Origin of the sequence: Pseudomonas sp. NPDC087598 (assembly GCF_044743525.1) — a bacterium.
GTDB lineage: Bacteria > Pseudomonadota > Gammaproteobacteria > Pseudomonadales > Pseudomonadaceae > Aquipseudomonas.
In genome coordinates, this window is record NZ_JBIUWQ010000002.1 from 57,672 (window position 1) to 173,014 (window position 115,343).

At 57.6% G+C, this 115,343-nt stretch carries 78 protein-coding genes and 2 pseudogenes (2 of these 80 cut by a window edge); 43 read left to right on the forward strand and 37 right to left on the reverse strand.

Annotated features, from left to right (window positions below):
- Positions 1 to 1,398, forward strand: the 3' portion of a protein-coding gene (locus ACIOWE_RS01785; protein ID WP_401386613.1) for a TonB-dependent siderophore receptor. The gene continues 849 nt to the left of window position 1, outside the view; 1,398 of the gene's 2,247 nt are visible here — the last part of the coding sequence; its start codon lies beyond the left edge, outside the window; its stop codon occupies positions 1,396 to 1,398.
- Between the two features lie 180 nt (positions 1,399 to 1,578).
- Positions 1,579 to 1,788 carry a hypothetical protein gene (locus ACIOWE_RS01790; RefSeq protein ID WP_201238251.1) on the forward strand — a complete coding sequence of 70 codons (210 nt, stop codon included), beginning with the start codon at positions 1,579 to 1,581 and terminating at the stop codon, positions 1,786 to 1,788.
- Between the two features lie 92 nt (positions 1,789 to 1,880).
- Here the strand turns inward: ACIOWE_RS01790 and ACIOWE_RS01795 are convergent, their stop codons facing one another.
- From ACIOWE_RS01795 to ACIOWE_RS01815, 5 genes are all read right to left on the reverse strand, one after another.
- Positions 1,881 to 2,372, reverse strand: a complete 492-nt coding sequence (locus ACIOWE_RS01795) for a GNAT family N-acetyltransferase (protein ID WP_401386616.1) — start codon at positions 2,370 to 2,372, stop codon at positions 1,881 to 1,883.
- A 224-nt stretch (positions 2,373 to 2,596) separates the two neighbouring features.
- Complete coding sequence (locus ACIOWE_RS01800; RefSeq protein ID WP_401386619.1) at positions 2,597 to 3,178, reverse strand: DinB family protein; 582 nt, start codon at positions 3,176 to 3,178, stop codon at positions 2,597 to 2,599.
- Positions 3,179 to 3,195: 17 nt separating this feature from the next.
- Positions 3,196 to 4,314, reverse strand: a complete 1,119-nt coding sequence (zapE, locus tag ACIOWE_RS01805) for a cell division protein ZapE (RefSeq protein WP_401386622.1) — start codon at positions 4,312 to 4,314, stop codon at positions 3,196 to 3,198.
- A 108-nt stretch (positions 4,315 to 4,422) separates the two neighbouring features.
- The gene (gene speB, locus ACIOWE_RS01810; protein ID WP_201238255.1) at positions 4,423 to 5,382 is read right to left on the reverse strand and encodes an agmatinase; all 960 of its coding nucleotides are present in this window, start codon (positions 5,380 to 5,382) and stop codon (positions 4,423 to 4,425) included.
- Between the two features lie 27 nt (positions 5,383 to 5,409).
- Complete coding sequence (locus ACIOWE_RS01815; protein ID WP_401386625.1) at positions 5,410 to 6,501, reverse strand: polyamine ABC transporter substrate-binding protein; 1,092 nt, start codon at positions 6,499 to 6,501, stop codon at positions 5,410 to 5,412.
- 99 nt (positions 6,502 to 6,600) lie between these two features.
- On the opposite strand from ACIOWE_RS01815, the gene ACIOWE_RS01820 reads away from it, so the two are divergent.
- The 4 genes from ACIOWE_RS01820 (at position 6,601) to ACIOWE_RS01835 (ending at position 10,394) form a co-directional block, all read left to right on the forward strand.
- Positions 6,601 to 7,494 (forward strand): LysR family transcriptional regulator, encoded by an 894-nt coding sequence (locus tag ACIOWE_RS01820; RefSeq protein WP_401386628.1) that lies wholly within the window; start codon positions 6,601 to 6,603, stop codon positions 7,492 to 7,494.
- Between the two features lie 295 nt (positions 7,495 to 7,789).
- The gene (locus ACIOWE_RS01825; protein WP_201238258.1) at positions 7,790 to 9,256 is read left to right on the forward strand and encodes a nucleobase:cation symporter-2 family protein; all 1,467 of its coding nucleotides are present in this window, start codon (positions 7,790 to 7,792) and stop codon (positions 9,254 to 9,256) included.
- Between the two features lie 65 nt (positions 9,257 to 9,321).
- Positions 9,322 to 9,795 carry an LEA type 2 family protein gene (locus ACIOWE_RS01830; protein WP_201238259.1) on the forward strand — a complete coding sequence of 158 codons (474 nt, stop codon included), beginning with the start codon at positions 9,322 to 9,324 and terminating at the stop codon, positions 9,793 to 9,795.
- Positions 9,796 to 9,848: 53 nt separating this feature from the next.
- Positions 9,849 to 10,394: a GNAT family N-acetyltransferase gene (locus ACIOWE_RS01835; RefSeq protein WP_401386633.1), complete on the forward strand. Its 546-nt coding sequence runs from the start codon at positions 9,849 to 9,851 to the stop codon at positions 10,392 to 10,394.
- Between the two features lie 129 nt (positions 10,395 to 10,523).
- Here the strand turns inward: ACIOWE_RS01835 and ACIOWE_RS01840 are convergent, their stop codons facing one another.
- Complete coding sequence (locus ACIOWE_RS01840; protein WP_401386636.1) at positions 10,524 to 11,447, reverse strand: carbon-nitrogen hydrolase family protein; 924 nt, start codon at positions 11,445 to 11,447, stop codon at positions 10,524 to 10,526.
- A gap of 84 nt (positions 11,448 to 11,531) precedes the next feature.
- Here ACIOWE_RS01840 and ACIOWE_RS01845 point away from each other — a divergent pair, with 84 nt between their 5' ends.
- Positions 11,532 to 12,440 (forward strand): LysR substrate-binding domain-containing protein, encoded by a 909-nt coding sequence (locus ACIOWE_RS01845; protein ID WP_401386639.1) that lies wholly within the window; start codon positions 11,532 to 11,534, stop codon positions 12,438 to 12,440.
- 13 nt (positions 12,441 to 12,453) lie between these two features.
- Here ACIOWE_RS01845 and ACIOWE_RS01850 read toward each other — a convergent pair whose 3' ends face one another.
- Entirely contained in the window at positions 12,454 to 12,708 is a 255-nt protein-coding gene (locus tag ACIOWE_RS01850; RefSeq protein ID WP_401386642.1) for a hypothetical protein, read from the reverse strand.
- 154 nt (positions 12,709 to 12,862) lie between these two features.
- On the opposite strand from ACIOWE_RS01850, the gene ACIOWE_RS01855 reads away from it, so the two are divergent.
- A complete protein-coding gene (locus tag ACIOWE_RS01855; protein ID WP_016982860.1) occupies positions 12,863 to 13,180 on the forward strand; it encodes a YqjD family protein in 318 nt (105 codons plus the stop codon).
- 139 nt (positions 13,181 to 13,319) lie between these two features.
- On the opposite strand, the gene ACIOWE_RS01860 is transcribed toward ACIOWE_RS01855, so the two are convergent.
- Entirely contained in the window at positions 13,320 to 14,360 is a 1,041-nt protein-coding gene (locus ACIOWE_RS01860) for an Ldh family oxidoreductase (RefSeq protein ID WP_401386645.1), read from the reverse strand.
- 237 nt (positions 14,361 to 14,597) lie between these two features.
- Here ACIOWE_RS01860 and ACIOWE_RS01865 point away from each other — a divergent pair, with 237 nt between their 5' ends.
- On the forward strand, positions 14,598 to 19,475 hold the full coding sequence (locus ACIOWE_RS01865) for a dermonecrotic toxin domain-containing protein (RefSeq protein WP_401386647.1): 4,878 nt from the start codon (positions 14,598 to 14,600) through the stop codon (positions 19,473 to 19,475).
- 57 nt (positions 19,476 to 19,532) lie between these two features.
- Here ACIOWE_RS01865 and ACIOWE_RS01870 read toward each other — a convergent pair whose 3' ends face one another.
- A complete protein-coding gene (locus tag ACIOWE_RS01870; RefSeq protein ID WP_401386650.1) occupies positions 19,533 to 19,802 on the reverse strand; it encodes a PepSY domain-containing protein in 270 nt (89 codons plus the stop codon).
- Between the two features lie 153 nt (positions 19,803 to 19,955).
- Between ACIOWE_RS01870 and ACIOWE_RS01875 the strand changes: the two genes are divergently transcribed.
- Positions 19,956 to 20,957, forward strand: a complete 1,002-nt coding sequence (locus ACIOWE_RS01875; RefSeq protein ID WP_401386653.1) for a FecR family protein — start codon at positions 19,956 to 19,958, stop codon at positions 20,955 to 20,957.
- A gap of 56 nt (positions 20,958 to 21,013) precedes the next feature.
- Here ACIOWE_RS01875 and ACIOWE_RS01880 read toward each other — a convergent pair whose 3' ends face one another.
- Positions 21,014 to 23,359: an acylase gene (locus tag ACIOWE_RS01880; RefSeq protein WP_401386656.1), complete on the reverse strand. Its 2,346-nt coding sequence runs from the start codon at positions 23,357 to 23,359 to the stop codon at positions 21,014 to 21,016.
- A 302-nt stretch (positions 23,360 to 23,661) separates the two neighbouring features.
- Here ACIOWE_RS01880 and ACIOWE_RS01885 point away from each other — a divergent pair, with 302 nt between their 5' ends.
- Positions 23,662 to 24,039 carry a fe2+ zn2+ uptake regulation protein gene (locus ACIOWE_RS01885; RefSeq protein ID WP_401386659.1) on the forward strand — a complete coding sequence of 126 codons (378 nt, stop codon included), beginning with the start codon at positions 23,662 to 23,664 and terminating at the stop codon, positions 24,037 to 24,039.
- Between the two features lie 18 nt (positions 24,040 to 24,057).
- On the opposite strand, the gene ACIOWE_RS01890 is transcribed toward ACIOWE_RS01885, so the two are convergent.
- Positions 24,058 to 24,246 carry a hypothetical protein gene (locus tag ACIOWE_RS01890; RefSeq protein WP_201238269.1) on the reverse strand — a complete coding sequence of 63 codons (189 nt, stop codon included), beginning with the start codon at positions 24,244 to 24,246 and terminating at the stop codon, positions 24,058 to 24,060.
- A gap of 157 nt (positions 24,247 to 24,403) precedes the next feature.
- Between ACIOWE_RS01890 and ACIOWE_RS01895 the strand changes: the two genes are divergently transcribed.
- The 6 genes from ACIOWE_RS01895 to ACIOWE_RS01920 all read left to right on the forward strand — a co-directional run bounded on the left by ACIOWE_RS01895 (position 24,404) and on the right by ACIOWE_RS01920 (position 31,861).
- A complete protein-coding gene (locus ACIOWE_RS01895) occupies positions 24,404 to 24,544 on the forward strand; it encodes a hypothetical protein (RefSeq protein WP_177431341.1) in 141 nt (46 codons plus the stop codon).
- Between the two features lie 245 nt (positions 24,545 to 24,789).
- The gene (locus ACIOWE_RS01900; protein WP_401386662.1) at positions 24,790 to 26,037 is read left to right on the forward strand and encodes an MFS transporter; all 1,248 of its coding nucleotides are present in this window, start codon (positions 24,790 to 24,792) and stop codon (positions 26,035 to 26,037) included.
- A gap of 10 nt (positions 26,038 to 26,047) precedes the next feature.
- Positions 26,048 to 27,178 (forward strand): acyl-protein synthase, encoded by a 1,131-nt coding sequence (locus ACIOWE_RS01905; RefSeq protein WP_401386664.1) that lies wholly within the window; start codon positions 26,048 to 26,050, stop codon positions 27,176 to 27,178.
- Between the two features lies 1 nt (position 27,179).
- Positions 27,180 to 29,582, forward strand: coding sequence for an aldehyde dehydrogenase family protein (locus ACIOWE_RS01910; protein WP_401386667.1), 2,403 nt, complete (start codon positions 27,180 to 27,182; stop codon positions 29,580 to 29,582).
- A gap of 46 nt (positions 29,583 to 29,628) precedes the next feature.
- A complete protein-coding gene (locus ACIOWE_RS01915; protein WP_401386670.1) occupies positions 29,629 to 30,939 on the forward strand; it encodes a phenylacetate--CoA ligase family protein in 1,311 nt (436 codons plus the stop codon).
- Complete coding sequence (locus tag ACIOWE_RS01920; RefSeq protein WP_401386930.1) at positions 30,917 to 31,861, forward strand: GNAT family N-acetyltransferase; 945 nt, start codon at positions 30,917 to 30,919, stop codon at positions 31,859 to 31,861. Before ACIOWE_RS01915 ends, ACIOWE_RS01920 begins: the two co-directional genes overlap by 23 nt.
- A gap of 57 nt (positions 31,862 to 31,918) precedes the next feature.
- Here the strand turns inward: ACIOWE_RS01920 and ACIOWE_RS01925 are convergent, their stop codons facing one another.
- Positions 31,919 to 32,446: a hypothetical protein gene (locus ACIOWE_RS01925; protein WP_401386673.1), complete on the reverse strand. Its 528-nt coding sequence runs from the start codon at positions 32,444 to 32,446 to the stop codon at positions 31,919 to 31,921.
- A 382-nt stretch (positions 32,447 to 32,828) separates the two neighbouring features.
- Here ACIOWE_RS01925 and ACIOWE_RS01930 point away from each other — a divergent pair.
- From ACIOWE_RS01930 to ACIOWE_RS02010, 17 genes and pseudogenes are all read left to right on the forward strand, one after another.
- A pseudogene (locus ACIOWE_RS01930) lies at positions 32,829 to 33,959 on the forward strand (cache domain-containing protein); the annotation flags it as partial.
- A gap of 333 nt (positions 33,960 to 34,292) precedes the next feature.
- Positions 34,293 to 34,820: pseudogene (locus ACIOWE_RS01935) on the forward strand (methyl-accepting chemotaxis protein); the annotation flags it as partial.
- A 311-nt stretch (positions 34,821 to 35,131) separates the two neighbouring features.
- Entirely contained in the window at positions 35,132 to 35,578 is a 447-nt protein-coding gene (locus ACIOWE_RS01940; RefSeq protein ID WP_401386676.1) for a DUF411 domain-containing protein, read from the forward strand.
- A complete protein-coding gene (locus ACIOWE_RS01945) occupies positions 35,578 to 36,012 on the forward strand; it encodes a YqaA family protein (RefSeq protein WP_401386678.1) in 435 nt (144 codons plus the stop codon). The genes ACIOWE_RS01940 and ACIOWE_RS01945 overlap by 1 nt, the downstream gene beginning before the upstream one ends.
- A gap of 88 nt (positions 36,013 to 36,100) precedes the next feature.
- Complete coding sequence (locus tag ACIOWE_RS01950) at positions 36,101 to 37,141, forward strand: alpha/beta fold hydrolase (RefSeq protein WP_401386680.1); 1,041 nt, start codon at positions 36,101 to 36,103, stop codon at positions 37,139 to 37,141.
- A gap of 13 nt (positions 37,142 to 37,154) precedes the next feature.
- Positions 37,155 to 38,108 carry a D-2-hydroxyacid dehydrogenase family protein gene (locus ACIOWE_RS01955; RefSeq protein ID WP_401386683.1) on the forward strand — a complete coding sequence of 318 codons (954 nt, stop codon included), beginning with the start codon at positions 37,155 to 37,157 and terminating at the stop codon, positions 38,106 to 38,108.
- A gap of 621 nt (positions 38,109 to 38,729) precedes the next feature.
- Entirely contained in the window at positions 38,730 to 40,316 is a 1,587-nt protein-coding gene (glgA, locus tag ACIOWE_RS01960) for a glycogen synthase GlgA (protein WP_401386686.1), read from the forward strand.
- 17 nt (positions 40,317 to 40,333) lie between these two features.
- Positions 40,334 to 42,136 (forward strand): malto-oligosyltrehalose trehalohydrolase, encoded by a 1,803-nt coding sequence (gene treZ, locus ACIOWE_RS01965; protein WP_401386689.1) that lies wholly within the window; start codon positions 40,334 to 40,336, stop codon positions 42,134 to 42,136.
- On the forward strand, positions 42,133 to 44,211 hold the full coding sequence (gene malQ, locus ACIOWE_RS01970; RefSeq protein WP_401386692.1) for a 4-alpha-glucanotransferase: 2,079 nt from the start codon (positions 42,133 to 42,135) through the stop codon (positions 44,209 to 44,211). Before treZ ends, malQ begins: the two co-directional genes overlap by 4 nt.
- On the forward strand, positions 44,208 to 46,976 hold the full coding sequence (locus tag ACIOWE_RS01975) for a malto-oligosyltrehalose synthase (RefSeq protein ID WP_401386694.1): 2,769 nt from the start codon (positions 44,208 to 44,210) through the stop codon (positions 46,974 to 46,976). Before malQ ends, ACIOWE_RS01975 begins: the two co-directional genes overlap by 4 nt.
- Before the next feature lie 27 nt (positions 46,977 to 47,003).
- Entirely contained in the window at positions 47,004 to 47,333 is a 330-nt protein-coding gene (locus tag ACIOWE_RS01980; RefSeq protein ID WP_401386696.1) for a DUF2934 domain-containing protein, read from the forward strand.
- 284 nt (positions 47,334 to 47,617) lie between these two features.
- Positions 47,618 to 49,777, forward strand: coding sequence for a glycogen debranching protein GlgX (gene glgX / locus ACIOWE_RS01985; protein ID WP_401386699.1), 2,160 nt, complete (start codon positions 47,618 to 47,620; stop codon positions 49,775 to 49,777).
- A gap of 1 nt (position 49,778) precedes the next feature.
- The gene (locus ACIOWE_RS01990) at positions 49,779 to 50,777 is read left to right on the forward strand and encodes an acyl-CoA dehydrogenase (RefSeq protein ID WP_401386702.1); all 999 of its coding nucleotides are present in this window, start codon (positions 49,779 to 49,781) and stop codon (positions 50,775 to 50,777) included.
- Positions 50,774 to 51,544 carry a PIG-L deacetylase family protein gene (locus ACIOWE_RS01995; RefSeq protein WP_401386705.1) on the forward strand — a complete coding sequence of 257 codons (771 nt, stop codon included), beginning with the start codon at positions 50,774 to 50,776 and terminating at the stop codon, positions 51,542 to 51,544. The genes ACIOWE_RS01990 and ACIOWE_RS01995 overlap by 4 nt, the downstream gene beginning before the upstream one ends.
- Positions 51,541 to 52,140, forward strand: coding sequence for an SAM-dependent methyltransferase (locus ACIOWE_RS02000; RefSeq protein ID WP_401386708.1), 600 nt, complete (start codon positions 51,541 to 51,543; stop codon positions 52,138 to 52,140). Before ACIOWE_RS01995 ends, ACIOWE_RS02000 begins: the two co-directional genes overlap by 4 nt.
- Positions 52,137 to 52,823 carry a glycosyltransferase gene (locus ACIOWE_RS02005; RefSeq protein WP_401386711.1) on the forward strand — a complete coding sequence of 229 codons (687 nt, stop codon included), beginning with the start codon at positions 52,137 to 52,139 and terminating at the stop codon, positions 52,821 to 52,823. The genes ACIOWE_RS02000 and ACIOWE_RS02005 overlap by 4 nt, the downstream gene beginning before the upstream one ends.
- Positions 52,824 to 52,982: 159 nt before the next feature.
- Positions 52,983 to 53,741 (forward strand): PIG-L deacetylase family protein, encoded by a 759-nt coding sequence (locus tag ACIOWE_RS02010; protein WP_201238286.1) that lies wholly within the window; start codon positions 52,983 to 52,985, stop codon positions 53,739 to 53,741.
- Positions 53,742 to 53,890: 149 nt separating this feature from the next.
- On the opposite strand, the gene ACIOWE_RS02015 is transcribed toward ACIOWE_RS02010, so the two are convergent.
- From ACIOWE_RS02015 to ACIOWE_RS02065, 11 genes are all read right to left on the reverse strand, one after another.
- Complete coding sequence (locus ACIOWE_RS02015) at positions 53,891 to 55,087, reverse strand: MFS transporter (RefSeq protein WP_401386715.1); 1,197 nt, start codon at positions 55,085 to 55,087, stop codon at positions 53,891 to 53,893.
- A gap of 4 nt (positions 55,088 to 55,091) precedes the next feature.
- Complete coding sequence (locus tag ACIOWE_RS02020) at positions 55,092 to 55,829, reverse strand: 4'-phosphopantetheinyl transferase family protein (protein WP_401386718.1); 738 nt, start codon at positions 55,827 to 55,829, stop codon at positions 55,092 to 55,094.
- A gap of 36 nt (positions 55,830 to 55,865) precedes the next feature.
- Complete coding sequence (locus tag ACIOWE_RS02025) at positions 55,866 to 56,987, reverse strand: acyl-CoA dehydrogenase family protein (protein ID WP_401386721.1); 1,122 nt, start codon at positions 56,985 to 56,987, stop codon at positions 55,866 to 55,868.
- Positions 56,988 to 56,999: 12 nt separating this feature from the next.
- Positions 57,000 to 57,536 carry a D-alanyl-D-alanine carboxypeptidase family protein gene (locus ACIOWE_RS02030; protein ID WP_401386723.1) on the reverse strand — a complete coding sequence of 179 codons (537 nt, stop codon included), beginning with the start codon at positions 57,534 to 57,536 and terminating at the stop codon, positions 57,000 to 57,002.
- A gap of 251 nt (positions 57,537 to 57,787) precedes the next feature.
- Complete coding sequence (locus ACIOWE_RS02035; protein WP_401386726.1) at positions 57,788 to 58,822, reverse strand: HAD-IIIC family phosphatase; 1,035 nt, start codon at positions 58,820 to 58,822, stop codon at positions 57,788 to 57,790.
- Position 58,823: 1 nt separating this feature from the next.
- Positions 58,824 to 63,758: an amino acid adenylation domain-containing protein gene (locus ACIOWE_RS02040; RefSeq protein ID WP_401386729.1), complete on the reverse strand. Its 4,935-nt coding sequence runs from the start codon at positions 63,756 to 63,758 to the stop codon at positions 58,824 to 58,826.
- Between the two features lie 74 nt (positions 63,759 to 63,832).
- Positions 63,833 to 64,660, reverse strand: a complete 828-nt coding sequence (locus ACIOWE_RS02045; protein WP_401386732.1) for a thioesterase domain-containing protein — start codon at positions 64,658 to 64,660, stop codon at positions 63,833 to 63,835.
- A 35-nt stretch (positions 64,661 to 64,695) separates the two neighbouring features.
- Positions 64,696 to 64,941 carry an acyl carrier protein gene (locus ACIOWE_RS02050; protein WP_401386735.1) on the reverse strand — a complete coding sequence of 82 codons (246 nt, stop codon included), beginning with the start codon at positions 64,939 to 64,941 and terminating at the stop codon, positions 64,696 to 64,698.
- Between the two features lie 12 nt (positions 64,942 to 64,953).
- Complete coding sequence (locus tag ACIOWE_RS02055) at positions 64,954 to 65,805, reverse strand: 3-hydroxyacyl-CoA dehydrogenase family protein (protein WP_401386738.1); 852 nt, start codon at positions 65,803 to 65,805, stop codon at positions 64,954 to 64,956.
- Between the two features lie 13 nt (positions 65,806 to 65,818).
- Positions 65,819 to 70,009: a type I polyketide synthase gene (locus tag ACIOWE_RS02060; RefSeq protein WP_401386740.1), complete on the reverse strand. Its 4,191-nt coding sequence runs from the start codon at positions 70,007 to 70,009 to the stop codon at positions 65,819 to 65,821.
- 88 nt (positions 70,010 to 70,097) lie between these two features.
- Positions 70,098 to 71,120, reverse strand: a complete 1,023-nt coding sequence (locus ACIOWE_RS02065; protein ID WP_401386743.1) for a hypothetical protein — start codon at positions 71,118 to 71,120, stop codon at positions 70,098 to 70,100.
- Positions 71,121 to 71,582: 462 nt separating this feature from the next.
- Between ACIOWE_RS02065 and ACIOWE_RS02070 the strand changes: the two genes are divergently transcribed.
- Positions 71,583 to 72,314 (forward strand): thioesterase II family protein, encoded by a 732-nt coding sequence (locus tag ACIOWE_RS02070; RefSeq protein WP_401386746.1) that lies wholly within the window; start codon positions 71,583 to 71,585, stop codon positions 72,312 to 72,314.
- Positions 72,315 to 72,394: 80 nt separating this feature from the next.
- The gene (locus tag ACIOWE_RS02075) at positions 72,395 to 74,032 is read left to right on the forward strand and encodes a cyclic peptide export ABC transporter (RefSeq protein WP_401386749.1); all 1,638 of its coding nucleotides are present in this window, start codon (positions 72,395 to 72,397) and stop codon (positions 74,030 to 74,032) included.
- 94 nt (positions 74,033 to 74,126) lie between these two features.
- Here the strand turns inward: ACIOWE_RS02075 and ACIOWE_RS02080 are convergent, their stop codons facing one another.
- From ACIOWE_RS02080 to ACIOWE_RS02115, 8 genes are all read right to left on the reverse strand, one after another.
- Positions 74,127 to 82,415 carry an amino acid adenylation domain-containing protein gene (locus ACIOWE_RS02080; RefSeq protein WP_401386751.1) on the reverse strand — a complete coding sequence of 2,763 codons (8,289 nt, stop codon included), beginning with the start codon at positions 82,413 to 82,415 and terminating at the stop codon, positions 74,127 to 74,129.
- Positions 82,416 to 82,603: 188 nt separating this feature from the next.
- On the reverse strand, positions 82,604 to 83,095 hold the full coding sequence (locus ACIOWE_RS02085) for a GNAT family N-acetyltransferase (protein ID WP_401386754.1): 492 nt from the start codon (positions 83,093 to 83,095) through the stop codon (positions 82,604 to 82,606).
- A 133-nt stretch (positions 83,096 to 83,228) separates the two neighbouring features.
- Positions 83,229 to 84,167, reverse strand: coding sequence for a TauD/TfdA family dioxygenase (locus tag ACIOWE_RS02090; RefSeq protein ID WP_401386757.1), 939 nt, complete (start codon positions 84,165 to 84,167; stop codon positions 83,229 to 83,231).
- Between the two features lie 110 nt (positions 84,168 to 84,277).
- The gene (locus tag ACIOWE_RS02095; protein ID WP_401386760.1) at positions 84,278 to 84,985 is read right to left on the reverse strand and encodes a cupin domain-containing protein; all 708 of its coding nucleotides are present in this window, start codon (positions 84,983 to 84,985) and stop codon (positions 84,278 to 84,280) included.
- 40 nt (positions 84,986 to 85,025) lie between these two features.
- Positions 85,026 to 86,702: a class I adenylate-forming enzyme family protein gene (locus ACIOWE_RS02100; protein ID WP_401386763.1), complete on the reverse strand. Its 1,677-nt coding sequence runs from the start codon at positions 86,700 to 86,702 to the stop codon at positions 85,026 to 85,028.
- 52 nt (positions 86,703 to 86,754) lie between these two features.
- Positions 86,755 to 92,952: an amino acid adenylation domain-containing protein gene (locus ACIOWE_RS02105; RefSeq protein ID WP_401386766.1), complete on the reverse strand. Its 6,198-nt coding sequence runs from the start codon at positions 92,950 to 92,952 to the stop codon at positions 86,755 to 86,757.
- Positions 92,949 to 93,221 (reverse strand): acyl carrier protein, encoded by a 273-nt coding sequence (locus ACIOWE_RS02110; RefSeq protein WP_401386768.1) that lies wholly within the window; start codon positions 93,219 to 93,221, stop codon positions 92,949 to 92,951. The genes ACIOWE_RS02105 and ACIOWE_RS02110 overlap by 4 nt, the downstream gene beginning before the upstream one ends.
- Before the next feature lie 73 nt (positions 93,222 to 93,294).
- A complete protein-coding gene (locus tag ACIOWE_RS02115) occupies positions 93,295 to 94,920 on the reverse strand; it encodes a fatty acyl-AMP ligase (protein WP_401386771.1) in 1,626 nt (541 codons plus the stop codon).
- Positions 94,921 to 95,571: 651 nt separating this feature from the next.
- Here ACIOWE_RS02115 and ACIOWE_RS02120 point away from each other — a divergent pair.
- From ACIOWE_RS02120 to ACIOWE_RS02130, 3 genes are all read left to right on the forward strand, one after another.
- The gene (locus ACIOWE_RS02120) at positions 95,572 to 96,354 is read left to right on the forward strand and encodes an endonuclease/exonuclease/phosphatase family protein (RefSeq protein ID WP_401386774.1); all 783 of its coding nucleotides are present in this window, start codon (positions 95,572 to 95,574) and stop codon (positions 96,352 to 96,354) included.
- Positions 96,355 to 96,549: 195 nt separating this feature from the next.
- Complete coding sequence (locus tag ACIOWE_RS02125; RefSeq protein WP_401386777.1) at positions 96,550 to 99,087, forward strand: autotransporter outer membrane beta-barrel domain-containing protein; 2,538 nt, start codon at positions 96,550 to 96,552, stop codon at positions 99,085 to 99,087.
- 322 nt (positions 99,088 to 99,409) lie between these two features.
- A complete protein-coding gene (locus ACIOWE_RS02130) occupies positions 99,410 to 100,480 on the forward strand; it encodes an autotransporter domain-containing protein (protein WP_401386780.1) in 1,071 nt (356 codons plus the stop codon).
- Positions 100,481 to 100,731: 251 nt separating this feature from the next.
- Here ACIOWE_RS02130 and glgB read toward each other — a convergent pair whose 3' ends face one another.
- From glgB to ACIOWE_RS02145, 3 genes are all read right to left on the reverse strand, one after another.
- Positions 100,732 to 102,963: a 1,4-alpha-glucan branching protein GlgB gene (gene glgB, locus ACIOWE_RS02135; RefSeq protein WP_401386783.1), complete on the reverse strand. Its 2,232-nt coding sequence runs from the start codon at positions 102,961 to 102,963 to the stop codon at positions 100,732 to 100,734.
- Between the two features lie 2 nt (positions 102,964 to 102,965).
- Positions 102,966 to 106,307 (reverse strand): maltose alpha-D-glucosyltransferase, encoded by a 3,342-nt coding sequence (treS, locus tag ACIOWE_RS02140; protein ID WP_401386785.1) that lies wholly within the window; start codon positions 106,305 to 106,307, stop codon positions 102,966 to 102,968.
- Positions 106,308 to 106,499: 192 nt separating this feature from the next.
- Positions 106,500 to 108,497 (reverse strand): alpha-1,4-glucan--maltose-1-phosphate maltosyltransferase, encoded by a 1,998-nt coding sequence (locus ACIOWE_RS02145; RefSeq protein ID WP_401386788.1) that lies wholly within the window; start codon positions 108,495 to 108,497, stop codon positions 106,500 to 106,502.
- A gap of 217 nt (positions 108,498 to 108,714) precedes the next feature.
- Between ACIOWE_RS02145 and ACIOWE_RS02150 the strand changes: the two genes are divergently transcribed.
- On the forward strand, positions 108,715 to 108,873 hold the full coding sequence (locus ACIOWE_RS02150) for a hypothetical protein (protein ID WP_201204089.1): 159 nt from the start codon (positions 108,715 to 108,717) through the stop codon (positions 108,871 to 108,873).
- Positions 108,874 to 108,915: 42 nt separating this feature from the next.
- On the opposite strand, the gene ACIOWE_RS02155 is transcribed toward ACIOWE_RS02150, so the two are convergent.
- Positions 108,916 to 109,428: an MgtC/SapB family protein gene (locus ACIOWE_RS02155; protein ID WP_401386791.1), complete on the reverse strand. Its 513-nt coding sequence runs from the start codon at positions 109,426 to 109,428 to the stop codon at positions 108,916 to 108,918.
- A gap of 124 nt (positions 109,429 to 109,552) precedes the next feature.
- On the opposite strand from ACIOWE_RS02155, the gene ACIOWE_RS02160 reads away from it, so the two are divergent.
- The 3 genes from ACIOWE_RS02160 (at position 109,553) to mapR (ending at position 113,064) form a co-directional block, all read left to right on the forward strand.
- On the forward strand, positions 109,553 to 109,801 hold the full coding sequence (locus ACIOWE_RS02160; protein ID WP_401386794.1) for a DUF3203 family protein: 249 nt from the start codon (positions 109,553 to 109,555) through the stop codon (positions 109,799 to 109,801).
- A 195-nt stretch (positions 109,802 to 109,996) separates the two neighbouring features.
- Positions 109,997 to 111,427, forward strand: coding sequence for a cytochrome c oxidase accessory protein CcoG (gene ccoG, locus ACIOWE_RS02165; protein WP_201238297.1), 1,431 nt, complete (start codon positions 109,997 to 109,999; stop codon positions 111,425 to 111,427).
- 227 nt (positions 111,428 to 111,654) lie between these two features.
- Positions 111,655 to 113,064 carry a GntR family transcriptional regulator MpaR gene (gene mapR, locus ACIOWE_RS02170; protein WP_102355104.1) on the forward strand — a complete coding sequence of 470 codons (1,410 nt, stop codon included), beginning with the start codon at positions 111,655 to 111,657 and terminating at the stop codon, positions 113,062 to 113,064.
- Positions 113,065 to 113,214: 150 nt separating this feature from the next.
- Here mapR and ACIOWE_RS02175 read toward each other — a convergent pair whose 3' ends face one another.
- Both ACIOWE_RS02175 and ACIOWE_RS02180 read right to left on the reverse strand, forming a co-directional pair.
- Positions 113,215 to 113,961, reverse strand: a complete 747-nt coding sequence (locus ACIOWE_RS02175; RefSeq protein WP_201226074.1) for an SDR family oxidoreductase — start codon at positions 113,959 to 113,961, stop codon at positions 113,215 to 113,217.
- A 146-nt stretch (positions 113,962 to 114,107) separates the two neighbouring features.
- Positions 114,108 to 115,343: the 3' portion of a putative bifunctional diguanylate cyclase/phosphodiesterase gene (locus tag ACIOWE_RS02180; protein WP_401386799.1), read on the reverse strand. 846 nt of this gene lie beyond the right edge of the window; the window shows 1,236 of its 2,082 coding nt (coding positions 847–2,082); the start codon falls outside the window, past its right edge; the stop codon is at positions 114,108 to 114,110.

Here is a 115,343-nt window from a genome sequence, read left to right on the forward strand (position 1 = left end):
AGCAAGGCCAGGCTCAGCCGCTCGACGAATATGGCGACATCGTGGAGTTCATGGCCGCTCAAGGATAAAACCGCGTTCGCCACTCTTGATCAGGAATTAGCCGGAGGATGGCGCCTTAAAGCCGCGTACACCCATCGCCAAAGCGATGTAGACGGCAAGGTCTATTATGGCGGTGGCGGCTTTCCCGAGGCTGATCGCAGCGGCATGCAAGCCTACACCTCGCACATGATCGGCACGCAGAAGATGAGCGTCTATGACTTCAATATCTCCGGCCCTTACTCGTTGCTCGGCCGCGAGCACGAAATGATGTTCGGCTATGGCGAAGCCGAACACCGCTCCTACTCGCCCAAGACCTTCGATGGCCCGGTTCCGGACGACTACGGCAAGATTCGTGACTGGAAGTACATGGGTAACATCGCCAAGTTTCCCGATACCGTCAGCGACCTCACCGGCTCAAGGGGCAACACCCGCCAGAAGGCCGGTTACCTCGCGACCCGCCTGAGCCTCAGCGACGAATTGCATGCGGTGATTGGCAGCCGTTATGGCAGCTGGGAAGGCGAAAACACCGATTATTACTATGACAACAACCGGCAATTGACCCGTGTCGATGCTACTAGTCAAAAACAGAACGACATCTGGACGCCCTACGCCGGCCTGCTCTATGACTTGACCCCGGAATACACCGTTTACGTCAGTTACACCGATATTTTCAAACCGCAAGGCAACCGCGACAGCAACCGTAAATACCTCGAGCCGGTGGTGGGCAGCAACTACGAACTGGGACTCAAGGGCAGTTTGCTGGAAGAGCGTCTAAACGTTGCCACGGCGTTGTTCTGGAGCAAGCAAGACAATGTCGCCGAGCGTGACAACTCCGTGCCGCCCGATCCCGTCACCGGAGAGGAGTTCTACAAATCCGGCGGCAAGGGCAACAAGGTCAATGGCTTCGAGGCCGAAGTCTCCGGTGAAATCAGCGACGGCTGGAACATGACCGCTGGCTACACCTACACCCATTCGGTCAACGGCGAGAAGCAGCGCACCAATGAAAACCAGCCGTTGAACATGCTGCGCGTGTCCACGGCGTACCGCTTGCCGGGCGACTGGCAGGCATTGACCGTGGGCGGCGCAGTCAATTGGCAAAGTAGCATCTATGGCGATTCGGCTCGCCCGATCGGCCGCGATGCGGCTGGTGATTTCATTACCGAGAACACGCGGATCAATCAGGGCGGCTACACCGTGGTCAAGTTGATGTCGCGCTACGCTATCGACAAAAACCTCTCGGCCTCGCTGAACGTCGACAACCTGTTCGACACGAAATATTACGAGAATGTCGGCTTTTACAACGGTGTGTTCTGGGGCGATCCGCGCACGGTGACGTTGAGTCTCGACTGGAAGCTCTGACCCCTTCTCCTCTGACGCGGTGCGCCTGATGCGCACCGCGCCTGTCAGTTAACGCCTCGCAACATGCTGCAAAAACTACACTGAACGGGCGTTAACCCCGAGTTAATTCCTGTCGCACAGACTCGCTTCCGAGATCTGCTTCATGGACGAACGGCTCCCACTTGTTCAGTAGGAGGCACCATGAAAATCACTACCGCAATCCTTGCCGGGGTATTTGCCCTGGGTTCTGCCAGCGTCTTCGCCGAAGGCGGCGCTGAGCGCATGCGTTATTACTACGACAACTTTCCGGTTCACCACGCCCAGAGCGAGCAAAAGAGCGACGCCAACGCGAAAGAAATTCGCGTTCCCGCCGATCAGACGGCGCAGGTGACCGAGTCGTACCGCGACTGAGATTGACCGAGCAACCGATGGACCTCCCATGGCTCCGCTCTGGCCTGGGAGAAGACAGTTTGGGCGCCCTTTTCGGGCGCCTTTTTTTATGCTTAAAGGTTTTTGATCCAGAACAGCATGCGTCCATGATCCGGGTTGAACATGCCGGGGGCGAAGCCGAATTTACCGTAGGCATTTTGTGCAACGTCGTTGCCCTCCAGCACTTCGAGGGTGATCTTGCAGCAACCACGTTGACGGCAAATTTCCTCGACCTTGAGCAGCATTTTCTGGCTCAGGCCCAGACCGCGAAATTTGCTCATCACCGCCACATCGTGGATGTTGACCAGCGGTTTGCAGGCAAACGTCGAAAACCCTTCAAAGCAGTTCACCAACCCCGCCGGCTCACCACCGACAAACGCCAGCACGCTGAAGGCATGCGCTCGGCGCGCCAGCTCTTCGGGCAACCGGCGCAGCAACTCAGGGTCGATCGGATGGCCGCCGCCCATGGGGTCTTCTGCATAATGATTGAGCACGACACCGATGGCCTCGGCATGCACTGGATTGGTATAGCTGGCCTGAAGCACAAGAATTTCTGTGGAATCCATTTCCATCCCCAAACACACAAAAGCCCCGGCGCGCAAAGTGCTTGCTGAAAGGCTGCCCCGACCTTAGCGCGAGCCACCCCGGCTGCGCAAATTCTGTGGCGAGGGAGCTTGCTCCCGCTGGACTGCGCAGCAGGCCCCGCTTTACTCCATAAAAAGCGAGGTCCGCTTCGCGCCCCAGCGGGAGCAAGCTCCCTCGCCACAGGTAGATTTCAGTCAGAGATTTCTCAGTGGCCCCAGATCAGCTCTTCGGTCCAGCCCAGCTCGGCAAAATCTTCGGCGCGTAACGCGGCCTCGCCTGCGCAGAAAAACTCGTCCAGTTGCGGTGGTTTTACCGGCGTATCGCTGAGCATCGCGTGAACCTGGCCACGATGATGGACCTGGTGCTCGAACAGGTGCGAAAGCATGCGCAAACGGCTGTCATGCTGCGGTGTATCGCGGGCGATGGTGACGATGCGTGCCAGCTCGGCATCGCGCAGTTGCTCGCAATAAGCAATCAGGCGTCGATCGACATGGGCTTGCTCTTCGCGCAAACTTGCGCCCTCGGTAAACGGTTCGTCGGCGTTGAAAAACACATAGCAGTCAGGATGCGGCTCGGCACCGCGCAACTCCCGTTCCAGCGCATCCACGTAGAACCAGTCGCAGGTGAGAATGTGGTTGAGGGTCAGGCGGATACTCGGAAAAAAATTCACTCGCGGCGCCGCCAGATCGCGCTCGTCGAGTTGCGTCCACGCCTTGGCCAAGCGGTGATTGGCCCAGGCGTTCTGATACGCCATGGTCAACAGATGATGGGACAACGGCTGGGTCATGCGGACGCCCTCTTCAATCACGCTTCGGCAAAACGCTGCAACTGCATCTCCTGCAAACGGCTGAGGGTGCGGCGGAACGGGAATTCCAGATAACCCTCGGTATACAGCGCATCCATGGCCACCTGCGCCTCGATGTACAGCGGCACCTTGCGGTCGTAGCACTCGTCGACCAGTGCGATGAAACGGCGCACACCATCGTCATGGACCGACAACTGCGGTAACTCACGATCACCCGCCACCACTTGTGCGGAGCCGTCTTCGGTGCCGCGCGCGATGCGGCCTTCGCGTTTTTGCGCACTGAGGTTCGGCACTTCGCTCAACAGAATAGCCCGATAGCGATCACACAGCGCGATGAAGTCCATGGCGGCGAACGGTTGCTCGCAGAGGTCGGCGTAGCGACACCAGATAACGCTTTCACTGGCCTGTACCACGTTAAGCACACGATGCCCGACCGGCACTGGTTGCGCGCTGCTCGATTGCCCTGAGGTGAGCACTCGAAAAACCTCTGCCAATGCACTGGCGCCCTGCGGCGCGGCGATAAAGTAGCGTTGCTCGATGGTGCCCGGATGCAGACGATGATCCTCGGCGCCGTTCACCGCGACCACTTGCATATGCGCCTTGATCGCAGCAATCGCCGGAACAAACCGGTCGCGATTGAAGCCATCGGCATACAGATCATCCGGTGGCAGATTGGACGTGCAAACGATCACCACACCTTCGTCGAACATCACCTGAAACAGCCGCCCGAGAATGATCGCATCGCCGATGTCGTTGACGAACAGTTCGTCGAAGCACAACACCCGCACTTCGGCGGCCAGCTCTTTGGCCAGTGCGCGCAGTGGGTCGGCGATCCCGGTCAACTGAAACGAGCGCTGATGCACCCAGCCCATGAAATGATGGAAATGCTGACGCCGGGCCGACACCCGCAGGCTCTGATAAAACTGATCCATCAGCCAGGTCTTGCCGCGCCCCACCGGTCCCCACAGATAAACGCCAGTGACCGAGCGGGCACCGGCGTGCAAGGCTTCGTGGCATTTTTGCAGTGCCCAGACGGCATGTTCCTGAGCTTCATCCTGGATGAAACCCTTGTGTTCGATGGCGTGCTGCCAGGCGCTTAGCGGAGAGTCGAAAGTCATGCGCGGCAGTATGCACGATGCTCCCGGGCCAACATATCCCCCGCCTCGCGTCGCCCGTGTAGGAGCTGCCGCAGGCTGCGGCAGCTCCTACAGGGAGGTTGCGGGGTTCTAGAGGTCGACTTTGTGCCGGGCGGCATAGAGACAAAGCATTTCCATTGCCAGTGTGGCGGCAGCTAACGAAGTGACTTCGGCGTGATCGTATGCCGGTGCCACTTCCACCACGTCCATGCCGACCAGATTGATCCCGCGCAAACCGCCGAGAATTTCCAGCGCCTGCACCGTACTCAACCCGCCGCACACCGGGGTGCCGGTGCCGGGAGCGAACGCCGGATCGAGGCAATCGATGTCGAATGTCAGGTACACCGGGTTATCGCCGACGCGGGCGCGAATCGCTTCGACAATCGCCTCGCAGCCACTGCGATGCACCTGCCGGGCGTCGAGGACTTGAAAGCCCTGATGATCGTCATTGGTGGTGCGCAAACCGATCTGTACCGAGCGCGCCGGATCGACCAGACCCTCGCGTGCCGCGTGCCAGAACATGGTGCCGTGATCGACGCGCTTGCCCTCCTCATCTGGCCAGGTGTCGCTGTGCGCATCGAAGTGGATCAGCGACAGCGTGCCGTGTTTGCGGGCGTGAGCCTTGAGCAGCGGATAACTGATGAAGTGGTCGCCACCGAAAGTCAGCATGGCGCTGCCGGCATTGAGAATGTGCTCGGCGTGGGCCTCGATGCTTTCCGGGATGCTGTGTGGAGAGCCGTAATCGAAATCACAGTCGCCGTAATCGATCACTGCCAGATGATCGAACGGGTCAAAAGCCCATGGCCAGTGGCGTTCCCAGGCAATCCCGCTGGACGCCGCGCGAATCCCGCGTGGCCCGAAACGGGCGCCCGGACGGTTGCTGGTGGCGGTGTCGAACGGTACGCCGCTGACCGCCACGTCGACACCGCGCAGGTCACGGCTATAGCGGCGACGCATGAAACTGGTGATGCCGGCGTAGGTGCTTTCGGCGGCAGTGCCGTACAGGCTGTCACGGGTCAAAGCCTGGTCATTGAGCATGGGCTGATCCACGGTGTGCTCCTTGTTGTTCTCGATGAGTTATTGATGGCTACGGAACGTGGTCCACAGACGCGTGCGCTGGCGCATGTCCTTGAGGCTCATGCTGCGGTCGGCATACAGAAGTTCGCGCACTGCGCTCGGCGGATAGATGTCAGGGTCGTTGCGCACCGCTTCATCCACCAGCGGCGTCGCAGCCTGGTTGGCGGTGGCGAAAAATAGCGTGTTGGTCAGTTCGGCCACCGAGTCGGGACGCAACATGAACTCGATAAACGCCCGCGCCGCTTCGGGGTGCGGCGCGTCCTTGGGGATCGCCAGATTGTCCTGCCAGATCAGCGTGCCTTCCTTGGGAATGCGGTAAGCGACTTCGTACGGTTTGTTGGCCTTGCGCGCCTGATCGGCGGCCATGCTCGCATCACCGTTGTAAGTCAGGGCCAGGCACACGTTGCCGCTGGCCAGATCGTTGATCTGCCGGCCAGTGGCGACGTAAAGCACCGAGGGCTGAAGCTTCTGCAACAACGCTTCGGCGGCGGCCAGATCCTGCTTGTCAGTGCTGTAGGGATCTTTACCGAGGTAATGCAACGCCAGGCCAATCACTTCTTGCGGCGAATCGAGAATTGCGATGCCACAGTCCTTGAGCTTGCTGGCGTATTCAGGCTTGAACAGCAGGTCGAGGCTGTTCAGCGGCACGTTCGGCAGGCGTTGCTTGACCGCCTCGACGTTCATCCCCAGCCCGAGCGTGCCCCAGGTGTATGGAACGCCGTAGCGATTGCCCGGATCGACGGCGGCGAGTTTTTCCAGCAGATCGGCATCGAGATTGGCGTAGCCCTTGAGCCCGTCGTGGGGAATTTCTTTCAGCGCCCCGGCTGCCAGTCCACGGGCCAGCACGCTGGACGACGGCACCACGACGTCGTAACCGCTGCCGCCGGTGAGCAATTTGGTTTCCAGCACTTCGGAGGTATCGAACGTGTCGTAGCGCACGTGGATCCCGGTTTCCTGCTCGAAACGCTGCAGGGTCTGCGGCGGCACGTAATCCGCCCAACTGTACAGATTGAGGGTTTTGTCTTCGGCCTGGGCATTGATGACCACGGACAACAACAGCGCGGGGAAACACAGCTTGAACATGGGAGCCATGACGAACACCTGACCGGAGGAAGTGGTGACAGGATGCGCGCTCGGATACATTGGCAAAATTCCAAGTTTGTTAACCTGACTTTATCGCGGAGTAATGTAATGCTCGGACAGCTTCACGATGTCGATCTGCAGTTGCTGCGCCTGTTCGTGCGGGTGGTCGAGTGCGGTGGTTTCAGTGCCGCGCAAGGTGAGCTGGGGCTTAGCCAGTCGAGCATCAGCCAGCAAATGGCCAAGCTGGAAACCCGTCTCGGCTATCGGCTGTGCAGCCGTGGCAAGGGCGGCTTCAGCGTCACGCCCAAGGGCGAGCAGTTGCTGATCGCGGTTCGCAGCCTGTTTGAATCGATTGAAACCTTCCGCCACCAATCCAACGGCGTCGCCGGGCGCTTGATCGGTGAAGTGCGGTTGGGCATTTCCGAAGCCGTCGATCAGTCAGTGCTGCAACGGGTCGCCGAAGCGATCCGGCGTTTTCGTGAGCGTGACGAGTCGGTGCGCATCGAGCTGATCAGCGCGATGCCCGGCGAGATGGAGCGCTTGTTGCTGCAACAGCGGCTCGATCTGGCGATAGGTTACTTCTCGCAGGTACAAAGTGCCTTCGACTACCGTCAGTTGTTCAGTGAAACCCAGCATTTGTATTGCGCGCCGGGGCATCCGTTGTTCACGGATGAGGCGCCCAGCGATGCGGCGATAGAGGCTTGTGACCGGGTCGATCACCCGTATCGGTTTTTGCGCTCGGATGAGCCGTTTCAGGGCAAGCTGTGTTCGGCGCGCTCGGAGCAGGTTGAGGGGACGCTGGCGTTTATCCTGTCGGGCAAGCATGTCGGTTATCTGCCGGACCACTATGCGCGTGGCTGGCAGACCAAAGGCTTGTTGCGGCCGGTGCGTGAGGGTGAATTGAGTTTTGAGGTGGCGTTTCATCTGGCCCGGCACCGGGCGCTGGTGCCGGGGGATGCGCAGAAGGCGTTTGAAGAAGACTTATTGGCCGCATTCACCTGAACATAGAGAACCCTGTGGCGAGGGGATTTATCCCCGATGGGGTGCGGAGCGCCCCCAACTCTTTGCCCTGAAAGAATGGGCCTGCTGCGCAGTCCATCGGGGATAAATCCCCTCACCACAGATAAATCCCCTCACCAAAGACTTCTCTGTTTGTCTGATGAGTATGTTCAAACCCGCTTGGCCCAATAAAACCTGACCTTTCAGGCAGTTTTAATGCGTTGCCCTCGCCGCCCTCTTCCGGCATTCTGCGCCTCCATTTTTTGACCCGGCCTCGCCTCACGGCGCGCAAAACACCATGACCGTCTCTGAAAAAGCCCCGCGCAACAACGATCTGATCTACGGCCTCAACGACCGCCCGCACCTCACCGCGACCGTGTTTGCCGCGCTGCAGCACGTGCTCGCCAGTTTCGTCGGCATCATCACCCCGACCCTGATCATGGGCGGCGCCCTCGGGCTGCAAAGCGAGATCCCCTATCTGATCAGCATGGCGCTGTTCGTCTCCGGCCTCGGTACATTCGTTCAAGCCAAGCGCTTCGGCCCGGTCGGTTCGGGGCTGCTGTGCCTGCAAGGCACCAGTTTTTCCTTTATCAGCGTGATTCTCAGCGCCGGCTTCATGGTCAAGGCGCGCGGCGGCGGTACCGATGAAATCCTCTCGACGATCTTTGGCGTGTGCTTCTTCGCAGCGTTCATCGAGGTGGTACTGAGCCAGTTCATCGGCAAGCTGCGCATGCTGATCACCCCGGTGGTCACGGGCACGATCATCACCCTGATGGGCCTGTCGCTGATCAAGGTGGCAATGACCGACATTGCCGGCGGTTTCGGCGCGCCTGACCTGGGCGCCGCCAGCCACATCTTTCTGGCGGCGCTGGTGATCGGCACCATCGTTGTGCTGAACCGCGTCGACGTACCGTTCCTGCGTCTGGGCGCCATCGTTATCGGCCTGACCCTCGGCTACGTGGTGGCGTGGCTGATGGGCACCGTGGATTTTTCGACGATGCCTGAGGTACCGCTGGTCAGCGTGCCGGTGCCGTTCAAGTACGGTTTCAATTTCGACTGGGTGGCGTTTGTACCGGTGGCGGTGATTTTCCTCGTGTCGCCGCTGGAAGCTGCCGGTGACCTGACCGCCAACTCGATGATCTCCCGGCAACCGGTGAAAGGCCCGCTGTACATCCGCCGGATCAAGTCCGGCCTGCTCGCCGATGGCCTCAACTCGGCCATGGCCGCCGTGTTCAACAGCATGCCGATGGTGACCTTCGCGCAGAACAACGGCGTGATTCAGCTCACCGGCGTGGCCAGCCGTTACGTGGCGTTCTTCATCGCAGGCTTGCTGGTGGTGTTGGGGCTGTTCCCGATGATTGGCGCGGTCCTGCAACTGATGCCAAAACCGGTACTCGGCGGCGCGGAACTGGTGATGTTCGGCACCGTCGCCGTGGCCGGGATCAAGATTCTCGCCGAGGCTGGCCTGCATCGACGCAACATGCTCATCGTGGCGATTTCCCTGGGGATGGGCCTGGGCATCGCCGCTGTTCCGGAAGTGCTGCGCGAACTGCCGCAGGCCTTGCGCAACATCTTTGAGTCGCCGATTACTGTGGGTGCCTTGTGCGCTATCGTGCTGAACATCTTCCTGCCGGAGGAATTCATCGAGCTGGAAGAAGACGACTTCGATCCGGAAGCTTCTATTCTTCAGGTCATGGAAAACCCGGACGTCCCGGCCAAAGGTGAACCCGCCTCGGCTGCGGCTGTCGCACAGTTGAACCGCTAAAAGCTTTGCTCGCGAAAAAGGGCTGAGCCGGCAACGGTTCAGCCCTTTTTTATTGAGAGATTTTTATGCGCCGTTTGCACGCCGTCATCCTGTCGCTACTGCTGTTGTCGCTCAGTGCCTGCGCGCTGTTTCCCAATCGTGATCCGGTCAACATCAACGTGGTCGGCATCGAGCCGCTGACCAGCCAGGATCTGGAAGTGCGTTTCGCGATCAAGCTGCGCGTGCAAAACCCCAATGAAACCGCGATCGACTACAACGGCATTGCGCTGGACCTGGAAGTCAACGGCCGCCCGCTGGCCTCAGGCGTCAGTGACCAGAGCGGCACGATCGCGCGCTTCTCTGAAACCGTGGTCAGCGTGCCCGTCAGCGTTTCCGCGTTCTCGGTGCTCCGCCAGACCCTCGGTCTGAGCCAGACGCAAACCCTCGACAACCTGCCTTACGTGCTGCGCGGCAAACTCGCCGGCGGGCTGTTCGGCACCATGCGTTTCACCGACAGTGGCAAGCTCAGCCTGCCTAAAACCAGCGCCGCGACCTGGTAAAGATGCGCTAGCCTGCGTCGTTCAACACAGGCATACATGGAGGCCGCAGGTTTATGGAAGACACACCGACGTTGTACACCGAACGGCTGATCCTGCGCCCGCTGGAGCTGGCAGATGCCCAAGCCGTGCAACAACAGTTTGCCCACTGGCAAGTGGTGCGCTACCTGAACGCCGCCGTGCCGTGGCCGTACCCGGAGGATGGCGCCCTTACCTACCTGCGCGATATTGCGTTACCGGCAATGGCCGCTGGCAAGGAATGGCATTGGTCGATTAGGCTGAAGACCGCGCCGGAGCAATTGATCGGCAATATCAGCCTGATGGATCAAGAGGACAACAACCGTGGACTCTGGCTAGCGCCGGCATGGCAAGGCAAGGGGTTGATGAGCGAAGCCTGCGTGGCGGTGACGGACTACTGGTTTGGAATCCTTGCTCGCCCGGTGATGCGCGTGCCGAAAGCGGCACCGAACATTGGCTCGCGCCGTCTCTCCGAACGCGCCGGCATGCGCCTGATTCGCAGCGATAAAGACAATTTTGTCGGAGGGCGCTTTGCTCGGGATCTCTGGGAAATCACCCGCGAGGAATGGCTGCAACAGCAGTGATCCCTGAACTCTGAACCCTGTGGGAGCTGGCTTGCCAGCGATGGGGACTTATCTGCCAACATCACTGTTGTTTGACCCGCCGCCATCGCTGGCAAGCCAGCTCCCACAGGTTATGTGTCAAGCCGGACCTTATCTGTTGAAGCGCACGCCCGGTTTGGCGCGTTCGTCGACGTTCAGTTCGAAGATATCGGGCCGGGCATAATGGCCGACCACGTCGTAGTCATATCGCGCGCGCACTAACTCATCCGTGTCGATTTCGGCTGTCAGCAGCCCCGCCTCACCGCGCAACGGCCCGGCGAGTACATCGCCCATCGGGCCGACGATCACGCTGCCGCCGGCAATTAACGCACGGTCCGCCGGCCAGTTGGCAATCTCCACGCCCAGTTGCTTCGGCGACGCCTGCACCTGACAGGCACTGACCACAAAGCAACGGCCCTCATGGGCGATATGGCGCATGCTCACCTGCCACATTTCGCGCTCATCCACGGTCGGCGCGCACCAGACTTCGATACCCTTGGCGTACATCGCCGTGCGCAACAGCGGCATCATGTTTTCCCAGCACACTACCGCGCCGAGTTTGCCGACCTGGGTGTCGAGCACCGGCAAGGTCGAACCATCGCCCTTGCCCCAGATCAGCCGTTCGGTGCCCGTCGGCATCAGTTTGCGGTGCCTGGCTGCCAGCCCGGTCTGCGGATCGAAATACAGCACCGTGCAATACAAGGTGCTGCCGGCGCGCTCGATCACGCCGATCACCAGATTGGCGCCGGTGCGCGCCGACAGACCGGCCAGGGCGTAGGTTTCCGCCCCCGGCACGTCAATCGCATTGGCGAAATAACGCGCATACGCCTCGCGACCTTCCGGCAATCGATAACCCAGTTGCGTGCCGAAGCCCTCGCCTTTCGGATAACCGCCGAGCAACGCTTCCGGCATGACCACCAGTGCCGCACCGGACTCGATGATCGCCGCCTCCCAGCCCAGAATCTGCTCCAGGGTTTCGCCCTTGCCACCGGGCAAAGAGCCGATCTGCAGCGCAGCAACAATTGACTTTGGCATCGTGGTCACTCCATCGGATTCAAGTGTTGCTGATTCTCCGGCGCCACGGGATCATGAATAAAGCCCCGATCACTGCTGAATGATATGAGCCAAATGAATATCGCCAACGTCGACCTCAACCTGCTGAAAGTTTTCGAAGCCCTGCATGAGGAGTCCAGCGCGAGCCGCGCAGCGTTGCGCCTGGGCGTGACGCAATCGGCCGTCAGCGCGGCATTGCGGCGCTTGCGTGAGGTGTATGACGATCAACTGTTTGTGCGCACCGGACGCGGACTCGCGCCGACGCTCAAGGCCAATCAACTCAAACCGGTGGTCAGCGAAGCCCTGAACAAATGCCGACAAAGCCTGGCGATGGTCGATCCTACGGCCAATCATTACGACGGGCGCTCGGTGACAGTGGGCCTGTCGGACGACTTCGAAATCGCTTATGGCCGGCGGTTGATCGAGGAAATCGCCCGTAGCGCGCCGAAACTGCGGCTGATCTTCCGGCAGACCCACAGCCAGATCGTCGCCCGCGCCCTGATGGAGCGCAGTATCGACCTGGCGATAACCGCAGGCGGATTTGCCGAACGCCTGCTCAGCCGTCAGGTGTTGGGTGAAGGGGGTTACGCGTGTCTGGTCGACCCGGCGAGCCTTGCGCCCGGCCAGCAGCAGATCGGTCTGAACGAGTTCGTCGAACGCGAACACATTCTGGTGTCGTCGGGCGGTTTTATCGGGATTACCGATGAGGGGCTGGCGGCCGTGGGCATGAGTCGCCGGGTATGCGCATCGACCACGCACTTTGCCGCGTTGCCCTATCTGCTCAAGGGCAGTCAGGCCGTGGCGACGATTCCGGCGCATGCCGCCGAGAGCATCGCGGCGCTCAGTGGCCTTGCGTTATTGCCCTGCCCGCTGGCCTTGCCACGCTACCCGATCGAACTGGGCTGGCGCACCAGCACGCAGATCGACCCGGTGGTGGTGAAAGTGCGCGAGGCGATTGTCGCGTGCTTCACCTGAGACTGACGCGGCGTTACTTGTTCGCCGCCATCAAGCGATTGACTTCACTGCGCACCATGTTGGCGAACTCGGGTGGCGACATGCCGTCCAGTTCCGCGCGGGCCCACTCGGCCCACTTGCCCTTGCGCTTGGCGCGCTCACCGAACAGGCGCGCGGCTTCACCTTTGGCTTTGCCCAGATTGTTCTGCCAGAGTTCGAACAGACGGGATTTCTCATCTTCCAGCGCGGCGCGCTCTGCGAGGGATTTGTCGGCCAGATTGAAACTCATGGGGAATTATCCTGCTGCGTAAAATGGCGACATCTTACACGCTCGACGGAAATCTCCCGCGCAGGTTTTTGTTCCCGGGCTAAATTCAGTGCAACTTTTTACTCAGCGCCACACTCCATTGATCACTGTCCATTCAACTGCAAGGAGTCACCCAATGGCCCGGAAATCCGCCGTGCAAGCCGCCGAAGACCAAATCAAGGATCAAGCCTTCAGCGAACTTCAGGCTCTGATCGAAGAGTCCGACAAACTGCTCAAGAGCAGCGCCTCACTGGTCGGCGAAGAAGCGGAGACCCTGCGCGGGCAAATCGCCCTGAAACTGCAACAGGCGCTGGATTCGGTGTCCAGCGTACGCGACCGCACCAAACCTGCCGTCGACGCGACCGAAAGCTACATTGGTGGCCACCCTTGGCAGACCGTGGCGATTTCCGCCGGGTTTGGTCTGGTGGTTGGCCTGTTGCTTGGCCGTCGTTGAATCGATTTAAAGCACAACGCATAACCTGTGGCGAGGGAGCTTGCTCCCGCTGGACTGCGCAGCAGGCCCCTTGTTTTTGAAGAACGGGGGTCGCTTCGCAACCCAGCGGGAGCAAGCTCCCTCGCCACAATGTGTAATCTCAATCAGCAGCCAATTCCCGCAACTGCGCCAGCGTCTGCTCATCCAGCACGATCCCTTCTGCCAACGATTTCGCCCGCTGCCAATGCCGGCGATCGCCCGGCAACCGCTTCAGCCCGACCCCATGCATCTGCCGCACCAGCTCTTCACTGCGCTCGGCAAAACTCTGTCCGGCGGCCTTGCTCGGGTCGATGACGATCAGCAACTGCCCGGTCCACGGGGTTTTAGCCCCGGGATGATTCGACCAGTCGAACTCGAAAGAAAAATTGCCGCCGGTCAGCGCCGCTGCCAACAACTCCACCATCATCGACAGCGCCGAACCCTTGTGCCCGCCAAACGGCAACAACGCCCCGCCTTCGAGAATCGCCTTGGGGTCCTGGGTCGGCTGCCCGAGGCTGTCGACCCCCATGCCGGCCGGTAACTTTTCACCCTTGCGCGCAGCGATCTGTACGTCGCCATGGGCTATTGCGCTGGTGGCCAAGTCGAAGACGATTGGCGCGGCGCCGGCCCGTGGCGCGGCAAAGGCAATCGGATTGGTCCCGAACAACGGCCGGTCGGCGCCGTGCGGCACCACGCAGGTCATGCTATTGACCACGCTGAGCGCCACCAGACCTTCGTCGGCGAAAGGTTCGACATCCGGCCACAGCGCCGCGAAGTGATGGGAATTGCGAATCGCCAACACGGCGATTCCGGCATGCCGCGCCTTCTCCACCAGCAATGGCCTGGCGGCAGCCAATGCCGGCTGGGCGAAACCGTTACCGGCATCGACGCGCACAAACCCCGGTGCGATATCTTCGACCCGTGGCACGGCATGGCCATTGACCCAGGCACTTTTCAGGGTCGAGACGTAACCCGGAATGCGGAACACGCCGTGGCTGTGAGCACCATCGCGTTCGGCATTGGCGCAATTGGTGGCCAGGACCCGGGCGACCTCGACAGAGGTGCCGTGGCGCAGAAAAATCGTTTCGAGCAGGAGTGTCAGCGCTTCAAGCGATAACACGCAGGATTCGGCGGAAGAGATATGGTCGTGTGGCGCAGACATCTGAAGCTCCAGAATAATTATTGGAGGGAACACCAGCGTACGGACAACTTGCCAACCGATTAACCATGCCCGGGCTGCCGCCTGTCAACCCTCAATACCGCCCATCGCCTCGCGGAAAACCTTTCAGCCTGACAGTTTTGCCTCGACACCGTGACATAGCTATCTACCGCCTGCGCCGCATCGGGCGGTCCTAGTCTTGCGGCTCGCGCTGATCCATGCGCCCCGAAAAGAGCCTCAATGATGACCACTTCCGTTTCTCCCCTTCTGTTTCCCGAAGCCTTGAACTCGCCCGGACTGTGGCAGGCGCTGGGCAAGACTCATCATCTCAATCAAAAGGATTTTGCCTGGCTGGCCCATGTGAAGCTGGCCTCGCACACACTGCGCAACGAGCAAAAACCGCCCATGCTCGCCCAACGCATTCGAATAACGGCGGGCACGCAACCGCCGATGACCCTGACCGGATGTTTCATCCTCAGCGCCACTCCCGATGACGACGGCGCGATTCTCTATACGCCCTACGACGGCATCAAAAAGTACGACAGCCTGGCGTCCCTGCAGACCGCACTCGAAGAGCGAGTGAAAAAGGCTGTCGAGCAGGATGATTTATTGGCGTTTCTCGGTTTGCTGCAACGCCAACAGCTTGTTGAACAAACCAGCAGGACGTTGACGTACGAGACCATCGAGGGCGATGTATTTGATGATCAGAAAGCGGCGATTCTGGCGTCTCAACAGTTGAATGCAGAGGCCATGCTTAGCGAGTTGAAACAACTGCCATCGCTGACGGCGCTGCTGGAGAGCAGCCTTGACGAGCTGCTGAAGGAGTCTTTGCCGAGTCTGCAGCAAGGGCAAACGCGCACCAGTTTTTACACGCTGACGGATCCAGGCGATAACAAGAGTTCCGCCCGCCACTGGCACGACTCGACCAGCCTGAGTGAAGCGGTACTGATGCGTTACCGGCAGCAGAACTGGCCGACTGAGCAACTGCATGAGTTTTCCAATCCGCGCCATATCCCGACACCCGGTGATCAGGCCCTGTGGGACAAGGCTCTCGACACCGCGTCAGGCAAACTGTTGATTCTGCTGTTTCGTGCAATGGAAAGTTACTGGGACGGCGCCAGCGCAGAGGGCTCGACTCGCCGCGCGTTCTTCGCCAAGGCCCTGCTGGAACAAGCGCGTGCCGAGCTGATGATCAAGCGCGAAACCGCCATTATCGATGCCGGCCAATTCGCCACGCTGCACCAGATGATTCGACCGGACGCGTTGCCGACCCGCCGCGCAACCATCGAAAACGTGCGTTTGTGGGAATACGAGCCCAACTACGTCGAGCTGGCCGGCTCGTTGATGATCAGTTTCAGCGAGGCCTGTCTCTATACGCCGACCATGGGCCTGCAAGTGCTCAAGGACTATCAGGACCTGAAAGACACCGTGCAGAGCAAATTCCTTGCTGCCGGTCATGAAGACGAGCTGTATGGCCTGCTGAGTCTGGAAGAACGAAAACGCTTCGTGGGCTTCGACAAGCCGCATGTGACAGGCGTGTCGATCAGTGGCGAGATTTTCGAGGTGTTGTTCGAGGGCATCATCGGCAAACAACGGCAGAACATCGAATATGCCTTGCAGGTGTTCCGCCTCAGCGATGGTGCGGTGGATATCCACGCCATGTTCGACAAGGCCCTGGACATTCGCGCCATGATCCAGGAGCGCTTGCTGGAGCTTGATGCCGGTGAGCGCTGGACCACGCGACCGGTGCTGATGGGTGTCCAACAACCGTCCGCGGTCCTCGCGGAAAAGGCCGCTGCCGTGGCGCGCTCCTGCACGGGCATCGAAGCGTTGCTCACCGGTTCGTTTCGCGGCCAGCCCAGCGCTACCGCAGAAGCGCAGCGCAGCTACCTCGAAGGCATGAAGTCTCGGCTGAGTCATTCACTGTATGTCGGCGTGCGTGGTGAGGCCGAGCTGCGCGAACTCAGTGGTTCACTGAACGCCGCTGAACGGGCCATTGTCGATACGGTGTTTCATCCCGACCAACCGAACCGCAGTGATCGACGTTCGCTTAACGGCTTTCGCCCGGATGCCTGGTCATTGACCGTTGAAAGTACAGACAGCCCGACGCCATTGCCCTTGGCGCAATGTGTTTTGCTGACCGAGCGCGGCGGGCTCGACGACGCGCACTCCGGACGCGCGGTGTTATGGACCCCTGCCCTCGGGCTGGAGGTGTTTGCCAGCATTGGCAGTGCGCGCCGGGCATTGACACAACGCCTCAAGGACCCGGTGGATCGTCTGACACTGCTGGAAAACCTCGCCCCACAAAAACGCCAGTTCCATCAGCGATACACCTTGGGCGCCCTGCGTTTGATCGAGGACAATGTGCTGCACAACCGGGCGCAGTCCGGCATCGAGCACTTTCTTGCGCGCTGCGATCTGGTACGTAAACACATGAAGGATAAAACCGGCCTGCCCGCTGCCCTCGACAAGCTGAAGAGAGACCTGATCGACACCAACCTGCCGCGATCCATGCACCTTGCACAAGCCATCAACCGGCAACAAACGCTACCGGCATGGCTGGGCATGGCCGCGGTCAAGGAGCAACAGCTGCATCTGGAACTGCTCGAGCAATGGCACAACAGCGTCGTTGATAACCTGGATTACCTCAGCGGTGTGCCATCTCTGCAGGATTACGTGCACAAGACATTGCAGACACTGCTCGACAGCCGATTTGCCGACAGCAAACTTGACCCAAAAGCCATCGAGATCACACCCAACCTGACCCTCGCCGGCCCTGCCCGCCCTCTCGGCGAATACGCGCTGAACCACATCAATATCGCCCAAGGCACCGGTTTCAAGGTCGCCTCGAAGAACACGCAAAAACTGCCGGAGGGGTTTAATGAAGCAGCCGTCAGGCAACTGTTGCAGTCGCTGGAAATACCGACGACTTACGCTGCACAAGTGACCGATGCCCTGTCGGGCGACTCGGGCGAGGTTGAAGCGCGCAAACAACGGTTTTACCACCAACTGCCTTGGCAACTGTTGCAGCATGCCCATGGCTTGAAACTGCAACAGCAATTGTCCGGCACGGCATTCGAACAAATCTGTCAGGTGCTGGACATGCCGGACGGCATAGCCCGCGCGACAGTCGAAGGCGCTCACGCAACTTTCTCGCCGTTGTCGCTGATCAAAACCGCCGGCACCGCCGCAGTCGAAGCACTGGGTCTGTATGTGATCAGCCCGGGCACGGGGCACAAAGGCCCTTCGGTGCTGTATGCACCTTATGCCGACGACGTGTTTCACGAATTCGAAGGCCCGGCACAACTGATTTCGGCGCTAAATACGCCAGGGCCATTGCAGGACTTGCTGATTCGCCGGCTGCCAGCCGAGGATCAGTCGGTATTTCGCGCACTGTTGAAGTCGAGTGTTGGCGAAACCAGTGAAATGACGCTGGCCGGCGATGCCATCAGCGGCAATCTGTTGCACCGGCTGTTCAAGGACAACCTCAAACTGTTGACGCAATTCCTCGGCTGTCAGGCGCAAAGCTCCGCGCAAGATGATTGGGAAACCGCGAAAAGCCTGTTCAGCCACGGGATCAAACTGCTTCCCGGTCTGCTGCCGGGCAAATTGTCCTATCTGACGTTCCTCTGGCAGGCCTACAAGGACTTCAAGGTCTCGGCCGAAGCGCTGCAGGATCATCACTGGGCAAAAGCCTTGAAAGCCTTTATCGACGGTGGGATACAGATGGTCAGTTTGGGCCGGGTGTCGCTTGAGGGATTGTCGGAGACCACCGTGCAGTCACCAGTGGCGGCCGCGACGACAAGGGCCAGACGCCAGACGCCAACCACCGTGACAACAACGACCGATGTGACTACCCAAACGGTCGACCTGGCAAAAGCCCTGACACTGCCGCTTCCACGCTGGTCGAGCATCCGACTGACGTCGCCATGGCGCACTGCGTTGCAACTGTTTGAAATGGTGGCCGTGACACTTAAGGATCTCAAGCACAACTCAAAGAATGGCACCTACGAGCACCCGACCAGCAAGCAGGTTTACAACGCTATCGCCGGCAAGGTTTATCGCATCGAAAAACCTGGGGCGGTCTGGCAAATCGTCAATGACCAAATGCCCGGCCCCTCGTTAATCGAACAGGGCTCGCGCCTGTTGCTGGCACCTGATTCGCACACTGTTCACTACGGCAAGGCCATTTCCAAACTGCACACACGTTTCACCGTAGAGCAAAACCGCCGGGCACTGCTGAACATCGAGGCCAAGGGCATGGCGGAAATTCGTCGCCATCACCCCGAGAAAGCCCGCGTCATTCAGCAAGCAGTCGATCTGGCGCGGTTCTATGCGTTCAACAGTCTGCACAATCTGGTTCTACTGAAAAGCAACGTTCCGGGTGGCCGCCTGGAAGGCTATCTGAAAGACTTTTTCGGCGTTGCACAGATCGATACGACATTGCTGGCCAAAATCAACAAAGCCATCGTGCCGATCTGCAATGCCTTGGTCGATCCTGACGAAGACTTGATGAATACCGATCGCTTCATTGTCGGCTCGAATGTTTTCAGATCACCCATCATTGCGTTCGTCTTGACCAACGACGACAAAAAAAATGTGCACTTCACCGAGCACTTCTTCAACCAGCAGTTGGATCTTTATGAAGGGTTTCTGGCCGAGCCTTTCGATGTCGCCGGGCACGCTCAAGCGGCGACATTGATCCATGAATTTGCCCACCAGTTTTCCAAAGCTGAGGACTTCGCCTCACTGGAGGCTCGCCGACCATTCGCCGATCTGATTGAAGACCTCACCCATTACGGACAGTCACTGAGGAGTGAATTGGAACTCTTTCAGAGCCGTGCATTGTCATTGCTCACTCCTCGCGAGGAACTGTTTGCACGCTGGAGCGCCAAGAAAGGCTCGTTTGTGAGCCTGGATAAAATTCGTGGGGGAGACGATCTGACCAAGGAAATTCTCCAGTTGACCCTCAGTCCGACCATCGATGAGGCGCGCAACAAGTTTTATGATCGAACGTCATCGGATGTGCGTGCCGATGTCATCCTGCGCAATGCCGACTCGATCGCCCGGCTGATTTGCGAGATGGGCCGGAAACTCGATCCGGTACCCGCCCCTTAAAAAAATCCAAGAAAAAGGCGCAGGTCGTAACCTGCGCCATTCCGCGAGCAATCAGTCTCAGTCTTTCTGATCGCGCAACACATTGCCCGAGGCACCGTCGATGCGGAACTCGTAGACAACACCATCAGCCTTGCGGCCTTCGCCTTTCCAATAGCCATTGTTATCGGCTTCGATCTCATAGACCTCGACATAACCCGCCTTGGTCTTGACGATCTCGATAGCCTTTTCGATAGTCACCCAACCAGCTCCCGGCTTATCGGCCATTGCCGCGCCGGCGCTGAGCAAGGTGACGCTGGCAATCAGGGCTGCGAAAGTCTGCTTTATCATTTTTTTCACTCCATTTATGGATAGTGGTCATTGGCGTCCTGCTTTTTGGGCGCCTGAGTGAAAAATAAGTTCCACTTTGATGGGTAAATGCCATGACTCTTGTTCTCGGCAACTTCCCGTCAAGGTTAGAATGTGCGAAATCAGGACGAGTCAATGACCCAAGACACCCTCTCGGAAGCCGAATACGATGCGATCACCGATGCCGCCGCGCACTGGTGCATGCGTCTGCACGCCGCCGACTGCACGGACGACGAGCGTCGCGCATTCAAGCAATGGCACGAAGCTCATCCCCTGCATGCGTTCGAGTACGAAGCCATGCTGGAAATCTGGGACGTAGCCGAGCATTTGCCGCGCCCCGAACCAGCGGTCGTTGTACCGATTCGTCAGGCCACTCGCTCATGGCGTCAATATGCTGTAGCTGCGGGTGTCTGCGCACTGGCGTTGCCGCTGGCGGCTTACACTGGCTGGAACCTCGGCTGGCTGCCCGACAGCTATCAGCACTTCACTGCCACCGACAATGTCCGCCAGGTCACGTTGAGTGATGGCAGTCAGCTTGAACTGAACCTGAATACTGATCTGACCTTCAGCAACTACAAGGACGAGCGTAGGGTCACGCTGAAAAAAGGTGAGGCGTTCTTCACCGTCAGTCATGACACTTCGCACCCGTTTGTCGTGCGCGCCGGTGAAGGCAAAATCCGCGTGACCGGCACGCGCTTCAACGTCTGGAAGTATGAAGATCAAGTGCGAGTGAACCTGATCGAAGGTTCGGTGCTGGTGACCAGCAACAGTGCATTACCGGGCGACGGCTTGCGCTTGGGACCGGCCATGCAGGCGCGCTACAAACAGGGCGATTACATGCCGCAGATCAGCCAGACCTATCCCGGCGATACTTCGCTGGCCTGGCGCAGTGGCAAACTGGTGCTGGACAATCTGGCACTCAATGACGCCCTGCCGCTGATCAATCGTTACCTCGACAAGCCGTTGATGCTCGCCGACAGCAGCACTGGCTCGATTCGCGTCGGCGGCATCTACAACATCAAAGAACTGCACAACCTCGCCAACACCCTGCCCAGGGTTTTGCCCGTCTATCTGACGCGCAACAAGGAAGGCAACCCGGTGATCAACCCGATACCGCAAAAACCGCCAAAAAGCTGAAGGCCGCGTCCCTTGCGGGATGCGGCCTTCAATGTTTGCTCAGTTAAGGCTCGGTTTTACTGCGCGGCGACTTTCCCCATCTTGTCCAACACCCCGCGAATAGTCTGCACCTGATATTGCGGATCCGCCTGGATCTGCTGCTCGGTGAACGGCATCACACTCCACTGTTTCTTCGAGAAAGCCTCGGTCTGGTCCCGTGAATGCTTGGAAGCCGGATCACTGGACAGCGAGAATGCCAACAAGCCCTGCGCGTGCGGCCCCTTTTCATCGAACGTCACCACTTGCAGGTAGCTGGTGCCGCTGACCACTTCGAGTTTGCCGTCTTCGCGTGGCACGCTCTGGATGGCGTTGTAGGTCCCCAATTTGCCCGGTCCGCCATGAATCGGCGTCTGTTGCCCAACAATGCTGAAGACCTGGATATCGCCCCAACGGCTTTGCGGCGTAAGGCCCATTTTACCGGCCAGTTCAGCCGAAGCCAACATTGCAGCGCGCAATGCCTTGGCCACCTCTGGTTGCTCGATCGCCAGACCGCGCGGCGTGTGTTGCGGATCTTTTGGATCGAAAGCAACGCGCCAGATATCCGTGGACCCCATCAGTGTTTTCATGATGTTCTGGAAGTGCACCAGGCCTGTGCCCGAATCCAGATTGGCTCGACCGTCCCACGCCTTGAGGCTCGCGCACACGGGTTTCAGCGCTTGCGCATCGGCTCCCAGATCAGCCGCGCAGAATTTCAACAGATCCGGCACAACCTGGGTCGCCAGGTACACCTGATCGTCCATCACCATCTGCTGCAAATCTTTCGCCGCCACCGAGCCTTTTTTACTCAGGCCCGACAGACGATCCAGGGCAAAGCGCGAACGCAGGCCCAACGGTTGACCATCCTGGCTGATCAGTGGCGAGAAACCGGTCAGCGGTTGCGCCGGGTTGACCAGCCACGCGGAATCGTTGGAGTGCTGGACGAAGTCCTTGCGCAGCAGTTGCGGCAATTGGCTGGACGCATAGATGCCCTTCTGCGCCGCTTGCGGGTCGATGTCCCAGGCGCAGGCGCTGTTGGAGCCGTCCAGCACGATCATCTGAGTACCTGCACGCGGATCACTGCACTGGGCCAGTTTTTCCCGGCTGACGTTCGGCACCACCGACAGGTTCATGTACAGCGTCTGCCCCTTGTCATCGACGGCGAGCGTGTTGACCCACGGAATGCCCTGGATCTTGTGCACCGAATCCTGCAACGCCTGAAGCGTGGAGGCCTGATTCATCGCATACCACTGCGTGAGGACGCGATCGTTATCGAGGTTGGCATCGCGCAAGCTGTAGGCGAACTGATTGTCCCAGTCGAGCTTGCCCGGCCATTGCACGATCGGGCCGAACTTCGAGCTGTAAACGTCGCGGGCCACTGGCACCACTTGCCCGTCAGCCTGTTTGACCTGCACGGTCACGGTCTGCTTGCTCATCGGCACGGATTGACCATCAAGCAGATAATGCGTCGGGTCTTTCGGGTCGAGTTGCAAGCGATACAGCGTAAAGTGCTTCGACGAGTCGACCGTGTGCGTCCAAGCCAGATGCTGGTTGAAGCCGATGTTGATCATCGGCAGACCTGGCAAGGCAGCGCCCATTACGTCGAGCTTGCCCGGAATGGTCAGGTGCATTTGATAGAAACGCATGCCGCCGACCCACGGGAAGTGCGGGTTGGCCAAGAGCATGCCGCGCCCGTTGAACGAGCGGTCACTGCCCACCGCCACCGCGTTGCTGCCTCGATCCAGGGCAAAACGCTGCTGGCGGGCGTCGGCCATCTGGTAGGCATGTTTATTGTGTTCGACGCGAGCCGTGGCCTGTGGAGGCGTAGCACCCGCCAGCGCTTCGGCGAATTGACCGACACCGCCCTCGACCAGCAGGCGACGAGTCAGTTTGACCAGATCTTCAGGTGCAATGTCGCGGACCCACTCGCCCTGACACTGCTGCGGCAATCCCTGCGGACGGCGCTCGGCGAGATAACGGTTATAGCCGGCGGCGTAACCTTCGACCAGATCCCGCACCTGGGCCGGTTGCGCCTGCCAGAACGTATTGACCGCTTCGGGGGTATTGAGCCAGTTGAAGAAGACGTCGCTGACGCGGTTTTCGCGTTCTTCAACGGTCAATTGATCCGGCCCGAAATAGCGTGAACGCTGGCCGTTCACCGTAACGATTTCGTTGGCCAACAGGCACAGGTTGTCCTGTGCATAGGCATAACCGATACCGAAACCCAGGCCGCGCTCATCGTGCGCACGGATATGCGGTACACCAAAACCGGTACGACGAATCTCGGCGCTGACATCAACCGCCGAGGTCAACGCATGAACCGACGGGCTCAGCCCGAAAAACAGACCGGCAAGGCTCATCCCGGTTAATTGCCTGAAAATATTCACGCTCGCTCCTGATCGAAATATCTGAGAGCGGATCAGGCATTGCCACACGAAGAAGACATGACGGGCACGGATCCGTTCCGGAAACACTCACGCGTCCACGCGCGATGAGCCTGCTCTGGAAACGAAGCCGGAGAAAAAAATTTACCCCGCCAAATGGCATTAATGCGCCGTGATTACACGGACAAGACGAATTTCCGACAAATTTTCTACATCTTTTCTTTCATGATTTGTCGAGCTGATACGTCTTGTTTAGAGAACGCAAAAAAAACCTTTCCCGATCAGGCTCTGAAAAGGAGTATCACATGTATAACTCGCAACTACCAACGGACGGTAGCCAGGCCCCACAAGGAGTTTCCATGAGCCCCCACGCGAGCGATTTCGGACAACGCGTCGAGCGTCACGGTAATGAACGCATTCGGCTGTTACTGAAAAGTTTCGGCCTGCGCACCAGCCTGATTCGTCTGAAAGTCATCGACGCCCTGCTGGTTGCAGCGCAAAGCGACCGACGTCTGGGTGTGCGGGGTGTCCACAGCCAATTGCTCGACCTGGATATTCCGCTGTCCTTCCTCAGTGTGCGCGAAGTTCTCAAACGTCTGTGTGCCGAAGGCGTGATCACCTTCAATGCGGACAAGAGCTACAGCCTGCATCCACAGGCTGCTGCCGTCCTCAACAACGATTGAAACGTGCGGCGACCGCCTTCAAGGCTTGACCTTGCGGCGCATCACGCCGTTGATCACGACAACAACCACCGCCACACCGATGGCGATGTACTGGAACGTCTTTTCATCGATTTTCCCGGTGTTTTGCAGCCAGGACAGGCCGAGCATGATCGCCAGTACGGACACGGCGATCAGAATCGAATAAATCAAGCGTTGCTTCTGGGTCATTGCGGCTTCCTGAATCTTTGAAATGTATCCGGTTTGTATCCGTTTGCATGCCATGCGCTTACCGTGTTTCGGGGATGCGTCAGCGCAAACGGGGTCTCATGTTACAGCCGATGAAGAGTTTTGGCTTCATGACGGCATCACCATGAGGACTTTTGAAATGCTGCGTCGAATCACCTGGCTGATTCCCCTTCTCGCCCTGCTGACCCTGAGCGGTTGCATCATCTTCCCGCACGGCGGCTGGCACGACGATCACCATCGTTATTACCAGGGCGGTCCTGGTTATTATCAACATCGTTAGAACAGGATTGTTCGCCCTGCCCGCCTGCCGATAATGCGCGCAGGGAAATTGACAGCCCAACCACTTCAAACAATGCCCGCTCTTTGCGGGCATTGTTTTTCTGAAGTTCACCGATAAAAGCCTTGGATCCAATCAACACAATGCAACCATTTGAAATTTAATGTATTAGCAAACAACTAGGTCACCCGCGTCACTACCCTTAGTCTCTGCAAACTTCCTTAACACTAACTTAACAAGGATGTTTCATGCAGAAGACATTGATAAAAATAGGTCCGCGACACCTCATCGGATTCTGTCTGGCCCTGAGCGCTTTTGAACTGCTGACCTATATGGCCAGCGACTTGATCATGCCGGCGATGTTAAGCGTCACTGCCGATTTACATGCTGATGTCCGCCATGTACCCCATGCCTTCAATCTTTATTTGCTGGGGGGCGTCTGCCTGCAATGGTTGATGGGGCCGCTGTCTGATCATTGGGGCCGACGACCGATGTTATTAATCGGTTGCGCAGTATTCGGGATTGCCTGTGCGGCTACATTCATCACCCACAACATCGAGGTTTTCAATCTGCTACGGCTGATTCAGGGGGCAGGCCTGGGATTCGTCGTGGCAGTCAGCTATCCAGCCCTGCAGGAAGTCTTCTGCGAGGCCGATGCAGTGCGTCTGATGGCCCTGCTGGGCAACGTCGCGCTGTTATCGCCATTGCTGGGTCCATTGCTCGGCAGCCTGTTGCTGGAATGGCTGAGCTGGCGCGAGCTGTTTCTGGCTCTGGGTTTCGCTGCGGCGGCGGTCTGGCTGGGGCTCTATGCTTTCATGCCGGAGACCGTGGGCGTTGTGCGCCTTGATGGCCAGCAACAGGTGCAAGTGCGGTTTTCCCTGCGCCAGACGGGACAGCGCTACCTGGCTTTGCTGGGCAATCGTCAGTTCGTCTGGGCGTGCCTCGCCCTGGGGCTGATGAGCCTGCCGCTGATCGCCTGGATCGGCGTGGCACCGCTACTGCTGATCCAGTTGCTGGGTATGACACCGCTTGAATACGGGCTGTGGCAGATACCGATTTTCTCAGCCGTCATCGCCGGCAATCTGATCCTCGACCGCTTGCTGATCACTCACTCATTGCCACAGGTGATTCGCTTGGGGCAATGGCCATTTTGCCTGGGTCTCTTGGGGTTGATCGGCTGCGCGTTGCTGTGGAAAGGCCTGGTACCCGTGGTGGCCAGTCTGACGTTTTATGCCGTCGGGTTGGGCATCAGCAATGCCGCGCTGTATCGACTGGCATTGTTCTGCACGGATGACAGTAAAGGTCTGGTCTCGGCCATGGTCGGCATGATTTCGATTGCCGTGATGGGCATCGGTGGATCACTGGTTGCCGTCCTCGGCGGCGGCACACACCTTGGATTTTTCGCGCTCTTGTCTGCCTTCGGCGGCCTGATGTGCCTGCCCTTTCTGCACGGATTCTTACAGGACCGGCATAACGACTGCATCTCACCTCAGTAAAGGAATATTGATGAATCACTTACCCGTCAGCGACGCGCTCTGCGCGTTGCCAGGAGCTTATTGCCTGGATTCCGTGCCCGGTGGCCTGTTTGATCGGGCCATGGCCGAAATAAGCCGCTTTCACTGCCGGCACACACCCGGTTATGAAGGCTGGTTGAACGCCAACGGCCTTGTGGTAGATGATCTGGATGGCCTCGATGACTGGTCACGACTGCCACCGATCTTCGCCAATTTTTTCAAGCAGCGATTGCTCCTCAGCACCGTCGGCGAAGACGCGCTGGAACTGACGTCCTCCGGCACCAGCGGTCAGCAAAGCCGCATGCGCTATGACAAGCGCAGCCTGGCGGCAGCTCAGTTCATGGTCGCGCAGATCTTTCGGCATTACGGCTGGGACACTCCGGACACGCCCTGCAACTACCTGCTGCTGAGTTACGAGCCGCAAGGCCGAATCACGCTGGGCACCTCATTCACTGACCAGTTTCTCTGTGGTTTTGCCCCGGCCAATCGCGTGGTTTATGCCCTGCGCAATAGCGGTGACGGCCACCAATTCGATGTATTCGGCGTCATTCAGGCCTTGCAGGAGTTTGCCGAAGAAGGTCTGCCCGTACGCATCCTCGGCTTCCCGGCGTTTCTCTGGCAAACCTTGCAACGGATGCAGGCCACTGGCGTCGCGGATCTGCAGTTGCCCGCCGGCTCGCTGGCATTTTTCGGTGGTGGCTGGAAAACCCAGGCGGCGCAAGAAATTCCCCGGCAGCAACTGTACGCACACATCCATCAGCAACTGGGCATTGAAAAGGTTCGTTGTCGCGATGGTTACGGCGCCGTCGAGCACGCGGTGCCTTACGTCGAATGCGACCACCATCACTTCCATGTCCCGGTTTACTCAAGGGTGCTGGTGCGCAATCCCGCGGACTTTTCCTTACAGCCCTATGGCCAGCAAGGCCTGCTGGGCTTCGTCTCGCCGTATATCTCGTCCAGTCCCGCGCATGCGGTGGTGATGAGTGATCTGGCGACGCTGCACCCCGGCGCGAGCTGCGGTTGTGGCTTGGCCAGCGACTGGTTCGAACTGCATGGCCGTGCGGGCACCACGGCGGGCAGAAGCTGTGCGATGGCTGCGTCCGAACTGCTAGGAGGTCGATGACATGTACTTGATCAACGGACAGCAACACGACGCCTATAACGTCGACAGTGCACTTGAAAGCCTTGAGGCGGACCTGGCGCAACACCTGAGTACGCCGCTGCACAGCGAAACCGTTATCAACGCCGCCCTGCACTTTGCGCAATACCTGCGCAGCGCGGACACCACGCTGCCACTCGATACAGAGCAACGACAGGCCCTGATCGACTTCTGTGATCCGCAGGCATTGCGCCGTAAATTGCAACGCGAACTCGGCGCACAACCCGGCTCATTGCGGCGCTTTGATTATCGCCAGGCCCGCTTCGAATGCTGGAGCCCGCTTGGGCTGGTGGTCCACATCACGCCGGCCAACGCACCGTTGCTGGCCTTCTGCGCGGTGCTGGAAAGCCTGCTGGCCGGCAACGTCAACTGGTTGCGGCCCAGCAGCAGCGATCAGGGTCTGACCGCAGGCCTGCTTGGCGCTCTGCTGCAATGCGACCCGAGCGCTCAACTCGCAGGTTACGTCGCCGTATTGCCGGTCAGCACGGCGCAAATCGCACGCCTGTGCAAACGGGCCAACGGCGTCGCAGCCTGGGGCGGTGAAGCGGCCCTGCAAGCCATTCGCCAACAGATCCCGGCCGGTTGCCGCTGGATCGACTGGGGCCACCGCATCAGTTTCGTTTACCTGACGCCCGATGCCGCCACCCCCCAAGCGCTGGATGCCGTGGCGGATGAAGTCTGTCGGCTGGATCAGCAAGCCTGTTCCAGTCCGCAATGGTTGCTGGTCGATAGTGATGCCCCCGAGATCCTGCACGACATCGGCGAACGGCTGACGGCCGCCTTCGAACGTCGCGCAAGACAATGGCCGGCTCTGCTGCCCACGGCGCAAGAGGCCTCGCAGATCACCACGCACACGCAAATGACGCGGTTGGCGATGAGCTTCGCTGAGCAAACCGGGCACGTCTGGAGCGCACCGGGCTGGCGAGTCATCTGGGCACACAACCGTCAACTGATGCCTTCGCCGCTGTTTCGAAGTGTGCTGCTGCATCCGGTGCCGCGCGCCCTGATCACCGACACGTTATCGCCATGGCGCAACGTCCTGCAAAGCTGCGCGCTGCTGTGCGACGCAGCGCAAACCGGTGAGCTGGCACGTACGCTGATCGGCGCGGGCGTCACGCGAATCGCCCCGATCAACAGCATTCATGACGGCTATGACGGTGAGCCACATGACGGCGTCTACGCCCTGCAACGACTGAGCCGACGCGTGTCCGTCAGCTTGCCCGCCGACGTTCTGCCGAACCACGCCACCCTTGATTGCGCGCCATTGCCCGCGTCGCTGTCCGGGCAGCCGATCATGGACAAAACAGCCTTCGTCACCCAGCCGTACAACGCTAGCGCGCAACTGTATTTTCGCTCCGGAGGCAGCAGCGGCACACCGGCGTTATCGGCTTACAGCTATGGCGATTTCGACCGGCAAATGCGCGCGACGGCTGACGGCTTGTTCGCTGCCGGCCTCGACCCGGCCCAGGATCGAGTGATGAACCTGTTCTTCTGCGGCGGTTTGTACGGTGGCTTCTTCAGCTTTGCCAAAGTCCTCGAGTTGCTGGACATCACGCACCTGCCGATGGGCGCCCCGGCCGATGAAGATTACCGCGAAATCGCCGAACTGATCGTCAGTCAACGCGTGACCACATTGATTGGCATGCCGAGCACCGTGCATCGGCTGTTCCTCAACGAACGGCAACGGTTGCAGGCCTATGGCGGGATCGACAAGGTTTTTCTCGGCGGCGAACACCTCAGCGCAAACAGTCGCGAGCTGCTGCACAGCTGTGGCGTGTCGAACATCCGCTCGGCCATTTACGGCAGTGTCGACGCCGGCCCACTCGGTCATGCCTGCCAGGCCACCGGTGATGGCGTTTTCCATTTAATGAGTGACACCCAGCACCTGGAAATTGTCGCCCTCGACGCCGATGAACCCGTCGTCGGTAATCAAGTCGGTCGCTTGCTGTTCACGTCGATCGCACGCGAGGCGCAAAACGTTCAACGTTATGAAGTTGGCGACACGGGACGCTGGATTTCCGGCCCCTGCGCCTGCGGACTCACGTCGCCGCGCTTCGAACTGCTGCAACGCCACGGCAAGCTGATACGCATCGGCACCGACTTCATTTCATTGAGCGAACTGGCGGAGCACCTGCAAGTACCGTTTCAGTTGCTGCTCGACCATGCCCCCGATGGCCTGGAGCGCATGTGTCTGCGTAGCGAGCTGGAAGCGGCAGACGCACAGTTGCGGTTGTCCCGTTACCCGACACTGACCACGGTGATCGAAACCGGACTGTTACACCTGGAAGTTGAAGTCTGTGCCGTCGAGCACTTCACCCGAAACAGACACAGCGGCAAGACGCCGACCCTGATTGATTCACGCACTTGATACATGCGGTGAGTTCAACCAGACCACGATAAAAATGGTGAGCATTGTGAAAACTTCCGAACAACTGAACGAGTTGATCAACTTCGCTCGTGAACATTCGCCGTATTACCACGAACACTTTGTAGACGTTTCGAAAAAAATAACCGAATTGACTGAACTGCCGCTGATTGAACCTGCTGACTATTGGCAAAACAGTCAGACGTTAAATAAATGGCCAGTTTTGACCGGCACTGTGGCACAGGCATTGGTATTTAAAACCGGCGGTTCAACCAGCGCTGGAAAACTTTCTGTCTATACGCAAGATGAATGGCGTTCATTGGTCGGTGAATTCGGCAAAAGTCTGAATTCGCAATTCCAGCCCGGTGACCGGGTCGCCAATCTATTTTTTGCCGGTGACCTGTATGCCAGCTTCCTGTTCGTCCACGACTCACTGGCCCATGTTGCCGTGGAGATTACCGAATTCCCGTTTACCGGCGATGTCGACTCCGCCGTTCTGGCGCAATCCATCGTGCAGCACGGGATCAATGTGCTGGCGGGCCTGCCGGCACATCTGTTGACGTTCGCGGCCTGGCTCAAACGTCAGGAGCAGACGCTACCTGTGGTCGACACCCTGCTTTACGGCGGTGAAAGTCTGTTCGCCTCGCAACGCCAGCTACTTGAAGTAGCGTTTCCCAACGCGCGCATCGCCTCTATCGGCTATGCCAGTGTCGATGCCGGTTTCATCGGTAGCAGTCAGCGCGACTGCGCCGAAGGCGAGCATCGTATGCATGCCGAACACACCCTGGTGGAGATCATCGACGAACATTCCGGCGCAGTAATCGATGCCTGTGACCACACCGGTTTGCTGGTGATCACCAGTCTGCATCGTCGGTTGATGCCGTTGATTCGCTACCCGGTGGGCGACCGCGCCTGCTGGCGAGAACCCGTCGGCAGCGCGCGGCGCAAGTTCGCACTCAAGGGCCGCAGTGCTGGCAGCCAACGGGTTCGGCTGGGGATTTTATCGCTGATGCCGGAGGAAATTGGCGTGTTGATCCAGCACACCGCCAACAGTGACGACTGGCAACTGCTGATCGAACAGGACGGGAACAAGGATGTGTTGAGCCTGAAATGGGTGCCAGGCGCGCAATCCGCCGCCGTGGACGACGTCAACCGGGACCTGGAGGCGGGACTGATTGAACAGTACCCGTTGATCACGCAATTGCAGGCGGATCACCTGCTGAACCTGCGCATCGAGAGCTGCAGCCATGAGGATCTGCCACGCCACGCCCGCTCGGGCAAATGCCAGCGTGTGGTGGATCTGCGCTGCTATGAACACCGTGAAAAGGAGGTGCACCATGGAACCGCTGATTCTGCGTAATTACCGCGACACCGATGCGGCGGCCGTCAGCCAACTGTTTCGTAAGGTGTACGGCGACCTTTATGTGCAGCCCCATGTGTATCTGCCGCACATGATCAGTCAGAACCACGCCGACAAGCGTTGGCACTCGCTGGTTGCGGTCTGCGCGGGAGAGATCTGCGGCCATGCCACACTGTTTCGGGAAACCAACGCACGCACGGCCGAACTGGCTTTGAGCGTGGTTCACCCGGATACCCGAGGACAAAACGTTGCTACCCGTCTGAGCCAGCATTTGTTGACCCATGCGCAGGCATTGGGCTGTCAGAGCGTATTGATCAAACAGGTCACCCACCATCCGTACACGCAGCGGATGGCAATCAACCTCGGCTTTCATAACACCGGATTACTACCGGACTACGTCCCTTCACCGTTCGGCAGCGCGGTGCCGGAATCGATTGTCCTCGGCTGCTATGCCATCGACGGCTACCGACGCCCCTTGCCCAGGCAAAACTGGCCTGCCAGTTACCAAGAGTTCATGCAGCATTTATGTCGTGTGTTCGGCACGAAGAAGCAAAAATTTCGCTGGCATGGCGCAGCCGTTCAGCTGGAAAAACACGCTGATCGTTATGACATGCTGCTGAAAAAACTGCGTCCCGGCCTGCTCAGACAACTGCGCGAACTCCCTCGGCAATGGCTGATTTCGCTTCGGCTGCGACTGTCGCGGCACTTCGCCTGGGACCTGAGCAGGCTGAACGCCATCGGCTTTGTCTTTACCGGGCTGGCGCCCATGGAAGGTAAAGGAGGGGGATGGCTGGCGCTGTTTCACCGCGGTTACCAGCTGCGCGAGATGACGTTAACCTGCCCGTACATGCAGCAACTGCATGATCAGGCCCAACAGGAGCTCGCCACTCACTTGAGCGAGACGCCGTCACCGCGCGATTGAACGCGGTGCCGTCTTCGACAAAGGCCCGCTCAATGTCAAGCGGGCCACATCAATGTCTCAAGCCTTGGCTTTAACGCCTTGGTCGACCGGTTTCGCCACGTTGCCTTCACCATACGTCTTGAGGTTCTGCAGGACGTAGATGGCTTTTTTGTACTCTGGGATCAGAGCTTTGCCGTAAGCGTTGCCATTGAGGCCATTGTTCTGGATCGCATCAAGCTGAGTCGCGAAATATTCCAGTGCGTTGAATTTGACATCAATGTCTTTGGTCACGCCGAAACGGTCAAACTTGTCGCCGGCATTCATCAACGTGAAAGACGTGATCTCGGAGATCAGCCCGCGGCTACGCAGCATGTTGGCGAGGTTGCCCATCTGCTTGACCGAAACATTTGCAGGATCGAAACCCTTGATGTTCTTGCGCAGGCCTTGCTTGTCCATTTCGGCGGTATTGATGGCGTTGGGATCATTACCGACCATGGTGAGCATCTGCTGCACCTTGATGCTTTGCGCCACCTGCTTCTTCGCGCCAGTGTTGCGCACCATGACGCCAGCCTTGCTCTCCCAACCGCCGACTATGCCGATCGTCATGAGAAAACTCCCTGTGCAATTAACATGAAATGTCCTTGTTGAACCATTCGAATGCCGGGGAGTATCTACCGGCTAACTGATAGCACCAACCCTTTTGGTGCACTTTTTTACAATTCTTGTACATTCTCGATACAAACCGGCAAACGCCTATAAACACTGGCCTGCACGACCGTGACGAAAATCCTTTCAATAGACCTTTTGCTCTAACCAACGACTCCGAGAAGCTGCCTGTATCAGATTCGATACTGACCGGTCATCGCCACAGGGCTTTTTAGTACGTCTGTACCTAAAGCTTCTCGTAGCGGCGACGATACGTTAGGGATACCCGCACTGTTTTATCTCCCCGCCCCTAATAAGAATCGCAGCTCAAGGACCGGTCTCCATGCCCGCATTCCGCACTATTCAGGCTCGCTACACGCTGTTTCTGGTTCTGTTCATTCTGCTGCTGTCGGTACTGACGGTGGCGGGCATCAGCCAACTGGTTGCGCCCAAACTGCGGCACACCGAAGAACAGGTGGTGCTCAACCGCATCGCTGAAGTCGCCGAGCAGATTCAGGGCGAACTGAACAAGGTTCAGGCCCAACAACGCAGCATCACCCAGACCATTCCGTTGCTCGACAGCGCAGCCATCGACACGGTGTTGCCGGGGCTGGTGGATCAGTACGGCGAGCTGAAAGTGTTTGGCGGCGGTATCTGGCCTTTGCCGGGCCAGCGTGAAGCCGGACGCAACAAGTTCAGCACCTTCTGGCACCGCGATGCCTCGGGCAAACTGGCGGTGAACACCTTCTGGAACAGCGATGCGGCGCCCAACTATTACGACCAGAGCTGGTACAAGGGCGGCATGGCCACGCCTCGCGGCCAGTGCGCCTGGGCGGCGGCCTATAAAGACGATGCCAGTGCCGAGCCGCGCACCAACTGCGCCATGGCCATCCAGAAAAACGGCAACGCCTGGGGCGTATCGACCATTGACGTGACCCTGGGCTTTTTCAATGACCTGGTGGCCCGCAAGGAAAAAGACCTCAATGCCGAAATGCTGATCGTCGAGGCCGACGGCAAGATCATCAGCAACAGTTCGCGCATCAGCGGTCCGATCGTGCTGAAGAACATCAGTGAACTGACCGCCAGCTCGACCTTCGCCAGCCAGGTCAAGGCCGGCCTGCAAAACCGCGATCAGGCGCAGCGCGTCGAGTTCGACAACAACGGGCAAGACAGCACTTTCTTCATGCGCCCGATCGAAGGCACACCGTGGTTCCTTGCCACCGCCCTGCCAACTCAAATGCTCACCGCCCAGCGTGACGACGTGCTCAGCACCCTGAGCCTGTTGCAGATTCCGCTGGTGATTCTGTTGGTGCTGTTGCAGGTCTATGCAATTCGCCAGTTGGTGCAGCGCATGAAAGCGTTGAAAGCCAACATCGATTTGCTCTCCAGCGGCGATGCCGACCTGACTCGACGCATCACCATCCGCGCCGAAGACGAACTCGGCGCCATCGGCCACTCGGTCAACACCTTTATCGCCTACCTGCAAAACATGATCGGCGAAGTCACCCAGGCTACCGGTGCCATGGCGTCGAGCCTCGACAACCTGCAACGCACATCGACGCACACCAGTCAGATTCTCTTGCGTCACGCGTCGGAAACCGATCAGACCGTCACCGCCATCACCGAGATGAGCTCGACCGCCGAAAGCGTGGCGCAAAACGCTGCTGAAACCGCAGCGTTTACCCAGCGGGCCAACGAAAACGCCGACCGTTCGCGAGTGGTCGTCGGCGAGGCAACCAACAGCGTGGTGGCGCTGATCGACGAAGTGGCCAGCGCCACCCATAAAGTTGAAAACATGCAACAGGACGCCCAGCGCATCACCGAAATTCTCGGCGTAATCGGCGCGATTGCCGGCCAGACCAATCTGCTGGCCCTCAACGCCGCCATTGAAGCGGCCCGCGCCGGTGAACAGGGTCGCGGGTTTGCCGTGGTCGCCGACGAAGTCCGCGCCCTCGCCGCCCGCACACAGGCCAGCACCTCGGAAATCAACGAGATGCTGACGCGCCTGACGCAAGGCGTGAGCTCGTCGGTCAGCGCCATGGAAAATACCCAGGCCAGCTGTCAGTCCGCCGCCGACGCCACCGCACGGGTCAACTCCGGGCTGGATGAAATGGCCGGCTCGGTCAGCCACATCAACAGCCTCAGCACGCAGATCGCCACCGCCGCCGAACAGCAAAGTGCGGTGACCGAAGAAATCAACCGCAGCATGGTGCAGATTCGCCATATGGTTGATGAACTGGTGCAGAGCGGTCAGGCCAGCGAGCTCAACACGCGTCAGCTGCTGGAAGCCAATGGTCGGGTGAGCGCGATCATGGGGCGCTTCAAAGTCCGCTGATCCATGAACTCCCACAATGGCTTTCTGCAAAACAGATAACCCTTGTGGGAGCGAGCCTGCTCGCGAATGCGGTATTTCAGACGCCGGATGCATCGACTGGCAGAACGCTTTCGCGAGCAGGCTCGCTCCCACAGGGTTCGGCGATCAGCCTGACAGATTTGTCATCTCGCGCTCATCTGGCTGTCAGCCGTGATTTACGATCATCCTGCCAGTCTGTCTTGTAGCAACTGGAAACACTCCGTTGATGCCGGGCAGGAAAATCCAGTCAAAATGCGTTCTTTTTTGACCGCCATTTGAGTCGAGAACCCGTCATGCAAACCTCTCTGCGTCTGCTCGCCCTGAGCGCCCTGTTCATTTCCTCCCTGGCCCAGGCCGCTGACCTGATCCCTATTGAAGTGCATCGCGACGCCAACTGCGGCTGCTGCAAAAAATGGATCAGCCACCTGGAAGCCAACGGTTTCAAGGTCGAAGATCACGTCGAAAGCGACATGAGCAGCTTCAAGCAACAACATGGCGTGCCACCGCGCCTGGCTTCGTGCCACACCGCGATCATCAACGGCAAATTCGTCGAAGGCCATGTGCCGGCGGAACAAGTGCTGGCCCTGACCAAGCGCGACGATCTGCTCGGGGTTGCCGCACCGGGCATGCCGATGGGCTCGCCGGGCATGGAAATGGACGGCATGAGCGATGCCTATCAAGTGATCGGCCTAAAAAAGGATGGCGCTGACGTGGTGGTGGCAGACTACCCGGCGCATTGATGAGCGTCGCTTACATCGGATTGTTCTTTGCCGCTTTTGGCGCGGCGACACTGTTGCCGTTGCAATCCGAGGCGTTGCTGGTCGGATTGATTGTCAGCGAGCGTTACTGGCTCTGGGGCTTGCTGGCGGTGGCGACCGTGGGCAATGTGCTCGGCTCGCTGGTCAACTGGTGGCTGGGCCGTGGGCTGGAACGTTTTCAGGATCGGCGCTGGTTTCCGGTCAGCGCCAGACACATGGCCACGGCGCGCCGACACTATGAGCGTTACGGGCATTGGTCGCTGTTGCTCAGTTGGCTGCCGGTCATCGGTGATCCGTTGACGCTGATCGCCGGCGTCATGCGCGAGCCGCTCGGGCGCTTTCTGTTGATCGTCACGCTGGCCAAAGGTGTACGTTATGCCGTGCTGGCCATGCTGACGCTGGGTTGGCTTGGGTGAACGATCAGTCGCGGAGACTGCCTGTGTTTTAACGTCGTCATAATCCGCTCATTCCAGCATCGGCCGATCTCAAATGGAGTTTGACCTTATGTCTGTCACGATTTCCCGCTGGCTTCCCAGTCTGTTCCTCACCGCCGCCCTGCCGTTATTTGCTCATGCTGCCGCCACTCCGGTCGAAGGCCCTGCATACGGCCCGGAGCTGCAAGGTTTCGAATACCCTTACACACTCAAGCATTTCGCCTTTCAATCCCAAGGCAAGTCCCTGCAAATGGGCTACATGGATGTCGCCGCCCACGGTAAGGCCAACGGTCGCACGGTAGTGCTGATGCACGGCAAGCTCTTCTGCGCCGCCACTTGGGATAGTTCGATCAAGACCCTGAGCGAAGCGGGTTACCGGGTTATCGCACCGGATCAGATCGGCTTCTGCACCTCCAGCAAACCGGACAATTATCAGTACAGCTTCCAGCAACTGGCGACCAACACCCAGCAATTGCTCAAGGCACTGGGTATTCAGAAAGCCACCCTTTTAGGTCACTCCACCGGTGGCATGCTCGCCACGCGCTACGCCCTGATGTTCCCGGAGCAGGTCGAGGAACTGGCGCTGGTCAACCCGATCGGGCTAGAAGACTGGAAAGCCCTCGGTGTGCCCTACCGCACTGTGGATCAATGGTATGAGCGTGAGCTGAAAGTCAGCGCCCAAGGCATTCGTGAGTACCAGCGCAGCAACTTCTATGATGGCCGCTGGAAACCCGAGTTCGACCGCTGGGTCGACATGCTCGCAGGTCTGAGCAAAGGCCCGGGTAAAACCCAAGTGGCCTGGAACTCGGCGCTGATCTACGACATGATTTTCACCCAACCCGTGTACTACGAGTTCAAGGACCTGAAGATGCCGACTCTGCTGTTGATCGGCACTACCGACACCACAGCCATTGGCAAAGACATTGCGTCCCCTGAAGTGAAAGCGAAGATGGGGCACTATGACGTGCTCGGCAAACAAGTAGCCAAACTGATCCCGCAATCCACACTGGTGGAATTTCCCCGCTTGGGCCACGCGCCGCAAATGGAAGAACCGACGCAGTTTCATCAGGCGTTGCTCGGCTGGCTGAACAAGAACAATCCCGTTCGTTGATGAGGAGAAGCTGATGGCGGTGCAGATTGCAGTGATCGATGACTGGCAGGATGTGGCCCGCGACGTGGTTGATTGGGCGCAACTCGGCGGCGTTGGGGAAGTGACCTTCGAACATGATTACCCGGCAGACAACGCGACCCTGGCTGAACGTCTTGGCAAATACCAGGTGATCTGTGTCATGCGCGAACGCACGCGGTTCGACGCAGACCTGCTCAAGCGCCTGCCCAACCTCAAGCTGCTGGTCACCGGAGGCATGCGCAATGCCGCACTCGACATGCCGGCTGCGGCGTCGCTGGGTATCAAGGTCTGCGGCACCGACAGCTACAAACATGCGGCCCCGGAACTGACCTGGGCGCTGATCATGGCCGCTACGCGCAACCTGGTGAACGAAGCCAACTCGTTGCGTGCAGGTAGCTGGCAACAGGGACTGGGTGGTGATCTGCATGGCAAGACGTTGGGTATTCTCGGGCTGGGCAGCATCGGCCAGCGGGTGGCGCAGTTCGGACAGGTGTTCGGCATGCGCGTCATTGCCTGGAGTGAAAACCTCACGGCCGAACGCGCTGAACACGTCGGCGTAACCCTCGTCAGCAAGCAGCAATTGTTCGAACAGGCCGATGTGCTGTCGGTGCATCTGGTGCTCAGCGAACGCAGTCGCGGGCTGGTCGATGCACAGGCGCTGGACTGGATGAAACCGACGGCACTGCTGGTCAATACCGCCCGAGGGCCGATTGTCGATGAAACGGCATTGATCAAGGCGCTGCAAAAACAGCGCATTGCCGGGGCGGCGCTGGATGTATTCGATCAAGAGCCTTTGCCGGCGCTGCATCCGTTTCGCACACTGGACAATGTGCTGGCGACGCCCCACGTCGGGTATGTCAGTCGGCAGAACTATGAGCAGTTCTTTTCGCAGATGATCGAGGATATTCAAGCCTGGTCAGCTGGCAATACGCTTCGCCAACTGAACTGAAGTTTGACCTATGGCTGCGGGTGGGCTCACCGACGCCTTCGCGGGCAAGCCCGCTCCCACAAGGATCTGTGTTGACCACAAGATTTGTGTCATTCCAGCATTCCCCTGTGGGAGCGAGCCTGCTCGCGAATAGGCCTTCAGAAGCAACAAATCAACAAACTGTTCGCACCACAACAGTGCGACCGCCCTCCCCGCTAGCACGAAATTGTGACTGATCAGTCACCGTTTTGATCCGCATCCTCAAAAAAACCTGCACTTCGTCGGTGCGTTTGCACTCTCACACCACGATTTCCGCAGCCCGCCAACCGATTGTCGAACAATTTACCCATTTGCTCTGGCCCGCTCTAGGATCTGGCCTAGACTGACTTTCGCGGGGCAAAACCGGCCGGTCACAAACTGGAAAAATTATCGAAACTTTTGCTGATCCCGGCGGGTCATCTGAAAGGCAAGGCCAAAGTGACTGGTGCAATCCTTGCAATGGCCTCTTCACCCATTCTGCTTGCGCGTGTTGGGTAGCATTTGCTCACCGATGCGTGGCGCGTTTGTGCCCGGCCACAGGACGTGGTCATGGACAGGGTTTCGTTCAAGACAAGAATCAGATCAACGACACGGGAGATTCATATGATCAGTGCGGCATTGGATATTCAGGGAGAACGTGCTCAGCAGTCAGTAGGCGAAGCGAGCACCGTCAGCGTTCCCGGCAGCCGATCGATCAACATCCCCGGCACCAAGACGCTGACTCCGGTAGCGAGCCAGAATCCCAACAAGAAAAAAGTATTGTTCGTCACCTCGGAAATAGCCGACCTTGTCAAGACCGGCGGCCTCGGTGACGTTTCCGCCGCCCTGCCCCGTGCCATGGCGCATCTGCACGATGTACGCGTGTTGATCCCCGGTTATCCGCAAGTGATGCACAGCGAAAACCCTATTCATATCATCGGCGAACTGGGCGGCCATGCAGCGCTGCCGCCGTGCAAGATCGGGCGCATGGACATGCCGGACGGGCTGGTGATTTATGTACTGATCTGTCCCGAACTCTATGAACGCGAAGGCTCGCCCTACGGCGCCAACAATGGCCGCGACTGGCCGGACAACCACATTCGCTTTGCCCGTCTGGGCCTGGCTGCTGCCGACATCGCCGCCAACCTCGCGCAAATCCACTGGTGCCCGGATCTGGTGCACGCCCACGATTGGCCCGCCGGTCTGGCACCTGCTTATATGCACTGGCGCGGACAGCGTACGCCAACCTTGTTCACCATTCACAACCTCGCCTATCAAGGCGTGACCAGCCTCGGCTCCTGCCCGGAGCTGGGCATTCCGACCCATGCCCTGCAACAGGAAGGCATGGAGTTTTACGGCAAGATGTCGTTCCTCAAGGCCGGCATGGCGTATTCGAGCCATATCACCACGGTCAGCGCGACCTATGCGCAGGAAATCACCACCCCGGACTTCGGCTGCGGCCTCGACGGCTTTCTCGCCGCCAAGACCCAGCAAGGCTTGCTCAGCGGTATCCCCAACGGCATCGATGAGAGCTGGGACGCAGCGACCGACCCACATCTGTTCGCGCCGTTCCACATCGGCGACTGGGAAGGCAAAGCAGTCAATGCCGCCCACGTTCGCGAGCTGTTTGGTTTGCACGACTCCGAAGGCCCGTTGTTCGCCGTGGTATCGCGCCTGGTTTACCAGAAAGGTCTGGACCTGACCGAAGCGGTCTCCGAGTACATCGTGCAGAACGGCGGCCAGATCGCGATCATCGGCCGTGGCGAACCGGAAGAAGAGCAAGCCATGCGTGAACTGGCGCTGCGCTTCCCCGGCCAGGTCGGCGTACGCATCGGCTTTAACGAAACCGACGCCCGCCGCATGTTTGCCGGCAGCGACTTCCTGTTGATGCCTTCGCGCTACGAACCGTGCGGTTTGAGCCAGATGTACGCCCAGCGTTTCGGCTCGTTGCCGGTGGCGCGTAATACCGGCGGCCTGGCCGACACCATCGAAAACGGCGTGACCGGTTTCCTCTTCGATCAATCCACCGTCGAGAGCTACCGCGAAGCCTTGAGCCGTGCCTTCAAGGTCTTTGCGTTCCCCGAGCTGCTCAACGCCATGCGTTGCCGGGCCATGGCGGCGCCGTTCAACTGGTGCAAAGCGGTCGAACCGTACGCCGAACTTTATGAACAACTGGTCGCCAAGGCGCTGGGTAAAGCCCACCACAAGTAATCAGGGAGTTTTCCACGATGCCGTTACGGACCCAAGAAAACTGGCCCCACGGCGCGATCATGCTGGACGCCGAACACACACAATTTGCGCTATGGGCACCCGACGCGTTTTACGTCAGTGTCGAACTGGAAGACGGGCAGTCGCTGCCCATGTTGCCGCAAGCCGATGGCTGGTTTCTGATCAAGACCCGCTGTCCGGCAGGCACGCGTTACCGCTACAACATCGATGGCGAACTGGATGTGCCGGATCCGGCCTCCCGCGCTCAGGACGGCGACCTCGACCGCCAGAGCGTGGTGGTCGATCCGCTGGCCTATCAATGGCAGCACAGTGCCTGGCACGGCAGACCATGGAACGAAGCGGTCATCTATGAATTGCATGTCGGGACGCTGGGCGGTTTTGCGGCTGTCGAGCAGCATCTGTCGCGGCTGGTAGCGCTGGGCATCACCGCGATTGAACTGATGCCGATCGCGCAATTTCCCGGCGAGCGCAACTGGGGTTACGACGGCGTCTTGCACTACGCTCCGCAAGCCTCGTACGGCACCCCGGAACAACTCAAGCATTTGATCGACACTGCCCACGGCCATGGCCTGGCGGTGATTCTTGACGTGGTCTACAACCACTTCGGCCCCGACGGCAATTACCTGGGCCGCTACGCCAAGGGGTTTTTCCGCGAGGACAAACACACGCCGTGGGGCGCCGGAATCGATTTTCGGCGGCGTGAAGTCCGCGACTTTTTCATTGAAAACGCCTTGATGTGGCTACTCGAGTATCGCTTCGACGGCTTGCGCCTCGACGCTGTTCACGCCATCGAAGACCCGCATTTCCTGCGAGAACTGGCGCAGCGCATTCGCCAACAGATTGATCCGGGACGCCATGTCTGGCTGACCGTCGAGAACGAGCTCAACCAGTCAAGCTTGCTGGAAGAAGATTACGACGCGCAGTGGAACGACGACGGCCATAACGCCCTGCATGTATTGCTGACTGGTGAAACCGACGCCTATTACGCCGACTACGCACTGCAACCCACCCAACAGTTGGTCCGCTGCCTGAGCCAGGGTTTCGTCTTTCAGGGGCATATCACCCGCCACGGCGAACCCCGGGGCGAACCGAGCGAACATCTGCCGTCGACCGCGTTCGTACTGTTTCTGCAGAACCACGACCAGATCGGCAACCGGGCTTTCGGTGAGCGTCTGCATCAACTGGCCGATCCCCGCGCCTTGCAAGCGGCGACGGTGCTGTTGCTGCTGTCGCCGATGATCCCGCTGATGTTCATGGGCGACGAGTTTGCCGCCGAACAGCCGTTTCTGTTTTTCACCAGCCATCACGGTGAGCTTGCAGAGTTGGTGCGTGAAGGTCGGCGCAACGAATTCGCCGGGTTCAGCGCCTTCACCGATACGCACAAACGCGAGCAGATCCCTGATCCGAACGACCCCAAAACCTTCCTGGCCTCGCGCCCGCAACTGCTCGGCAACGGCACCGCGCAGCAACAGGAAACCCTCGCGCTGTACCGGCAACTGCTGCAATTGCGCCATCGATACATCATCCCGAATCTTTCCGGAACGCAGGCGCTGGGTGCGCAGATGCTCGGCCATGCCGCCGTCAGCGCACGCTGGCGACTGGGCGATGGCAGCGAGCTGCGAATCGACCTGAACCTCAGCGATACGGCGGTGGTCAACCCTCCACGGACCGACGCGGTGTGGCAGTTCCAACAGCCAGCCGCTGTCGAACCGTCGGATGAGGGCCTGCTGCCCCCGTATTGCGCGCTCGTCAGCCTCACGGCCGCAACCCCTCTGCAACCTCTGAATGGAGAGCGCCTATGAGCGATGCGCAACTGGAAATCCTCGCCAGCCGAGCCGGCCTTGCAGTCGACTGGATCGACGCCAACGGCCGCCCGCAAAAAGTCACCCCGGCGGTATTGCGCAATGTCCTGACCGGGCTCGGCCACCCCGCCAGCACCGCCCAGGAAATCGACGCCAGCCTGCTTGAGCTGCAACAAGTCCAGCAAGACCGCCACCTGCCGCCGCTGTTGACCAGCGATGTCGGCGTCGGCGTCGATCTGGCGCGTTATTTCGAACCGGGCACTCCCTGTGAAATCCACCTCGAAGACGGTTCACGACTGAACCTCAAGCTCGATGCCGAGGCCGTGCTGCCCGGTCTGATCCCGGTCGGATACCAGCAAGTGCACATTGCCGATCAATACTTCACCCTGGCGGTGGCACCAGAGCGTTGCTTCAGCGTCGGCGATGCGGTCGACAATCCGATCCCGCGTGTCTGGGGGCTGAGCGTGCAGTTGTATGGCCTGCGTCGTCCCGGCGATGGCGGGTTTGGCGACACCCAGGCATTAGAAGAACTCGCGCGCGTGGCCGGTGAGCGCGGCGCCGATGCGCTGGCGATCAGTCCGTTGCACGCGATGTTCAGCGCCGACACCGGACGGTACAGCCCTTATTCACCGTCCAGCCGTTTGTTCCTCAATTCGCTGTACGCCGCGCCGGGCGCGATTCTTGGTGAACGGGCCTTGCGCGATGCCATCGAGGTGACCGGTCTGGCGGAGCAATTTGCCCAACTGGAAGACCTCAAACTCATCGACTGGCCCGCCGCCGCCGACGCCAAGCAAAAGCTCCTGCAAGCCTTGTACGACGGCTTCGTCGCGGGCGAGCATCCGTTGCATCCCGACTTCGCCAGTTTCCGTCACGCCGGTGGCGAAGCACTGGAAAACCATTGCCGCTTCGAAGCCATTCAAGAGATGCGTGCCGCCCGCGGCGAAAGCCTCGACTGGCGCGAATGGCCCGAGCAGTGGCATGACCCGCGCGGCGCTGCCCTCGAAGCATTCGCCGAAGAATACGCCGAACGCATCGGCTACTTCGCTTTTTGCCAGTGGCTGATCCACCGTTGCCTGGAGCGTGCGCAAACCACCGCCCGCAGTGCTGGCATGGGCATCGGCCTGATTGCTGACCTCGCGGTCGGTGCCGATGGTGCCGGCAGTCAGGCCTGGAGTTTTCAGGACGAATTGCTCGCCTCGCTGACCGTCGGCGCACCGCCGGACATCCTCAATCGCTCGGGCCAAGGCTGGGGCATTTCTGCGTTTTCGCCGGAAGGCCTGATCCGCAATGGTTTTCGTGCGTTCATCGAAATGCTCCGCGCCAACTTCGCCCACGCTGGCGGCCTGCGCATCGACCATGTGATGGGCCTGCAACGTTTGTGGGTGATTCCCAACGGAGCCGTGCCGGCCGACGGCGCCTACTTGTATTACCCGGTCGATGACCTGCTGCGCCTGCTGACCCTGGAGTCCCATCGTCACCAGGCTATTGTCCTCGGTGAAGACCTCGGCACTGTGCCCGACGGTCTCCAGGAAAAACTCATCGCCCGCTCCATGCTCGGCATGCGCGTCTTGCTGTTCGAGCAGAACAACACCCATTTCAAACCGATTCTCGACTGGCCGGACAATGCCCTGGCAACCACCAGCACTCACGACTTGCCGACGCTCAACGGCTGGTGGCATGGCCGCGACATCGACTGGAATGCACGCCTGGGATTTGTCGATGCCAACGGTGAAATCGAATGGCGACGCCACCGCCAGCGTGAACGCGAAGGTCTGCGCGGCGCCTTGAGTCAGGACCCGCAAAACTTCCGCGAAGAGTCCCACGAGGCCGATCAAGTGGTCGACGCCAGCGTGCGCTTCCTTGGCCATACCCGCGCACCACTGGTGTTGCTACCGCTGGAGGATGCGCTGGGCATCATCGAGCAGGCGAATCTGCCGGGCACCATCGATACGCACCCGAACTGGTCGCGGCGTTTGCCCGGCAGCAGTGAAGCGCTGCTCGACGGTGCAGATGCTGCGCGCCGTCTCGAGTTACTGGCGTGTGCGCGCCTGCAGGCTGCCGAGCGTGACCAATGAATCAATCGCTCATCCAACCGTTGCGCGCCACCCTGCGTCTGCAATTTCATAAAGGTTTCACCCTCGGACACGCGGTGCCACTGGTGCCGTACTTTGCCCGGCTCGGCATCAGCCACATTTACGCCTCGCCATTGCTCGCCGCGCGCGCCGGTTCGATGCACGGCTACGACGTCGTTGACCCGACGCAAGTCAACCCGGAACTCGGCGGCGAACCGGCGCTGCGGCGGCTGGTCAGCACCCTGCGCGAACACGGCATGGGCCTGATTCTCGACATCGTCTCCAACCACATGGCGGTCGGCGGCAGCGACAATCCGTGGTGGCTCGACCTGCTCGAATGGGGACGCTTGAGTCCCTACGGTGAGTTTTTCGACATTCAATGGCATTCGCCGGACCCATTGATGGAAGGCCAGTTGCTGCTGCCATTTCTAGGCAGTGATTACGGCGTGGCGTTGCAGGAAGGCACGCTGAAACTGCATTTCGATGCGCAACGCGGCAGCTTTCATGTCGAGCACTACGACCATCACTTCCCGATCTGCCCGAACGATTACGGTGAACTGCTCAAGGCCGACGATGCATTGAAGTCACTGGCCGATCGTTTCAGCGCGCTCAGCTACCAGAGCGACGCCCATACGCTGGCCGTTCCGTTGAAAGAAGAGCTGCGGCAACTGGCAAACGAACCGTCGATTCGCGAGGCCATCCAGCGCAATCTCGCGACCTTCGATTCCACCACCGAGGAAGGCTTCCACAAGCTTCATCAATTACTCGAACGGCAGAGTTACCGCCTCGCCAGTTGGCGCACTGCGGCTGACGACATCAACTGGCGGCGTTTCTTCGATATCAACGAACTCGGTGGATTGCGCGTCGAGCGCCCGGCGGTGTTCGAAGCGACCCACGGCAAAATTTTCCAGTTGATCGCCGAAGGCCTGGTCGATGGTTTGCGCATTGACCACATCGATGGCCTCGCCGATCCACGCGGCTACTGTCGCAAACTGCGCCGCCGGGTCGATCTGCTTGCGCCGGGGCGGCATCTGCCGATCTACATCGAGAAGATCCTCGGCGCCGGCGAAACGCCCCGCCGCGACTGGGCGGTGGACGGCACCACCGGTTACGAATTCATGAATCAGCTGTCGCTGCTGCAACACGATCCGGACGGCGAATACGTGCTCGGCGACTTGTGGCAGCGGCGCACCGAACGGCCCGCCGCGTTTATCGAAGAAGCGCAACTGGCGCGTAAGCAGATCCTCAACGGTTCGCTGGCCAGCGATTGCGAATCTGTCGCGCAGGCGTTGCTGCAAGTGGCCCGTGACGACCTGATGACCCGCGACCTGACCCTCGGTGCGATTCGTCGCGCATTGCAGGCGTTGATCGTGCATTTTCCGGTGTACCGCACTTACATCAGCGCAATGGGCCGCTCGGCGCAGGACGAAGGATTTTTCCAACAGGCCATGGACGGTGCAAGGCAGACTCTCGGCGAAGGTGACTGGCCGGTGCTCGACTGTCTGGCAGCCTGGTTGGGGGGTACGCCGTGGCGACACAAGCCCCGTGGCCGCTCGCGGAAAATCCTCAAACATGCCTGCGTGCGCTTCCAGCAACTGACGTCGCCGGCCGCCGCCAAAGCCGTCGAAGACACCGCGTTGTATCGCTCCGCCGTGCTGCTGTCGCGCAATGACGTCGGTTACAACACCGAGCAATTCAGTGCGCCGCTCAGCGACTTCCATGCGGTCAATCAGCAACGCCTTGAGGCGTTCCCCGACAACCTGCTGGCCACCGCCACCCACGACCACAAACGCGGCGAAGACACCCGCGCACGTCTGGTCGTGCTCAGCGAGCGCAGCCACTGGTACGCCGAGCAGATTGAGTTGTGGCGTGCCCTCGCCCGGCCGGTACGTAGTGACGAGCAGATGCCGTCAACCGGCGACGAGCTGATTCTGTATCAGGCCCTGATCGGCAGTTGGCCGCTGGAATTGCGCGATGACGATCACAGCGGATTCAGCGATTACGCCGAGCGCATCTGGCAGTGGCAACAGAAAGCGTTGCGCGAAGCCAAGCTACAAAGCAGTTGGAGCGCGCCGAACGATGCTTACGAAAACGCCACGCAGGCGTTCACACAACGACTGTTGACCGGTGAGGAAGGTGAACTGCTGCGCGCCGCACTGAGCAAGACCGTCAACAGCATCGCCGCTGCCGGCGCACTGAATGGCTTGGCGCAAACCTTGCTGCGCATGACGGTGCCGGGGGTGCCGGATCTGTATCAGGGCAATGAATTCTGGGATTTCAGCCTGGTCGATCCGGACAACCGCCGGCCGGTGGATTACGCCGCTCGCGAGCAGGCCTTGCAGGCACCCGTGCCAGTCGAGGAATTGCTGACGAACTGGCGTGACGGGCGCATCAAGCAAGCCTTGATCGCCGAGGTGCTGAACCTGCGCGCCGAGCACGCCGAACTGTTTCGTCGTGGCGGGTATCAGGCCCTCGAGGTGCTGGGCAGTCAGGCGCATAACGTGCTCGCGTTTGCCCGTGAACTTGAGGGCACACACGCCATCGTGATCGTGCCGGTCCGTTGCGCCACCCTGCTGGGAAACAGTGCCAGGCCTCAGGTGGATGCGCTGCGTTGGGGCGATACGCGAGTGGTTTTACCGTTCGCCGCCTCCGACACAAACCTGAAGGGACTTTTTTCAAGTCGCGCAGTCACAAAAAACAGGGAGCTGAATATCAGCGACGCGCTGGGGGATGTCCCGGTCAATCTCTTTATCCAACACTTAACGTAAGCATCAGTTCAGTTCAGGAGCATTGCGATGAGCACCGACGATAAACGCATCCGCGAATTCGCCTATCAGATCTGGGAGTCAGAGGGTAAACCCGAAGGCGAGGAATCACGCCACTGGGAGATGGCGCGCAAACTGGCCGAGGCCGAAGCCCTGGCACCGAAAAAATCGCCGAAAGCGGCGGGCAGCAAAACCGCTGGCAAGACTGCCACCGGCAAAGCACTCGATGGCCAAGGCGCGGCGGCAAAGCCCAAGCCTGCGGCCAAAGCCAAACCCGCCAGCGCCGCCAAAGTCGTTCCGCAGGGCGAAAAACCGGCCGAGAAAAAGCCCCGAGCGCCGCGCAAGCCTTCGGCGACCTGACGCTAACCGTTTTATTGAACTGAACAACCGTGTGGCGGGTTCGCTCGCCACCGAGGACCAACTCGTCCTCAAAAAATACGTATTTCCCTTGTGAATATGGACTTTGTGGCGAGGGAGCTTGCTCCCGCTGGACTGCGCAGCAGTCCCATTTTCAGGGCCGCTTCGCTGCCCAGCGGGAGCAAGCTCCCTCGCCACAGGGAACACTGGGCATCAAGTTGCCCTAAAAAAGTAGCCCGACCGAATTTCATGTCACCCCAGAATTCAACTGTTTTGCAGGAGCAATCATGACCCGTCCAAATAAAGCCGAGCCCGTCACGCACGCCGAACCTTCGAGAATCCGCGAAGGCCTGCCCTTCCCGCTCGGCGCGACCTGGGATGGCCTGGGGGTGAACTTTGCTCTGTTCTCCGCCAACGCCACCAAGGTTGAACTGTGCATCTTCGATGATGCCGGCGAGGTCGAACTCGAACGCATCGAGCTGCCGGAATACACCGACGAGATCTACCACGGCTATTTACCCGACGCGCATCCGGGGCTGATCTACGGCTACCGGGTTTACGGCGCATACGACCCGGCCAACGGTCATCGTTTCAACCACAACAAACTGCTCATAGACCCGTACGCCAAACAACTCGTTGGTGAACTGAAATGGTCGGAAGCCCTGTTCGGCTACACCATCGGCCATCCCGACGCTGACCTCAGCTTCGACGAACGCGACAGCGCGCCCTTCGTGCCCAAGTGCAAAGTCATCGACCCGGCGCACACCTGGGGCAACGACCACCGTGTCAGCGTGCCATGGGATAAAACGATCATTTATGAGACCCACGTGCGCGGCATCAGCATGCGTCACCCATCGGTGCCAGAGAATGTGCGCGGCACGTTCGCCGGTTTGATGGTCGATGACGTGCTCGAACACATCCGCAAATTGGGCGTGTCCACCGTCGAGTTGCTGCCAATCCATGCCTTCGTCAACGATCAGCACTTGCTGCACAAAGGCATGACCAACTACTGGGGCTACAACAGCATCGCCTTCTTCGCCCCGGACCCGCGTTACCTCGCCAGCGGCAAGATCGCCGAGTTCAAGGAGATGGTTGCGCACCTGCACGAGGCCAATCTGGAAGTGATCCTCGACGTGGTCTACAACCACACCGCCGAGGGCAACGAGCAAGGCCCGACCCTGTCGATGCGCGGCATCGACAACGCCTCGTACTACCGACTGATGCCGGACGACAAGCGCTTCTACATCAACGATTCCGGCACCGGCAACACGCTGGATCTGAGCCACCCGTGTGTGCTGCAAATGGTCACCGACTCGCTGCGCTATTGGGCCAGCGAGATGCACGTCGACGGCTTCCGCTTCGATCTGGCGACCATTCTCGGGCGTTATCACGACGGTTTCGACGAGCGTCACAGCTTCCTCGTTGCCTGCCGGCAGGACCCGGTGCTGCGTCAGGTGAAAATGATTGCCGAGCCGTGGGACTGCGGCCCCGGTGGCTACCAGGTCGGTAACTTCCCGCCGGGCTGGGTCGAGTGGAACGACAAGTTCCGCGACACCGTGCGCGCCTTCTGGAAAGGCGATGACGGCCAGGTCGCCGACTTCGCCAGCCGCATGACCGCGTCTGGCGAGATGTTCAATCAGCGTGGACGGCGGCCGTATTCGTCAGTGAACTTCATCACTGCTCACGACGGTTTTACCCTCAACGATCTGGTGTCGTACAACGACAAGCACAACGAAGCCAACGACGAAAACAATCAGGACGGCAGCAACAATAATCTGTCGTGGAACCACGGCGTCGAAGGCCCGACCGACGATCCCGAAATCAATGCGCTGCGCCATCGGCAGATGCGCAACTTCTTCGCCACCCTGCTGCTCGCCCAGGGCACGCCAATGATTGTCGCTGGCGACGAATTCGCCCGGACTCAGGACGGCAACAACAACGCGTACTGCCAGGACAGCGAAATTGGCTGGGTCAACTGGGACCTGAGCGAGGACGGCAAAGCGCTGCTGAAATTCGTCAAACGCCTGATCAAGTTGCGTCTCGCCTACCCGATCCTGCGCCGTGGGCGCTTTCTGGTCGGCGAGTACAACGAGGACATCGGCGTCAAGGACGTGACCTGGCTCGCCCCCGACGCCACCGAGATGACCACCGAACACTGGCATGACGCCCATAACCGTTGCCTGGGCATGCTGCTTGATGGCCGCGCACAGGAAACCGGGATTCGCCGCAAGGGCGCCGACGCGACCCTGCTGCTGGTGGTCAACGCCCATCACGACATCGTCAATTTCACCTTGCCGGAAGTCCCGGAAGGCAGTTTCTGGACGTGCATGGTCGACACCAATCAGCCATCGATTCGCGGTCAGGAGCGCTTCGATTTCGGCCACGAATATTCGGTCACTGGCCGCTCGTTGCTGCTGTTTGAACTGCACCGCGAAGAAGAAGATTGATATGGAACTGCAGAACTATCTCGCTCGCCGGCCACCCGACTACGCCAATACCGTAGCGCTAGGCGGTTGCCTGCGGGCGATGGTCGAGGCCGGACTGGATCGTTTGCCGTTGCCGGGCAGTGGCCACACGCTGGAACGCTTGCGCCATCTGGCCGATGTCGGCGGGCATGATCTGGGCTTGTGCAAGCTCTACGAAGGTCACACCGACGCGCTGGCGATCATCGAGCAATTGGGTGGTTCGCCAACGCCCGGCAGCACTTGGGGCATGTGGGCCGCAGAACCGCCGCAGGCGCGAGTGCAGGTGCGCCCCGCCGGGCACATGGTGGCGCTGCACGGGCGCAAGGCCTGGTGTTCCGGCGCGGCGGTGCTCAGCCATGCGCTGCTTACCGCGTGGGATGCCGATGATCAGCAGCAACTGGTGGCGGTCGCACTTGATCAACCGAGCGTGACCATCACCGATCAAGGCTGGCAAGCGGTGGGCATGGCCGCCACCGGCAGCGTCGAAGTGTTGTTCGAGGGCGCCGAGGGTCAGGCCATCGGCAACCCCGGCGACTACCTGCAACGCCCGGGTTTCTGGCAAGGCGGGATCGGCATTGCCGCCTGCTGGTACGGCGCCGCGCGGCAGATTGCCGAGGCGCTGCGCCAACACTGCGCGCAACGCGAAGAGCCGCACGCCCTCGCCCATCTCGGCGCAGTCGATGCGGCATTGCAAGCGGCGGCCGATGTCCTGCGCTTCAGCGCGTTGCACATCGATGCGCATCCCGAAAACAACGCCGAACTGCTCGCCCGGCGCGCCCGCGCTGTGGTCGAACAGTCTGCCGAACAAGTGATCCGCGACGTCGGCCGCGCACTCGGTGCCGGGCCCTACTGCAAGGATCGGCATTTCGCCCGACTGCTCGCCGACCTGCCGGTATTCCTGCGCCAGAGCCACGCCGAGCGCGACCTCGCGGCCCTCGGCCAAATCGTTGCCGCGCAACCGAAAGAGGCATGGACGCTATGAACGCCGTCAAAAAAGATAATCCGATCGTCGGCCAAGGCACGTCACTGCACCAATGGCAGGGCTCGCGGCATCTGGCGCAACTGAAAAGCATCGACATTCTCGATCTGGTGCCACCGGGCTCGCGTGCTGTGATCATTGCCCCGCACCCTGACGACGAAGTGCTCGGCTGCGGCGGCTTGCTGCAACTGCTCGCCGCCGCTGGCCGCCCATTGCAGCTGATCTCTGTGACTGACGGCAGCGCCAGTCATCCCGGTTCCGAGCGCTGGCCCGTCGAGCGCCTAAGCGTGATCCGCCCACAGGAGTCCGCCGAAGCATTGCGGCGTCTCGGCGTGCCAATGCATCGTCTGAAATGGTTGCGCGGCGGCTTCAGTGATACGCAAGTGGCCGCTCAAGAACAGCAACTGTGCGAATTTATCGAGCGCCATCTGCGCCCTGACGATGTGGTCTTCACCACATGGTGCGAGGACGGCCATTGCGATCATGAAGCTGTCGGTCGCGCCAGTGCCGAGGCGGCGCGGAGAGTCGGTGCAACGTGCCATGAATTGCCCGTGTGGACGTGGCACTGGGCAACCCCGGAAGACGCCATCGTGCCGTGGCAACGGGCGCGCAAGATTCTGCTGTCGCCCGCACAGGTGGCGCGCAAACGCCATGCGGTTCACGCCTTCGCCAGTCAACTGGAAGGCGATCCAGCAGCGGGGCTTGATCCGGTGCTGGCGCCGTATGTGCTGGATCGCCTGCTGCAGCCATTCGAAGTGGTGTTCCTATGAGCGTCGAAGATCGTTACTTCGACGGTCTGTTCGCCGGCAGCGACGACCCGTGGGCCTTTCGCGAGCGCTGGTACGAACAACGCAAACGCGCAATCACCCTCGCCGCGTTGCCACGCCCGCACTATCGCTCGATTTTCGAAGCGGGCTGCGCCAACGCTGAGTTGAGCGCCGAACTGGCCACGCGTTGCGACCGGTTGCTGTGCTGTGATACGGCGAGCGCCGCGGTCAAACTGGCGACCACTCGACTGAGCCTGTTTGATCACGCGCAGGTGCGGCAAAGTCGCTTGCCGGGCGACTGGCCGGAGGAAAAATTCGACCTGATTGTATTTAGCGAGATCGGCTACTACCTCGATGGCAAGGATCTGACAGACGTGATCCACCGGATCAGTGATTGCCTGACGGCCGACGGGCAATTGCTCGCCTGCCATTGGCGTCCGCCCATTGATGGCTGCCCGCTGAACGCACGACAGGTGCACGACCTGATCCACGAGCAGTTGAAGCTGCCGCGTCTGGTCCTGCATCAGGAGGCGGATTTCATCCTCGAAGTCTGGAGCCGTGAGCCACGCTCCGTGGCCGCGCTGGAGGGATTGCGATGATTGGCATTCTGATCCCGGCGCACAACGAAGAAGACCTGCTCGATGAGTGCCTGAGCGCAGCAATGCGGGCGAGTCGCCACGGTTTGCTCGCCGGCGAGCGGGTTGAAGTGCTGGTGGTGCTCGACAGCTGCACCGACCGCTCGGCGCAAATCGTCGCCAACTACCCGGTGCTGAGCCTGCACATTGACGCCCGCAATGTCGGTCAGGCCCGTGCCGCCGGTGCTCAGGTGCTGCTGGAGCGCGGCGCCCGCTGGATCTCCTGCTCGGACGCCGACAGCCGCGTCGCCGATGACTGGCTGGTGGCTCAGCTCGGATTGGGCGCCGACGCGGTCTGCGGCACTGTCACGGTCGAACGCTGGCATGAGTCATTCGATGAGGCGGCTCAAATCCGCTACCACCGCCACTACCGCGCCTGCGATGGTCATCGGCATATCCACGGCGCCAATCTAGGCGTCAGCGCCGATGCCTATCGCTGGGCCGGCGGCTTTAAACCGCTGGCCTGCGACGAAGATGTGCAACTGGTGCGAGAGCTGGAACTGGTCGGCGCCAACATTGCCTGGAGTCATCGCCCGCAAGTCCATACCAGCGCGCGTTTCGACAGCCGCGCGCGCGGCGGATTTGGCGACTATTTGCGAGAATTAGCACAGATAGAGCAAAAAAATACGGATCAGATTGATCTGTGACGCGACGAACTGCATTACTTGAGCAATACTTTGCTGCGCGGCAATCCAGGGTTCGGAGCGTCGCACGGCAATCAACCAGCCTTCACGGGTCGGCCGCGGCAGATATTTTCATGACCACGGACACGACTGAGGGCGAGACCACACAAGGACGTCGCACCCATGAAACCGTTATCGCTCACCGAAAACAGTCCGTCGGCGCAAATCTGGAACAGCGCCCCGCAACTGGACAATATTCCCGTCATCAATACCCGCAGCCTCGTGCCGCCCGGCGCTCGCGCCGTAGTGATCGCCCCGCATCCCGGCGATGAAGTCGTCACTTGCGGCGGATTGCTGCAATTACTTTCAAGCCTCGGCCACCCGTTGCAGCTGCTGTCCATCACCGACGGCAGCGCCAGTCACCCCGGCTCACGGCAATGGTCGGAAAAACGCCTTAGCGTGTTTCGCCCGCAGGAAAGCGTCGAAGCCCTGCGCCGCCTCGGTCTGCCGATGCACAGCCTGAAATGGGTGCGCGGCGGTTTCACCGACAACGCTCTGAACGACCAACACACTCAGCTCACCGAATTCATCGGCCGCTACCTGCGCCCCGGCGACGTGGTGTTCAGCACCTGGCGCGGCGACCGCAACGACGATCATGAAGCGGTCGGTCGCGCCAGTGCCGAAGCCGCCGAACTGGCCGGTGCGACCTTCCACGACGTGCCGGTCTGGGCGTGGCACTGGCCGGAGCGCGATCAGAAACTGATCCCTTGGGAACGCGCCCGCAAACTGCGCCTCGACACCTGGACCGTTGCGCGCAAGAGCCACGCCACCCACGCGTACGCCAGCCAGCTCAAGGGCGAACCGGCCATCGGCATCGCGCCAATGTTGCCGCCGGTCATCCTTGAACGGATGCGTTTGCCCTACGAAATCGTTTTCGTCTGAATCACATGGCACACCCTGCCCCGGTTTTGAGGGCTGACGATGGCTCGGGCTGCGTGCGGAAGATCGCCCCGTAGAAACCCACCCGCACCTGTCAGGCTCGCCAAGTGCGTACCATCAATCAGTCGCGGCCCTCCAAGCGCCCCTCGAAGTTACGGACGCTGCAACCGGCTGCTCCGGTGCTCCAGATAATAAACAGGTAAAACAACCAGCAGACAAAGGGCCAAAACAATCAACCAGAAATCAGCAATTGCCAAGCTTTCACGCCTGTCATAGAGCCAGCCAAAGAACAACAGTCCGCTTGACAACCCCAGCATCGCGCTTAATGACGAACAGCCAAAGACAGTGCCTGTAGATTTCGAACCGACGAAATTCGCCAAATGGAAATCCACGATAAACATCAAGTAAACTTCAGCGAGGCTAAAAACGCAGATACCCGTAAAAAACCACAATAACGACCAGGGCGACGAACTGATACAAGACAATAAAAAAAACACCAGTGATAAAAGCAGGACACTAAAGCCATGAGCAACTTCAAGGTGATAATTGGCAATAAGACGTGCCACCGGCAATTGAAGAAAAACCACCAGGACCGCATTGAGTGCAAACATGAACGCGACCGAAGTTGCCGATTGCAACTCGACCAGATAGAGAGGAAAAATCAACTCGAACAGCGAAAAAAACAAGAAAAAACAAAAATTCGACACTAACAAAAATCTGATTTTCGGCAATCTCAACGGCGCAAAGAGTTGAAGATAACCTCCGTTTTCGCTAACCGGAGCCCGGAGTTTTAACCGCTTTAACACAAACATCTCAACCACAGCGACCAGGCCGTACACACCGCAGGTCGTCCAACAGATGGTTGAAAAGCTATAGGACGTGAAAAAAATCCCCACCAGTGGCCCAAGGGCAATACCGGCATTGATTGCCATATTGCGCAATGCAAACGAGAGAGCCTTATCCGCATCGATCTCTACCAGAATCGACTTTCCGGCGGTCTGAAACGCTGCCGCGCCTGAGCCTCCTGCCGCTGCTGCGATTGCCAGCAGCGTAAACGAATCGGCAATTCCCAAAATAAAAAACGACAGCGCTCTTAACCCAAGGCCCAGAAACAGAAACACACGTACATCGGTTTTATCGATAGCGATGCCAATGGGCAACGTGAGGCCACGTTGAGCGACTGATGAGATGATCAGCAGCAAACCTACATCAGCGGCACGTAAGCCCAGTGAATTGACCAAGTGGATTGCGTACAACGGTGTAACAAGATAGGTCCCCAAGGAAACCAGAAAGAGCCCACTGACAATATGATTACGGGGTGACTGTAGAGTGTGAGTTATCGAGCTCAACGCGTTAGTACTCCTGCAGACGTTTTATAAGTTGCGAGTACATGTCCTGGGTCAAGTGGAATGTTTCGATACACACCGGTGCGGGTTTGTCGATCGCCAAAGAGGCGACCAGATCGAGATCAAGGTAAACCGCATGGAACGACCATTTATCATTTATGCACGACACCTCTGAATCGACACATAGACGGCTTTGCGGAGCGTGTGGGTTTTTATGAAATTCATATCTCTCACGATCAAACGAAAGCCCCTCGCCTTGTGCTTTTGAATACGCCTCCTTCAATGTATGTATTTCAAAAAATGAGCGTCGCTGGTGAGTGGGTTCTTCACAAAGGATCGATCTAATTTCATCGTCGCCAAAAAAACGCGTCGCCACAGGAAAAAAATCAAATCCGGGGTTGAGCCATTCGATGTCCACGCCGAGTTCGCCGCTTTTTGAAAAGGCAATGGCAAAACAGTTTGATGTGTAGCTGACACTGAAACTTATGTCGTGCCCCACCACCCGGGGCTTGCCAAATGAATTTTTCTGGAAGCTGATATGTCTGGGATCGACATTGATGTAATGCCCGATCAGTAAACGGATACAACTGTGAGCGAGCCAATATCTGGTTTTCGACGCTTTGTCATGACGCCGCTGCCCGGCGGTGATTTCTTCCATGCTCAGCACAAACTCAACTGCACACCAAGCTTCGGGGCTTTGGATCTGGCAGTACCAGACATGAACGTTGTCACGGAGAGGTTTCACTTTTCATGCTCCTTGCAGGCCTCCCGCTTAAACTGCTTACTTCTCGGCGGTCAAAGCATAGTTGGAGATAGTGATCTGTTGCATCTGGGAGCTGCCCTCGATAATTTCCAGGGCTTTCGCATCGCGAAACAAGCGCTCCACACAAAAGTCGTCGCTCAAGCCATTTGCGCCATGCACTTGCAATGCACGTGCGGTGACACTAACGGCCGCTTTCGATGCTACGTACTTGGCAATGGTTGTTTCATAGCCGGCGTGGCATGAGCGGGCCATGCGTTGAGAGGCCGCACGTTCACACAACGCATGAGCGGCGTGAACCTCACTGGCAGCATCGCCGATCAAACCCTGGACCAATTGAAACTCGGCAAGCGGGCTACCGAACTGAGTGCGTTGTTGCGCGTAACCGATCATTTGTACCAGCGCTTCCCTGGCAACACCGCATGCGCCCCACGCCACGCTGTACCGTCCGTTATCAAGGGCAGACATCAGGAGCAACTGTCCCGAGCCCTCCGCGCCCAGTAATCGTGTGTTCGGCACAACCACCTCATCGAAAGTGATTTCTGCCAGGTGCGAAGCACGCTGAGAAAGCAGATTATTGATCGGCTCCACTCGTACCCCGGGAGCGCTGCGATCAATCAGAAAGGCTGACATTTGCTCGTCGCATTTTGCAAACACGAGAAAAACATCCGCGATTGCTCCAAAAGATATCCACTTCTTGGTGCCGGAGATAACGTAGTCAGCGCCGGACTTGCGATAGCGCGTCGCAATCCCTCGGGTATCCGAACCGTGAGCAGGTTCACTCACTGCAAACGAGGCAATCGTTTCGCCACTGACCAGAAGTGCAAACCAGTGGCGTTTTTGCTGTTCTGTCCCCCAGCGTGAAAGTGTCTCTGTGACCAGGGAACAATGCACAGTCAAGAGTGTTCTCGTCGAAGAGCAGGCTCGCCCGAGCAACTCGGTAAACAAGCCATATTCAAGGGCGTTCATTCCCAGGCCACCTTGCTCTCGAGAAATATTAATCCCCAGGTAACCATGCGATGCCAGTAGCTTTAGCAGGCTACGCGGCAGTTGCTGTGCCTTGTCGAACGCCGCCCCGTGAACATGTTCATCAATAAAGGTTTTCGCCGCCGCCAGAAAAATCTTGCCTTCGTCTGTAATCATGAGTCATCTCTGTTATGTATCCGAAGGGGCTGTGAACAGCCAATGCCACGGCTCATAGGCATAGCCGTAAATGTTGTCTCGGGGAAATGACATTGAGAAATTGAATTCATGCGCATTTTTTGTCAGCCAGCGAAAGGCTTCAGAGTGTTCAAAATCTTCTTCCAGATCGACAAAACCTGGTGCGCCAATATCGATTGCTCTTGCCGAGTGATGTTCACTGTATCCCGGTGGCGCATTGACCTTGAGAATGTCGTCTATCAACTGACCCCGGCCGAGCTTATTCCTTATTATCGTGGCCTGATAAGCAATACTTCGGTACGTTGACAGAGCGTAAATGTCAACACCCTGTACCGCCGCAGCGGACCGCATAGTGGTCCAGGCCTGAGCCGCGAACACATCCAGCAGATATTTCCTCTCAGTGAGTTTCCCTTCGATTTCCACCATTATCGCGGGCGGTAACCAGAGCGAAAGATGCTTTTCCTTGACGACATTACTGCCAATCTTGAACTCGTCAAAATACCGCGCTATTTCATCAGTATCGGATGCCATGATCGTGGTTTTCCTGGAGCTCAACACGCTGAGCTCTGCTAATTAAATCAACCAGGCGGTTTTCCACCTGATAACTGACTCAACACCTGCAAGGACAGCCAGGCCTGCGTCAATGAATAACTATGCCGCCTCTGCCACACGTCGAATATGTGGCTTGACGTCACCCGACATTTTCCTGTTTTCACTGTCCATCAGCGCACCCTCTGATTGCCCTGCCCCCAAGCTCTATACACACTTGCAATGTCCTGAATTTAAAGGGAAGCGACAACCTTCATATAATCGGGAAAGTCAGGAATCACACTCAAGTCATTACTCAATAATTTGACATCACCGCAGTCTTGCGACTCCTTGAAGTTAGCCAGGCCGTAGATAATCTGCATTATCCTGTTGCGCCCTGTCGGCTTGTACTCTGCCGTTAACTCAAGGCCCCGACTCGCTGCATACTTCATAACATAAGTCAGAAGCTGAGCACCTACACCGCGACTCATGACCCGACAGGAAACCAGCAGCATTTTTACGCATAAAACATCTTCGCTATGCTCCAGCAACACAAGGCCTATTTTCCCATAGGAGCCGTATCTATCCGCCAGCTCGCAAACCAACAATAGGTGGTCGGGCGAATGACAAAAGGCTTTAAGCTGATCGTAATCGTAAGTTACGCCGGTTGCGTTTAACTGGTTAGTCCTTATGGTTAACTCTTCAGCTCTTTGCAAGTCTGACTCTACGGCGACGGATATGATCAACTGCATATTCAAGGTGGCCAGGAATTCGTCGCTGGGGCCTTGAAAATCCCGTTCCGCGCAATCACGCACCTGCTGTTCAAGGTATCGTTGACGCCTTGTCGCGCTCTCCACGGTAATGAAATCAGGCATGAGCATGGGCGATTGCAGGAGCTGCAAATAGTGCTCAGCATCAAAGCAGTGCACCTCGGGACAGGCCGCCTTTACTTCGTCGCGCTCAAACGTCTGATCATCAACCAGCATGAACGTGTCGAGACCGATATTTAATTTTTCGCTCAGGCGCTTTATCGAAGATGACTTCGTATTCCAGTTGATTTGCGGAAACAAAAAATAATCCGACAGCTCATATTTTCGAATAATCGTTTGTGCGAACTCTGCGTCATTTTTACTGGCGATTGACTGTAGAATTCCGCGAGCATCCAGCGCTTTGACGATGTCTACAATATGTAGCTTCAAAGATACTTCAGGGTCTTCCGAAAGCACACCGTGCCACAGGGTTTCGTCCAGATCCCAAACGACACATTTGATTTTTTTTTGCGAAGACAAGTCAACGCCCTCCCAAATACTGTCTGGCGAAGGTTTCCAGCTGATTAAACCGGAAGACATCGGCAATTGAAATTTTAATATCGAATCTTTTCTTTAATTTATACAGCAGTTGAATCGCCAGCAGAGAGTTGCCGCCCTGTTCAAAGAAATTCTTTTCGTAATTGATAACGGACTCATCCACGGACAGCACCTCCGCCCACAAAGATGCCAGTTCAATGACTTTAGCCGGCGCCCTCGGACCTGATCGGTTAACCGGCGACATTGGTTTGACCCGAGGCGCAGGCAAAGCCTTTTTGTCCAGTTTGCCAGAGGGAGAGATCGGAAACGCCTCGCAACCAATAAAGTGTTCAGGAACCATTGAGACTGGCAAGCAGCCGATACAGTGCTCCCTTACATCGACAGGCACCGTCGGACGTATCCAGGCACATAAACTTGCCACCCCATCCACGTTGCGGACGTCCACCACAGCCTCTTGAACGGCAGGATGTTGCAGTAGCTTCTCGGTAATCTCCACAGGCTGGATGCGGACTCCACGAATCTTGATTTGGTCATCCCTCCTGCCGAGAAAGTAAAAGTTTCCGTCACTTCCCAACCGGACTTCATCGCCCGTTTTATATAATCTCTGGGCACTGGAAACGTGTTGATATGGATTAGTGACAAACGAGGCATCTGTCATCAGCGAGTCATTCCAATAGCCAATCCCCACGCAGGCACCGCCTAAATATAATTCTCCTGTTGTTCCAGGCGGACATAAACGCTGACGCTGATCCAGAACCAGTGCCGTGACATTGGGAATAGGCCGTCCAATCGGATACGGTGGCACGGCATTGGTCAGATTACTGAAAATGCAGCCGATTGACGCTTCTGTCGGACCGTAGACATTGAGCAAAGTCACCTGCGGATATTTCGCGGTAAAACGCTTCGTCGCAGTACCTTGTAATGACTCGCCCCCCAGAATCAGATACCTGAGCGAGGCGAGTTCAGCCAGCGGTCGATTGGCCTTTATCAGTTGCTGCACAACGACATCAAATACCGAAGGCACGAAATCAATGATATTGACCTTGTACTTGTAGATGCCTAGTAGCAAGCGTTCTACATCAAATGCCAGGTTTTCTGTGGGAATGAAAGCTTGCCCGCCTACGGTTAACGGCCAGAGCAACTGCCAAACCGAGCTGTCGTAAATATGCGAGGTGGTTTGTAACGTTATCGGCTTTTGCCCTTCCATCAGCCCATGGGACATCCAGTCAAAACGGTTGCTGATACCCCGTTGCGCGATCACAGCCAGCTTGGGTGTACCGGTTGAGCCGGAGGTGAAAATCCCATAAACAGGTGCGTCACCGTTGTATTGTACAGATGCGATGGGTGAAGCCATTGCCATCGCGGACTGGTGCAGCGGCAGGCGGATGACGTGGTAGTCCTCGCCAGGCTGCGTGTGGAAGTTCGCGGCGCCAACGACCACCCGGGTTTCACATCGTCGGATGGCGTCAAGGATTCTGGTTTCTGGCCAGTTCGCTTCAATCGGTACAAATCCCGCCCCCATCTTGTTGATGGCTAACCATGCAGACACAACGTAGCGGCTTTCCGAAGAAACAACCGGTATCAGTTGCCCCGCGGTGACGCCAGCCCCTTTCAATGCTTGCGCAAGTGCCGAGACTTCAGCGTCAAGTTGCGCGTAAGTCAGATCGCCTTCGGGAGACCAGATCGCGATGGTATCGGGTTGGCTATGGACGTATCGCGAGTAGCACTCGTAGACGGACAGCGGGTTCTCACCCCGCGTTTCTGTCGGCTCCATGTACTCCAGAAGGCTGTTGACCTGTGCGTCGCTCAGCATCGGCAGTCCACACAGACGCGAGTTACGGTTGATGACGATACCGGTCAATAGCCGACTGAAGTAATCCACATATCTCGCAATTGTGTCTGGCGAAAACATCTCTTTTGAGTACTCAAGCTCGCACTCGATGTCACTTCCATCCTCATAGATCGTGAGGCACAGGTCACCGAGAACCGTCGGTTGGTTCAGACGCAGATCATCGGTTTTTATCTGTTGCGGATTGAGCCTTAGCTCAGGTCGCTTCTGCACCGACAACATGACGTTAAACAGATGGCTCGAAATAGCCTCAGGGTCAACCTTCAGGGTTGTCGAGAGATGAGAAACGGGATACTTCTGGTGTTCCAGCGATAACGCGACTGACCGTTTCACCTCCGAGACAAAGTCGGCGAGCATCAGATCTTCATTTATTCTGATGCGTACAAGTACCGGGTTTACGAAGGTACCCACCATATGTTCAGTGTCTGAGGACGATCGTCCCGACGCGGGACTGGCAACGGCGAAATCATCCTGGTTCGAGCATCTGGACAGCATCAGTGCAAAGGCACACAGATAAAGAACGTAGGGAGTTACAGCGTACGCAGAGGCCGTGTTCTTGAGCTCGGCGAGCGTCTCTGGCGGCAGTGTGAATCGATGCGATGCTGCATTGAATGTTTTGCGTTGCGGCCTGGAGAAGTCGCCCGGCAACTCCAGCGGTTGTAAATCCGAAAGATGCCTGGACCACCATTTTTTATGCTGCTCATAGTCAGTACTGATCATCCACTGACGCTGCAGACTGATGTATTCAACGTAGGATTTTGCCGGTGCCAGTGCTGGCGTTTTTTCACCGCAAATCAGCGCAGCATAAATAGATTGCAGGTCCTTGAACAAGATATTCACAGCAACGCCATCAACAGCAAGATGGTGCAACCCAATAAGCAAGTGATGACTCCTAGGCCCTGTCGAAATCAACGTTGGCTTCAAAAGAGCAAAATGGATATCACCCATCCGATTGGAGGCAAGCACAGCGATTTCTTCAGCAAGCACGGACTGAAGATCGGCTACAGATTCAATGACATTGAGGTCGACGCTGGTTCGCTTTACATCTCGTACCGTTTGAAGAGGAATACCATCATGAGCGGTAACCATTATCCTCAGACAATCGTGCCGCTCAATCAGCATCTTGAAGGCACGCGAGAGGTTTTCAGTATCAAGCGCCCCCTCAAGCCTGAACCCATATACAAGGGTGTATAAGCTTTCGCCAGATGACAAAAATTGCGAAGCCCATATCTGCTCCTGAGAGAACGAAAGCGGTACGCTGTGCTCTGCGGTCAGTGCGTGTTGGCGAACCTTTTTTTGCCGTGGGGAGTTGTCAATCATTGATGACACTTGGCGCAACGTGAGCGCATCAAAAAAAGCCGCAAGAGACAGTTGTACATCGAAGTGGTCTCTGATCATTGACAGTAATCTGCTGGCGATCAGTGAGTCTCCGCCAGCAGCAAAAAAGTTGCTGTCAATGTCAATCCACCCCCCAATTTCCTGCCTGCAGATTTCAAGCACACAATCCTCAGTTTCCGTCAGAACGCCGACACCGCTGATCGACGGCGTTGGTGCTTCGAGAAACAGATTTTTCAATACAGTCAGGCGGTCGATCTTTGCGCTTAACGTCAGCGGTAAAGAGTCAACGGTTACGATGTTATGCGGAAGCATATAAGGCGGGAGCGCGAGCTTGAGCTGGGAGAGCATCTCCGCTGTAGACGAAGGCGTGTTGTCGTCACGTGTAACCACAGCCACTAACGATTCAAGACCTGTGCTGAATCTGTATTTAACGACTGCTGCTTCTCTGACACCGTCGAGCCGACGTAATGCCGACTCCACCTCTGCGGCTTCAATACGATGTCCTCGCAGTTTTATCTGGTTATCCTTACGCCCGAGGTGCAGATAGCTGCCATCGTCCAGCTTTCTGGCCAGATCACCGGTGTAATAAAGCCGTTGGCTGCGGTGATTAACCTTGGCGAATGCTTTCTCATTGTTTGCCCGGTCGTTCCAGTAACCCAGCGCAAGGTTCTCGCTGCATAACACCAGCTCGCCTTCATCTTCCACTGCTCTATGCAGCGAATCCACCAGCAGGATTTCCATGCCTTCGACAGGTTTCCCTACGCTCAGCAGGCCTTCTGGAACGCTATCTTTTTGACTGTAATGTGCCTGCAGAGCAAGTGTAGATTCAGTCGGTCCCAAGCCATTGACGAGCACCGCGTCTTTACTGAACAGTTTTTTGAAGTTTAAGAAGTCGGTGCCATAAGCGGCTTCTCCTCCCAACACAACTTTGCGCACGCTTGGGAAATTGACTCCCTTGGGAGTGACGGCACAGAGTCCTCTGAAAAGGGTTGGCGTAGAGTGATATAGCGTAATTTCATGTTCATTCAACCAGGCGGGGAGCGCTTCTACCCCCGTCGTGCGGACATCGAAAACATACAATGTGGCGCCCGAGGTCAACGCGGCAAAAATATCCATTAATCCGGCGTCGACGCCGACCGCTGGCAATAGGGACAGGCGATCGTGACAGGAAATATCCAGGGCGTTTTTGTAGATATCAATCTGGCGCATCAGATTGCGGTGACTCTGAAAGACCCCTTTGGGTGCGCCGGTCGATCCAGACGTGTACATAATGTACGCCGTACTGCTCACCTCTTTTGGTTCAACTATCTGCTGAGGTTTCTGCGTGCACAGCACTATCTGCGAGTCACTTTTCAATAGCGACGTGGCCCGCGCGTACAGCGCCTCATCCGTCACTACGAGGTCAATTTCGGCGTGTTGCACCATTTCCCGAAGGTAGGCATCAGGATGAGAAACATCGAGAGTCACCCAGGTCTTACCCGCATGGATCGTCGCCAAAATACCTGATATCGCCTGCGACCGGTGTTCGAAAAAAACCCCAACGTTGCCTGAGGTACTAACTCCCTGCGCAGCAATACATGCCCCTAATGCGGCTACGTGATCAAATAATTCGGTATAACTCCATGTATCAATCTCATCAACCAAGGCTAATTGTTCAGGTCGGTTGATAACTTGAACTCGCAATTGGTCCAGAACATTAGAGGCGCCGATATCACATTGCCGCTCCGTCATTGCATCTTCCCTGATCAATTATTATTGAATAACTCTACAAATCATGAAGTACTACGCCAATCACATTCACAGCATCAATAAAACTCAAACGCTCTAGCAAAACCGCGTATTTGATCCACAACCGCGCGCGCATTTTCTTCTTTCAGCACTGAGTGATGATCTCCCGGACAAACCACCTCGGTTATGCCATCAGAAAAACAACGGTCCCAGCCCAGTGCTTTAACTGACGTAGCGCAAGCTTGATCCTCGGCGCGAATAAATAAACTATATCGTCCACGCCGAGTGGGGACGCGATAACTAATTAAAGCCGTTGAATTGGCCAGGTAGACCGCAAACAACGTTCGCAACAATGCTATTGACTGAATACCGCTAACGAAAGAAGCCTGCTCCAGCATTGTCGCCATACAGGACCCATCGATTAACGCGTTCGGTGAAACCGCAGATTGATAATCTTCCGCGGTCTGCTCACGCGCCATTGCTTCGACAAAACCCGACATGACCTCGTGCAAGTCAACGCCGCCGGCATCCTTGTGCAACATTTTTTGCGAATCAATTATTACCAGCAAGGCCGCAACCCCTCTGGCTCTCAAGTTCGCAACCGTTTCGTGCGCAATAAGCGCTGCGAATGACCACCCGATTACAATGCAAGTGCGTTTCCCAAAGGAGTCAAAGATACCCTGCGCATAATCGGCCCCCATGGCGCTGACAGATAGTTCCGGCAATGCTTGTCCATCAACGCCTTTCGCTTCAACCCCCCATAGCTCTTCACCGGAGTCTAGAAAGCCGCAAAGATGCCGATACGGCTCGATGAAACCGCTCAACGCATGAATACAGATCCACACGGGGCCCTGGCCACCTGGTTTCATATTCACCCAGTGGCTAAACTTTGAATGGCTAGACATTGTTCAGCCCTCCTCCCTGAACTAAGTGCAGCCGATCACGCGGCTTTTTTTCTATCAATGAACTGCGAAACCGCTTCGATACTGCAGAGGTTAGCCGGTGAGATATCGCTACCGTCGACGACGATGTTGAAGGTGGATTCTATCCATTGGATCAACGACAACGCCCTCAATGAGTTCATACGGCCCGAGGAGAACAGTTCATCGGTCGCTTCGACATGTTCGATCCCGGATAACTCACATATATAGTCAGTGACTTTTTTCTGCACACTATTGTTCATCATGAAGCCTCGCTATCAGTACTTATAGAAACCCGACTTGGTCTTGACACCCAGCTCACCCCTGGAGACTTTATCCTTCAACAGTTGCTTCGGCTCATAAATCTCGTTGTTCAGGCTTTCCTTCAGCACGATCAAGCTGTCAGCAATTACATCAAGACCAATCAAGTCCGCAGTGGCCAGTGGGCCGGTTTTATGACCGAGGCATTTTTCGAATAAATTATCCACTTGCTTGCAATCGGCTACTTGCTCTTCAACGACACCAATAGCTTCGTTGATTGCAAGCATCAATACTCGATTGATGACAAAGCCTGGCGAATCGTTTACCACTTCACAGTTTTTCCCGAGTCGCTTCAACACGGTGACAGTGGCATCCACTGTGGCTTGGGTTGTACGTGACCCTTTTGTAACTTCTACGAAATCACGCAAAGACGCCGGGTTCATGAAGTGGACCCCCAGGACCTGTTCCGGGCGGGAGGTGAATCCGGCTAGAACCTCAATTTCAATGCACGATGTATTCGAGGCAAAGATCGTTTCCTTGCCACAAACCACATCTAACTCCTGAAAAATCTGCTGTTTGACGGAGCGTCGCTCGGTCGCACACTCAAATACGATATCGGCTCTTTCAACTGAGTCCAGGTTGTGACGAATATCAATTTTTTCAAGGAGCCCCTGCACAGTGCCAACGTGTTCTGTTTTGGCTCTGTCCAACAACGTGGTCAACTGAAATGCTGTTCGTAGCTTCTCGACCGCAGACTTTCGGGCCCCTTCATCACTTTCAACCATGATGACCCTGAAACCCGCCAGCGCGGCATTTACCGCGACGCCAGAGCCCATGGTGCCCGCACCGATAACGCCGATAATTTCCATTTAATCGAGTCTCTTAGATTTCGTAACCCATTGTCTTGGCGAGTGCGATTGTCTTACTGCTGAACTGATAGTGCTGCGGTTGATCTTTCCAGCGAGAGGCAAATGTTTTTTCTATCGCCTGATGCTCATGGAAATTAGGATCCCCTGCGCCATCGATCATTCGCGCGCCTGAATAGGGATCGAGCACAGCCGGGTGAAAGGCAACGCCAAGGAACTCGCAGGTCCGACGCATTGCCACTTCGGCGTTCTCGACCAGGTCTTCATAACGCAAGATGATATGGCTGTCGGGAAGCGAGCTGACAAAGTTCATGATGTTGCTGTAATAGCGGAACCAGTGGTCCTCCGCCTGGGCAAACGGATCAGCCCAGCGATTTGTCGCAATGGCGCCAATACGGTTACGAACGTAAGACTCCATGACGGCACCGGGATGTCTTGTTAATACGACGAACCTGGAAGACTCAAACATATCAAGTGCACTTCTGAGTATGTCCGGGTCTCCCGCATAATCTGGAGATTTATCTACCAGTAACCGAGGAGCAGCCTGCGTCTGCATCAGTGCGAATGCTTGCGAAATCGAACTGTTGTTGGCCACCAGCTCTTTGACTTTTTCATCCGCTTCAGAGGGACCAATGTGATAAAGCTCCATTAATGCTCTCTGCAATCCCTTGCCAAAATGCTCTGATTGCAGATGTTCATTCCTCGCCTTCACGGTTGGATATCCCAGCAAATGCAACTCGGGCGGACAGAATAATTGGGGATGCCCGGCAAGCATGACCCGCAACAATGTCGAGCCAGAGCGTGCCGATGAAAGAATGAAGGCTGCCTGAGGGTTCTTGCCCCGGATCAAATGCTCGGAAGCAGACGACAAGACCGCCGGCACGGCTGAACGGGTTGTTTCTGAAGCGGCTGTGCCAGCCCCGGCAAGTGCGATACTTTCGCTAAAGACAACTGAGTTCACCAGCTCACACAGTGATGCAAGCGTATCTCGCCCCGTAAGCTCATGAGCATAGACCGGACGCCCGAGATCATGTTTCAGAACTCTCGTAAGATCAGCGATCAGAGCGTCATAACCCTTGATCTTTGCCGTATCCACAGACGCAATTTCATCGGAAAGCCGCCTTAAGACACTCAGCACATATTCTCTGGTCAAATCAGCACGATCTTCTTTGCAAGCATCCACAATCGCTTTTGCCACTGCCCCTTTAATCACAAGGTCATTACGTTGCATATGGATGCTTTTCGCAACGAACTGTGAGAGTTCGTCGATCGTTGGATGAGCGCGTAAATCACCGACATTCAGGCTCACCTGAAGCGACTCTCTTATGTAATAGAGCAGTTGAACGGCCAGCAGTGAATGCCCGCCCATCTCATAAAAATGGCTGCGGCCGGATAAATTATTATTACCAAACGCTCGCTGCCATATTTTCAGAATAATGTCGTAGACCGCTGAACTCCCGGCGTCTTTACCCACTGGCAAGCTGCCGACAGTTTCAAGACTGCTTTTTTCAGATCGTACTTGCGCAGCCGGAGCCCGGAAGGAGTCTCTGTTACTGGCGCCACTTGGCGATATCGCATGCCGTTTACGGCTATAGGGGTAAGTCGGCAGGGAGACTCTGCGTGGTTTATCGCGCCGCTCCAGCCCCGGCCAGTTTACCTCCACCCCTGCGCCCCAGAGAGTGCCCAGAGCCGCGAGCCATTGCCCATAGACGTCAGCCTGGATGGTTTTATCAAAGGATGTCAGGCAATTTACGGCGTTCTCGGGATTTATCAATTTCGCAAGATCTGCCAAATAACCTGCAGCGCCAAGCTCGACATAAACGGTATTTTGCTCTCGCGCCAGCGTCTTCAACGATTCCAGGTACTGCACGGGTGAAGACAAGTGATCTGCCCAATAGCCCGTGCTGTTTACCTGATCGTCGGTAATCCAGTCGCCGGTGACATTTGAAATGAACGGAACTTCAGGTGCCTGCCTGTCATACATGCCCACTATCGACTCCAGCGCGCCTGACGCCGGAGACATCCATTGCGTATGGAAGGCATGCTGGGACTGAATAACGTTGTAGAACACTCTGTCTTCTTTCAGCTTCCCCAGTACATCATTGATAGCGGACTCACAGCCTGCAATCACGCAAAGATTCGTCGCGTTTTCCGCAGCTATCGACACATTTTCATTGCAGTAACCGAGCAGTTGTTCATACGGCAATGCCACCGCCACCATCCTGCCTTTCGACTGCTTATCTATCAACCCGGCTCTTTTCGCTACCAGCCTCAACGCGTCTTCTCTGGAAAATACACCCGCCAAGGTGGCTGCCACGTATTCACCCAGGCTGTAACCAACAAGGCAGGATGGCTTTATACCTACAGATGCCCAGAGATCTGCGAAGCCCAGTTGAATACAGAAAATGAGGGGGTGAGCATAGGTAACATCCAGCATTGAATTGACGGACTGGCTGTCACTCCACCCCAGAGACTGCGTTGTTTCTGGTTGGCCAATGCTGCACAAGACCTGCATCAAATCGGTTTCGAGTTCGCTGTTGACGATTCTGAAGCTGTCTTCCAGGCTTTTCCTGAAAATGTCTGACTTGCCACACAACCTGACGGCCAATGAAAAGTCGTTGACCCCAAGACCCGGACACAGAAAGACAACCTTGTCCCGGCGTTCCCCAGCGTCGAATGATTTCACTCCGGGCACTTCCCGCTGAACCAGTTTCGTCAGTAAATCATCAGTCGATTCGGCAACTATTCTTCGCCGATATTCAAAGGCCTGACGCCCGACCTGCAGGGTGTTAGCGATGTCGGCCAAACTCGATTTCAAGGGTGACCGCAGGAAAGCAACCAATCTTTCCGTGATATTTTCCAGCGCCGCCGGAGACTTTGCTGCCAGCACAATAAGTTCTGGGCCCGTCGCTGCCGGCATCGGTTGCAGGGGAGCGTCGGCGGCCTCAAGAATACAATGTACGTTGGTCCCCCCCATTCCCGTGGCGTGAACGGCTGCCTTGTATTTAGTGCGCCACGGCTGCCGCTGTGTGTTGACAACAAAAGGTGTTTCGGAGAAATCGATCAGTGGATTAGGCGTTTGATAGTTGATACTCGGGACAAGCTCTTTGTGGTACAGGCAAAGAGTAACTTTAACCAGCCCCATCAAGCCGGCGGAGGTGTCGGTATGACCTATATTTGATTTGATCGACCCTATCGCTATTTTTTCATCTGTCGCTGTGTAGGCTTCAGCAAGCGCACTCAATTCTATCGGGTCGCCGATGACCGTCGCGGAGCCGTGCGTTTCAATATATCGAATCTCATCCGGGCTGACTCCCGCCATTTCCAGCGCGGTGCACGCAACGTCTTTCTGACCATCGACACTGGGTGCGGTAAAGCTACTCTTGCGGCCACCGTCATTGTTGGCGGCGCTTGCAGCAATGACTGCATAAATCCTGTCGTTGTCCTCAATTGCCTTATCCAGAGGCTTCAAAACAATCGCTACGACCGCGTCGCTGCTGACCGTCCCGTTAGCCTGGGCATCAAAAGGCCGGCATTTGCCATCTATGGACATGACTCCGCCCGATACTGCCAGACGGCCTTGGCGAGCAGGCCACGAAATGGCCGATGAACAAACCAGTGCCATGGATGACTCGCCATTGCGAACATGCTGGCACGCCATGTGCACCGCCAGGAGTGAACTCGAACAGGCCGACTTCACCAGTACACTCTGGCCTTCCAGGCCCAACTTGTTGGCGATTCGTAGCGGCACGAAATCGGCAAGTGTGCCGTCCAGCGTATAAGGCGCAGCCAGCACCTGCGGATCCAGTTCGCCCAACAGGAAATGCTCGTATTCAGAGCGACTGACCGATGCAAATACCGAAGTTTTTTCCCGGTAGGCCGGTTCGGCATAACCAGCATCTTCCAACGCCCCATAGGAACACTCGAGCGCCTGCCTCGCTTGAGGATCCATCAGATCAGCCTCCAGGCCGGAAAACCCGAAGAAGGCAGAATCAAAATATTCCTCGCTACCTATCACGCCACGAACAGGTACGTATTGTTCATCATTGATTAGCGAGGCAGGTAGGCCTTGCTGCTCTAACTCTTCAAGTAGAAAGCGCTGGGTACCGGATTTACCTTCTGTGAGCATTTCCCACAATTGGTCAATATTTTCAGCCCCTGGAAAACGACCAAAAATCCCGATGATTGCAACTTTATCTTGCGCCACAGCCTACCCCGTAGTGAGTCCACTCTCGATAAAAAGGCAATATCAATCCCGCCACCCCGCAAACGGAGTTGATACAACACTTAAGAAGTCAAGTCGCGCGAGCCAGATCGGCAATAACACCGACGATATCGATATCAGCCATGCGCAACATTTTCGGATAGAGACTGTTCCTCATCAATCCAGGTATGGAATTGGCTTCGAGAAAGAATATGTTGCCGTCTTCGCTGACGATAAAGTCAAAACGGCACATATTGGAGAAGCCGACAGAGGAAAATAAAGACACGGAGATCGCCTTTAACTTATCTGTCAGTGGACTGTCAGCGACAAACTCCTTGACTACCGACCCCACGGTATTTTTTTCGACAAAACCAAAGAAGCCTTCCCGAGATGTAATGCGCACTACCGGAAGCGGCCGAATGCCACCATCCGTCGTTCTCAAACAACCAACCGTGTACTCCACGCCGCAAATATACTGCTGAACGAGCGCATCGTTACCGCCCTCATAAATTCTTTCCAGTTGAAGGCTTACAAGACTCTCATTACCTTCTAGCGTGGCATATCGTTCGGTATCAATGGAGCTTCCAGAGGCGTTGGGTTTAATCACAACAGCGCTATGCAGTCCGCCAAGACCCGGCAGCGAATAATCAAGATCTTCGCCACTCCTGAGCAGAGTTGATTGAGGTATCCGGAGCAAGGGGCAGACGCTACTTGCATAATGAGACATGTGAAACTTGCTCATCGACAGGCTTGATGCCAACGTCGAACCAAAACTCCCTCGCAACCCCACCAGCGCAGCTGCGCCCTGTAAATGGCCATCTTCGCCGTGACGGCCATGCAACAGATTCAGGAGATAACAATCGTCTTCTTTCCATCGACGAAGCGCTTGCGCATAAGACATCGGGGTGCTGGATTGCAGATAAGCAGCAGCGTCCATGCTTCTCTGAAAGGCGTGCTCATGGACTAAGCCTCGAACATCGACAAAATATACATTTCTGATCGCCACACGGCTGTCTTGCAAACACTCATAGACGTAGCTAAATGAGTCAACTGAGGCATCGTGTTCAGGAGAGTTCCCGCCGAATACAATGGAGATAACTGATGCGGCTTCCATGCTATTGCTCACCCGGGCTTCCTTGGTCGACTCACATCCAGTGACTCAATCGAGCATAACCATTAATCAAGGTGCACACCTATTGGTTTTTTAAATATGGCCACAAGCCGCTGATATGCAAGGGTTTAACGGCCTGAATTTACGATTGAAAGCAAATTTGCTTGCAATACAGTCAGTAGCGATGCAAAAGTGCCTCACCCTGCCCTTTGGACACTGCCTCACTTGGGTGACATACAATTTTCTTGTGAACTGCACACGCTGTTCAAGGTCATTTGATAAACCCAGCGCATGTCCGCCGCCGATGTCCACGCGCCAATGAATGCCTGGACAAACTTGTGTTCTTACAGATCTGCCGTATCCGTATACCATGGCCGTTCTGCCACACGGGTGACTTTTACAGCGATTACGTGTATGTGCGCGGTGCAGATGAATAATTACTCAACAGGAAGTTGATCAATACACATGTCAGCAAAATCTTGGTTTTCTAAAGAGCTAAAAGAGTCGCAACGCCCTCGCCTGTATTGTTTTTCTCACGCGGGTGGCAGCAGCGCCATGTATTTGCCATGGCGTACTCAATTGGGAGAGTGTGTTGAGGTGTGTGCGGTGCAACTCCCGGGTCGCGGCAACCGTTTTCTGGAACCTTCACTCGAGAACATGGAAGAACTGGTTGTCGCAATAACCGATGCTTTAGTGGAACAGCCGCCGGGCCCATTCAGTTTTTTCGGACATAGCATGGGTGCATTGCTTGCGTTCGAAGTCTGTCGACGCCTGGAGTCTCTGAGACTTCCATTACCCGAACGGCTTATCGTCTCTGGATGCGACTCCCCGCAACATCTTCTTCCGCCCAAGGGATTGAGCCGGATGCCCAACGCACAGTTAATCGACGAGCTTCACAATTATAATGGCACACCGCTGGAAGTCCTCAGAGACTCAGACTTGATGGCATTACTGCTGCCTGCCATTCGCGCTGACTTTTCCCTCATCGAGAATTACCAATATCAGCCAGGCTCACCGCTGACAGTCCCCATCATTGCTTTCGCAGGCCGCCAGGACGAGGGACGTATATCAAACGTGGAAAAATGGCAGCGTGAAACCACAGCAACGTTTCAGCTGCACTGGTTCGATGGCGATCATTTTTTTGTGCAGTCTGATAGCAAAAACGTCATTGCGCGGATTCTTGACGAAGTCAGATAGTCCGCGGTCCTCCTGCAGCTTGCTTATATAAAGATGCTTCAGTCCTACCAGCCGCTATTGTCCAAACGGCGCTTATCCTTATGAATTTTTTGTCTTACCTGTATCGGCGTTCCTGGCCGCGTCTGTTAGCTGCTGTCCTGGCCAGTGTGGCCGCTGGAGCAAGTGGCGTCGCGCTTATCGGAATGATCACCAAAAACGTTCCAGGCACGGCCGGCCAACTCGCAGCCCTGTTCTTTGGCGTGTGTGCGCTGCAACTGCTGACGCGTACGGTCTCTCAAGTGCTCCTGTTGAATTTGACCCAGGGTTCCATACTTGATATGCGCCTGGACATGAGTCGAAAGCTGCTCGCTGCACGCTTGCAACTACTCAATCAACAAGGCAAGTCTGAGTTGCTGACAATTTTGACCCGAGACGTCGAGTCACTCATTGCCGCCATGACCATCATCCCGATGGTGATGACCCATACGGCAGTGTTGCTTGGCTGTCTGGCTTACATGGCCTGGTTAGGGTGGGAGTTGTTCCTGGTGTTCCTGACGACCCTTGGCATCGGCGCGTTCACCTACCACTGGTTCAAGCGCCACACGTTGCGCCAACTCGTAGCATTGCGCGAAGAGATGGGACAGGTGTACGGACATTTCCATGACCTGATTGAAGGCAGGCGGGAACTGCAGTTGAACGTCAAACGTGGCCAGATGTTCATCAGTGATGTGTTAGGGCCTGATGCCGTAAAGCTCAAGCGGTCTTACGTAACGACTTACTCAAGGTTGGCACTGATCACGAACTTTGGCGACATATTGTTCTACCTGGTGATTGGCGGATTACTTTTTGTAGCGCCGCAATTCTTCAGCTACGACACCAGCGTATTAACTGCGTTTGCGATGATTGTGCTGTATCTCACTGCACCGCTGAGTACCGCCATGAATGCGATTCCAGTGATCACTGAGGGGGTGATTGCGTTTCGTCAAATTGGCAAACTCGACGCCATGCTCACGGACGACTGGCAACCAGACGCCACCCCCGCCAATCCATTTGCCAATGGTGCGCCATTTTCACTTGCGCTAAATGAAGTCCGTCACCATTACCTGGGAGACAGTGCCGATGACCGTTTCCTGCTTGGCCCGTTGAATCTGAACATCGGGCATGGCGAAATCCTCTTTATTATCGGCGGTAATGGCAGCGGCAAAACCACGCTGGCAATGTTACTACTAGGCCTCTACCTGCCGGAGCGCGGCAAGCTTAGTCTTAATGGCGTGGCGGTCAATGAGCAGAATGCCGTTCATTACCGCAGCCACTTCTCCGCCGTGTTCGCAGACTTCCACCTCTTCCGTCATCTGTTACTTGAGCCCTCGGAAGACAGCAGCGCACAAGCGGCTCACTACCTGAACAAGCTGGGTCTGGGCAAGAAAGTCCAGATTGTCGATGGCATGTTTTCCACGTTGAAGCTGTCCTCAGGCCAACGAAAACGCCTGGCCCTCATCTCGGCTTATCTGGAAGATCGCCCGGTTTACCTGTTTGACGAGTGGGCTGCAGATCAGGACCCAGTGTTCAAGCGTGTGTTCTACCATGAACTGCTGCCCGAACTACGGGCTCGCGGTAAAACCGTAATTGTGATCAGCCATGATGATGCTTACTTCTCGCAGGCCGACCGGATTATCCGCTTACAGGATGGGAAGCTGATTACGCAGGTGGTAAACGAAAGTCACGAAAACTGCATGTAGAGCGTCCAAACGCTTTCGCCGTGCAAAAACAAGCCCGGCCAACCGGCGTCTTCGATAAGAAGAACGCCTGTTGGCCGGGCTTTTTTACATCGTCTCAGCGAGTGGACAACGCGTCGGCTAGTGCAGCAATAGTCGGGTTACGGAATATGAGCTTGATCGGTAATGCGATGCCGGACTTGCTCGTCAGTTGCGAAGCCAGACGCACCGCGAGTAACGAGTCACCACCCAACGCGAAGAAGTTGTCTTCAATTCCAACCTGATCAATGGCCAAGAGGCCTTGCCAAATGTCGCATAACAGTTTTTCGGTTTCAGTGCGCGGCGCCAGGTAAGCATCCTGGCGTTGAGCAGCGACAGTAGCAGCAGGTTTTCGCCGTGCCCCGCCCACCCAATGCTCCCGTTCGGTATCGCTCATGACGAAGATCTGCGATGCAGGTTGAGTGGATTGCACTTCAAGTGCCTCCACCAGACCTGCCAAAGCTGCTTGCATGTACCCGATCACCTGATGCACGTCGACCGAGGCATCGAGTTGCAAGTCCAGGACGAATTCCTCGCCATAGTCATCTATCGCCAGATAGAGCGGGTAGTTAGTGCGCTCCTGACCGGTAATCACCTCAAATGCAGAGTTCGCCTGGGAGTGACGGCAGTTGAGCAGCGCGTTAAACAGGGGCGTCTCCGTTGGCTGATTCGCACAACGTTGAGCCAATGCCAGCGAGGCATGCTCATGCAGTAGCAGATCCAGCAGCGACTGGTGGGTTTGCATGACCAACTGCGTTGCATTCAGGTCATTGACTCTGATGCGAACCGGCAGCGTATTGATGAACAGACCCAAGGTACTTTCCGCGCCAACGGTGCCTTGCAAGCGTCCTGACACTACGGATCCGAACACAACATCGTCGTGCCCGGTGGCCTTTGCCATGACCATTGCCCAGGCGGAATGAAACAAGGTTGGCGGGGTCACCTGCATGTCCCTCGCTATCTTGCGTAACCGAGTACTGACTTGCGGCGCGACAGGCACCCTGGTTTCCACAACATGGGAGCCGTCGCCACGGATATCGGTCAGATTGAACAACGCGGGAGGAGCGACAAAATCACCTAGCATTTGCCTGAAGAATGGTTGGGCATGATTCGCGTCCCGATGCGCAACATGGGCGATGAACTCGCGGTAAGGTGCGGGGGCCTGTAGGCGATGAGCCTGGCCATCACGGAACTGTTGAATTTCTCGCTGGATGATCTCCATACCGACATGGTCGAAGGTAATGTGGTGAACACGGATCAATACCAGGTAATCATCGACCTCGGCGCCAGGCGCTACATGTACGGTCAACAGCGGCGCTCGCGAGACATCCATCTGTTGGTTTTCGGGGGCACTGAGCGCCTTCATGTAATCCAGTACGTCCTGATCGTCACGCGGCTCGACGAAAATGACGGGGAGTTTCACCTGACGACAGACCACCTGTACCGGTGTCGGTAATCCCGACCATAGAAATGCAGTACGCAATACATCATGCCGATCCAGCAGAAACTGCAAAGCTTCAAGGAACGAGTCCAGCGTCGCTTTCCCTTTCAGCGTAAACAGCGTGGGAATGACATAGGGGTCAATTTCACGGTTAAACAGGTGCTGAAACAGAATCCCTTCCTGTAACGGACCCAGCGGGTAAACGTCCTGAATGTTTGCGGCGCCTCCCGGGATTTGCGCAACGATAGTGGCGACCTCCTCTTCATTGAGCTCAACCAGGGTCAACATCTCGGGACGTATTTGCGTGCAACTCTCGGGAATGAGATTGGCCGGTGCTTTGAAAACAGCTTCGGCTTCATCGCCAGACTGAGTGATCGATGCAGCGAGATCGGCTAATTTGGGCATGGTAAATATCTGTCGTGCCGTCATCGCAATGTTTTCACGTTGCAGACTCGCAATGACCTGCATGACAAGCAGTGAATGACCACCGAGCTCGAAGAAGTTGTCCGAGGTGCCGACACGCTCGACCTCCAGTACGCTTTCCCAGACCGCGCAGAGCGCTCTTTCCATCGGCGTTCGCGGTGCTACGTAGTTGTCTTGCAGTGAGGCCGCGTCAAAGGCAGGCAATGCCTTTCGATCCACTTTGCCGTTTGCCGAAAGGGGCAACCGGTCAAGCATTACGAAGGCCGACGGCACCATGTATTCGGGCAGTGTTTTTGCCAGGTGCCCGCGCAGCGAATCAGTCACGTCGAGGTCTTTATCGTCTACTGCGGGATCAGCCTCATGCAGCACGACATAAGCCACCAGGCGGCCCTCACCGTCAACTGTCTGCGCGATTGCAGTGACGGTATCCTTGACTCGCTCATGGGCGTTGAGGGCGTTATCGATCTCTTCAAGTTCAATGCGGAAACCGCGAACTTTGACTTGAAAATCCTTGCGCCCAAGGAACTCGATGTTGCCATCGAGTTGCAGGCGCCCCAAGTCGCCGGTTTTGTACATCCGCTCAGCACTCAGCGGATGAATAATAAAACTGCTCGTTGTTTTCAACTCATCGCGCCAGTAACCCAACGCGACCCCCGCGCCGCCTATGTAAATCTCCCCGGCAACACCGTAAGGCGCCGGCCGCAGGTCGCTGCCGAATACAAACATGGTCTGGTTGGTGAGCACCTTGCCATAAGGCACGCTCTTGCCAATTTTCGAGAAGTCATCAATCGGATAAATACTGCTAAAAATCGACGCTTCAGTATTTCCACCTAAATTGAATTGTTCTGCGCGAGGAAATTGAGCCGCAATACGCGCGGGCAAATCCGTCGGTATTCTGTCCCCCGCCATCATGATCACTCGCAACGAGTGGTTGATGCCGTCGCGCGGCCCCAACGATGTCAGTAGTTGCATGTAAGCAGGAACCGTATTCCAGATAGTCACGGATTGAGTTTCTAGATAACGATGCAGTGCCAGCGCATCCTTGCCTTCACTGTCCCTGGCAAGTACGACGGTCCCGCCCACCGATAGAAGCCCGAAGATATCGAATACCGAGAGATCGAAGTTCAGATTCGAGAGGCCCAGGACGCTGTCTTCCGCGCCGATCGCAAACCGCAAGCACAGATCATCGACCGTGTTGGCCGCACCTTTATGGGGAACCATCACCCCTTTCGGCACCCCGGTTGAACCTGAAGTAAACAGGACGTAAGCAATGTCCCCGACATCGGTGTGAGTTTCCAGCCGACCAGCAGGTTCAACTGCTGCACTACGCTCGAAATCACTGTCGATGGTAATGACGGCAAGCGTTGATTCCGCCAACAGGCTTTGCGCAAGTTGCGCAGTTGTCACAACCTGAGCGACTTCGGCCAACTCCAGAAGCAAATGGATGCGCTCAACCGGCAAATGAGCATCGATCGGCAAATAGGCGGCGCCCGATCGCAATATGCCGAGCACGGCGACTATCTGTTCCCAGCCTTTTTCCATGACGATCGCGATCGGCTTATTGGTTTGGCAGCCGCCCTCGATCAGGCGATGCGCAAGCTTCGCACTCAACAATCCGAGTGTTTGGTAAGTCAGCGACTTGTCTGACGTTGCAACGGCAATCTTGCTTCCCCGCAGTTTCACTTGCTCAAGGAAGCGCGCGTGCAACAGGCGCGGTTGAAGGTCCGCCTTGAGCGCGTTGCCGGTCGACCCTATCGCCACCAGTTCCGCATACTCCGACTCGTCGAGCATGTTGGCCTCGAGCACACTTGCCTCTGGCGCGCTCGTCAACGAGGCCAGCAGTACTTCAAAATGACGCGCCATACGCTCGATGGTTCCGGCGTCAAATAGATCGGTATTGTATTCCCAAGCGAGTGACATCCCGTCTGGCTGCTCAGTGACGTACAACGTCAAATCGTATTTCGCGATCACGCCCCTCTGTGCCAAGGGACTGATGCTGATACCCGGCAGCGCAAGCGCGCTGGTTTCATGGTTTTGCAACACCAGCATGATCTGGAACAGCGCCGCATGATTCATATGACGACCAGGCTGCAGGCGTTCGACCACCAACTCAAATGGCACTTGTTGATGTGCATAGGCATCGAGAAGAACGCCTTTACTCTGCTCCAGCATGTTTACAAACGACGGTGTGTCGCAGAGATTGCTGCGCAACACCAAAGTGTTGGCGAAGAACCCGATCAGGTCGGCAATTTCCGATTGTTCCCGATTGGCAATCGGTGTGCCGACAACGATATCGGTCTCATTGCTATAACGCGAAAGAAGTACCGAAAAAGCTGCATGCAGTCCCATGAACAACGTCGCGCCCTGCGCTTGGCACAAACGGCTCAACGCTTCACCCGTGTGCGCGCTGATCCGGGACCTGGTTGTGGTGCCGGCAAAACTCTGGACGCGTGGACGGGGGCGATCAAAGGCAACCCCGTGCGCAACCGGCAGGTTCGCCAGTTGTTTCTCCCAATAGTTGATCTGTTTCTCCAGAGTCTCGCCTTTAAGCCAGTTGCGCTGCCAATGCGCATAATCGGCGTACTGCACTTGCAACGGGGCCAACGGGTTCTGTTGACCCCGTGCAAAAGCGTCGTACAGCGAACAAAACTCTTTGATCAGAACCGATACCGACCAGCCGTCCGAGGCGATGTGATGCATTGTCACCAGCAGCACATACTCATCGTTCGCGAGCTTGACCAGTCGCGCGCGGATCATCAGGTCCTTACCGAGATCGAAGGCGCTTTCAGCTTCTGCGCGTGCAATCAGCTCAAGTCGATGTTGCTGATCCAGACTGTTCAGACTTGTCAGATCAGTGTTCTCGATGTCCACTCGCGCGGCAGGTTGAATGACTTGAAAAAGTTGCCCGTCGTCATCTGCGCCAAAGCAAGTGCGCAAGCTTTCGTGCCGCTCGACAATGGTATCGAAGGCCCGATTCAAGGCAGCGATATCTATCCTGCCCGATAACCGAAGCGCACTGGGCATGTTGTAATGCGAGCTACCACCATCGATTTTGTCCAGTACCCACAATCGCTGCTGGGTAAACGACGGCATCATCTGTTGCTTACGTTCAACTCGAAGCAGAGCCGGCGGCCGGATCCCTGGATCAAATGTTACAAGCGCTTGCGCCAAGGCAGAGGGGGTCTGGGCGGTGAAGATGGTCTTGATCGGCAAAGCGATGTTGAACGTCTTGGCAATTCGGGAGACCAGCCGGGTTGCCGTCAGGGAATGCCCGCCCAACTGGAAGAAGTTGTCGCTCACACCAACACGATCAATCTCCAGCAGACTTTGCCAGATTTCACAGAGCAAACGCTCCGTTTCATTTCGGGGAGCGATGTAATGTTGCTCAAGTGCGGCAAACGACGGCTGCGGCAACGCTTTGCGATCGACTTTCCCGCCAGGAGTAAGAGGCAGGCTCTCCAGCAGAACAAACGCAGAAGGCAGCATATAGTCAGGCAATGTCTTGCCCAGGTAACCGCGAAGATCCTCAGCAATCGAGGTTTCGCATACTGATACGTCGCGCTCATTGAGAACCACATAGCCCAGCAGTTGCTTATCGCCGGCAGGCGTTTCTCCCGCCACCACAACCGCATCTTTGACATTGGCGTGCGCACCGAGGTGTTTCTCTATTTCACCCAGTTCGATACGGAAGCCGCGTATTTTGACCTGATGATCTATTCGCCCCAGGTATTCCAGGTTTCCATCTGCCTGCCAGCGAGCCAGGTCGCCGGTTTTATACATAAGCTCACTGCTGGCGGGATGACCGGCTACATGGAAGGGATTGGCGATGAAGACTTTTTGAGTCTGCTCCGGATTTTGCCAATAACCCTTGCCGACACAAGCACCGGCGAGATGCAACTCACCTGCAACTCCGATTGGAACCGGTGAAAGATGTTGATCAAGGACGTAGACGCTGACATTGCTTATCGGTTTGCCGATTGGAATGCGCGTCGGCGCGATGTCCGGGATGCGATAGAAAACAACGCCGATCGACGTTTCCGTCGGGCCATAGGCATTGATCAGATCAATCGCCGGGTAGGCTTTCTTGAATTTTCTGGCGGCAGCGACGACCATCGCCTCGCCCCCCACAACCAGTGCCTTCAAAGTGCGCAACGGCGCATCCGGCCAGCCTGTGCTCTCCAGTTCTTCCACAAATGCCGCGTACAACGCAGGCGTGAAGTCCGTCACCGTCACCGCGTTACGCGCTATCGACTCTATGAGGCTGCCGATATCGAAGCGTTGTTCCAGCCCGGGAATGAAGCAACTTCCCCCACTCATCAACGGCCAGAAAAACTGCCATACGCTTGAGTCGAAGCAATGGTGCGTGGTCTGCAAGACGACTTCATCGCGCGCCTTGAAGAAGCGGTCCATGAAAGCCAGCCTGTTGACGATGCCTCGGTGCAAATTGACCGCGCCCTTGGGTTCGCCCGTCGAGCCTGAAGTGTGGATGATATAAATGGCTGAATCCGCAGCCAGGTGCAGATCCGGGTTGTCGGACTGCGTGCTCGGGCACGTCAGGTCCACCACATGGGTGTTCCACCCATCAGTGAGATCCCGGGAAACAGACCGGTCCACCATCACGACCGGTGCCGCTAATCTGGCCAGGACGGCTCTGATTCTTTCCTTCGGCCAGTCCACATCAATCGGCGCGAAAGCAGCACCAGACTTCATGATTGCCATGCAAGCCAGGGGCACCTCGATACCGGCGCTCATCAATACCGGAACAGCATCACCAGGACCTGCGCCCGCGGCGATAAGTGCATGTGCCAAAGTGTTGGCCCGGTCGTTGAACTCTTCGTAGCTAACGCTGCAACGGTCGTTGAAGAACGCTTTTCTGTGGGGATGTTTCGAGACTTCGGCTTCGAAAAGCTGATGGACCAGTTTTTCCTGAGGAAAGCTCATGGTCGTCCTGTTCCACTCGACCAGGACCTGATGCTGTTGCGCGTCGTTCAGCATCTCAGCGCTGAAGACGCTGGCCTGCGGCCGTTCCAGCATGCTGGTGAGCAACGTATTAAAATCCAGAGACATGCGTTCGATCGTTTCGCTGTCGAACAGATCGCTGTTGTATTCCCAGTCGAGCAGCAGCCCCTCCGCGCTTTCACACGCGCTGAGCGTCAGATCGTATTTAGCGATGACCTCGGGCTGTTCCAACAGACTCAGGTCCAGTCCAGGCAATTGCAGTGTGCTTTGCTCAACGTTTTTCAGCAGCAGCATGATCTGGAATAACGTGCCGTGCGCAAGGCTTCGCTGCGGTTGCAGGCGCTCGACAATTTTTTCGAACGGTACCTGCTGGTGAGCATAAGCCTGCAGCAACGTTTCCTTGCTTTGGTCGATCAAACGGGTGAAGGACGGTTGGCCGGACAAATCAGTGCGCAGCACTAACGTGTTCACAAAGAAACCGATCAGTCCGGCGATTTCAGCTTGTTCGCGGTTGGCAATCGGACTCCCGACGACGATGTCATGCTCATTGCTGTAGCGTGACAAAAATGCGCAAAAAGCTGCATGCAGCCCCATGAACAGCGTCGCGCCCTGCGAGCGGCACAACCTGGCAAGTTGTGCGCTCACGTCGTTATTGAGCCTTGTTCCATGCACTCGGCCGGCATAGCTTTGTGCGCTCGGTCGCGGCCGGTCAAAAGGTAAGCTGTGCGTGAGGGGCAGATCAGCCAACTGCGTTTGCCAGTAGCGCAGCTGATCCTCCAGTACATCGCCTTGCAACACGTTGCGTTGCCACAGTGAATAATCGGCGTACTGAATCGCCAAGGGTTGCAGCGGATTGTCCCGGCCTTGCGTGTAAGCGGTATACAGGGCGCTGAATTCGCGAATCAGGAGGGTTGTCGACCAGGCGTCCGACGCAATGTGGTGCATGGTCACGAGCAAGACATGCTCGGTATCCGCTCGCTTTATCACGGTAGAGCGCAGCATCAAATCTGACGTCAAATCGAACGGCCGCTCAGCCTCTTCTTTCATCCACCTGGCAATGAGTCGTTGCTGCTCGCTTTCTTCAAGAGACGAAACATCCTTGAGCGTCACCGAGAACTCAGGCGCTGGATGAATGACTTGATAGGGCTGGCTCTCATCGTGAACAGCAAAGCCTGTGCGCAGGGTTTGATGGCGCTCGACAATGGTCTGGAACGCACGGTCGATGGCTTCGAGATTCAGGGTTCCCGACAACCTTAATGCGCTCGGCATATTGTAGTGCGTACTGCCGTCATTGATCTGGTTCAACAACCACAACCGCTCCTGCGCGAACGACAGTGGGCTGGACGATGACTCCTCGCGTTTTGTGATGATCGGCAAAGGTTGTACGGGTGTCGCCTGCTGTGACTTTAGAAGGGCAATGATTTGTTGTTTGTTGTCGACTATCAGCTTTTTGATTTCTTCGTCCATCGCCCCTTTGGGTGCCATATAGGTCAGGCTGCCATCCTTCAGAGAAAGGCGAATCCCTTTTTTGGCCGCCAACGACATAACCCTATCAACCATCTCGAAACCACCTGTACTTGTTGAAGTATTTATTTAAGGTGTCAGCGAGTTATTCGCTTACCTGCGACAACTTCGGTATCCCTACACCTGCCGCTACCGCGACAGACAAACAAACAGCGCCCCGCGCTTATCACATACGGTGATGGGCAGGTCAGCACTGTGCAGTTGCAAATCTACTGTTGCGGGTTGGCCTGCCAAACCATGGTCTGCACGCTGATGTGCGGATGGCTTGCGAGCGGCTCAAACTCATCAATGAAGGCAAAGCCCTGACTCAGATAGAATTGAGCGGCGCGTTTATTGTCTGGAGAGACGTCTAGCACCACGCGATTGTGCCCGCGGTCGAGCGCGTGCGCTTTCACGCTTTCGACTAATCGCCGGGCGACTCCCGAGCCTCGGTATGGTGCTCTGATCCACATGCCGATCAGGTTGAACCGGCCGGTTTTGTCCACGCCGGCGCCAATCATTCCTACCGGGTCATTTCCATCCAGCGCCATCCAGAACCGGGGGTCACTTTGCGCTGACGCCAATTCCTTCCATCGCTCATCCGTGTAAGACGCAGCGGTTTCGTAACTGACGCCAAACGCTGTCGGCGCATCAAGCAGCGCCTCAAGCCGGACAGATTTCAAACTGGCCCAGTCCTCTCCATGGGTCTCACGAACTATCATGGTTCCTGGTTCCTTGTGTGGCTGCAGGAATGCCGGAATCCAACAAACGATACGAACCCGGCAACCTTGATTGATGTACCTACACGCCAAACCACAGATTCGTACAACGGAACCTGTCACTTGGGGTCGGCGATTAGAAATTGGCGATGCACATACGGCAGAGAATTCTGCGGCTATCGTCCTGAATGGGCGCGCGTGCATGCATGAATCGAGTGTTATCAAACATCAACAGATCTTGCGCCTGCCAATGATGGTGATAGGCGTGAAGATAGGCCAACGCATCGAGAACCCGGAAAATGTCTTCGAGTTCATCACCCGGCTCGGGCTTGATCACACTGAGCGCGGCGCCCTCGCGAAGACGTGTTTCAAGCAGCACCCGGTACAAAAGAACCCGGGTACAAAATGCCTTTTTACTCGACCATCGCGGTGTCCGCGCCATCGGCTCGGTGAAGTTGACCGTTATCATTCCGTCCTTGATATCGATCTCCAGCTTTTGCCCTTCTGCCAACGTGTTTTTCAGACCATTGGCGGTAGTTTCCACCTGCTCTGGCGGTACGCCCAGTAGCAGCGCGCCCATTTCCATCGGGAATGTCCAGGTGTGGCAGAACTCATGACGGGTCAAATAGTCTTGAATCAGTGCTTCGCTACTGGCAAATATTTCAATTCCATCTGTCAGTAGTGTTGCGCCGCCGCGCAGTGGCGGGCGCTCACAATATAGAAACAGAATATTAGGGCTGGTGGGCAAATGACAATCTTCGCTGTGCCAGCCAATGGGGCCTTTATGAAGATTGACCGTGGCAGTCAAACTGTCCCCACTCACATCCTCTCTGTCTCTGAATTTGGCATTCAATCGGGTGGCATACGTCTCTCGGTTTGGCACCATTCGCGCGGCAAATTCCAGGGTGAACTGCTCGAAGTCAGCAATGGAAACATCAAACCCGCGAAACAAGACAACCCCGCTTTCTTTCAATGCTTGTTTTACTGCGTCAGTGTCAAGATCAGCTAATCGGTCGGAATGCGCGCGAGCCTCAATTACAACGCCATAATCATCGCGCAGTGGTTTCATCATCATGATTCAGTTTCTCCAATCACATCAAATATCAAAAACGGCGCGAATTAAATGGCGTGAGCGCATAAGATCGCCCAGCATTCAGACCGATTAATAGTTACGAATAACCAGAGTTACTTCGTGCGAATCGCCTCAATAGCGTTAGCCGAGACGCCGTCAACGATAGTCCGATTGATCATTGGATGGAATTCATGCGTCGGGCCAAAATCGCTATCTGGATGATAGGCAATAACCGACATTTCACTCTCTGCGGTACGGAAACCATGATGGCCTTCCGCCGGGATGATAAATACTCGTCCAGGCACGAGATCGATGATTCCTTCTGGTGTAATGCACTCGCCTTTACCGCGGATGACCATCCCTACACGCATGGATGGGTGGGTATGCAGGGTCTGGTTGATACCCGTTGGGAAATACAAGAGATTCAGACAGCTGTCGCCCATCATCACGGGTGGAATCAGCAGGGAATCAGTGCAACCGTCAATATATTTCAGGCGTCCTTGGGCTTCGACCGGTCCGCCAATATTAAAAAACCCGTTGTATCCGATACGCGTGATGGCGATCCCGGAGCCTTCGCCATGCATTACGGTTTTTCCAGGCGCCGAAAAATACATTCCCTTGTGTACATTGAAGGTACCTGCCGCATGTTCTACGGTCACGGTGCCTTCGTAGACATATCCAAAATGCGTACCGTTGTCTGGCAAGTTCAGCCGATCATACGTGCAACCCCAAAGTTGGGTAGGGAACGTATCATCCGCCATGTCAGACAACAGGCCATGGGTCAATTCAAAGGGGATAAAACTTTCGGTGTTATTCTTCATCAGTGCCTTTCCTTTTGTGTAAAAACTGTATGTCTTCCGTTTATACAGGGGCGCCCACAAACGGATCATTACCACACAGGCGTTTTGCATAGCCGTTAAAACGCTGAGCCAGTTGACTGCGTTTAACTTTGCCTGTCGGTGTTGCTGGAATGGGTTCGTTTCCAAACACAATGACCCGTGGTCTGTATCGGGTGGAGCATCCCCGAACACTCTCCATTACCTTCCTTTCGTTTTCGTAAGTGTGTGGCATGTGCAGGTACAAGCCGATTTCTTCTCCTGCCATTTCATTGGCAAAACCCGTCACGGCAAACTTCCCGAACGCTCTCAGAGCATCCAGTTGAGCTTCAATCGCAAGGGGTGAGAAATTCTCTCCGTAGCGAATGATGATTTCCTTTTTGCGACCGGTGACATAGAAATACCGGCGACCATCAATCACATTGAAAAAGCCGAGGTCACCCGTTCGCAGATAGCCGTCACCCAGCGCCGCGTGTGTCGCGGGCTCATCATCCCAATACCCGAGCATCACTGTGTGGCCAGAAATGACAATCTCGCCCTCCTCCCCCTCTGAGGCTGCGTTGCCATCCGCCTTCAGAATGTCCATCTCGCAACCAAAAAGCGCAGGACCAATGCTGGGCACCGCCGACTCACGCAGAGCGCGCTGCAGATCGGTACTGGAGATATTCCAGGGCACGGTGGCAGCGAAGTTCACACACTCGCTCAAACCATAACCTTGGTGGATATCGATTCCGGTATTCGCCATGAACTCCTGCGCGACCGACTTGGGTAGCGGTGCTGCCGCGGAAACCACATAGTTGAGATCAGGCAATATCGACGCAGCGGGAGGAATGCTCGCCAAGACCCGAATCGTTTCCGGCACCAGCGAGATAACGTTCACGCGCTGTTCTCGGAGCACGGACCATATCGCCGCGCCCGGTAGCCCCGAACTCAGTACAACGTGGTTGCCCGCATAAAGCGAGGTCACCATCGAGAAGCCAAACGCGTTGGCATGAAAGAGCGGCAGGATGCACATATGCACCCGATGCTCTGAAAGATTGTGTGTTTTCGACAAACCCTGTGCGTTAACCAGAAGATTGTAATGACTCAGGCAGACACCCTTCGGCACGGAGGTGGTACCCGACGTGAACAGGATCACTGCGGGATCATCAGGTAGCACCTCGAGTACCGGCCACACGAACTGCGCCGTCTCGTCAACGTTCGGTACTTGCGGCAACAACGGCAAGGAACGTGTCACGACACCCTGCACCTCCCTCAGTTCGCAGGCCACATCACGGCCGCTTGCCAGCAGGCACGGTCGCACCTTGTCGACAATCAACTGAAGCACACGCAATGATTCGGCGTTGCTGACAGGCACGGTCACGGCACCGATCGACATCAATGCAAGATGCGCTGCGTAAACTTCCGGTGCGTTGCTGGAGAGCATGACCACGCGCTCGCCACGCGTGACACCTTGTTGAACAAACCAGAACGCCATCGCCCGTATGTGTCGCAGCAAGTCCCCGTAGGAGTAATGCCGACGCAGTTCATCGCCCTCATACCAGGTGAGTGCAGGCATGGCCTCGGCGTCGGCCTGATAACCGTTCAGAACTTGGGGTAACGTCGTGCGCTCAATCAAGCGCTCGGTCGGAGCACTCCCCAAATACTGGCGAGCTGTGGCGTGCAATGCTGCCGAAGGGACCGCCGATCGTGTTGCTTCCATTCGATGTTGCCTCCAAAAAAACCATACCGGACTGCCGTCAGGCCGCGTGAAGCTAGAGCGTGCCTGACTCGTCGTCGAAACTGCCTTCTGTCATTTCTTCAAGGCATCCTTGCGCCTGTTCCACAAGCGGAACGAAGGTCTGCAGGGTGCCGGCTTCGAACAGCTTGCGTAGCGGCAGCTCGACGCCGAAGGCCTGACGCATACGAGCGAGCATGACCGTCGCCAACAACGAATGCCCTCCCAGATCAAAGAAGTTGTCCGTCATGCCGACGCGTTCGACACCAAGCACCTCGGCCCAAAGCGCCGCCATCTCCTGCTCCAGCGGTGTCTGCGCGGCGATATGGGTGTCGCCAGTGCGTGCCGGCGCTATCAGGCGCAAGGCATTCCAGTTGATACCGCTTGTCTGCGTTTGAGGTAATTGCTCCAACAGGGTCACGGCGGTCGGAACCTGGAGGGGGGTGAGCATCGCACTCAGCGACTCACGCCAATCAGCCTCGAACGTGATGGCTGAAGCCCCTGGGTGCAAAGCGACATAGCCCTCAAGCTGGAGCTGGCCTGTTGCATCCTCACGCGGCATGACCGCCGCTTCCTTGACCATTGCATGTGCCTTGAGCGCGCCCTCGACCTGCCATAGATCAATCTGACATCCACCGATCCAGACATGCTGCGCTCGGCCTATCCACTCCAGATCACCTTCCGATCGCCAGCGAGCGCGTACTCCCGTGCGATACAAGCGCGCCCCCGCGGTGAAAGGCAACGTTATGAAATCTTCCTCGGAATGAGATTTGTCCCAGTCCCCCTCGGTCCACGAAGATGCGTCGACATACAAGTCGCCTGCGACATGGGGCGGGACCAACGCAAGGCGCTGATCAAGAATGTAGGCGCGAACGCCGGGGAACGTGCGGCCCGGCACAGGCAGTTGAGCGGCTGACACAGGCAACGGAGCCTCCCAGATCACGCCGTAAAACATGGCATCCGAGCGATGCCACTGGACGCGAGCATCCAGGGCCAGCCGCGCTCCCATTACCAGAGGCATCAGCAAATCATCGGCGCGTGGCGAGAACCCGCGTGCATGATCTTGCAGTCCCTGCTCCTGTTGCGCCATGGCCATCAGTTGTTGCGAAAGCCCACGATGGCTCATCGGTATCAGCTTTCGAAGGCCTTGCGCATTCCACACACTGAACAGACAGGAGACGTCGTCGAGGTCTTGCTCCGCATCGAGTGGCGCGTGGCCAAGAGCCGCTGTCGCTGCCGACAACTGATCGAGGTCCAGCGCCGCACAGTCGTTGCACTCCAAGGCTGCCACCCGCTCCGCTGCACCGACGACCAGCATCGCACCACTCTCAACCAGCAGGTTGCGCAGGTAGACATCAGCGTGGTTCGGATCGAGCGACAGGCAAACTCCACCCGCTTTCAAAATACCCAGTAGCACGGCGGGTGTGTCAGGTAGCCGCTCCATGACTAAACCCACGGGGGAGCCGGGCCTTACGCCGTTCATCTGCAAGTGGCGGGCGAGTTGGTCGGACCACACATCCAACGCCTCATAACTCATGGTTTCACCCGCAAACTGCAGCGCCGTGGCTGTCGGTGTGCGAGCCGCCTGTGCGCTGAACATCTGCGGCGCGGTCAGAGGCCGGGAAGCTGCTGGTGAATTGTTCCACTCGTCCAGGATCAGACGGCGGTCTGAATCACCCAGCAGCGAGAATTCGCACAATGGGCGATCTGGCGCCGACACGGCCTGTTCCAGTACCCCGCGCAAGTGTGCGCAGAACCGCTCCATGGTGGCCGCGTCAAAGAGATCCGTCGCGTACTCCAGGAAGCAAGTGACACTGTCTGCATCCTCGCGAATACGCAGCATCATTTCGAAACGTGCGCTCACCTCGCCAGCCGAAAAAGACTCTACGTCCACGCCTGGAAGCTGCAATGTTTCCGGTCGATCATCGGACGGGATCGAGTTGATCATGACCTGGAAAACCGGCGGGCGAGACAAGTCGCGCGGCGGATTGATCTCTTCGACCAATCGTTCGAACGGCAGGTCTTGATGACTCTGAGCCTGAAGGGTGGTTTCCTTCGCACGCGCCAGCAACTGCCGCAAGCTGGGTGATCCCGATACATCGGTGCGCAACACCAGAATGTTGACGAAGAGCCCGATCAGCCCCTCGGTGTGTCGACTGGTACGTCCGGCCACAGGCGTGCCGAGGACGATATCGTCCTGGTCGCTCCAGCGTGAAAGGACATACTGAAAGCCTGCCAGCAACAGCATGAAAAGCGTTGCATTTTCCGCGTGTGCCAACGTGACCAGGCGTTCGGTCAGCGACGAGGGCAAGACAAAATGCAGCTTCGCACCGCGAAAGCTTTGTACAGGCGGGCGAGGTCGGTCCAGCGGTAGCGACAAGCTGGTGGGCATGCCACTCAGCCTGGCTTTCCAGTACTTGACCTGCTGCTCAAGAGCCTCGCCTTGTAACCAGTTGCGCTGCCAAAGCACATAGTCGGCATATTGCACCGGCAATTCAGGTAATGGCGAAGGCTTGCCTTGGGTAAAGGCGGTATACAGCGCGCCCAGTTCGCGAACCAGAATGCCCAGCGACCAGCCATCCGAGACGATATGGTGCATGACCACCGTGGCAACATGTTCCTCAGGGGCCAGGCGCAACAGCGTCACTCGAAACAGTGAACCTGCTGCCAGATCGAAGCTCTTCTGCGCGATGTCGTAGACGACACGGGCCGCCTCGTCCGAACGGATGTCAGATGGCAGATCCGACAGGTCCAGGCGCTCAAGCGCAAAACGCCCCGGTGGATCGATGAATTGCTGGATCGAGTCATCATCTGCCTCGATTCGGCTGCGCAGCGGCTCATGCCGACGAACGATTTCCGTGACGCTGCGTTCGAATGCCTGATCGTCGAACGGACCAGAAAAACGCAGCGCACCTGAAATATTGTAGGCAGAGCCCATCGCTTCAATATGCTCAAGCAGCCACAAGCGTTCCTGGGCATACGACAACGGCAGGCGTGATGGGCGTTTCTGGACATCCAGTACCGGCATCACCGGACCACGGCCATCCTGTCGGGTGGCATCTACCACGGCCGCCAGTTCGCTCAAGCGCAAGTGCTCGAAAAGCACCCTCAGGGGCAAATCGATACCGAATGCTTCGCGTACACGCGCCGCCACTTGAGTTGTCAGCAAAGAGTGCCCGCCCAACTCGAAGAAATCGTCATCGCGCCCAATGCCGTCGCGCTTGAGGACGTCGCACCAAATACCTGCCAGAGTCACTTGCGTGGTCGTTTCGGGGGCGACGTATTCGGCTACGCCTTGCAATAGATCGGGTCCGGGCAAGGCTTTTCGGTCGACCTTGCCGTTGGCGGTCAATGGCAGGCCTGGCAGTTCCACGAAATGCCTGGGCACCATGAAATCAGGCAGAAAACGCAGCAACTGCTCACGCATCCGGGCGCGATCAGGCACGGATGCACCGGTCTCGGCGACCAGATAACCCACCAGTTGCCTGTCACCGGGACGGTCCTCCCTGGCCAGCACCACCGCTTGCCGAATCCCGGGTACAGCAGTAATCGCCGCCGCGATCTCGTCGAGCTCTATGCGATAACCGCGAATCTTGACCTGATGATCGATGCGTCCCAGATACTCGATATTGCCGTCCGGAAAGAAGCGGGCCAGGTCGCCGGACTTGTACATGCGGGCGTCCGGCAGATCACTGAACGGATCCGGGATGAACTTTTCGGCGGTGAGCTCGGGTCGGTTGAGATAGCCTCGGGCTAACCCGGCGCCCCCGATGTGCAACTCCCCTGTCACACCGACCGGCACAGGGTTCAGATTGCCATCGAGCAGATACAACCGGGCATTGCCTAACAAGTGGCCCAGCACCGGAACATCGCCCGCGGCCTGAATGTCGCAGATCAAGGTGTCGACCGTTGCCTCGGTCGGTCCATACATATTGTAAAACTGCTGCCCGTCGAGGCTTTTCAGCGTTTTCCACATACGGGGGTCAATCGCATCCCCACCGATCAGGAAGTTCTTCGCCAAATGCACACCATGGTCTGTCGGCAATAGCAACGGCAGCTGTGCCGGCGTGCAATCGAGGACATCAAGCTGCCAGGGGCCGAGCGTCGACGCCAACATTTGCGGGTCATGACGGATCTGTTCGGGTATCAGGTACAACGTGGCGCCTTTGAGCAATAACAGCCATTGCTGAACCGAAGCATCGAACGAAATTGACGCGTTGACGCCAACCCGTACCGGCTTGCCGTGGCAGATCTTCTTGTAGATCCGCTCCATCAGCCCGTCCAGCAAGTTGAGCGCCGATTGATGAGTGATGCAGGTCCCTTTGGGCCGCCCCGTAGAGCCCGAAGTGAAGATCACATAAGCGAGGTTGCCGGGCTCTACCGCATGCTCGGGATTAGCGATGCTCAAGTTCGCCAACTGTGCCCATTGCGTGTCGAGGCAAAATGTCTTGATCTGGTCGGCATAGGCGCCAAGAAGCGGCTTGAGGCGTTCCTGGGTGAGCAACACGGTCGGTTTGGCATCGTCGATCATGAACGCCAGTCGATCCTGCGGATAGCCCGGATCCAGCGGTACGTAGGCGCCACCCGCCTTCAAAATAGCCATCAACCCGATGATCAGATCAAGACCGCGGGTGGCACACAGGCCTACCAGCGAATCCGGTCCGACCCCTTGAGCCCGCAAGTAGTGCGCGAGCTGGTTGGCCTGCGCATTGAGCTGCGCATAGCCCAGTTGCCGATTCTCAAACATCAGGGCCGGCGCATCGGGGGTGCGAGCAACCTGAGCCTCGAACATCTGCGCAAGGGTACTGCGGGGCAGCTCGACCGCCGTGTCGTTCCAGTCCACCAGCAGTTGACGGCGCTCTGATGGCTGCAGAATGTCGAGAGTGCCAACGTCGGCCTCAGGGTCAGCGACAATCAGATTCAGCAGGCGATTGAAATGCCCTGCCATACGTTCGATCGTGCTGGCATCGTACAGGTCGGGATCATATTTGAAATCGCAACGCAGGCCGTATTCCGTTTCGAGTGTTTCCAGCGCCAACGACGCATAGGCGCCGATACCCGATTGGTGGGCCGGAAAACTCTCGACGGCGAATCCGCCCCAGGAAATCACATTGCCGCTGCCGCCGATCAGACTCGCCAGTGCTCGGCCCTGGCGTACGTTCTGAAAAGTAAATGTCGTCTGGTACAGCTGTTCGTCAGGCGAGGCGCCGTTTGGCTGCAAGCGTTCGACCAGTCTGGAGAATGGATAGTCCTGGTGGGTGAGGCCGCGCATGGCGGTGCGCCTGACACTCTTGAGTAGTTGAGCGAGGCTGGCCCCCTCCTCTACCCGGATTCGCAAGGCGATCAGATTGACGAAATCTCCTACAACCTTGTCCCATGCTGCATCGGTCCGGCCGGGCATCGGCACTGCGACGATGATGTCGTCCTGGCCGCTATGACGATGCAGCAATGTGGCGTAGGCCGCCAGCAAGGTGGAAAACAGTGTACTGGAATGTGCCGCCGAAACTGCGCGCAGCTTTTCCGTCAACGCGCTCGACAGTACCTTACTGTGCGTGTGCTGACGTCGTAATGCATGAGGCGACTGCGGGCGGTCGGTGTGCAACTGCAAGACCGGCAGCGGGCCTTCCAGTTGTTGCTGCCAATAACGCCATTGCGCCTCGCTCTTCTCGCTTTGCAGCCAGCTCTGCTCCCACTCGACGAAATCACGGTAGGTCTTGCCCTCGGGCATCTTCGAAACGGGAGGCGATACACCCTGCACGAGCGCACCTAACTCGTCGATGAGCTGCCAGTAGGACCATCCGTCCCCTGCGATGTGGTCAAAGCACAGGGCGAGAATGGATTCCTCGGCACTGATCCGATACAGCGTGGCGCGAATCAACGCCGGACGCGCCAGATCGAATGGCCGGGTGAAGTCATCGGCAACCTGCTGCGCAAGGTCTGCCATGTATTGCAAGCCGACCGTCTGTTCGGTGACATCCACCGGCGCATGTCCGAGCACACATTGCTGCGCAACCCCGTCCAGCTCCCGATAACGGGTTCTCAGGGAAGGATGGCGAGCAACCAGCCGCGCCATCGCGGCGGCCAGCACCTCTAGCCCGAGCGTGCCGAGGATGCGGACCGAGAAACCATTGTTATGACGCCCTTGCAGCTCCGGGTCCATGCGGTACTGGAACCAGCGACTGCGCTGAGCGTGCGAGAGAGGAAACCAGACTTCTTGGGAAACAGGATGATTCACCGTGCACGCTCTGAGACAGGCGTCGTTGAATCCTGACCGTTGAGTTGCGCCTCGAGGAAGGTAACTAATTGCGTGAGCGTCGGATAGTCAAACACACTTTCAATGTCGATTTCGATATCGGTCAAGTCGTGAACCTTACGAGCAAACCGCAAGCCGATCAGAGAATCAACACCCAACTCATCAAACTTTGCCGTGGGTGATAGTTGCGTGGAATCGATACCCAATAGCGTAGCCAGCTCAACCCTCAGGCGAGATTCAAGGTCTTTCATGACAATCCTTGTTTTTATTTAATGCAACCAATAGCTCGGCGTCCGATACGGACTGCGTGAAACCTGGAAAAGATCAAGTCAAACTTTCCAGCGTACCCGCCATATAATCAAGACGACATTGATTTCGCCTGACCTTGCCACTTGAAGTTCGTGGCAAACTGCCGGGCTTAATAAGTACAACTTCATCAATGGCGACACCGTGCACGGCATTGACCGCCTGACACATGGTTTTCGAAACCGCCGGCCACTCCGATTCGCGGCGTAACCATTCGCGCTTGAGTTCGAACACCAGTAACAACCTGTCAGTACCGCCTTCGTTCAGGACGAAAGCCGCACCGCCCGCTTCGCGCAGCGCTTCATGACTGGCCTGCGCCTGGGCTTCGATGTCATGTGGCGCGTATTTTTTGCCATACACGATAATCAGGTCTTTCAGGCGCCCGGTTACAAAAAGCTCGCCATTTTTGATGTAGCCCAGGTCACCAGTGCGCAAGTACGCCACATCGTTCTCGCCCTCAATCCGCGCGCCAAACACCTGTTCCGTCAGTTCGGGGGCGCGCCAGTAACCGGCCGCCACACTCGCTCCATTGACCCAGATTTCACCGACCTCCAGCTCAGGCAACGCCAGGCGTGAGGCAGGGTTCACAATCCTGACCTGCGTTCCCAGCCGCGTAACGCCGCAACCAACAACGGCGCTGCCGTGATAAGTGCATACCTCGGCTGCCAAATTGATGGATTTACCAGTGATGTACAGCGTCGCTTCAGCCATGCCATAGCAAGGATGGAACGCTTGCGACTTGAATCCGAACGCCGCCATCTGCCGGGTGAAATGCGCCATGGTTCCCGCCCGAATGGGCTCGGCACCACAGAAAGCAACCTGCCATCGCGACAGGTCGCAACCGGCGAGTTGTTCGGTGTCGACCGCACGGGCGGCCAGGTCATACATGAAATTGGGGCCGCCACTGATGGTGACGTTGTAATCGGAGATGACACGCAGCCAGCGCTCGGGGAACTGCACAAACTCCGCCGGGGACATGATATTGCTCACGCAGCCGGCGAACATCGATTCAAGTACGCCGCCCACCAGGCCCATATCGTGAAACAGTGGCAACGCCGTAAGAATTGACGATGCCGGGGTGATTTTCATTCCATCCTGAATCACGGCACAGTTATGAACCATATTGCCGTGCGTGACCATGACGCCCTTCGGGTCGGAGGTCGAACCGGAGGTGTACTGCAGGAAGGCGATGGAGTCTTCATGGATCATCGGCATCCGCAAAAAATCGGCCGCGTGGCATTCCGCCGCGTCCCAGATCCGCATGTCGATGAGCGAAAGCGTGGCATCCATCCCGGACTGTTCCACATCGTAAATAGCGCCACGTGCCTGCGCATTATTGGCCAGCAGATCCATTCGCGAATTGAACGCCTTGCGGCGCGGAGGGGGCGCCGGAACCGCTATGCAACCGGCCAGCAGGCAAGCGAAAAAGCCGATGATGAAAAACCGTTGCGACTTGCATGAGAGCAAAACCCGCTCACCCGAAAGACCCAGTTGCTGCAGTCGGACGGCGAGGCTGGCAGCCTTTTCGTACACGCCACGAAACGTCAATTCAACTGGAGCCTGGCTGCCCTGAAAAAAACGGTAGGCAATTTCTTCGGGCTGTTCTTGAGCGCGCCGATAAATAATCTCGGACAGATTTTGCAAAGATGCCTCCTCCAATATCCATATCTGGAAATCCTTCGTCCCTGAAGCTTAAGGAGTTCCACTTAACCGCCCCCAAGCAATGCAGCTACCTATCTATAACATCTTCTGAAAAAATGAATAATTTAATTATTAAATTCCACTTTTTCATAAATAGCCGCCAACTGCTTTTACGGCCCGCACACCTAAATGGTTTTAGGGCTTTTGTAAACAGTGGCGCCCGGCCATGATTTGATTTTAATATCAGATCAAATTCATTAAATACAACAAAAAGTGCGAGGGACAAACTAGCCGACATCTCCCCCTCTTGCAACAATTCATGTTGAACTTGAAAAGCTGACGGCTCATATCACTTGTTTCCTGCAACGAGTGGCACGTTCAGCTTCATGCTGCTCGGCCAAGAGCTGTCCAGCACGCATCCACTTGTTGTGCATGGCTGAATCCAGCGACGCAATACCAAGAGCCATGATCCGCAGATTCTCGACGACAAGTCCTGGATGCACCTGTCGCAGTACCTGCCGCAGGCAGTGAAAGCGCGTCTTTGATCGTGGTTTTGATCAACCTGCGGGAACGGGCAATTGCACCGATTCAGACGGAACTGCCGCCCCACCCGTCAGTCGCATGAACAGGCACTCAGGATTCAGAGGAGTAACCGTGTCCAGCGATCCCAAGCGTCATGCCGTCAATGATTGCTCCATTCATCGCCTTCGTGTGTTGACGGTCAACACCCACAAGGGTTTCACCGCGCTCAACCGGCGGTTCATCCTCCCGGAGTTGCGCGAAGCGGTGCGCAGTACCTCGGCCGACCTGGTGTTTCTGCAAGAGGTGGTGGGTGAACACGAACGGCATTCGAGCCGTTACAACGACTGGCCGCAAACCTCGCAATACGAATTTCTCGCCGACAGTATGTGGAGTGATTTCGCCTATGGGCGCAACGCGGTTTATCCCGACGGCCATCACGGCAACGCCCTGCTGTCGAAATACCCGATCCGTGAATACCGCAATCTCGACGTGTCGATCACTGGCCCCGAACGCCGTGGCTTGTTGCACTGCGTGCTGGATGTACCGGGCCATGCTGAAGTCCACGCGATTTGCGTGCATTTGAGCCTGCTCGAAAGCCACCGCCAATTGCAGTTGCAACTGCTCTGCCAATTGCTCGAATCGTTGCCGGACGATGCCCCGGTGATCATCGCCGGCGACTTCAATGACTGGCAGTTGCAGGGCAATACTGCCCTCGCCCGGCGTGATTATCTGCACGAAGCGTTCGAGCGCCATCACGGACGTCCGGCGAAGACTTATCCGGCACGGTTTCCGCTGTTGCGCCTGGACCGAATCTACCTGCGCAATGCCAGCAGCCATGACCCGCAGATCCTCGGCAACAAGCCGTGGACGCATCTTTCGGATCACCTGCCGCTGGCGGTGGAAGTGCATCTGTAATCGCGGTTCTGACAAGACCGTTTGTCAGGACTACTTGCTCAGCGCATAAAAGCAACTACACCTAAAAGCAGCTCAAGGAGTAGCGCATTCAATTTGTTAGCGCATGGATCTCACGTAGTGCATCAGCTGCACAGGATGGCCGATCCAACGCTCGCTCAAGGATGAATTCCCCGTATCCGCCACCTGGGAATTGCCATGACGCGCTACACCAGAAAACTGCGGGCACTGCCCCAGTCCTTGATTCTGCCTGCCTCTTTGCTGCTGCTCTCCGGTTCGCCCGCCTCCGCCGCTTGTTTGCTGGTCCCGGGTCCCGGCAACGACGCTTTCACCTGTGACAGCGGTACCAGCGGTTCGCTGACCGATCTGTCGGGCAATAACAGCCTGACGTTCCCCGCCAATGGCACTGGCCAAATCAACGGCAACGTGACGTTTGGCGCCGGCACCGACCGGGTTGAAATGAACTCCGGAGTGATCACTGGCGCGGTGAATCAAGGCAACGGCGTTGATGATTTCGTCATGACCGGCGGCTCGATCGGTTCACTGGCCCAAGGCGACAGTCGCGACACCTTCCTGATGACCGGCGGCACCATCGTTGGCGCCTTCGAGGACGGCGATGTCGCGCGCATGACCGGCGGCACCATCGGCCGGGTCGACATGAAACTCGACAACAATATTTTCGACCTCTCGGGCGGGCAGATCATCGGCAATCTGGTCACCGGTTTCGGCACTGACACCATCATTGTCTCCGGTGGCCGAATCGGCGGTAACGTCAGTGTCAGCGGTGGTAACGACAACATCACAGTGACCGGTGGCGAAATCGTCGGCGAGATTCGCGCCAGTGTCGGCGACGACCGCTTGCTGTGGGACGGCGGTGGCATCATTCGCTCGGCCATTCTGATGGACGTCGGCAATGACAGCGCCACGCTGCGCAATCTCGACGACAGTATTCTTGCGCTCACGCCCAGCGTCGACGGCGGCACGGGCAACGACGTACTGACCTTCGACAACAGCCGAACCGCCCTGCCCGCACGCTTCACCCAGTGGGAAACGGTGAATCTCAACAACGGCTCGCAACTGGATCTGGGCGCCAGCCGCCTGGTGCTGGGCGATGCCGGAACCGGCAGCGGCGTGTTGAATATCGATGCCAGTAGCGTCGTGTTGTCGACCCAAGGTGCAGTCTCGCCTGCTGTGGCCGGGCAAGCCGTGACGCTCAACAACGCCGGCATCATCGATCTGACGCGCGGCAATAGTCGCACTGACGACACGCTCACCGTGCAAGGCAACTACGTCGGCAACAACGGCCAGTTGTTGCTGCAAACCGTGGTCGCTGGCGACGATGCGCCGAGCGACAGGTTGGTGGTCAACAATGGCAGTCTCAGTGGTGCCTCGGTGATCAGCGTCAGCAATGTCGGCGGTCCGGGCGCGCTGACCGAGGTCAACGGCATTCAGCTGGTGCAGGCGCAAGGCAGCACGGTCAGTACCGATACCGCATTTACCCTCAGCGGCCCGGTATCTGCCGGCGCCTACGATTACTACCTGTTCAAGGGCGGTGTCACGGCCGGCACCGAGAACAGTTGGTACCTGCGCTCAGCCGTGGTCGCACCGCAAATGATGAGCGTGCCCAATCCCGATCCGACGTTACCGCCGATTCTGGTGCCGGTCGTGGCCACTCCGGTCGCGGCGGCCATTACGCCCCCTGCGGCGACGCCTGGCGAACCGGCACCCGCTATCTCCTTACCGGTGTTGCCGGCCGCCGTGCCAGGTGCAGCACCGATTCCCCTGTATCGCCCGGAGGTCCCCACCTGGTCGGTGTTACCACCTGCCGCCGCGCAATTGACCCTGAACGCACTGGGCACCTTTCATGATCGTCAGGGCGATCAGCGCTTGCTCAGCGAAACCGGCGCGTTCGGCGCCGGTTGGGGTCGGGTCTATGGCAAGAACCTCGATCAGACCTGGGCCGGGACCGTCGCTCCGCGCCTGGACGGATCGCTCAACGGCTTTCAGGTCGGCAACGATCTCTACAGTGCACAAACCTCTGGCGGCCAGACTCAGCGCGTTGGTTTTTTTGTCGGCCATAGCCGTCTTCAGGGTGACGTCGACGGCTTCAATGAAGGTTTTCAGGACAACAGCGCCGGCAAAATCAAACTTGAAGGCGACAGTTACGGCCTGTACTGGACGCTGACCGATCCGTACGGCTGGTACATCGACACGGTCGTGATGGGCACCCGTTTCGATGGCGACAGCCATTCCGACCGTGGCGTGAAGCTGGACAATCGCGGTCACGCCCTGACGCTTTCCGCGGAAGCCGGTTATCCGTTTGCGCTCAATGACACCTGGATCATCGAACCGCAAGCGCAAGTCATTCACCAGAAAATCTCTCTCGACAGCCAGGACGACGGCATCTCACGGGTCTCGTTCGATTCCGACGGTGCCTGGACCGGTCGTCTCGGTGCGCGGCTCAAAGGACGCTATCAAGTCAGTGGTTTGCCAGTGGAGCCGTATCTGCGTGCCAACCTGTGGCACACGTTCTCCGGCACCGATTCCGTCACCTTTGGCGACAGCGATGTGATCAGCACCGAGCAGAAGTCGTCGACGGCGGACGTCGGGCTCGGTGTGGTGCTGACACTGGATCGTGCCGTGAGTGTTTACGCCAGTACCGATTACAGCCGCAATATTGACAGCAATGACTTGCGTGGGGTGTCGGGCAACCTCGGGGTTCGTATCAGCTGGTAGACCTTCCGTCGGCAATAAAACACCTCTGGCGCGGGGCTTTCGCAGCGATTTTCCATACAAACAACCACTTAGTTATGTGCAGAAAAACAAACGCTTGCGCAGCGTGTATTGCCACTACCGCTCATCGTTCAATTTCTTGACGCGCAGGCGTGACTCTTCTTATCTCTACCTTACTACCCCCGGAATCACTACCCGGGGCGAGCCTTCGGACTCTCGTGAAATCGAGCGCCCACGGCTCGCCTCGCTCCATTCGGTCGCCCCTCGTTCGGGGTAGGAGAGACGCCACATCGAGATACGGCATGCGCTTGCAAGGTAGACCTCCATGAAAATTTCACTCACCCCACACGAGATCAAAATCACTTTTTGCACAGTGTCGAGTTCCATCTTGCTGTGCTCATCCATGGAGGCGCAGGCCAGCCCTGCGGCGGATGAAACCACCCCGTGGTATCGAGAGAACGTACCGGTCATGAACCTGCCCGCGACGGTCATCACGCCCGACCTGCAGCGTTTCAGCCCCCGGCCTGACCTGCGCGGCGCCGATCTGATCACCGAAGAGCTGGCACCGGGTGCCTGGGACCAACTGTATGGAAGGAGCGCCCGACAAGCGCAAACCGACGTGCTGTCCTCGGGTTTCGCGACGCCCGGCAGCGGTGAATTCAAGGGACCTGCCGTGCTGACCCTGCAAAGCGGCAACGGCCACACTCAGAAGATCGGTCTGATTGGCGGCGAAAACCTGATTCAAGCCAATGGCAACGGGCTGATCACCAGCCGCGCCCTCGCCGACCCGAACACCGACATCCTCAATCTCCAGGGCCAAAGCCTTGGGGCTTATTACAGCCTGATCGGCGCGCAGGGCTGGCACGTCGACCTGTCGGCCAGCGGCGGCCGGGTCAGTGGGTTCAGCCGCAATGAACAAGGTGCAAGGCAGGCCACTGAAGGCAGCGCGATGACCTTCTCGGTGGAGGGTGGCTATCCGATTGGCTTGAGCGAAAACTGGGTGGTCGAACCCCAGGCGCAATTGATCAATCAGCGTATTACCCTCGATACACCGTATGCAGGCTCGGGCAATGCTTCGTCGACCGATCTCACCGCGTGGAGCGGCCGCGTCGGCGCACGGTTGAAAGGCAGTTACGACTTGAGCGGTCTGCCGGTTGAACCATACGTGCGCACCAACCTCTGGCACACGGTGTACACCGGCAACACAGTGACACTGGATCAGGTCGACAAGATCAGCAGCAGTCGCAAGTCTTCAACCGTGGAGTTGGGACTGGGACTGGTGGCGCGGGTGACGCCTTCGGTGAGTTTGTATGTCAGCGCCGATTACAGCAGTGATGTCGATGACAATGATCTCAACGGCTTGATTGGCAGCCTCGGCGTACGGATGCGCTGGTGACCCTGATCTTCAGGGTGTTTGGACTGGCGCCTTCGCGAGCAGGCTCGCTCCCACATTTGGAATGAGTATCCCTGTGGGAGTGAGCCTGCTCGCGAAGTCGGTGGGTCAGCCAACAGAAATGTTGAATGTCATGCCCTCATCGCGGGCAAGCCCGCTCCCACAGTGGATTGCATTTCTCCAGTGAGAACAGCCTGGAATGCAATTCCCTGTGGGAGCGAGCCTGCTCGCGAAGGTAGCGACGCGGTCTCGGATCAGCCCCCGGGCTTGAGGATCAACACCGCCAGCGGCGGCAGATTCAGTTCCAGCGACAGCGCCTGGCCATGGCTCGGCACTTCCTCGGTAAACGCCCCGCCACCGTTGCCATAGTTGGAGCCGGCATAAGTGTCGGCGTCGCTGTTGAGCAACTCGCTCCAGCGCCCGGCGAACGGCACGCCGACCCGATACGACTGACGCGGCACCGGCGTGAAGTTCGCCACCACCAGCACCGGCTCACCGTCCTTGCTCCAGCGCAGCCAGGCATAAACGCTGTTGATCGCATCGTCGCCGATCAACCACTGGAAGCCTTGCGGCGCATCGTCCTGATCGTGCAGTGCCGGCATTTCGCGGTACAGTCGATTCAGATCGCCGACCAGTTTCTGTACGCCTTTGTGCTCGGAATACTGCAGCAGGTACCAGTCGAGCTGCTGATCGTGATTCCACTCGCGCCACTGGCCAAACTCGCAGCCCATGAACAACAGCTTCTTGCCCGGATGCGTCCACATGAAACTCAGATAGGCGCGCAGATTGGCGAATTTCTGCCAGCGATCGCCGGGCATCTTGTCGATCAGCGAGTGCTTGCCATGTACCACTTCGTCGTGGGAGATCGGCAGGATAAAACGCTCCGACCAGGCGTAGACCAGGCCAAAGCTCAACTCGTTGTGGTGATGCGCGCGGTACACCGGATCCTGCTGAATGTAGTGCAGCGAATCGTGCATCCAGCCCATGTTCCATTTGTAGGCGAATCCGAGGCCGCCCTGCTGCGTACTCTGACTGACGCCGGGCCACGCCGTGGACTCTTCGGCGATCACCAGCGCACCGGGCGCTTCCAGCTCGACCACGTCGTTCAGGTGACGGAGGAAGTCGATGGCTTCGAGGTTTTCCCGGCCGCCATGACGATTCGGCACCCACTCGCCGGCCTTGCGCGAATAGTCGCGATAAAGCATCGAAGCCACCGCGTCGACCCGCAATCCATCGACGTGGAAATGCTTCAACCAGTGCAACGCCGACGCCAGCATGTAGCCATGCACTTCGGTGCGGCCGAGGTTGTAGATCAGCGTGTCCCAATCCTGATGAAAACCTTCCAGCGGATTGCCGTACTCGTACAGCGCGGTGCCGTCGAATTGTGCCAGCCCGTGGGTATCGGTCGGAAAATGCGCTGGCACCCAGTCGAGGATCACGCCGATATCGGCTTTATGGCAGGCGTTGACGAACTCACCGAATTGCTCCGGCGTGCCGTAACGCGCACTCGGGGCGAATTGCGAGAGCAACTGATAGCCCCAGGAACCGCCGAACGGGTGCTCCATGATCGGCATCAGTTCGATGTGGGTGAAACCCAGTTCCTTCACGTACGGAATCAAGCGCTCGGCCAGTTCCGGCCAGGTGTATTGGCGCGCAACCTCACCCAGATCATCCAGCTCGCACTGCCAGGAACCGACGTGCAATTCGTAGATCGACAGCGGCGCCGAATGCTTCTGGCGTTCGCGGCGCCCGCTCATCCAGTCCTGATCCTGCCAGTCGACTTGCAGCGGCGCGGCGACTTTCGACGCGGTGTCCGGCGGCAGGCTGGTGGCCAGCGCCATCGGGTCAGCCTTGAGCGGCAGAATGCCGTGGGCGCCAAGAATTTCGTACTTGTACAACTCCCCCGCTTGCAGGCGCGGGATGAACAACTCCCAGACCCCGGACGGGTGACGCAGGCGCATCGGATGCCGACGGCCGTCCCAGACGTTGAAATCACCGACCACGGAAACCCGTCGGGCATTCGGCGCCCACACAGCGAAACGTACGCCGTCAACGCCCTCGACGGTCATCAGCTGCGCGCCAAGGCACGCGCTCAGATCACGGTGATTGCCCTCGGCGAACAGGTACAAATCCATTTCACCGAGCAACTGGCCGAAGCTGTAAGGATCCTCCGCCACCTGCTCACCACCGGCCCAGCGCGTGCGCAACAGGTACGGCCGTGCGTGATCGAAATGGCCGACAAACAGCCCCGGGGTTTCGGTCTGTTCCAGCGGGCCGCGCTCTTCACCGCTGTCCTTGTCCAGCACGACAACGCTCAGGGCACCGGGTAAATAGGCGCGAATAAACTGCCCGCCGGCGCCATCGCCATGCGGGCCAAGAATGGAAAACGGATCGTGATGTTCAGCACGTACCAGTGCGTCGATGTCTTTCGCCGCCGGCAGCAATGCTTCTTTGACCTGACCCTGTTCCTTGTTCGAGAAACTCATGACTACTCTCCACCAAGATCGGAAAAGGGTTTAAGCCCTGTCAATAACCCATACAAACCGTGCAACGGCACGGGCAGCCACGTCGGGCGATTTTCGGCTTCATAGGCCACTTCATAGGCCGCCTTCTCCAGACCGAACAACGCCAGCGCGGCGTCGGCACCCTCAGGATCTTGCCAGGCATGATCAAGACTAGCTGCCGCGCGGCGATATGCCTGAACAAATGCCTCGCGGGCCTCACGCAGATAGCGTTCGGCGACACGTTGACGTGCGCCTTCGGACTCGGCGCTGTGATCGACGTTGTGCACGTTGATGGTCATCGCCGCTGCGTAATCGAAGGAACGCAGCACACCGCTGACATCCTTGTACGGACTGTGTTTGCCACGACGCTCGCTCAATGGCCGCGCCGGTTCACCCTCGAAATCGATCAGATAGGCGTCGCCCTTGATCACCAGCACCTGGCCCAGATGCAAGTCGCCGTGCACGCGAATGCGCAAACCGCCGACGGACTTCTTCGCCAGATCCTGCACATGGGCGAGGATGGTTTTCTTCTCGTCGAGCAGGTGTTTGACCAGTTTCTGATCCGCCGCGTTGAGTTCGCCTTGATGCTGCTTGAGCAGCTTCAAAGCATGCTCGACCTGCGCCGCGACGTCCTTGCCGGTGGCCTGTGCGTCCTTGGTCGTACTGACTTGCGGAGCGAAATCGGCATTCTCGGTTGGCGCTGCGAGCACTTGGTGCATTTCGCCCAGACGCTGACCGAGCATCGCCGCAAAGTCCTTCAACTCGCCCAAAGCGTTGTAGTGCTGCTCCTGCTCGGACATGGCATCGGCGAGTTCATCGCGCAACGCCCGCTCAAGGTTGTTCTGCGTCCATTCCCAGGCGTCGCCCTGATTGCTCAGATAACCCTGAGCGATCATCAACAGATTGTCTTCACCCTGCGCGTCGCGGCGAATCACCGAGCCGAGCAGCGGAGAGATATTGGCAAATCCGGCGGCGGTCAGGTAAGCGCTCATCTCCAGTTCCGGGTGTACGCCAGAAGCGACTTTACGGATCAGCTTAAGCACCAGACTGTTGCCGATCACCACCGAACTGTTCGATTGCTCGGCCGACAGATAACGCACTTCGGATTCGCCACCGAGATTAAGTTTTTCCAAGTGCGGGGTCGGCGCGAAACGGATTTCGCCTTCGCTGGATTCCAGCACCGTGTTGTTCTGCATGCCTTGCAGGACCGCGCGAATAAACGTTTCAAGACTGAATGCGTCAGTGATCAAACCGACCTGACGCACTCGCCGCACGCGTGACAGTGCCAATTGCTGCGGCAACGCCGGGCCGACCTGGTCTTCGGAAATAAAGCCGAACGGCAATTGATAACGGCTGGTCTGGCCGCCGCTGGTGACTTCGATTTCGCTGAGCAGCACCGGGTGCTGGGCATCGCCGAAGCGCACGCCGTAAGCCAGATTGACCTTGTCGATGGCGGCATCCTTGCCGGCAAACCAGCGCCGGTTCTGCAGCCAGCTCGGCAGAATGCCCTGCTCCAGCGTGGCGCGGGACGGCGCTTCGAGCAGTTCTTCCATGCGTTTTTTCAGCACCAGCGTGGTGAAGTCCGGCAGGCTCTGCGCCGGCTCGACGTGCCAGCTCGGCATCTGGTTTTCGCTGGCCAGGGCGAACCAATAGAAGCCGTACGGCGCCAGGGTCAGGAGAAAATTCAGCTGACCAATCGGCGGGAAGGCATTACCGCCGAGCATCTCCACCGGCACCATGCCGACGTAGGCTGACAGATCCAGCTCCGCCGCTTGCGCACTGCGCGAGACGTTGGCCACGCAGAGAATGATTTCGTGCTTGCCATCGGCGTCGGTGAATTCGCGGGTGTAGGCCAGAATCCGCCGGTTGCTCGGCGAGAGCATTTTCAACGTGCCACGGCCAAATGCCTTGGATTGCTTGCGCACGGCGAGCATGCGCCGGGTCCAGTTGAGCAGCGAATGCGGATCGCCGGCCTGGGTTTCGACGTTGACTGACAGATAACCGTATTGCGGGTCCATGATCGGCGGCAGCACCAGACTGGCCGGATCGGCGCGGGAGAAGCCGCCGTTACGGTCAATCGACCACTGCATCGGCGTACGCACGCCGTCACGGTCGCCCAGATAGATATTGTCGCCCATGCCGATTTCATCGCCGTAGTACAAGGTCGGCGTGCCCGGCATCGACAGCAACAGGCTGTTAAGCAACTCGACACGACGACGGTCGCGCTCCATCAGCGGCGCCAGGCGTCGACGAATACCAAGGTTGATCCGCGCGCGGCGGTCAGCGGCGTAGTAATTCCACAGGTAATCGCGTTCCTTGTCGGTGACCATCTCCAGCGTCAGCTCATCGTGGTTGCGCAGGAAGATTGCCCACTGGCAGTTGGCGGGAATTTCCGGGGTCTGGCGTAAAATGTCGGTGATCGGGAAGCGATCCTCCTGGGCCAGGGCCATGTACATGCGCGGCATCAACGGGAAGTGGAACGCCATGTGACATTCATCGCCATTCAGGCCCTGAGCATCGGTGTCGCCGAAATACAGTTGGGTGTCTTCCGGCCATTGGTTGGCCTCGGCCAGCAGCATGCGGTCGGGATAATTGGCGTCGATCTCGGCACGAATCTGCTTGAGGACGTCGTGGGTCTCCGGCAGGTTTTCATTGTTAGTGCCGTCGCGTTCGATCAGGTACGGGATGGCATCCAGACGCAGACCGTCGATGCCCATGTCCAACCAATAACGCATGACCGAGAGTACCGCTTTCATGACTTGCGGGTTGTCGAAATTCAGGTCCGGCTGGTGCGAATAGAAGCGGTGCCAGAAGTATTGGCCAGCGACCGGGTCCCAGGTCCAGTTGGACTTTTCGGTGTCGAGAAAAATGATCCGTGTGCCGTCGTATTTCTGGTCGTCATCCGACCACACGTAGAAGTCCCGCGCCGCCGAGCCGGGTTTGGCTTTACGTGCGCGCTGGAACCACGGGTGCTGGTCGGAGGTGTGGTTGATGACCAGTTCAGTGATCACCCGCAAACCGCGTTTATGCGCCTCGGCGATAAAGCGCTTGGCGTCGGCCATGGTCCCGTAATCGCTGTGCACGCCACGGTATTCGGCGATGTCGTAACCGTCATCGCGACGTGGCGAGGGGTAGAACGGCAACAGCCAGATGGTGTTGACGCCGAGTTCGGCAATGTAATCGAGTTTGGCGATCAGGCCGGGAAAGTCGCCGATCCCGTCGTTGTTGGAGTCGAAAAACGATTTGACGTGAACTTGATAGATCACCGCATCCTTGTACCAGAGCGGGTCTTTAATGAAGGTGGCTGCCTTGGGTTTCTTCGCCATGTGAAACTCCTGTTCAATTCGCTAAGACCACATGAATACCCTGTGATGAAAGGGCTTTTGTGGTGAGGGGATTTATCCCCGATGGGCTGCGAAGCGGCCCCGCTTTTATCCAGTAATAACAAGCTGCTTTATGTGGCTGCTGCGCAGCCAGTCGGGGATAAATCCCCTCACCACAAAAAACAGGACAGAGCATCAATGGGCAGTGATTCGCCAGATCCCGAACGGTTGATACGCCGGGTCAATGCGCATGAACTGATACTTGCCGTGCCAGTCCCAGCGATGCCCGTTCATCAAATCCTCGCCGTGGGTCGTCGCATCGTCCGGCAAGCCCATTTCCCACAGCGGCAGTTCGAAATTCGCTTCCTGCACGTTATTGGGATCGAGGCTGACCGCCACCAGAATGAAGTTGCTGCCGTCAAAACTGCGCTTGCCGAAGTACAGAATGTTGTCGTTCCAGGCGTTGTAGATTTTCAGGCCCAGGTGCGTGTGCAGCGCCGGGTTCTGCCGGCGGATGCGGTTGAGTTGGGCGATCTCGGCAATGATGTTGCCGGGCGCGGTGAAGTCGCGGACGCGGATTTCGTACTTCTCCGAATCGAGGTATTCCTCCTTGCCCGGCACGGGCGCCGCTTCGCACAGTTCATAACCGGAATACATGCCCCACAGGCCCGAACCCATGGTCGCCAACGCCGCACGGATGAGAAAACCGGGGCGTCCGGACTCATGCAGAAAGGCCGGGTTGATGTCCGGCGTGTTGACGAAGAAGTTCGGCCGATAGCATTCGCGCCAAGGCGATTCATTCAGTTCGGTGAAATAGGTCGCCAGTTCAGCCTTGGTGTTGCGCCAGGTGAAATAGGTGTAGCTCTGGGTGTAACCGACCTTGCCCAGCCGCGCCATCATCGCCGGCGTGGTGAACGCCTCGGCGAGGAAAATCACTTCCGGATGCAACGCCCGCACATCGGCAATCAGCCACTGCCAGAACGGCAGCGGTTTGGTGTGCGGATTGTCGACGCGAAAGATCTTCACGCCCTCTTCGACCCAGCCGACGACGATGTCGCGCAGTTCGACCCACAGACTCGGGATCGCGTCCGGCGCATAGAAATCGACGTTGACGATGTCCTGATATTTCTTCGGCGGGTTCTCGGCGTATTTGATCGTGCCGTCCGGCCGCCAGTTGAACCAGCCCGGATGCTGCTGGAGCCACGGGTGATCCTGGGAACACTGGATGGCAAAATCGAGGGCGATTTCCAGACCGTGATCAGCCGCAGCGGCCACCAGCCGACTGAAGTCTTCGCGGGTGCCGAGTTGCGAATGGATCGCCTCGTGGCCGCCCTCCTCGCTGCCGATCGCATACGGGCTGCCGGGATCGTCCGGGCCGGCGGTCAGGGAATTGTTGCGACCCTTGCGGTGGGCACGACCAATCGGGTGGATCGGCGTGAAGTACAGCACGTCGAAACCCATGTCCTGAATCATCGGCAACCGTGAATGCACGTCGTTAAAGGTGCCATGGCGGTTGGGATCGTCGGTGATCGAGCGGGGAAACAGCTCATACCAACTGGCGAACTCGGCCAGCTCACGCTCGACGTCCATGGGGAACTCGGCGCTGACGCTCAAATAGGCGCGGTGATCAGCCTGAGCCATCAGTTGCGCACTGTGCGAGTGCAGGAACAGCGCGACCTGCTCGGTTTCGAGCAGCCCGGACAGTTCGTGGTGCAACGCGGCGAGCTGCTCGCTGAGCTGGCCTTCGCTGCGTTCGGCGGCCTGTTGCACCATCGTCCGGCCTTCTTGCAGCTCAAGCGAAACCGGTACGGCGGCGTTGTGCTTCTTCTCCAGTTCGTACTGGAAACTGGCGAAATGATCGATCCACGCCTCGATGCAATACAGGAAACGGCCCTGATGCTCGGGGCGGAACTGGCCTCGCCAGCCGTTATTGCCCTGATCGGCCATGACCTCGCTTTGCCAGGTCTCTTCGCCTTCCTCGCGCCAGCGAATGCGCACGGCGAGTTTGTCGTGGCCATCGGCGAACACTTTGCTGGTGACCACCACGTCGCGACCGGCAATCGACTTGACGGCGAACTGTCCGCCATCGAGGGTCGGCATGGTGTTTTCGATGACGATGCGTGGCAACAGCAACGCCTGTGACAGCGGCATGTGCGGGTTGTAGCTCAGTTCAGACGGTTTTTCAGCAGTCATTGAGCATCTCTCCTTAACGCCCCAAGGACGCTCTTGTGCCGGATCAGTGTTCACAACAAGACACCGGCCCCGTCATGAACTCACTTAGGTTCCGAGCGACCGGCACCGGGAAAAGTTCAGAGCAAATTGCCCGACACGAAAAGCGGATCGAATTCGCCACGAGGTGGTCAACCCACTTAAGCACTTCTCACGCCATGTGCCACACGGAGGTCTACAGATGAACAACCCGTTCCCGGCGGAAACGCCCGATCCGAACATCGACAACCCGACGATCCCCGAGACCGAACCGCAACCGGTCCCCGAGCAGGAACCGCCAGGCACCACACCACCGCCGAAAGAAGAGCCGCCAACGACGATGCCGCCAGTGATCGTCTAACCTGTCGCCGCGACCGATCGTTCCGATCATGGGATCGATCGGTTACAGGTGATCGTTCTTCTGCTCGTCCTTTTCGAACAACCTGACGACATGCGGCATCACGCTGAAGATCGCCAATGCCAGAAAGGTGCTGAGCAGCGCCGTGGCCTCCTTGCCCAAACCGGCCGCGACACCGATGGCGGCCGTCATCCACAAACCGGCGGCGGTGGTCAGGCCTTTGACGTGACCCTCATCGCCCTCGCGGTTCTTCAGAATGGTGCCGGCGCCGAGAAATCCGATCCCGGCAATCACCCCCTGCAACACCCGACTCATCGCGTCGGATTCTGCGCCTGAAGTCTGCGGCACCAACACAAACAGCGCCGCACCCAGCGCCACCAGCATGTGCGTGCGCACCCCGGCAGCCTTGCCCTTGTGCTCACGCTCGAAGCCGAGAATTCCGCCGAGCACCGCCGCCATCAGCAGGCGCACGGTGATCCGCGTCAGTTGCGAGGCATCGCCGATATCAGCGAATTCCGTTTGCAGCGTTTCCCACACTTCATGCCACCACGCGTTCATCGGGTTGTCCTTGTTATTGGCTGGATAAACGATGGACAGCGCCGACCATTAATCAGTTGCGCAGAACCATCGGCAAAGCCTGTGCCCTAACTCTTTAGACCCCCTGTAAAAAAGGACAGCCACCATGTCACTGCGAGTCGATAAGTCCAATCCCGAGCAAGAAGTCTGTTTCTTCACCGTCGAAAATGGCGAAGAAATTCGTATCTGTGACACCTTGGAAATCAGAACTGATAGCGACAAAGCCATGTCCTTTGTGGAAATCGAAGGCCGCCGCGTTTACATCACCGAAGCAGAAGCCGACGCTCTGACTGTCGCAGGTGCCAAGGACGGTCGTAAACACCTGAAGGCTGATTCGAGTGATTCGGTGATTTGACTGACCCCGGTCAATGCCCGCCGCAAACGCCTGCGATAGGCGTTTGCACCCCGCCACCCGGGCTGCTTCAACTTGTCGCAGGGCTTCTGCCAAAAGCCATCTGATACGCTTTTTATTGAAATAGCTGAGTCTGTTATGCAAACAGATCGGCGCTCATAGTGCATCGGCCTGATGGAGGCTGATGAGCGAACGACCATGAGCGAACAAATCCCCGTCCGAACCGTAGAAGCATCTCCCCAGATAAAAAAAGTACCGGCGCGCCCAATGAAGGCGAAACACGCCACCAGCGACAACCAGATCTTCACCCGCAGTTTTACCGGCCTGTTCCGCACCTTGCGCATGAGCGGCGCGGGGTTTCTGTTCCTGCTGTTTTTCGGCACGGTGTGGCTGAATTGGGGCGGTCGTCAGGCCGTGCTGTGGGATTTGTCGGAAAGCAAATTCCACATCTTCGGCGCGACCTTCTGGCCACAGGATTTCATTCTGCTCTCGGCGCTGCTGATCATCGCCGCGTTCGGCCTGTTCGCCATCACCGTGTTCGCCGGGCGCGTCTGGTGTGGCTACACCTGTCCGCAGAGTTCGTGGACGTGGATTTTCATGTGGTGCGAGAAGATCACCGAGGGCGAACGCAATCAGCGGATCAAACTGCAAGCGGCGCCGTGGGGCCTGAACAAACTGGCCAGGCGTGCGGCCAAGCACACGCTGTGGCTGGCGATCAGCGTGATGACCGGCCTGACCTTCGTCGGTTACTTCACGCCGATCCGCCCGTTGGCCGAAGAACTGCTGACTCTGCAAATCGGCGGCGTCAGCCTGTTCTGGGTGTTGTTCTTCACTGCCGCCACTTACATTAACGCCGGTTGGTTGCGAGAAGCGGTGTGCATGCACATGTGCCCGTATGCGCGATTCCAGAGCGTGATGTTCGACAAGGACACCCTGGCGATCGCCTACGACGTCGCCCGTGGCGAGAACCGTGGTCCGCGTAAGCGCGACGTGAAACCGGTCGAGGCCGGGCTTGGCGATTGCATCGATTGCCAGTTGTGCGTGCAGGTCTGCCCCACCGGCATCGACATCCGCGACGGTTTGCAGATGGAATGCATCGGATGCGCGGCGTGCATCGACGCCTGTGATTCGATCATGGACAAAATGAACTACCCACGCGGTTTGATCCGCTACAGTTCCGAGCGCGAGTTGCAGGGTGGCAAGACGCACCTGCTGCGACCACGGCTGATCGGTTATGTCGCGGTGTTACTGGTGATGATCGGCGCACTGGCGCTGGCGCTGGTCGAGCGGCCGATGGTCTCGCTGGACGTCACCAAGGATCGCGGGCTGTTCCGTGAAAACGGTCAGGGCCAGATCGAAAACATCTACACCCTCAAAGTCATCAACAAGACCCAGCAGCGCCAGGACTACAACCTGAGCCTGGTGGACGGCGATGGCTTCCAGCTGCAAGGCAAGACCGAACTGAGCCTGGCGCCGGGCGAGATTGTCGATGTGCCGGTTTCGGTGGCGATGACCACGGAACGCCCGAGCAGCAGCTCGCAGACCTTGAGTTTCAAGATCGCCGACAGCGATGAGCCCGAGATTTACAGCGTGGCGAAAAGCAGGTTTGTGGCGCCTATGAATCGCTGAGCCGTTAAGATGCTGTCGTTTTTCACTGACAACGCAACACCCTGTGGCGAGGGGATTTATCCCCGATGGCTGCGAAGCAGCCCCAAACCCTACAGCTGAGAAATACCTGGCACACCTCGCTGCATGGTTTCAGGGCTGCTTCGCAGCCCATCGGGGCGGTGCGACGTTTCGCTAAATCCCCTCACCACAATTGCATACACTCGAATCACTCACTGACCGGGCAACCGATGAAACGCTACGAAAAATTCGCCGACGACATCGCTGAACTGATCCGCTCCGGAGTTCTCGGCCCCGGCCAGCGCGTGCCGTCGGTGCGCTATGCCAGCCAGACCTACGGTGTCAGCCCGTCCACAGTATTCCAGGCCTATTACCTGCTTGAACGCCGCGGCCTGATCCGCGCCCGGCCGCGCTCCGGCTATTTCGTCAACACCCACGCCCCGAGCCCGTTCTCGGAGCCGGTGATCAGCAGCCACGTCAGCGATTCCACCGAGGTCGACGTCAGCGAATTGGTGTTCTCGGTGCTGGAGTCGATCAAAGACCCTAGCACCGTGCCGTTCGGCTCGGCGTTCCCCAGCCCGACGCTGTTCCCGCTACAACGCCTTTCGCGTTCATTGGCCAGCGCCGCACGGGAAATGGACCCGCGCATGGTCGTCACCGACATGTCGCCGGGCAACCCGCAGCTACGTCGACAAATCGCCCTGCGCTACATGGTCGGCGGGCTGATGCTGCCGATGGAGGAGCTGCTGATCACCAACGGCGCCCTCGAGGCGCTCAACCTGTGCCTGCAAGCCGTCACCGAACCCGGTGATCTGGTGGCCATTGAGGCGCCGGCGTTCTACGCCAGCCTGCAAGTGCTGGAACGCCTCAAGCTCAAAGCCGTGGAAATTCCCGTGCACCCGCGTGACGGCATCGACCTCGGCGTGCTCGCGCAGACGCTGGAGCGCCACCCGATCAAGGCCTGCTGGTGCATGACCAGTTTCCAGAACCCGATGGGCGCGACCATGCCCGAGGCGAAGAAACAGGAACTGGTCGAACTGCTGCGCCGCCATCAGGTGCCGCTGATCGAAGACGATGTCTACGCCGAACTCTACTACGGCCAACAGGCACCGAAACCGGCCAAGGCGTTCGACACCGAAGGGCTGGTGATGCATTGCGGCTCCTTCGCCAAGAGTCTGGCCCCCGGCTATCGCATCGGCTGGGTTGCCGCTGGGCGTTACGCGCAAAAGATCGAGCGGCTGAAACTGATGACGTCGTTGTGCGCGTCGATGCCGGCACAAGCGGCGATTGCCGATTACCTGCAACACGGCGGCTACGATCGACATCTGCGCAAACTGCGCTACGCCCTGGAAGAACAGCAGAGCGCGATGCTCGCGGCGATTGCCCGTTACTTCCCGGCGCAGACGCGGGTCAGTCAACCGGCGGGCGGCTACTTCCTGTGGCTGGAACTACCGCCGCAGATGGATTCGTTGAAGTTGTTTCAGATGGCGCTGGCGCAAGGCATCAGCATCGCGCCGGGGCCGATCTTTTCGCCGACCCAGCGGTTTCGCAATTGCATCCGCTTGAATTACGGCAGCCCGTGGACCGAGGATTCGGAGAAGGCAATGGAGACGTTGGGGCGGATTGTGCGGTCGTTCTGACAGATTGCAGGTGTTTGCACTGGCCCCATCGCTGGCAAGCCAGCTCCCACAGTGATTTGTATTGAGCACATATTCTGTGATCGACATCAAAACCTGTGGGAGCTGGCTTGCCAGCGATGAGGCCCTGTCAGGCAACAAAAAACCCGAAAATCAGCGCCCGCCACCCAGATCGACGAAGGTACCGGTGGCATAAGAAGCCTTGTCGGAAAGCAGCCAGACAATCGCCTCCGCCACTTCATCCGGCCGTCCGCCACGGGCCATCGGAATCGCCGACTCGAGCTTGCTGACTCGATCCGGATCGCCGCTCAATGCGTGGAAATCGGTGTAGATGAATCCCGGACGCACCGCATTGACCCGAATCCCCTCGCCCGCCACTTCCTTGGACAGACCGATGGTGAAGCTGTCGAGCGCGCCTTTGGATGCCGCGTAATCGACGTATTCATTCGGCGAGCCGAGGCGCGAAGCCACCGACGACACATTGACGATACTGCCACCCTGCCCGCCGTGTTTGGGCGACATGCGCAGGATCGCGTGTTTGGCGCAGAGGATCGGCGCCAGGACATTGGTTTTCATGATTTTGAGGATGCGGAATTCGGACATTTCATCGACTCGCGATTTGTGCCCGACGGTGCCGGCGTTGTTCACCAGTGCGGTGACCCGGCCCAGCTCGGTGTCGACCCGATGGAACATCGCGACCACTTCGTCTTCGATGCTGACGTCGGCGCGCACCGTAATGGCCTGTGCGCCCAGCGCGCGGACTTGCTCCAGCACGCTTTGCGCGGCCTGCTCATCCGACTGGTAATTGATGCAGATCCGATAGCCCTGCTCGGCAGCCAACAACGCCGTCGCGGCGCCAATCCCGCGCCCGCCACCGGTGATCACAATGACTTTATCCATGCTGGCCTTTCCCCCCAATGCCCACGTAACAATCGGGTGGAAGAATAACCGCCATTGACGGGTTTTGCATGGACTGTGTGCGAAGCGAAACCTGAGCTAAATCCCCTCACCACACAGTTTTCATCATCGGATAGGGATTGTGCCGATCAAACTGTCGCGTGCTTCTCGCCCCGGGTAATGTCCTGCATGAACTGGTCCGCCGGCATCGGATGCCCGAGCAGATACCCCTGCAACGAGTCACAGCCCAACTGGGTGAGAAAATCCTGCTGCGAGCCCGTCTCTACCCCTTCGGCGACAATCCGCAAGCCCAAGGCCTGGCCCAGCGCAACAATTGCAGAAACAATCGCTGCGTCGTCACTGTCGTGCTCCAGATCGCGGACAAAACCGCGGTCGATCTTCAGTTCATTGGCCGGCAGGCGCTTGAGGTACATCAGGCTCGAATAGCCGGTGCCAAAGTCATCGATCGACAGATCGACACCCATGTCCGACAACTCCTGCAACACGGTCATGCTCGCGTCAGCGTCGCTCATGGCCGTGGTTTCGGTGATTTCCAGGGTCAGGCTGTTGGCCGGCAAATGGTGAGTCGCCAATGCCTTCGCGACACTGCGCACCAGCCCGGCATGGCAGAACTGCAACGCCGAGAGGTTCACGGCAATGCGCCAGTCGGTGTAGCCGAGCACGTACCACTCACGCATCTGTCGGCAGGCTTCATTGAGCACCCAATCACCGATCGGGATGATCAGACCGGACTTCTCCGCCAGATCAATGAATTTGTCCGGCATCAGCATGCCGTGGATCGGGTGCTGCCAGCGCAACAACGCTTCGGCACCCACCGGATGACCGTTGGCAGCGTCGAATTTGGGCTGGTAATGCAGGGTGAACTGGCTGTGCTCCAGCGCTGCGCGCAAGTCCTGCAACAGTTGCAATTGTTTGCGCGCGTTGTTGTTCATCGAGGCGTCGAAGAAGCTGTAACCGTTTTTGCCGCCACCCTTGGCGTGATACATCGCGGCATCAGCGTTCATCAGCAGTTCCTGGGCGTTCTGGCCATTGCCCGGATACAGGGCGATGCCAACGCTGGCGGAGATCTGCAAATCATGTTCAGCCACACGGAATGATTGCGCGATCAGACCGACCTGACGCGCCGCCAGTCCCAACGCATCGTTGGGTTCGGTCAGGCGCACCAGCAAGACAAATTCATCGCCGCCGATGCGCGCCAGCGTGTCGAGGCTGCGCAAGTCTTCGCGCAAACGCACCCCGACTTCACGCAACAGTTGGTCGCCCATGTGATGGCCGAAGGCATCATTGACCGGTTTGAAGCCGTCCAGATCGATGAACATCAAGGCAAAGCAGCCACCTTGTTCATGGACTTTCTTCATCGCCTG

What these genes read in the sequence shown, in the direction of transcription:
- ACIOWE_RS01790 (WP_201238251.1), top strand. Translation starts at nt 1,579, where the DNA reads ATGAAAATCACTACCGCAATCCTTGCCGGGGTATTTGCCCTGGGTTCT.
- ACIOWE_RS01795 (WP_401386616.1), bottom strand. Translation starts at nt 2,372, where the DNA reads ATGGATTCCACAGAAATTCTTGTGCTTCAGGCCAGCTATACCAATCCA.
- ACIOWE_RS01800 (WP_401386619.1), bottom strand. Translation starts at nt 3,178, where the DNA reads ATGACCCAGCCGTTGTCCCATCATCTGTTGACCATGGCGTATCAGAAC.
- zapE (WP_401386622.1), bottom strand. Translation starts at nt 4,314, where the DNA reads ATGACTTTCGACTCTCCGCTAAGCGCCTGGCAGCACGCCATCGAACAC.
- ACIOWE_RS01815 (WP_401386625.1), bottom strand. Translation starts at nt 6,501, where the DNA reads ATGGCTCCCATGTTCAAGCTGTGTTTCCCCGCGCTGTTGTTGTCCGTG.
- ACIOWE_RS01820 (WP_401386628.1), top strand. Translation starts at nt 6,601, where the DNA reads ATGCTCGGACAGCTTCACGATGTCGATCTGCAGTTGCTGCGCCTGTTC.
- ACIOWE_RS01825 (WP_201238258.1), top strand. Translation starts at nt 7,790, where the DNA reads ATGACCGTCTCTGAAAAAGCCCCGCGCAACAACGATCTGATCTACGGC.
- ACIOWE_RS01830 (WP_201238259.1), top strand. Translation starts at nt 9,322, where the DNA reads ATGCGCCGTTTGCACGCCGTCATCCTGTCGCTACTGCTGTTGTCGCTC.
- ACIOWE_RS01835 (WP_401386633.1), top strand. Translation starts at nt 9,849, where the DNA reads ATGGAAGACACACCGACGTTGTACACCGAACGGCTGATCCTGCGCCCG.
- ACIOWE_RS01840 (WP_401386636.1), bottom strand. Translation starts at nt 11,447, where the DNA reads ATGCCAAAGTCAATTGTTGCTGCGCTGCAGATCGGCTCTTTGCCCGGT.
- ACIOWE_RS01845 (WP_401386639.1), top strand. Translation starts at nt 11,532, where the DNA reads ATGAGCCAAATGAATATCGCCAACGTCGACCTCAACCTGCTGAAAGTT.
- ACIOWE_RS01850 (WP_401386642.1), bottom strand. Translation starts at nt 12,708, where the DNA reads ATGAGTTTCAATCTGGCCGACAAATCCCTCGCAGAGCGCGCCGCGCTG.
- ACIOWE_RS01855 (WP_016982860.1), top strand. Translation starts at nt 12,863, where the DNA reads ATGGCCCGGAAATCCGCCGTGCAAGCCGCCGAAGACCAAATCAAGGAT.
- ACIOWE_RS01860 (WP_401386645.1), bottom strand. Translation starts at nt 14,360, where the DNA reads ATGTCTGCGCCACACGACCATATCTCTTCCGCCGAATCCTGCGTGTTA.
- ACIOWE_RS01865 (WP_401386647.1), top strand. Translation starts at nt 14,598, where the DNA reads ATGATGACCACTTCCGTTTCTCCCCTTCTGTTTCCCGAAGCCTTGAAC.
- ACIOWE_RS01870 (WP_401386650.1), bottom strand. Translation starts at nt 19,802, where the DNA reads ATGATAAAGCAGACTTTCGCAGCCCTGATTGCCAGCGTCACCTTGCTC.
- ACIOWE_RS01875 (WP_401386653.1), top strand. Translation starts at nt 19,956, where the DNA reads ATGACCCAAGACACCCTCTCGGAAGCCGAATACGATGCGATCACCGAT.
- ACIOWE_RS01885 (WP_401386659.1), top strand. Translation starts at nt 23,662, where the DNA reads ATGTATAACTCGCAACTACCAACGGACGGTAGCCAGGCCCCACAAGGA.
- ACIOWE_RS01890 (WP_201238269.1), bottom strand. Translation starts at nt 24,246, where the DNA reads ATGACCCAGAAGCAACGCTTGATTTATTCGATTCTGATCGCCGTGTCC.
- ACIOWE_RS01895 (WP_177431341.1), top strand. Translation starts at nt 24,404, where the DNA reads ATGCTGCGTCGAATCACCTGGCTGATTCCCCTTCTCGCCCTGCTGACC.
- ACIOWE_RS01900 (WP_401386662.1), top strand. Translation starts at nt 24,790, where the DNA reads ATGCAGAAGACATTGATAAAAATAGGTCCGCGACACCTCATCGGATTC.
- ACIOWE_RS01905 (WP_401386664.1), top strand. Translation starts at nt 26,048, where the DNA reads ATGAATCACTTACCCGTCAGCGACGCGCTCTGCGCGTTGCCAGGAGCT.
- ACIOWE_RS01910 (WP_401386667.1), top strand. Translation starts at nt 27,180, where the DNA reads ATGTACTTGATCAACGGACAGCAACACGACGCCTATAACGTCGACAGT.
- ACIOWE_RS01920 (WP_401386930.1), top strand. Translation starts at nt 30,917, where the DNA reads ATGGAACCGCTGATTCTGCGTAATTACCGCGACACCGATGCGGCGGCC.
- ACIOWE_RS01925 (WP_401386673.1), bottom strand. Translation starts at nt 32,446, where the DNA reads ATGACGATCGGCATAGTCGGCGGTTGGGAGAGCAAGGCTGGCGTCATG.
- ACIOWE_RS01940 (WP_401386676.1), top strand. Translation starts at nt 35,132, where the DNA reads ATGCAAACCTCTCTGCGTCTGCTCGCCCTGAGCGCCCTGTTCATTTCC.
- ACIOWE_RS01945 (WP_401386678.1), top strand. Translation starts at nt 35,578, where the DNA reads ATGAGCGTCGCTTACATCGGATTGTTCTTTGCCGCTTTTGGCGCGGCG.
- ACIOWE_RS01950 (WP_401386680.1), top strand. Translation starts at nt 36,101, where the DNA reads ATGTCTGTCACGATTTCCCGCTGGCTTCCCAGTCTGTTCCTCACCGCC.
- ACIOWE_RS01955 (WP_401386683.1), top strand. Translation starts at nt 37,155, where the DNA reads ATGGCGGTGCAGATTGCAGTGATCGATGACTGGCAGGATGTGGCCCGC.
- glgA (WP_401386686.1), top strand. Translation starts at nt 38,730, where the DNA reads ATGATCAGTGCGGCATTGGATATTCAGGGAGAACGTGCTCAGCAGTCA.
- treZ (WP_401386689.1), top strand. Translation starts at nt 40,334, where the DNA reads ATGCCGTTACGGACCCAAGAAAACTGGCCCCACGGCGCGATCATGCTG.
- malQ (WP_401386692.1), top strand. Translation starts at nt 42,133, where the DNA reads ATGAGCGATGCGCAACTGGAAATCCTCGCCAGCCGAGCCGGCCTTGCA.
- ACIOWE_RS01975 (WP_401386694.1), top strand. Translation starts at nt 44,208, where the DNA reads ATGAATCAATCGCTCATCCAACCGTTGCGCGCCACCCTGCGTCTGCAA.
- ACIOWE_RS01980 (WP_401386696.1), top strand. Translation starts at nt 47,004, where the DNA reads ATGAGCACCGACGATAAACGCATCCGCGAATTCGCCTATCAGATCTGG.
- glgX (WP_401386699.1), top strand. Translation starts at nt 47,618, where the DNA reads ATGACCCGTCCAAATAAAGCCGAGCCCGTCACGCACGCCGAACCTTCG.
- ACIOWE_RS01990 (WP_401386702.1), top strand. Translation starts at nt 49,779, where the DNA reads ATGGAACTGCAGAACTATCTCGCTCGCCGGCCACCCGACTACGCCAAT.
- ACIOWE_RS01995 (WP_401386705.1), top strand. Translation starts at nt 50,774, where the DNA reads ATGAACGCCGTCAAAAAAGATAATCCGATCGTCGGCCAAGGCACGTCA.
- ACIOWE_RS02000 (WP_401386708.1), top strand. Translation starts at nt 51,541, where the DNA reads ATGAGCGTCGAAGATCGTTACTTCGACGGTCTGTTCGCCGGCAGCGAC.
- ACIOWE_RS02005 (WP_401386711.1), top strand. Translation starts at nt 52,137, where the DNA reads ATGATTGGCATTCTGATCCCGGCGCACAACGAAGAAGACCTGCTCGAT.
- ACIOWE_RS02010 (WP_201238286.1), top strand. Translation starts at nt 52,983, where the DNA reads ATGAAACCGTTATCGCTCACCGAAAACAGTCCGTCGGCGCAAATCTGG.
- ACIOWE_RS02025 (WP_401386721.1), bottom strand. Translation starts at nt 56,987, where the DNA reads ATGATTACAGACGAAGGCAAGATTTTTCTGGCGGCGGCGAAAACCTTT.
- ACIOWE_RS02030 (WP_401386723.1), bottom strand. Translation starts at nt 57,536, where the DNA reads ATGGCATCCGATACTGATGAAATAGCGCGGTATTTTGACGAGTTCAAG.
- ACIOWE_RS02040 (WP_401386729.1), bottom strand. Translation starts at nt 63,758, where the DNA reads ATGACGGAGCGGCAATGTGATATCGGCGCCTCTAATGTTCTGGACCAA.
- ACIOWE_RS02045 (WP_401386732.1), bottom strand. Translation starts at nt 64,660, where the DNA reads ATGTCTAGCCATTCAAAGTTTAGCCACTGGGTGAATATGAAACCAGGT.
- ACIOWE_RS02050 (WP_401386735.1), bottom strand. Translation starts at nt 64,941, where the DNA reads ATGATGAACAATAGTGTGCAGAAAAAAGTCACTGACTATATATGTGAG.
- ACIOWE_RS02055 (WP_401386738.1), bottom strand. Translation starts at nt 65,805, where the DNA reads ATGGAAATTATCGGCGTTATCGGTGCGGGCACCATGGGCTCTGGCGTC.
- ACIOWE_RS02065 (WP_401386743.1), bottom strand. Translation starts at nt 71,120, where the DNA reads ATGGAAGCCGCATCAGTTATCTCCATTGTATTCGGCGGGAACTCTCCT.
- ACIOWE_RS02070 (WP_401386746.1), top strand. Translation starts at nt 71,583, where the DNA reads ATGTCAGCAAAATCTTGGTTTTCTAAAGAGCTAAAAGAGTCGCAACGC.
- ACIOWE_RS02075 (WP_401386749.1), top strand. Translation starts at nt 72,395, where the DNA reads ATGAATTTTTTGTCTTACCTGTATCGGCGTTCCTGGCCGCGTCTGTTA.
- ACIOWE_RS02080 (WP_401386751.1), bottom strand. Translation starts at nt 82,415, where the DNA reads ATGTCGTTGGCGGCCAAAAAAGGGATTCGCCTTTCTCTGAAGGATGGC.
- ACIOWE_RS02085 (WP_401386754.1), bottom strand. Translation starts at nt 83,095, where the DNA reads ATGATAGTTCGTGAGACCCATGGAGAGGACTGGGCCAGTTTGAAATCT.
- ACIOWE_RS02090 (WP_401386757.1), bottom strand. Translation starts at nt 84,167, where the DNA reads ATGATGATGAAACCACTGCGCGATGATTATGGCGTTGTAATTGAGGCT.
- ACIOWE_RS02095 (WP_401386760.1), bottom strand. Translation starts at nt 84,985, where the DNA reads ATGAAGAATAACACCGAAAGTTTTATCCCCTTTGAATTGACCCATGGC.
- ACIOWE_RS02100 (WP_401386763.1), bottom strand. Translation starts at nt 86,702, where the DNA reads ATGGAAGCAACACGATCGGCGGTCCCTTCGGCAGCATTGCACGCCACA.
- ACIOWE_RS02110 (WP_401386768.1), bottom strand. Translation starts at nt 93,221, where the DNA reads ATGAAAGACCTTGAATCTCGCCTGAGGGTTGAGCTGGCTACGCTATTG.
- ACIOWE_RS02125 (WP_401386777.1), top strand. Translation starts at nt 96,550, where the DNA reads ATGACGCGCTACACCAGAAAACTGCGGGCACTGCCCCAGTCCTTGATT.
- ACIOWE_RS02130 (WP_401386780.1), top strand. Translation starts at nt 99,410, where the DNA reads ATGAAAATTTCACTCACCCCACACGAGATCAAAATCACTTTTTGCACA.
- glgB (WP_401386783.1), bottom strand. Translation starts at nt 102,963, where the DNA reads ATGAGTTTCTCGAACAAGGAACAGGGTCAGGTCAAAGAAGCATTGCTG.
- treS (WP_401386785.1), bottom strand. Translation starts at nt 106,307, where the DNA reads ATGGCGAAGAAACCCAAGGCAGCCACCTTCATTAAAGACCCGCTCTGG.
- ACIOWE_RS02145 (WP_401386788.1), bottom strand. Translation starts at nt 108,497, where the DNA reads ATGACTGCTGAAAAACCGTCTGAACTGAGCTACAACCCGCACATGCCG.
- ACIOWE_RS02150 (WP_201204089.1), top strand. Translation starts at nt 108,715, where the DNA reads ATGAACAACCCGTTCCCGGCGGAAACGCCCGATCCGAACATCGACAAC.
- ACIOWE_RS02155 (WP_401386791.1), bottom strand. Translation starts at nt 109,428, where the DNA reads ATGAACGCGTGGTGGCATGAAGTGTGGGAAACGCTGCAAACGGAATTC.
- ACIOWE_RS02160 (WP_401386794.1), top strand. Translation starts at nt 109,553, where the DNA reads ATGTCACTGCGAGTCGATAAGTCCAATCCCGAGCAAGAAGTCTGTTTC.
- ccoG (WP_201238297.1), top strand. Translation starts at nt 109,997, where the DNA reads ATGAGCGAACAAATCCCCGTCCGAACCGTAGAAGCATCTCCCCAGATA.
- mapR (WP_102355104.1), top strand. Translation starts at nt 111,655, where the DNA reads ATGAAACGCTACGAAAAATTCGCCGACGACATCGCTGAACTGATCCGC.
- ACIOWE_RS02175 (WP_201226074.1), bottom strand. Translation starts at nt 113,961, where the DNA reads ATGGATAAAGTCATTGTGATCACCGGTGGCGGGCGCGGGATTGGCGCC.